This window comes from Vibrio sp. SSH13-20, assembly GCF_040104475.1.
Classification (GTDB): domain Bacteria; phylum Pseudomonadota; class Gammaproteobacteria; order Enterobacterales; family Vibrionaceae; genus Vibrio; species Vibrio harveyi.
In genome coordinates this window covers 1-115,343 of the sequence record NZ_JBECOU010000004.1, presented here as the reverse complement: position 1 = coordinate 115,343, position 115,343 = coordinate 1, and the positions used below count along the sequence as shown (strand labels likewise).

Here is a 115,343-nt window from a genome sequence, read left to right as displayed (position 1 = left end):
AACATGTGCATACCGTTTTGTCGTTATTCGTATATAAAAAAGTGTTTATAAGAGACTGCTTATAAAATTTTCTTGTAGGGATAGCCGGGAGATGCGCTCCCCCGGCTGAGTTGTCACTATTGGGATTAACGAGAACCTGCAGGCATCTCGTCTTCATGCAAGAACTCACCGATGCCTTGTGCTGGTGGAAGATCTTGCTCTAGAGAGCCCCAACGTTGATTTGGTTTGTCGCTCATCACGAACTCTAACTCACCGCCGTACATGATTTCGTCATGAGTCAGGTAAGTACGGTTGAAGTCTTTACCGTTGTAGCGAGCCGACTGAATGAAGATGTTTTCGCGGCTAACGTTCTTCGCGGTAACCGTGAACTTCTGGTTGTTGCCGACATCGATAGACGCGCTTTCAAACAGCGGAGTACCGATTTCGTAGATGCCAGAAGAAGCGTTCACTGGGTAGAAGCCAAGCGCACGGAACACAAACCACGCAGAGAGCGTACCGAAGTCGTCGTTACCACAAATGCCGTCAGCGGTGTTCTTGTAGCAAATGTTGGTTGCTGCGGCGATGGCTGCCTGACCTTTCCAAGGTTGACCTACGTAGTTGTACAAGTACGGTACGTGGATATCTGGTTCGTTACCTTGAACGTGCTGACCAACGTTACCTGTGTTGAACACTGGGAATTGGTTGTCGCCTGCGTTGCGGTCTGGGTAGGTTGACCAGTACTCATCCAAGCGCGCTGCGAACAAGTCACCGCGTTCTGCTTCAGGGTTTTGTGTCTTGTCGAAGCGTGTCATCAGGTCAATCAAGCCATGAATGTCGTGCTGAACACTGAACGAGTATTGCCAGCCATTCGATTCAGAGAATGCCCAGTTAAACATGTCTGGACGCCAGTCTTTACCAACCGCACGACCGGTGATTGGGTCTACCCAACCTGCATCGATAAACTCGCCATCATAGTCACGGGCTTTGAACCAACCTTGGTATTGCTTACCACCGAAGTCGAATTGCGCTTGCCAGTTTTTAGAACGGTTAGCGAACTCGGTGTAGCGTGGATCTTCTTCACCGAACACTTCTTTGATCGATTGTGCGATTGCCCAGTCGTTCATTGAGTATTCAAGCGAGTAAGATGCTGTCCAAGAGTCTTTAAATGGTGAGTGACCGCCGTAAGAATCTGGTGGTGTGTCGTGCAATTGCGCTGGCACGTAACCTTGTTCTTCGTACTCTTTGATCCATGCTACGCCTTGGCTTGTTGCGGCGCGCGCGTCTGTGATCATCGCTTCAACTAAACGTTCTTTAACGTCTTTGCGCTCTGCTTCTGTGAAGCCAAGATCGATCATGCGTTTTTCTAGTGAGCCTTTCGACAACACATCATGAATCACAGGCGTTGAGTGCATGCCCATCATCATGCCGGTTTCGTTGCCTTTGAATGTCCACTCAGGCAGACGACCTTTGCGCACGTTGCCTTTGTCATCCACCCATTCTTCTTCAGCGTAAGACAACATAGACAGCACCACGTCTGCTAAGCGGTCTGGCTCAAGAATCGAAGATAGCGGTTGAACTGCGCGGTAGGTATCCCACAAAGAGAAAGTGTCGTAACGCGTGAAGTCTGCTTTGCCATCTTTGTTGGCATCGGCAGTGCGGATCGATTCTTTCAGCGTATCGATCTTGTCGCCCCAAGGAGTGTTGCCATCTGGGTAAGCGTTACGACCTTGGTGAACTTGGCGGTAGCGACCATCTAAGTCAGAGTGAATGGTTTGACCTAGGTACGAGTGGTACATCGCGGTGTAGAACGTCTGTTTGTAATCTTCGTCGCCAGAGACTTGGATCTTGCCGAGTTCGTCTTCCCATTTCTTCGTTGCCGCTTCGCGTACTTGGTCGAAGTTCATGCCAGCAACTTCTGTCATGTTAAGAGAAGCACCTGATTTACCGTTCTCGCCGATCTCAACGTTTGATAGCGCCAGTTTGGCTTCAACCGTTAAGCCGTCTTTGGATGTGTCGAACTCTACGTAAGCGCGCGCGTATTGGTACTTGCCGCGTGTCTCGTTACCGATTTCAGTAATGCCTTCTGGCACGTCCATGTAACGACCTTGCTCTTTATCGTAGTAAGCAAAGCGAACGTTTTTGATTGGTTGGTCGAATTCCATCACGAAGAATTCTTTTTGGCTTGGTGCCCAACCATCAGAGAAACGGTGACCTTCTAGACGGTTATTGTCTTTGTCCCATTTCAAGTAAGAATCTGAGGTGTAGTCCCAGTTAATTTTGAAGCCAGTGTTCACGATGATTTCTGACTTCTCATCACGAGGGAAGGTGTAGCGGTGCACACCAACGCGATCCGACGCCGTCAATTCAGCTTTGATGTCGTAATCCAATAGATCGACTTTGTAGTAACCTGCTGTCGCTTGCTCGTCACGATGTTGGAAGCGAGACGCTTCTAGGTTTAGCGTTGCCGAACCTTCATCAATCATGTAATCCGAACGCGAGTTGATTGGCATGACGAGAATGTCGTTCAAGTCGCCAGCACCTGCTCCGGAAAGGTGGGTATGAGAGAAACCGGAAGTACGTGCGTCGTGGTAGTAGTAGCCTGAAATGTATTCCCAGCCGTTAGAACCGTTGTTTGGAGAAAGCTGCACCATGCCGTGTGGTGTGGTTGCACCAGGGTAGGTGTTGCCTAGGTTACCTGTGCCGATGAATGGGTTGACGTAGCGTGTTACGTCCATATCGGCGAAATCTACCGGAATGTGAACGCCCATGTCGATTTCAGGTGTTTCTGGGTTTGGCTTGTCATCACAGTCGCCATCGCCAACTGGAGGACATACTGGCTTGCCGCCGTCAGGAATATCCGGCAGTGCAGGGTTGGTGTCACCGCCTTCATAAATGTTGGTTGTGTCGTCGTTACAGCCAGTCAGACCGACTAGACCACTGAGAACTGCGCAAGCGAGTAGGGAAGGTTTGAATTTCATTTTTAAAGCCTTGTAAATTGTAGGGTTATATAATTAAAAAAATCAGGGGTATTACTAAAACTTAAAAACTTAAAAACTTGAAATAGAGCCCTTTGGGGGAAAGGGCTCTTAGGGGGAGGAGCTTAAGGTTTAAGCTTTCACAAGAGTCGCTGCGTTACGCATCGCTTCTTTCGTTGAACACTCAACAACGTTTGCTTTTGCAAAGCGGTGAGCGTCTTTTACTTGGATATCGTGAGCTAGAATAACCAGCTTCGCGTTTGCTACATCTAGGTCAGTGATGCGGTTCTGGATACCGTTTTGACCTTGAGTTTCTACTTTGATTTTCAGACCCGCTGCTGCACCTGCTTTCTCTAGTGCTTTCGCTGCCATGAATGTGTGTGCTACGCCAGATGGGCAACATGTTACTGCTACGATGTCGTACTCGCCTTCGCCTGCTGCTGGAGCCGCTTGAGCTTGTGCAGGTGCTGCTTCTGCGATTTCGTCTTCTGCTTCTTCTTCAGCAACTGGTTTCCAGAAGCCAACGATAACTGCTGTTGTTAGTGAGCCTAGTGCGATACCCACAACGTACATTGGGATGTTGCTTGATACAGGAGCTGTGATTAGACCGCCCCATGGTGCGTGTAGCAGTACGTCTGTTAGGAAGCCGAACACACAGCCAACGATACCACCAGCAACGATTGAAGGAAGAACGCGTACAGGGTCGTTTGCTGCGAATGGGATAGCACCTTCAGAGATACCGATAGAACCCATGATTGCTGCTGCTTTACCTGCTTCTTGCTCTTGCTTAGTGAATTTCTTCTTGAATAGGAATGTTGCTAGTGCCATACCTAGAGGAGGCGTACAGATTGCGATACCAACACCACCCATTAGCCATGGTTGAGTATCAACTTGAGTTTGAGCGAATAGCGTTGCTACTTTGTTGATTGGACCGCCCATATCGAATGCAGTCATACCACCAAGAATCGTACCTAGAACCACTTTAGAAGCGCCAGCCATAGAAGCTAGGAATTCGTTCATAGAAGCCATGAAGATCTTGATTGGCTCACCGATACCCCATAGAACGATACCTGCAGAGATAAGCGTACCTAGTAGAGGGTAGATGAAGTAAGCGCCCAACGCAGTCATGTTAGCAGAAAGAGGGATCTTCTTAAGTTGGAATACCACACCACCAGCGATGAAGCCCGCTACGATACAACCAAGGAAGCCGCCGCCCATGTCAGCCATGATGCCAGAAGAGATCATCGCTGGTGCTAGAGCTGGTTTGTCTGCAATTGAGTAACCGATGAAGCCACCAAGAATAATTGGGAACAGCACCAGACCTTTAATACCGATATTAGAAATATCAGCCAATAAACCGTCCGCAGGAACCGCACCTTTACCTGATGCCATTACCGCTAGCGCCAGTAGTACACCACCCGCAACGATAAATGGAAGCATGTGAGAAGTACCGAATAAAAGGTGACCTTTCATGGTACTTAGGATTTTTTTGAAATCGCTATTATTACTAGCTTGAGCTGTGATTGTACTCATAATTTCACGCCTTATGAATTAATTAAAATATTTAGTATTTGGTTTTCGTCTTTTGCGTTATGAATATCTTCAATAAACTCTTCGCTAAATTTACCGAATAATTCTTGAAGAACATAAATATGATGGTCGGCACCGTTATCTGGTGAGGCAATCATGAAGAATACGGTCGGTTTGACTCCCTCTTCGTCGCCATACTCGATGCCTTCGCGCTTTACGCCAACAGCGATTGCAGGCTCTGTAACCGCTTTGCTTTTTGCGTGTGGGTAAGCGATGCCGTCCATTGAAGTTACGCTTAATGCTTCACGCGCTTCGATGTCGGTTAAAAAAGCCTCTTTACTGCTGATTCGATTATTTTCGAATAGCATTTGCGCTAGCTCTTCAAAGACTTCTTTTTTATTATTTGCTTGAAGGTTGCCTTTAATTAAATTGACGTTTGTTAGTTCTGTAATCATTTTTTGACTCATTGGTACTGAAGTAATGAGGCAAATTTAATTAATGTTACGGTTTTCTGAAATAGTAAAAAAAATCCAATAACTATATTTTTGTATCACTGAGAGCTAAGTGTGATAGAAGTCATTAATATCAATGAGCTAGAAGGGAATTAGTATTGTGACTTATATTCCATTTATTTTGAAATTAATAATGAAGCTTGAAAATAAACGAGAAGGGAATCAAATATTAATTGAAAAAGCCGGAAGAACATGACTGTTGCTTCCGGCTGTTATGTCTATGGTAATACGTTGCTATACCGTAATTACTTGAACGCCAGCTTCTTCTAGTGCTTTAAGTGTTGTTTCATCGGCACCTTGATCCGTAATTAGGGTATCAAGTTGAGAGGCTGAAGCCAGAAGCTTTCCGCCGTGTTTGCCTATCTTGCTACTATCGACTAATGCTACTAGACGATCACCGTATTCCAATAGTTTCTTCTCAGCCATGTAAACCAAGAGATCAGAAGTGTACACGCCAGCTTTCGAAACACCGGTACCTGTGAAGAAAACGTAACGACTTGAATAGTCGTCAGTATTTTCAGCATCTGGTGAGATGGTAATATGACGCTCTGGTAGATACTGCCCACCTAGAATGATCAAACTAGAATGTTTCTTCTGAATGAGTTGGTAAGCAAGTGGCATAAAGTTGGTCACCACTTGAATGTTGCTGCCAGCTAAATAGTCACCCAACAATAACGTTGTGTTACTGCCACTTACCACCACACTATCACCTTCATCACACATTTCAGCGGCGGCTTGGGCAATCCGAGATTTAGCTGCAAAATTCTCAATGTCTTTTTCTGAAGGAATGAAATGAGAAGCAACATGAGATTGTGTGGCTACTTGTTCTGATTTAATCACTTCCGCACCATTGCGGATCTTAGTGAGTTTCCCGTCTTCTGCGAGTTTTGTTATGTCGCGTCGGGCTGTTGATAGAGAAATATCAAGCATCTCAACGTAGTCGCTCGTGCTGATATACGTGTGATTTCCTAGATACTCCAAAAGCCTTCTATGACGCTGAGCTTCATTCATAGTTAAGTCCTTGATTTTTGTTTTGACCAATTTTGACCGAATTTGACGTTTTGAGCAAATAAAAAATCAAAATGACGTTTTTTGAATTGTTTGTGACCGATTTTTGTGATCTTTAGCCTGTTTTGAATCATTTTAAGTCAAAAATGACTTTACGTGACGTTATTTGACCGTTTATAGTCATTTTGCGTCACAAAGAGTCATTGGAGACCAAAATGAAGTATCAAGCAATCATTATCGATTTAGATGGCACACTGTTAAATGACCATAATCAGATCAGTAGTAACAATATCGAAGCGATCAAACTTGCGATTAGTGAAGGTTATAAAGTCACATTAGCAAGTGGTCGTCCACATAACCTGATGCTTCCTTTTGCCAAGCAGCTTGGCATTGAACTGCCGATGATTTGCTGTAATGGCGCCTACCAGTTTGACCCTGTTCAAGGCAGCATTAACGATAGCCAAGTCATTGGTTCAAATGCACTCAATGCATTACTCGACACTCTCAATATTGGTCAGTTTTACTTCACGCTTTACTGCGAAAACGGCATTTTCGCGACTCAACAATCTGAACACTTCTTAGGTCTTCAGCAACAGATGTTGGCACTGGGCGTTGAGGACAACATGAAAATTGTACAGAGTGTTCGTTCACTACTTAATGAATGTGGTGATGTATATAAAGTCTTGGTCTCTAGCGAAGACAAAGTCGCTCTCTGTGAATTACGTGATGTGCTGATTCATCATCATGTACAAGCCGATCTTTCAACTCCGAACAAGCTTGATATCACAGCGAAGGGAGCGAACAAAGGCACCGCAACTCTTCACCTACTTAATCAACTCAACCTGAATCCGAAATACACCATTGCTTTTGGTGACGGAGACAACGATGCAGAAATGTTACGCGTTGTTGGGGAACCCGTAGCAATGGAAAACGCTAGTCCAGTCATTCGTGGGTTAGCGAACTTAATTGTCACAGATAACAACGGTTGCGGCATTGGGCAGTACCTCAGATTGATCGTGTCTGAAGGTCAGCATTCATGCCAACACTCTTACTTCTATTAAGGAAACACAATGAAAAAAGTAAAAATCGCAGCAGGTCTTGCACACGTAGATTACGGCCACATCGCAGATATCGTAAAAGAAGTGTCTGACGCGGGTGCGGATTACATTCACTGTGATGCTGCTGATATGCATGATTTGAAAAACATGCAGCTTATGGGTGGTCATCAAATCGTTGAAGGTATTCGTCAGTACACGGATAAGCCAATCGAAGTCCACGCTTACTTTAAAGATTGTGATCGTCTATTTGTAGAAAAGATTGCTAAAGCTGGCGCAGACATGCTGATTCTTCCAGCAGAGAACTTCTTGGGTGCGCCATTGGCGTACATGATGAAGTACTGCCGTGACTACAACATGAAGTTTGGTCTAACCGTTGGCTGTTTTACTCCTGTCTCTTTCGTTAAAGAAGCAATTTACTACCTAGACCGACTACACATTGTTATTCATGGCGTGAACAACGATGAATGGTTATGGCGTGAGTCTGCGATTGAAATGATTCGCGAAGCGCGTCAGCTAATTAACGAGCGTAACCCTAACTGTGAATTGTGTGTTGACGGTGGTATCCGTAACCACAACCTAGAGCCGCTGTTGAAAGAAGACATTGATGTGATGGTGGCATCAACCAACATCTTCGGTCACAAAGAAGGCATTACAGCTGGCGTAAAAGATTTCCGTGCTGCACTGAATGCTGCTGAAGAAGCCGTTGCCGCTGAACTAGCTTAATTAGAGTTAATGGTGTCGGGCTGAACTTCCCCCTCGAAATGCTCCGGCTCGACACCAACCAAGGAATTGCCATGACACATTTTAATCACTACCAACCGACTAAGCTGAGCTTTGGCCCGGGCAATGTGAGCCAAATTGGTCATATGATTGCCAAATACGGTCGACGCTGTTTGATTGTCTCTGAACCGATATTTGAAGCAGTTAAACCAGCTTATGAGCGTATTTTTGCTTTGCTTGCCGAACAAGATATTCATGTAACGCACTTCGATGGCGTTGTACCTAATCCGCCAACGGCGGTTGTTGAGCTTGGACGACAAGTTGGTATCGAAGCTGACTGTGACGTTGTACTTGCCATTGGCGGTGGTTCATCGATCGATACCGCGAAGATCATCGCAGCAACCATGAAGGTTGACACAATTGATTGGGCACACTGGTTTAAAAATTATGATTCGCCTTTTGGTGATATTAAGGCGCTGCCAGCATCAACTGTGCCTTTGATTGCGATACCAACAACATCTGGAACGGGCTCTCAGGTTACTCATGCAGCGGTTATTACTGATCTTGATAGCCACTCAAAACTGACATTGTTCCATCCTGATTTTTATCCATGTGAAGCCATTATTGATCCTGAATTAATGCTGACCTTACCACCTCGTATGACAGCGATGACTGGTTTTGATGCGTTTTCACATGCGTTTGAGTCGTACACCGGCACAAAGCCTTCACCATTAGTTGATAGTTTGGCGCTAGAAGCCATGAAGCTGGTGGTAGAAAACTTGCCTGCTGTTGTGAAGAACGGCTCCGATATCGAAGGTCGTTGTCGATTGGCAAGCGCTGATACGTTGGCTGGGATCTCCTTGGCTAATGGTGGCGCAGGCGCACCGCATCCTCTAGGTGAAATCTTAGGTAGTAGAAAAACGAATTTACCTCATGGTTTGACACTAGCGGTGGTTTATCCCGCTTATGTTCAACTGCAATGGCGTAAACAACCAGAACGTTACGCAAAAGTTGCTGAGCTATTTGGTGCCGTGGGAAGCACTGAAGAAAAAGCGCAATCGCTAGCAACGCACTTAGTCACGTTTTTAGGGCAAATTGGTTTAGAGCACAACCTAACGCAGGTAGGAGTCACAGAGGAAGACGTAAAGGCATTAGAACCAGCGTTCTGCTTCAACCTACCTTTGACAACGGGCGAAGAGATGAAAACGATTCTGCACGCCAGCTTGGTATAGCAGAACAAAAAGGGGTTGAGAACATGGAAAACGAAGTAAAAACAATGAAATTTGCAGCGTTGAATGTGGATAGAGAGGACATCAAACGTCGTGATATTCAAGCGTTAATCTTCGATTTCGATGGTCTACTCGTCGATACAGAAACCTGTTTGTTTAGGGCCTGGGAAGCTCTAATGAAGCCATTCGGGATTGATGTTTCGCCACTCCAGGTTGCTGGTCTAGTTGGGAGCTCAGTACCAGCAACCTCTCTTTGTGACCTTTATCGATATCATTCAAAGCAAGTGTTATCTGATGATGAAATCAGACAACAAGTCTTTAGTCATGCTTATCGACTGATTGCACTTCAAACAGAACGAAAAGGTGTTCGCTGCTATCTAGACACAGCAAAGCAAATGGAGCTTAAGATGGCGTTAGCAACAAGTTCTGAATACGAGCATTACATGCCGATTCTGAAGCGCCTGAATTTAGAACATTACTTTGACTGTTTCACCGGAGCAGAAGAAATCTCGATTGAACGTCGTAAGCCATCTCCGGACGTTTATCTCACTAGCCTAGAAAAACTCGGAGTTTCTGCCAGTCAAGCCATTGCCTTTGAGGACTCTCCTCCAGGAGTTACAGCGGCTCGAGCGGCAGGTATTTCAACAGTTGCGGTAACCAATTACCTGACTCAGCACTTAGATGTCTCGCATGCAGACATTGTTTTATCGTCAATGAGTCAAATTTCGCTAGCGCAATTGATTATCAACTTATCGAGATAGAGTTATGAACAAATTAGAACAAATGAAAAAATACACAACGGTTGTTGCTGATACTGGTGACATTGATGCGATTGCTGCATTCCAGCCTCAAGATGCGACGACAAACCCTTCATTAGTGCTTAAAGCGGCAGAGATGCCTCAATACGATCACTTGATTGTAGATGCGATTGAATGGGCGAAAAAACAAAGCGCAGATAGAGCACAGCAGATCATCGATGCAAGCGATAAATTGGCGGTCAACATCGGCGTAGAAATCTTAAAAACCGTACCAGGGCGTATCTCTACTGAGGTTGATGCTCGCTTATCATTTGATAAAGAATCCAGTTTGGTGAAAGCGCGAAAATTGATCGCCATGTACCAAGAAGCTGGCATTGAGAAAGCGCGCATTTTGATCAAGCTGGCGTCAACATGGGAAGGCATTCGTGCAGCAGAAGTACTCGAAAAAGAAGGCATTAACTGTAACCTAACGCTGCTGTTTAACTTTGCTCAGGCAAAAGCGTGTGCAGAAGCGGGGGCATTCCTTATCTCTCCATTTGTTGGTCGTATCTTAGATTGGTACAAAAACAATACTGATCAAAAAGAATACCTTCCACATGAAGACCCGGGTGTTGTCTCGGTTTCTAAGATTTACAACTACTACAAAGATCATGGCTACAACACTGTGGTTATGGGCGCTAGCTTCCGTAATGCTGACGAAGTGCTCGCTCTAGCTGGCTGTGATCGTCTAACGATTGGTCCTGCAATCTTAGATCAACTTGCAGCGCAAGAGGGTGAGGTTGAACCAAAGCTTTATGCTCAACGCACGAATGTGAACCCTGCGCCAACGGCAATGACTGAAGCTGAGTTCCGTTGGGAAATGAACCAAGATCCAATGGCGACAGAGAAGTTGTCTGAGGGTATTCGTAACTTTGCCGTAGACCAAGGCAAACTAGAAGCAATGATTGAAGCACGTCTGTAAGGAGCAGTGAAGATGATCTCTCGAAATAAACTTGCAGACACGATTCGTGTATTGAGTATGGATGCGGTGCAAAAAGCTGGCTCTGGTCACCCTGGTGCACCGATGGGCATGGCGGATATTGCGGAAGTTCTGTGGCGTGATTTTCTAAAACATAATCCCACCAACCCTAATTGGCCGGATCGTGACCGTTTCATTCTTTCTAACGGTCATGGCTCTATGCTGATTTACAGCTTATTGCATTTGTCTGGCTATGATTTGACGATGGCAGATATTCAATCTTTCCGTCAGTTGCATGCTAAGACTGCGGGACATCCAGAATATGGTTATGCACCGGGGATTGAAACAACGACTGGTCCGCTAGGTCAAGGCATTACCAATGGGGTTGGTATGGCACTCGCTGAGAAGGTATTAGCTGATCAGTTTAATCGTCCTGGTCATGATATCGTTGACCACCACACCTATGTGTTTATGGGTGATGGCTGCATGATGGAAGGCATTTCCCACGAAGCTTGTTCGTTAGCTGGCACACTAGGTTTAGGCAAGCTGATTGCGTTTTGGGATGACAATGGCATTTCAATTGATGGCGAGGTTGAAGGATGGTTTTCGGATGATACGCCTAAACGTTTTGAAGCATATGGTTGGCACGTCATTGCGGATGTTGATGGTCATAACGCTCAATCAATTCGCCAAGCGATTCTAGAGGCTCAGGCAGAAACCAGTAAGCCAACGTTAATTTGCTGTAAAACCATTATTGGCTTTGGATCGCCAAACAAATCAGCAAGCCACGATTGTCATGGTGCACCGTTAGGTGAAGAAGAGGTAGCGCTAGTACGTCAAAACCTAGGTTGGGAATACGCCCCGTTTGAAATCCCGCATGAAATCTATCAAGCGTGGGATGCCAAAGTTGCAGGTAAAGATGCGGAAGCACAATGGGCGAATCGCTTTGTGGAATATGAATTGGTATACCCAGAGCTGGCAGCAGAGTTTAATCGTCGAGTAAAGGGCGACCTACCAGAAAACTGGGCTCAAATCAGTGAAGATGTGATTAAAACTTTGCAAGCCAAACCTGCGACTATCGCGACTCGCAAAGCATCGCAAAACGCGATTGAGGCCTTCGGCGCGCACTTACCTGAATTCCTAGGTGGCTCGGCAGATCTAACTCCATCAAACCTAACGAATTGGTCTGGTTCAAAAGCAATTACCGCTCAGGATGCTTCAGGTAATTACCTTAGTTACGGAGTTCGTGAATTTGCCATGTCAGCCATGATGAATGGCATTGCTCTCCACGGCGGTTTTATTCCTTATGGCGGCACATTCTTAATGTTTATGGAATACGCACGTAATGCATTGCGTATGGCCGCATTGATGAAGCAACGCAGCATCTTTGTTTACACGCATGATTCAATTGGTTTGGGTGAAGATGGTCCAACGCATCAACCTGTGGAACAAATCGCATCACTGCGTTTAACGCCAAACATGAGCACATGGCGTCCTTGTGACCAAGTCGAGACCGCAGTCGCTTGGAAAGCCGCTGTCGAGAGAACGGATGGTCCAACTTCACTGATTTTCTCGCGCCAGAATCTTGTTCAATTTGAGCGTGATGAGGAGACATTAGAAAACATCGCGAAAGGTGGTTACATCTTGTCCGACTGTGACGGTGAACCTGAGCTTATTCTCATTGCCACGGGTTCTGAAGTTGCTCTTGCTATGGAAGCAAAGGCGCAGTTGAACAATGTTCGCTGTCGTGTGGTTTCGATGCCTGCAACCGACGTGTTTGACGCGCAGAGTGCACAATACCAACAACACGTTCTCCCAACCAATGTGACCAAGCGTATCGCGATTGAAGCTGGTATTCGAGATTATTGGTTTAAGTACGCTGGCTTACAAGGAGAGATCATCGGTATGACGAGCTTTGGTGAGTCTGCTCCTGCTGATCAGCTCTTTGAAATGTACGGCTTTACTGTGGCAAACGTTGTAGATACTGCCAAGCGTATGATGGAGAACGCGTAATGGAAACTTTCATCACAAATACGGTGGATGAATGTGTAAGAGTCAAGGCTGCGAAAGCAGCCTTGGACCACATTCTACAAAATGTCACTCCAGATACGGTTATTGGAATTGGTACAGGTGCAACAGCAGAAGTATTTGTCCAATTATTGGCAGCTAGTGGCGTGGCGTTTGCTCACTGTGTATCAAGTTCAGAACGCTCTTCTAAAGCCATCCAGAGTTCAGGTTTGAAAGAAATCCCTCTCGCAGACTGCTTGTACGTGGATTATTACGTTGATGGCATTGATGAAGGGTTGACAAACGGCATCACAATCAAAGGTGGAGGCGCGGCTTTAGGGCGTGAAAAAGTCATTGCCTCTATGACTAAGTGCTTTATCACCATCTCAGATGAAGGACGTTTAGTGGAGACGTTGGGGAGATTCCCTCTGCCAATTGAAGTCCTCCCAGCGGCGAAAATGCCAGTTATTCTCGCCTTAAAATCCCTTGGTGGTCGTCCTTTGCAACGCCCTGATTGCGTTACTGATAATGGCAATATCATTTTGGATGTTTCTGGTCTAGATATGAGTGAGCCAACCGAATTAGAACAGCGACTGAACTCCCTTTCAGGTGTGGTTGAGAATGGCATATTTTCTCAATGCCGTGCGCACTATATGGCGTTTTCAAATGCACAAGGCGTTCGTTGGTTATCGGTAAATTGAGAGCCTGATAACAAGTTTATTAATAACCTCTTCTTGGCTAGGGATTTAAGGGATTAAACATGATGGAAAGCAAGTTTTCGACAGAAGCAATCGAGTATCTTGAACAGCATATTGATGAGTTACTTAACGATTTATCTGAGCTAGTTGCTATTCCATCAGTACGTGATTTGACGACACAAACAGAGAATGCTCCGTTTGGTTATCAAATTAGACAAGCGTTTGATTACTTAATCAAATTTGCTGAAAGAGAAGGTTTAGAAGTGCGTGATCACCAAGGTTATGCTTTGGATATAAGCTTTGGGCAAGGTGATCAAGAAATCGCTCTGCTGCACCATGTTGATGTGGTGCCAGCAGGGGATGAGATGCTATGGCGAACGCCGCCATACCGTATGACTAAAATTGATAACATGGTTTTTGGACGAGGCGTAACAGACAACAAAGGTCCACTGATTGCTAGCTTGTACATCCTCAAGTTGTTTAAACAACTTACTGTCCCTCTCAATAAGAAAATAAGAGTCATTATTGGCGGTGCAGAAGAGACAACTTGGGAATGTGTAGAGCATTACTTTCAACACAATCCGCAGCCAGAATATGGCTTTTCTCCAGATGGCGACTTCCCAATCGTCAACGGTGAAAAGGGTATTTTGTATGCGTCATTGGGGAAGCAATTTTCTGCCAGAAGCAGTGATAGCGCATGCCAAATTAGACGCATCGAGAGTGAACGAGATAGAACATCCACTTGTCACTTTTTGGTGCTTGAATTGGCAGGCTCTAGTGCTGAAAAAGTAGCGCATCAGTTTGCTGCTTTTGCTGATGTGATTGACTGTCAGTCACATTACCGCGTTGAGATTTCAACGCCGTGGGAGAAATCCCGCAACCCGCATAAAGTTGATAACTGCATGGACAAGTTCGTCAACGTTATGCGTCATGTGGAAGGATTAGATCCAAACTCTGCCAGCTTGGTCCACTTGCTTGATTCCCACTTTGCAAATGACTACGTCGGGCATAAGTTAGGTCTATACCATAACGATGATGAGATGGGATACACAACGTGTTGTGTTTCTGCCATCAACATGGATTCGCATGGCTACAATTTGGATTTTGATTTTCGGTTTCCTAAAGGACTGAGTATCGAGAGAGTTCGTTCCCAATTACTGGCTTTATCCCAACAAGCTGGTGTGAACTTTGTCGAACATCAGTACTTACCTCTATCCTACCTCTCTCCCGAAAGTGCCCTTATCCAAGCGATGGGGAAAGCTTATTCCGATGTTGCTGGAACGGATGCAAATTGCTTTAGTAAAGGCGCGGCTTCGTACGCGCGTGCATTGGAGCATGGAGTAGCTTTTGGACCAACTTTCCCTGAAGAAGTGACCTTTGTGCACGAGCCAAATGAACAGCTCAACCTAGAGTCACTAATAAAAGCAATAACGATATACGTGAAAGTTCTCATATCACTTCAGGAGTAAATTATGAGAGATAAGGTTCAAGCACTTGCCGGCGGTATGATGGTTTCCATCATTGTACTGGTCATTGCAGGTATTTTTATAGGGATAGGCGCTGGCGTTGTAAACCAAATGTCAGCTCAAGACTCTGTCATTTTTGCGTTCTTCAAACTGATGCTCGATCTTGGTTTGATGGTAATGCGAAACCTACCACCATTCTTTGCGATTGGTTTAGCCTTTGCCTTGTCAAAATCTGAAAAAGGTTGGGCAGCATTTACAGGTTTTACCATGTTTATGTGTTTCAACGTCGCGATTGGTTCTATTGCCGCTTTTAACGGCTGGACACCGGAAACGACCAGTGTTGATTACCTTGTTAACAACATGGGTTACGACAAAGTTGCCGCACAAAATTTCAATTCACTATGGGGTGAAAACCTAGGCGTATTCTCATACAACATGGGGATCTTCAGCGGGATCATTGTGGGCTGTATCACAGCGGCACTGCACAACCGCTTCTACAAATTTGAAATGCCAGCAATGTTGAGCTTCTTCTCTGGTCCACGTGCTGTCGTAATCTTTGCTTATCTTGCGATTATGCCGATCAGCTTTGTCGCTTATCATGCTTGGCCACCGATCGCGGGTGGGCTGCAATCTATCACGACGCTTATTACTAGCTCGGGTATCTTTGGTTCTTTCCTATTCGGCGTGTTTGATAAGGGGTTACTACCATTTGGTCTTCACCATCTCATCGCCTTCCCAATTGAATACACTCGTGTGGGTGGGGTAATGGAAATTGATGGCGTTGTGTACGAAGGTGTACGTAATATCATGAATGGTCAAATGAGCTCCCCTGAGGCAACTGGTTACATCACACATAACTTTACTAGTGGTCGTATTCCAATTCAGATTGGTGGTCTTACAGGTGCGGCTTATGCGATGTATGTCACCGCGAAACCACAAAACAAAAAGAAAGTCGCTGCGATTATGATCCCTGCCGTATTTACTGCAGCAGTTATCGGGATCACCGAGCCACTTGAATACACTTTCTTGTTTGTTCAACCATTCTTGTTCTTTGCTGTGCACGTGCCATTAAATGGTTTGGCTTATGTCATTACTGAGATGTTTGGCGTCTCTATTCATGGTAACCAACTGTTGTTTATGGTGCCAAATCTACTGCAGCCAGAGAAGGTACATGCTTGGGCGTTGCTATGGATTATCCCACTGTACTTCGTTGTTTACTTCTACACATTTAAGTACGTGATTCTGAAGTTCAACTCTAAAACACCAGGTCGTGAAGAGGACGATGATGCAGATATCGCTCTTTACTCAAAAGCAGACTTCAAGAAGAAAAAAGAGCAGAACTCTGCAGGTCTTCCAGTCGAAATTATTAAAGCGCTGGGTGGTGCTGAGAACATCGATAACGTTTCAAACTGCGCCACACGCTTGAGGGTTTCCCTACATGATGAAACGTTAGCGGCAGCAGATGATGTCTGGAAAAAACAACTGAATGCAATTGGCGTGGTGAGAATGCCAAAAGGAATTCAGGTCATCTACGGTGCGAACGTTATTACCATTGCCTCAGGTATTAAAGAAGCGCTGGGCGTCGACTCTTAATCATTCCCCCCTACAAATAAAAAACCAATAACAAGTGAACCCTCCTGTGGTGCGAGCACCACGGGTAGGGATTTCTGTACCCAAAATATGGAAATATAATTATGAAAAATATAACAAAAGTGTCCCTAACCTTGCTTGCAGTGAGTATTTCTGGTGCGCTACACGCAACCGAAGCCCCTACATGGTCTGAAAGAAACCCAATTGTGTTTTGGGGTGATCGTGCAAATGAAGATTGGAGCTACGTAGACAATCTTGCGGAGAGCGAAAAGAGCTTTTCAGAGAAGTTAAAACGCCTTGATATTACTGATGATGGAGAGTGGAAAGTTTCATTTAGCGGTAACATTAAAGCGGCTTTTGATAATCGTTGGAATCATATGTATGACTCTGATGTACGTAAGAAAAATGAGTTCCGTAGCCGAATGCAGTTTGCTACTGATGTGACATACCAAGATTGGGCTCGAATCTACGGTGAAATCCGCACCAACTACACCAACTTAGATAACCCTGGTCCGGTAGATGATGCTGGTACTGACTTCCACCAACTATTCACAGAGTTCAAGTTGCTCGATGATGGTGAACAGTATTTGAGTACACGTTTAGGACGCCAAGAGATCTACCTCAATGAATGGCAAATGATGAACCGAGAACCAACACCCGTGCAATCGAGTTGGAATGCGGCGAGTGCCAAATACAGAGTGAATGGCATCAACTTTGATGTTTATTACGGTGAAGAAGTCTTCCCATTGCGCAAAGATGGCAGTTGGAGTGGGAACTGGGATGACAAAACCAACGGAAAAACCTCCACTGGTATCTTTGCGAATTGGCGCACGGACTATGGCGCAATGCAGGCTTATTTCATGAGCAATGACGTGACCAACAGTTCATTCGTTAATGCTCCTGATGGGGATGTGGATATTCAAGTGCTGGGCTTGCACGCACATGATTTTGTTCGTGAAGGTTTCGGGTACATGGTTGATGGTGTTTATCAGTTTGGTGACCATGCTGGCAAAGATATTTCAGCGTATATGGCTTATGCGGATCTGAACTACAACTGGAGTGCAGATTGGAATGTACGTGCAGGTTTAAACCTTCATTATGCATCGGGAACAAGCAAGGATAGCGATAAAGTGAACACGTTCAACCCACTATGGACGGGGGATCCTCTAGGTTTTGCTCATGACGGAGCTTACGGTAACGCAATGCAGGTTGGCGGTTATTCAGTTATTGAGTACATGCCAAAACAGAGCATTATCACTGGCTTTATGTCAACGTGGCGCGCCGATACAGACGATGCGATTTATACCTTAAATCAGGATATTTTGTTCGGTGAAAACTCTGATGAAAAATACGCTTACACTCAATTTTATCTGCAGTTCCACAACTACATTACGGGCAACCTAAAAACGGAGTTGAACCTGTACTATGCGTTGGATAGTGACTATACGCGTGATGTTGTCGGTCCTCAAAGCGACAACATTACTCGTGCCGAAATCGCAGTGATCTACAACTTCTAGTATTGCGATAGACGATAAATATCCAAGCATACTGCTTTTATCTGTCCTATTTGCCTTGATTAAGGCACGTCATGTTTTTTAAGCAGCAATTTTGCCCAGTCGACATGCTGGGCTTTTTTATTGGAAAACTGGGAAGTGTTCAGTGGATGCCTCTAGGTTTGCTTGTACTTATGCAGCAAATCTAACGGGATATGGCAGTAGTCGTTTGGAAAGCGTGTGAGTCGGTCTTGATGCTCATCATCACTTGGCACGTAGTTCGTGAGTGGCAGCACTTCTACGGCGATCTTATCGGCATCTGGTCTTGCTGCGATAAATGCTTTGGCAATCGCTAGGTGTTGTTCGTTTTGACTATAAACACCGGTGCGGTACTTCTCACCTACGTCTTCACCTTGCTTGTTTACACTGTGCGGGTCGATGATCTCAAACAGATACCCCATTAAAGTTTCAACCGAAACTTGTGCAGGGTCGAACTGGGTTTTCACGCATTCGGCGTAGCCATCGTATTCGGATTGAGTGTTGTCCGTCGTGCCATTTGCTCGTCCTGCTTCGGTGCTAATTACGCCGGGAAGGTGGCGCATAAATTCTTGAACGCCCCAAAGGCAGCCGCCTGCGAAGTAAATTTCTTCCATCATTCTGTCCTGAAAAATCTTTGCGCCATTATGGGCATCACTTTCATTCAAACACAACTCCAACCATAAAACAGGAACAACTCAGAAGTGATTTGCTCTCTTTTTTGTGCTGCGTTTCCTCGTTAGATTGAACGCAGTTAAGAGCTAGGGGGAATCCTAATGAAAATTGAACATATCGCGATTTGGACTGAACGTTTGGAAGAGCTAAAAGCCTTCTATGAGAAATACTTTAACGCGGTTTCTAACGATAAATACCACAACCCAACTAAACAGTTTTCATCTTACTTTCTTTCGTTTGAAAGTGGCGCACGATTGGAGTTGATGTCGATGGAAGTTGTGACCGCTTGTGAAAAATCTCATGCGATGCAGGTCACAGGGTTGGCACACTTTGCCTTCGCTCTAGGATCAGAGCAGGCAGTGGATCAATTGACCAAAACCTTAGTGGATGATGGCTACCAATGGATCGACGGTCCGAGACAAACGGGTGACGGTTATTATGAAAGCTGCGTGTTAGATCCGGATGGCAACCGTCTTGAGCTTACGGTGTAACGCGACTTAGCTTATTTCTATCGTTCACAGGCTGCTTTCATATGAAAGTGTTCGGGCGTATACTGCAAGCTCATTAATAAGGAGCGAGCCTGTGAACTCAAGACAAAATGAAATCCTGCAATTGGTTAATGACCGCAAACGCGTTCAAGTGACGGAGCTTTCTGACATCATTGGCGTGTCGGGCGTGACCATCAGGCAGGATTTGAACTTCCTTGAGCAACAAGGCTACTTGAAGCGTGTTCATGGCGCTGCGACGGCGCTACAAAGTGACGATATTGATACGCGACTCGAAGTGCGTTTCGACATCAAACAAGCGTTAGCCAACAAAGCGGCAGATTTGGTATCACCAAACGAAACCGTGTTAATCGAAGGCGGCAGTGCTAATGCGCTTTTAGCTCGCACATTGGCTGAACGTGGTGACGTCACCATCATTACCCCATCGGCGTACATCGCCCACCTCATCCGAAACACTTCAGCCAACATCATCTTGCTTGGTGGTGTGTATCAGCATCAAGGCGAGAGCTTGGTTGGACCGCTGACTAAGCTGTGTATTGAGAACATTCACTTCAGCACGGCTTTTTTAGGTATTGACGGTTTCCATCAAGACACAGGCTTTACTAGCCGAGACATGATGCGTGCAGAAATAGCTGAAACCATCATTGCGAAAAAGCGCCGTAATATCGTGCTGACGGACTCAAGCAAGTTTGGGCAAATCTACCCATCTTCGATTGGTAAAACGAGTGAAATCTCTGTGTTGTTAACCGACAAAGCCGCTCCGAAAAGCGACCTCGAACAGTTGAGAAAGCAAGGCGTGGAAGTGGTGTTGGGTTAAGCCGACTCACGAACAATGAGTTTGGGAGGCAGGATCAAGCTGTAAGGTTCGCTGTCTTCTTGCTTGAGTTGATTGATCAATCGTTTTGCCGCTTGTCTTCCCATCTCTCGTGCATTGGAATTAACGAAGGTGAGCGGTGGTTCAATTAACTCTGCTTCTTCAACGTCATCAAAACCAATCACCGATACTTGCTCGCCGATAAACTGATCTTTACCGATGGATCGCCCTGCTCGATGTATGCCATAAACCGCGCCTAGTGCCGTCGAGGAATGGTGACAAAGAACCGCGGTAATCTGTGGATGTTCCAACAACAATTGCTGCACAGTTTGAGCGGCAGACGCTTGGCTTTTCTCACACTCGACCACCCACTCTGGTTTGAAAGGCAAACCAAACTGCATCAGAGTTGAACAATACCCACCAATACGCTCAGCACGACACAAAGAACTGCTCGCACCGCCGACATAAGCGATTCTGCGATGCCCTTGCTTAACCAGATGCTCCGTCGCCAACTTGGCGGCGTACATATTGTCTGGTCCTACATAGTCGATTTGCTTATCCACCGAAGCGCGTGAAATGCACACCATTGGCAGATTGTGTTGCTTAAGGTTTTCGACGTTGAACTGCTGGCTTTCACCAATCGGGCAAAATGCGATACCACCGACACCTTGGCGTGCCATGGTTAATACGCACTTCTCAAACTTTTCTTGACTATCCCCACTTTGAGCCAGAAACAGCATATAACCTTGTTGCTCGATTTCTTCGCTCAATCCTGCCGCGACTTCCGCGTAATAGGGATCGCTGATGTCTTTGAGGATCAGTCCAATGATTTCACTGGAATTGGAGCGTAAGTTGGCAGCGGCACGGTTACGAATATAGCCGAGCTCTTCAACCGCAGCGTTGACCTTTTCTATTGTGTCTGGAGAGATCCGCCCTTTATTCCCCAACACCATAGAGACGGTGGTAACTGACACGCCAGCATGTTTAGCGACTTCTGTAATGGTCACTTTTTTTGACGACATAGATTCACTTTATGGATTAGAAAAACGTTTTATCATCAAACTGTAACCCTATTAGTTTGATTTTAAAAGCCCTAGACAGTTTGTGGAAAAAGATATTTAACTCGATCACAGAATTTTTGGTAAAACGTTTTATCAAAATTTTTGGCAGCGTATATTGAGTGCATAAAAACAACACTTCATGCGCACATAATGTGATGTGTATGAGCCCTACAAGTTCTCAATTTCCGGAGACAAACTATGTCTAAAAGCAATAAATCGACCATGTGGGAGTTCTTGCAAAGCCTCGGCAAGACCTTCATGTTGCCAGTCGCGCTGCTGGCATTCTCAGGTATTCTTCTTGGTGTCGGCAGCTCGTTTTCTAGCGCCGCTATCAAAGAAGCCATCCCATTTTTAGACAACACCCCTCTGCAATACCTGTTTATGTGGATGACCAAAATCGGTCTTGTCGCATTCATTTACTTGCCTGTGATGTTCGCCGTTGCTATCCCGCTTGGATTAGCGCGTGAAGAAAAAGGCGTGGCAGGTTTCGCGGGTTTCGTTGGTTATGCTGCGTTCAACCTTGCGATCAACTTCTTCCTAACCGTCGCTGGTGTACTAGACAGTGAAGCGGAACGTGCCGCCTACGGTGTGAAAAGCATCATCGGGATTGAATCGATCGATACTGGTATCCTTGGCGCGGTGATCGTTGGTGTAATTGTTGCGAAACTTCACCAGCGTTTTTACACCTTCAAAATGCCAGATGCGCTAGCGTTCTTTGGTGGCGCTCGTTTTGTTCCAATCATTTCTGCATTGGTACTGGGCGTTGTCGGTGTGTTTATCCCATTTGTATGGCCTTACTTTGCTGCAGGCATCAATGGTATCGGTCATGTGATTGAAGGCGCGGGTGATTTCGGTCCAATGCTGTTTGGTACGGGCGAACGTTTGTTGCTGCCAATCGGTCTTCACCACATCTTAGTTGCGCTGATTCGATTCACTGAAGCAGGCGGTACTATGGACGTGTGTGGTCAAACCGTGTCTGGCGCACTAAACATCTTCTACTCTGAATTGTCTTGTCCTGACACAACGGCGTTTACTCCGGAAGTCACGGCATTCTTGTCTCAAGGTAAAATGCCTACCTTCCTAGGCGGTTTACCGGGTGCAGCTCTTGCGATGTACCACTGTGCTCGCCCTGAGAACCGCTCAAAAATCAAAGCACTGCTTATCTCTGGCGTCGTAGCTTGTGTGGTAGGTGGCATCACTGAGCCGCTTGAATTCTTGTTCCTATTTGTTGCGCCAGTGCTTTACTTCGTCCATGCGATTCTGACTGGTCTGGGCTTTATGGTGATGGGCTTGCTTGAGGTCACCATCGGTAACACAGACGGCAACCTGATTGATTTCTTGGTATTCGGTATCCTGCAAGGCACGGCAACGAAATGGTACTTAGTTCCGCTGGTGGCAGGTGTTTGGTTCGTGGTTTATTACTCAGTGTTTAAGTTTGCGATCACTAAGTTCAACCTAAAAACACCAGGTCGTGAAGTCGATACGGCGGAAGTGGACAAAGAGCTTGAAGCCGCATTCATCAACGAATCTGGCAAAGGTGCCGCAGTACTGGCAGCTCTTGGTGGTAAAGAGAACATCACAGCTTTGGATAACTGCATCACTCGTCTTCGCTTGTCTGTTAACGATATGAGTTTGGTCGACGACGCAAAGTTGAAAGCCAACGGTGCGCTGGGTGTAGTGAAGCTTGATGAGCACAACCTGCAAGTCGTGATTGGCACGCAAGTTCACCTAGTGAAGAATGAAATGCAAGCCATCATGTCTGCTAGCTAATCATTGCTTTGATAGATGCTCCCCCTCGGCACAATCTTCATCCTCCCCCCCAATGAGATTGTGACGAGGGACCTTAATATTGGAATATTCGTATGACTCAGAATTTCGACTTTGATACACCGATTGATCGCACTGGCACTTACTGCACGCAGTGGGACTACGTTCAGGATAGATTTGGTAAAGCGGGTCTACTCCCGTTTACCATTTCAGATATGGATTTTGCTGCGCCAGAGCCTGTAATGAATGTGCTTAAACAACGTTTAGAGCATCCGGTATTAGGTTATAGCCGCTGGAATCATGAGGATTTTAAGTCCGCGATTCGCTACTGGTATCAGATTCGCTTTGACTGCGAAATCGACACTCAGCAAGTGGTGTACGGACCTTCGGTTATCTACATTGTGTCAAAGTTGATTGAGCAATGGAGTCAGCCGGGGCAGGGTGTGGTGTTCCATACGCCAGCTTATGATGCGTTCGACAAAATGATTGAAGGGCAAGACCGTACGTGCGTTCGCAGTCCGCTCATCAAACAGCAAGGTCGATTTGAAATTGACTGGCAAGATCTGGAAACCAAACTCGCTGACCAGAACAACACTGTGCTGTTGTTGTGCAGCCCTCATAACCCAACAGGGCGAGTGTGGAGCCAAAGCGAGTTGGAAAAGATGGCGGAGCTTTGCAACCAACACCAAGTCAAAGTGATTTCCGATGAAATCCACATGGATGTGTGCTTTAAGCGTCACGTCCCTTACGTGGGGTTTGGTTGTTCACAAGATTGGGCTGTCGTCACATCGGCGTCTAAATCATTCAATATTCCAGCCTTGAATGGCGCGTATGCGTTGATCGCGGATTCACCAACTCGCGAACGTTATCTGCATAAACTCAAAGAGGTGGATGGTCTTTCATCGCCTTCTATTATGGGCGTGCTTGGTACGATGGCGGCTTATCGTCACGGAGAACCTTGGTTAAAGGCGCTCAACGAGTATGTATTGGCTAACCATCAATACGTGAAAGAAGCACTTGGAAGCGCCTTTCCTGAAGTGAGTTACCTTGTCCCAGACGCGACCTATTTAGCATGGATTGACTTATCTGTTTTGAATCTAGATATGACGCTGCTTAATCAAGCGTTAATTAAACAATTCAATGTCGCCATCATGTCTGGAGCTGTTTATGGCGACTCTGGTAAAGGCTATCTCAGACTCAATCTGGGTTGCCCAAGAAGTAAAGTCGAGCAGGGCGTTTCAGCCTTGATTCAAGCGATCAAATTGCAGTGTTAAAACACCGCGGGAGAGAGTGAGATGTCACTGTTCAAGCTAGATAACGTGATTCAAAACTACGCTTGGGGAAGCAAAGAGTCGATTTCTAAACTATTTGGCATCGACAATGCGAAACATCAACCTCAAGCTGAAATTTGGATGGGAGCGCACCCTAATGGTTGCTCGCGCCTCGCAGCAACCGGTGAGTTATTATCTGATGTGATTGCGAGAGACAAAGCAAGCATGTTTGGTGATTACACCATGATGCGTTTCGGTGAACTTCCGTACCTATTCAAAGTGCTTGCGGCGGATTCTCCGCTCTCGATTCAAGTTCATCCTAACAAGCGTAAAGCTGAACTTGGTTTTGCAAGAGAGAATGAACAAGGCATTCCACTTGATGCTCCTAATCGCAACTACAAAGACGCCAATCACAAGCCAGAGTTAGTCTATGCGCTGACTTTCTACAAGGCGATGAATGGCTTTCGTCCGATAGAACAAATACTGACTCTGTTCCGCCAATTCGGCATATGCAGTTTAGACAGCGAGGTGACCGCGTTAGCCGAGCACCCAAATCAAGAAGGGTTGAAAGGTTTCTTCACGGCGATCATGACGTTGAACGAAACTCATAAAATTCAAGCCTTGGCAGAATTGGACGCGGCATTAGAGCGTGGTCCAAAGACGGCATTGGAAAGAGAAGTGCTCAGTTATGTGGCTGAGTTTCAAAAGCATTACCCGAAAGACATTGGATTGCTGTCTCCGTTGATGTTGAACACGATAGAACTTGCACCTGGTGAAGCGATGTTTCTCCATGCCGAAACGCCTCATGCGTATGTGCAAGGTACAGCGTTGGAAATCATGGCGAATTCTGACAACGTGCTTAGAGCTGGGTTAACGCCCAAGTACATTGATGTGGATGAGCTTATCTCAAATACGGCATTTCACACCACGCAACCGGAACTGATTAAGCTGCCGCCAATTCATAAAGAGGGCAAGTTGAGCTATCCAATTCCGGTAGATGATTTTGGTTTTGACATTCTCTCTTCCGATGGTGAATGCAAACAACAGTTTGTGCGTGGTGCAGAGATTGTTTTTTGTGTTGAAGGCGAAGTTGAGATCATGACACTAGAGACAAGTCTGACCCTTAAAGCCGGAGAATCTGCATTTATCACTAACGATTGTAAGTTTTACCAATATCAAGGCAGTGGCTTGCTAGCAAGAGCGTATAACTGAGTGCTTTGTCTATCTCATACACTGAGACCGCTATTCCCGCGGTCTCAAATGGTTTGATGTTACTTGGGCATAAATAAAGTGACTGTGTACTACAACGGTCGTTATGCCACTCTTTGTTTTCGCTTTGCCAGCATTGCAGCAGGAGAGAAACCTGTCACCAACATGGTTCCGCCTAGCACCAAAATTGTCCCTATGATGGTATTAAAACCGACAGGTTCACCCAGAATCAAGTAACCCCATAAAATGCCGAAAACGGGAACAAGGAAAGTGACGGTCAAGGCAGAAGCAGGACCAATATCCGAAACTAAGCGGAAGTAGAGTAAATAAGCGAGACCGGTACACACAACGCCAAGAGCGATGACGGAGCTCCATTCAAAACTGCTCGGTTCAGCGCGCATTGGTAGGAAAGGTAATAACGGTAGAACCCAAATAACCGCTGCCCACATACTGCCGTGTGCATTGTCGAAAGCTGGAACTTGCGGAGCATTTTTAGTGTAGTTGGTTGCAATCCCATAGCTGAAAGAAGCCATTAGGCTTGCCCCGATGGGGAAGATAGTCTCTCTGCCGATGGTTGAAGAATCCAAGCCGACAAGTACAGCCACACCACCAATACCAATCATCATACCTAGAATGGCTTTTGCCGTTAAAGGACTGCGATACCAAACAAAACCAATTAACGCGCCCCATATCGGTGCGGTTGAGTTGAGAATGGCTAAGGTCGACGCATTTAGTGTTTGAGCAGCGTAAGCAAAAAGCAGAAAGGGCACAGCGCTATTAAACAAGCCAATAATGAAAAAGTGCTTAATGTGTTTTGTGAAGGCAAGTTTCTTTTTGAGATAGAAAGCTATCAAGAGCAATGCTATTGCCGCAAATGCAACACGAAACTCGATTAAGTAAGCCGGTCCGAACGTATTAGCGGCGACTCGCATAAACAGAAACGAGCCACCCCAAATAGCAGCGAGACAAAGTAAGCGAAAAAAACTGGCTGCAGTCATGATACATCCTTGGTCGAGGTCTAGCGCCCCATTGATTAATTGTTGCGCTAACAGTGGATTAAACCAAGGATGAGATCAACCAGAAATGCAATGTCAGTTCCGAATCTGGCTACCACTGACTTATTTTGATGGTCTTAAATTTCTTCTTTTGGAAACAAGATTGGTAGACTGTCTCTGTAGGTGTGGTACCACATCTTCCCGTGATCTAATTTTTTGTACTCGATGAGCGGTGGCAAATTAAAACCCATGTAGCCCTTCGATTGGATATGTTTATAGAAAGCATCAACCGATGGATGATTTCCGATGTTTGTTGAGCTCAATATAGCGGTGGCTTCTAACCATGGTGAAGCCTCGTAACGTTGCTCCTCCAAAGAATAGATGGTGTCATCAATGCGCCAAAATGACCCGTCAGAGATGATGAAATTTTTGAAGAACTCGACGCCAATGTCTTCCGTTAGCATGATATAGGCAGTTTTTGCGCCTCCAAATGAATGTCCAGCCAGTGTACGTTCATTTGGATCGATATCGTATTCGGCTTCAACAATTGGGATGAGTTCTTGGGTTAAGAAAAGGTAGAAGTCATCGACACCTGGTGGCAAATAATCAATGTTTCTGCGTCCAGGAGGACCTTCATGAATGGCGATTAGGATGACATCGAGTTCGGCATTGGCGATGAGGTTACCAAACCCCTGACCTGTCCCATTACCGTCGGAAACGTAGATGACGGGCAAAGATGTCGTGCGCTCTTCATAGTTTTCTGGCAAGTAGATGTCGTAGGGATAACTAACGCCAGTGATATTGGAAAAAATATTGTCTTGTATTTTTTCCGCAGGAACATATGCGGAGCTGCTGTCAACAGAGGAGCCATCTCCCCCGCCACATGCCGATAATACAACCCCTATTGAAAGGGCGATGAACCAACGCTTCAAAACTTCCATGTTTTACCTTTGCTTTTGTATTTAAAGAACAAAAAAAACTGTATAAGATTTAACCGCTCTAAAAGCCCCGCGTTATCAATAAATGAGAAGGCGAGGCGAGCTGGTTTGTAACTCTTCGAGTCAACTATCGAATGTAATGGTACGTTGCTGTTTTACTTGTCATTAATTATTGTTTTACCTGTCATTAATTAATGGTTTTCAGACCAGACCGCGAATTCATTGCCACCCGGCTCGGTGAAATGGAAACGACAACCGCCGGGAAATTCGAAGATCGGACGAATTACTTGACCTCCAAACTGCTCGACTTTAGCTAACGTAGTGTGAATATCTGAACTATAGAACACCAGTAGTGCCGCCCCATTTGTTGTTTGGCTCACTTGCTCTGTTGCAAAAAAGCCACCGTCTAAACCTTGATCTGAAAAGGCGCTGTACTCTGGACCATAATCAACGAAGCCCCATCCAAAGGCTTGCTCGAAAAACTGTTTAGTCGCATTGATGTCTCGCGTGCCAAACTCAACGTAATTTAACTTTTCATGTTGGTGCATTCTGGTGTCCTTTTCATCGCTGTGCTTTTCTGTCAGTGTATTAACTCTTCCGTCGAGTTTCTCAGCCCGAGTCTAGGTTTTATTAATCAAACCGATAAAACCTCAAAAATTTCATTGGTTCTCCCTATTAAATCTATCGTTATTTCCCATTAAACAAATGTAATTGTTGAAGATATATTCTCGGTGGGCAGAAAAGAGCTTTTGAGTATCCATTGACCACTCGACTGGTCAAATGGTTAGCACGCATTGGAGAGCAACCATGCAGATGTCAAAAAGCTTTTTATTAATTACAGTTGGCTTAGCCAGCACATCTCTACAGGCGCAAACCCTGACAAGAGACAATGGTGCACCAGTTGGTGACAACCAGAATTCAATCACAGCAGGTGAAAATGGCAGCGTATTACTGCAAGACGTTCACCTGATCCAAAAATTGCAGCGTTTTGCTAGAGAGCGAATTCCTGAGCGTGTTGTGCATGCTCGTGGTACAGGTGCTCACGGTGAGTTTGTTGCATCGGGTGATTTTAGTGACTTAACGGTTTCCGCTCCTTTTACTAACAAAGGAAAGGTAACTCCTGTTTTCGTACGTTTTTCGACCGTTATTCACTCAAAAGGATCACCAGAGACACTTCGCGATCCTCGTGGTTTCGCCACTAAATTTTATACTGAACAGGGTAACTGGGATCTGGTAGGGAACAACCTGCCTGTGTTCTTCATCCGTGATTCGATTAAGTTCCCGGATATGGTGCACTCTCTCAAACCGTCTCCAGTTAACAACGTTCAGGATCCAAACCGAATCTTTGATTTCTTCAGTCATGAGCCGAGTGCGACCAACATGCTGACTTGGGTTTATAGCAACTTAGGCACGCCAGCAAGCTATCGCACGATGGATGGCTTTGGTGTGCACGCTTACAAGTGGATCAATAAGCAAGGCGATGTGAACTACGTGAAGTTCCAATGGAAGAGCCAACAAGGTATTGAAAGCCTTCGTCCTGATGAAGTAACTGCGATGCAGGGTAAGGACTTCAACCATTTAACCAATGATCTGTACAAAGAAATTGGGCGTGGTAACTATCCTAAGTGGGATCTCTACGTGAAAGTGCTGTCACCAGAAGCTCTGAGCAAACTGGATTACAACGGGTTGGATGCAACCAAAGTATGGCTGAATGTACCGGATCAAAAAGTCGGCACTATGACGTTGAATCGCCTACCAGAAAATTTCTTTTTAGACACTGAACAGTCGGCATTTGCGCCTTCGAATCTGATTCCTGGTATCGAACCATCGGAAGACCGTTTGCTACAAGGTCGTTTGTTCGCTTATGCAGATACACAGTTGTACCGTTTGGGTGTGAACTTGTTCCAACTGCCAGTAAACCGTCCGTTAGCATCAGTGAATAACCATAACCAAGATGGATTGAGCAACAACGCGAAGCAAGGCAATGGTGATGTGAACTACGAACCAAGCCGTAAACTGGCGCTGGCAGAAGACACGCAGTTTAAAGCAGTTGAAACCAAGTTGGTTGGCACTGTTCAACAAAAAGCGATCAGCAATCCTCGTAACTTCTACCAAGCGGGTGTGTTGTTCCGCAGCATGAACAAGCAAGACCAGAGTGATTTGATTGCCAACTTAGCGGGTGACCTGAACAAGGTGATGGATAAAGACGTTAAGGAAACCATGGTGAGCTATTTCTACCGCGCAGACAAAGAGTACGGTACGCGTCTGGCTGAGGCGACAGATACCAATCTCAAGCAAGTGAAAAACAAAGCGATGATGTAAGCAATAAGTTTTGACCTGCGGGAGATTTATCTGCTCTTTTCTGCCCGAAAATCAGGGCTCCCGTGGGTCATTCTCCAATTTTGTTAATGAGGGTGAGTAAATGAAAACCGTGTTTTTGCTCAGTGCCGTTCTGTTCTCTTTGAGCTTTTCGCTGAGCTTATTGGCCGCCGAAGACAAGCTGGAAGAGGAATACCAATCTCTGGTTGAACTGTTCTTCGATGCTGCGCGAATTGGTAATAACGAAGTGGTCGATACATTTGTTTCTCAAGGCTTCCCAATCGACCAACGCAATAACCAAAGTTATACCGCATTGATGGTGGCCGCATATCAAGGACATAGAGAAACCGTTCGCTTGCTGCTCGACTCCGGAGCCAACGCCTGCCTACAAGATAAGCGTGGTAACACTGCATTAATGGGGGCACTCATCAAACGTGAAATAGGCATAGCTAAAGACCTCTATCAAGCGGATTGTTCACCAGAGCTGCGCAATAAAGCTGGGCTAAATTTGAAAGAATTTGCCGAGATCTATGGTCAATCCAATGTGTTGAAATCGCTTCAACACTGATAAATAACAATAAATAGGACCCACAGTATGAATAAAACAACATGGCTTGCTGCACTAACGCTTCTCTCTTCTCCAACTTTTGCCGAGACAGTAAGCGTAGAAATGATTGACCTTGGCTCTGGGCAATCAACTGGTACCGTGATGATCAGCGACAGTGATTACGGCACCGTTTTTACACCGAAACTACAGGGTTTACCCGCTGGTACGCATGGCTTCCATTTACACGCTAACGGCTCGTGTGACAGCATTACCAAAGAAGGTAAAACCATTCTTGGCGGTGCTGCTGGAGGGCATTATGACCCAGAAAAAACAGGTAAGCATGGCTTCCCTTGGACGGACGACAATCATCTTGGCGATTTACCGGCGCTTTACGTGAATGCTCATGGAATGGCGGATCAGCCAGTATTGGCACCACGAGTGAAACTTGATGACGTAAAAGGTCGTGCTTTGATGGTTCATGCTGGTGGTGATAACCACTCTGACCATCCGGCGAAACTTGGCGGCGGCGGTGCTCGCATTGTGTGTGGTGTGATTAAGTAATCCCCTTCTTAGACGCCACAAACAAAAAACGGTCCAGATAAGCTGGACCGTTTTCTTTTTAAGCAAAAGCTGATGGGCTTAGATTTAAATCGACATATATTACGCGAAGTTCTCAACGATGATGTCATCCGCCTTGTCGACAAATATCGCACCTTTCTCTTTCATCTCTGCAATTACCGCATCGACGGTATCTGGCAAGACCGCACGGCTAGAAGCTAGGTTCACAATTACTTTGAAGCCTAAGTCGAGTGCTTGAGTGACGGATTTTTTTACACAAAAATCGAGCGCTAAGCCGCCGACAACAACTGTATCGATGTTGTTGAACTTGAGGAACTCATTCGCACCTGTGGTTTTGGTATCAGCCACGTCGTGGAAAAAGATACCGTAAGGATGTGCGTCTGGGTCCATGCCTTTGTTCACTTGGAAATCGTACTCCAGAACAGGAGGTAGACCGTCCAACAGTTCAACGCCCGTAGTGCCAAGCACACAATGGCGGTTCCACTTAATATCCACGTTAGGTAAGCCTACTGGTTCAAGCATATTCGCTGGCGTTTCTGCGTCCCACGCCGCTTTTGGTGGATGCAAATCACGGCTGACGAGCTTTAAGCGACCTTTCGCGTGGTTCTTTAGTAGTTCTGGAACGATTTCTAATGCGCCAGTGACTGGCAGTTCGTCAGGGCAAAGTTCGGTGAAACCTTTCTCAGGATCCACGTCGATCACTGCTGTGGTTTGGTAATTAACTCGAACTGTCATGGCAGACTCCTTGTCTGTCTTTATGCTTGCGTTAGCCACGCAAACAGTTTTGGAAAAAGGTTACTTCGTCGCTTGCTAGGGTGTAGACCATCGCTGGTTTGCCGCCTTTACCTTTGTTAGTGGAAGCGACTTTGTTGGTTGGCTTGAGTACACCTGAATCAATCAAGCGTCGTTTGATCGTCATGCGACTGATGTCGATACCGAACTCTTGATAGGCGGCAATGATGTCGGCAACCAGAAACTCTTTATCAAGTGCGAACAATAGGACCGAGGTGTATTCGATAGAGGCGCGCAACTTCTGCCATGCCTTTTCAATCATCTTTTGGTGATCAAAAGCGAGGGTCTCTTCACCATCAAGGATTGCTTGTAGTGGGAACCACTTTAGATGACATTCTGGAACGCCAGCGTTGTCGATTTGCTCTTTGTTGTTACGGTCAACCAAGGCGTAGTGAGTGATGTTCAGACTCCAATCTTCAGGATCGCGTTTTGGGTCGCCATCGACAAAGGCTTCACTAAAGTGACGAGGGTAGGTATGGATTTTTTCGCGGCAGATACGGCGTCGTGCTGCTTCAAAGTTCTCGTCCGCCGGGCGTCCACCTTCGTGGGTCATGTCTTTATCAAACACAAACCCGCCGGGTAGGGCCCATACACCGTGGTACGGACGTTCCGGGTTCGAACGCTTGATCAGCAACACTTCCAACCCCTTATCGGCGCAGCCAGATAGTCTGAATGGAATAATGTCGACGGTTACGATCATGATTTGGTCCTGAGAATAATTTGTAAGTAATCTAGCGCATAACAAGTAGTCAATCAATGGGTAAGTAACCGATTGTTAGAAACGTGTTCATTGTTGTCTAGCGTTCCTCTTTAAGCAAAGGTGTGCTTATCTGCTCAGGTTATCCACAATAACTGTCCGAATTTTGTGCGTAAAAACCTTATAAAAATGAGTGGTTAGTAACAAAAGTTGACAAACCCTAAGTGGGTGTTTATTGTTTACGCAATTAAGTTAGTAACAACAAGTTATATACCCAAGTTTGCCTTGTTGAGAACTTTTCCCCAACTTTGTCGGGAAAACAATAAGATGCGGTTTGTACCGTGCTGAGGGAATTTGGGTATAAACGAAAAAGGGCGTGTAGAAGGGCTCCGAATGACCACCAATTTATTTTCGTCTCGCATCATCCAAAGTGCGTTAGATTTTGACGTATACAAAGTGAACATGATGAGTGCTGTTGCAGCGCTTTATCCCGATGCGATGGTGTCTTATAAATTCATCGTGCGCAGTGAAGAAGACCTATCTGAATTGCTGCCAGAGGTGAAAGCTGAAGTACTTAAACTGCAAGATATCACCTTCTCTGCAGAAGAAATTGAGTACATGAAAGGTGTTGCGCCTTATCTAAGTCCTGAGTTTGTTGATGCACTGCATGCGTTTCGTTTTAACCCTCAACGCGATGTTTCTTTCAATACGAAAACCATGGCTGATGGCACAAGCCAATTACGCATTACCATCAATGGTCTTTGGAAAGAAACCATTCTTTACGAAACCATCATCATGAGTATTGTGTCCGAAGTGCGTAGCCGTGCACGTTGGACAGAGATCCCAGTCGAGCAGTTCCAATCGGTTTTAGAAGAGAAGGTTCGTCTCCTTAAAGCAGAGCTGAAACGTCGTAATATCACCAACTTTAAGTTTGCTGATATGTCGACTCGTCGTCGTTTCTCGTTCCAAGCTCAGCGATCAATGTTGCAGTATCTGAGCGAAGAGTTGCCTGACAGCCTCACTGGAACCAGTAACTACCATTTGGCGAAAGAGCTCGATCTCACGCCAATCGGTACAGTGGCGCACGAATGGTTTATGGGGCACCAAGCGCTCGTGAATGTCCGTGATTCACAAAAGGTAGCTCTGCAGCGTTGGCAAAAGATGTTTAATGGCGCGTTAGGCATTGCATTAACGGACACCATTGGTATTGATGCGTTCTTAAAAGACTTTGATGAAGAGCTCAGTAATGCTTATGTGGGAGTGCGTCATGATAGTGGCTGCCCTTACACATGGGGCGAAAAGATGATTATGCATTATCAATCGCTTGGCATCGATCCAATGACGAAAACCTTGGTGTTTACCGATGGTTTGAACTTCGATCAAGCGCTAGATATTTGTGAGCACTTCCAAGGTCGTGTTCAAGTGAGTTTTGGCATTGGTACGTCGCTTGCGAACGATATGGGTGATTACGTGAACGCACAAGGTGTTGCGTACAAACCTTTGTCTATCGTTATTAAAATGGTGTCATGCAACGGCTCACCTGTTGCGAAAATCAGCGATGAGCCAGAGAAAGCGATGTGCGAAGACATCTTCTTTTTGATGAATTTGAAGCGTCGTTTTGAGCAGCCGCTTGATCTCGATGAGTGTCGCGTACTGATCGATCGCCTAGAAAACGAAGGCGATAACTACCTTATTGACGCGTAGTCCGGTAAGAACGGTGTTTATCGGCGGTAAAGTTGAAATACTGAGAAAAGGGTGGTGCAGAATCATCACTCTTTTTGACTGTCGCACACTTCGTTGTACTTGATTTCACACAGTGCGCCACACTTCGTTCGATATGGGAGCCTCTTACTGCCTGTATTCGCTCGTATTCTTTTAACAATAAGCCCTTCTAAGTTGGCACTCTTTAAGTGCTTTTCACGAACCTTCTTCCAATAGTCATCAAAAGCCATACGTCACCTTATTGTTGTCGTTATTTTTATAAATATGACGCCATTCTATGCAACAGAAGTCGTTTTATATTGTCAGAAAAATCCTAAAATTCGTTAAGGAAAAGGCGAATTGTTGTAAAGCTCTCGTTTCTTGATTTTTATCTTCTATGGTTTCGACAAATTAAAATCGGCAAACCGAGAAGGCGATTTGGTTATAGTACAAACAAAGGTCAACTCGGGAATGAGCGATGAATTTGGTTGTGCATTTACAGAAAAAAGCGATTAACAAACACGGTTATGAGTGGGCAACGCGCCAAGCATGGAAGTGCGGAATAAAAGCGAACCTTGTTAAACGTGTAATTGGCATTTTTAAAGGGCAAATCGTCTGTGTGGTTGAAGGATGCCGCGCTGAATTGTCGACACCAATCAATAACCCTTTGCATGATGATGAAAAGCAAGGTCGCTACGTTTTCGTGGGTGGCATCTTCTGGGAGCCAAACAACGTCATTGCTCCAGGTTTTCCTGACTTTATGTTTATGCACTTACGCAGTCTAAGCCATCGTCATAAATATCTGACAGATGATGAGCTGTTTTTGAGTTTAGCTTAGACGGTTTGATAGATATTGATGACCAGTCTTTTTCTCAAGTCGTTACTCGGTGCGGTGGCAGTACTCGTCATTGCCATGCTCTCTAAATCAAAAAGCTTCTATATTGCAGGTTTGGTGCCTTTGTTTCCGACCTTCGCATTGATTGCGCACTTTATTGTGGGCAGCGAGCGAGATATGGAGGCACTGCGCCAAACCGCACTGTTCGGTATCTACTCTCTAATACCTTATGCGGCGTATCTGATCTCCGTCTTTTACTTTAGCTACCGCTTGAGCTTGGTGGGTACACTGACAGCCGCGACGCTGGTTTGGGTCATGTTTGCATCGATTTTGCTCGCCTTTTGGACTCGATGGATGGTGGTTGCTTAAAGTTTACTCAATCTGACTTAGTAGTTGCTGGGCGATTCATAGTCAGCATTGATGTGATCTGGCTCCGATTGACCTTTTCAAGATTACCTCCTGACATTCCGTTTATAAAACGCCGTTTTTTAACCTGCTAATGACCTCGGGCTTGTTTTTACCTGATGTGAATTCCAGTTCACGATTTACTATACCGCCAATCAAAGATAACTGTACTGGGAAGTAATCCATGAATATGAAATCTATCGCAATCGCGACGGCAGTGGTTGCTGTACTGGCAGGCTGTAAAGACAAAACGCCACCTGCACCAACTGAAGCAAACATTACGCTTGTTGAAGCGGTAACTGAAACCGTGAAGAACCCACATCAAGTGTGTAAAGATGTTGTAGTGACGCACCAAGTTGCACCTAAAGACAACAACAAGATCCTTGGCACGGTTGGCGGTGCGGCGGCGGGTGCTGCATTAGGTAACCAAATCGGTGGTGGTTCAGGTAAAGTGATTGCAACGGCGGCAGGAACAATTGCCGGTGCAATGGCAGGGCGTGAAATTCAAGACAATGTGCAGAAGGGCGATGTTGTGACTTCAACAGAGAAACAATGCCACACTGAATACACCACTTCAGAAAAAGTAGTAGGTTACGATGTCACTTATGAAGTTGCAGGTGCACCAACGACTGTGCGCATGAAGAGCAAACCTGCAGGCAAAACTTTCCCAATTCAAGATGGTAAAGTGGTTCTACCGCAATAATCGCCAACTAGATTGAATACATAAGCCCATTTGTTCATTGAACTTAAGGGCTTTTTTCGTTTTAGAAGATAGTGGTGAATACTACTTGTCTGCGAAATAGTCGACCAACGTTTTACGCCACTTTCGTGATTCACGGATTTGTAACAGCGCGCGGTTAATCTCTTCCTCATAACGGTTGTTCTCTGTGATGATGAAGCCGTAGTTCTGTTTTTCTAGTTGGTACGGCAACACTTCTAAATCCTCAAATTGTCCAGATAGTCTGCTACTGCCAATCATGTATTTGAGCACAACATCATCCGCGACAATCGCCTCGACTTCACCTTTGTCTAAGGCAGTTAAAAGCGCCGTCATGTCTGCATAGTCTTTGTGGCGAATGCCAAAGCTAGTGAGTAACAAGGAAGAGGTGGTGGCCGTTTTGGTACCGACTTCAACATTGGCAAGATCATTGATACCTTTGATTTGTGAATAACCTTGGCTAAGGGTGAGTTTGCTAGCCAAAACTGCAGTAATACTGGCGATAAAAAGCATGCTGAAAACACCAATGAATACCGTCACAATTCGCCCAGTTAAGCTTTTAAATTCAAAGTAGTTAAACGGTCCTCGGGTAATAAACAGCAAGCCAAGAATAAAGCTTTCAACCCAGCGACCGCTTCTGTTTTTCATTGAATATAGCTTTTCGTTTTTCCCTTCTTCTAACGCATAGAAAAATGCTCCGACTAAGCCAGCTACCAATATGATGGCACCAACGATGAGCCACAAAGCCGGGTTCAAAAATATAGATTGCAAGGTATGCAGATAGCCTTGGTTTTTTACCGCAATCGCGAGATGGGTTTCGTAGAAAGAATGAGAAAAATCAGCGAACAGTTCGCGTTCTGGAGTGATGGAAATACATGAAACACCTATATCTATTTGTTCTGTTTCTATCGCGTTGAGTAGATCGTCTAAAGGTTGGTTTTCAAAACGAAACTCGACGTTCATTTCTTTGGCAATTTGCTCCCATAATTCAATGCTGAGACCGTTCAAATCACTGTCAACAGAACCAATAACAAAAGGAGGACATGGGTAAGTCCCGACCTTAAGCGGAGAAGCGTTAGAGGAACTAGTCAGTAAAGAAAGAAGCAAACATGTTGTAATTACAAGGAATTGAAGTGTGGTTTTCAAACCAATTTGCATGCGCAGACCCTCAAAAAAGTGGCAGCGCTGAATTGAATCAAGAGCGATTTCTTGCACAAAAAAGCCCGAGTGTTGAGAGTTTCCGAGAGGTAATGATGAATTCAATGCTGCCTTAATTTTGTTATTTACTGTTTTAACTATAGCAGGCAACGCTTCATTGAATTTCAAGTTCGATGACGTTAACAGCGAGACGAGCGTTGGGAGAGTCTGTAAGCGTATGTAAGCATCGATAGAAGAGGCTGTTTTTTTGTTTAAAATTTGTCTATTTATTGAATGATGTTTTATTGGAGTAGTGATGAAGAAACAAACATTGACGATGATTATTTTGATTGCGTTGACAGGCTGTGGTATCGAAGGACAAAGCCATTCTTCTACTCCAGCTAATGCACCTAATTTGTTTGTATCACAATGTGGAGATCAACTGTTTCCAGATGAACCTAGTCTGTCCTTTGCAGTTAAGGGGGATGTGGCAGAATTACAAGGGGTCGTTTGTAAAGGGTCACCTGCTGCATTTGAACGTATGATGAAAAAGCACCCAGAGATTAAACTACTTAAGTTTATTAGTATTGATGGCTCTGCTGATGATGATGCAAACCTAGAGCTCGCTTACCAAGTACGTGCAAGCCATTTAGATTCTTACATTGCTGCTGATGGAGAAATAGCCTCTGGTGGTACAGATTTGTTTGTAGCTGGCGTGAATAGAACGATAGAAAGTGGGGCGACGATCGGAGTGCATTCTTGGGGAGCTGGGGATGACGTTGCCACAGACTTTCCTGTTGGTCACGAATATCATCAGCCATACATTGATTACTACAGAAAAATGGGATTACCCGACCCAGAAGGCTTTTACTACTTCACTATAAACGCAGCATCGGCTGACAATATCTACAATATGAATGAGCGAGAAATCACGCTGTACGGGCTAGGTAAGATCACCTCTTCTACAAGTAATTAACGACAACGACAATTCGGGTGTTGTATTGATGTCTGCGCATAGAGTGAGTTTCAGAAGCGAGCACGAATATCGGATACTAAAATACAAAAGCCGAGCGATGAACGCTCGGCTTTTTAAATACTTACGCTGCAGGGGCTCGGTGATGTTGCTCTTCTGCGAGTTTGGCGGCTTGCGCTTGTTTTTGTTTGCGGCGTTCTCGTTTTGATAGCCAAATCAGAGGCACGACAATCATTACTGTACCAATTGCCATAAAAATATCTGGCACTTCACCGAACCAAATCAAACCAACGATCACGGCACCAATCAAGCCGCTGTATTCTGCGCTAGCAATTTTGTTGCTATCGATAGAGCGATAAGCCAACACGCAGGTTGCTGCATAAATCATGATGAATAAGCTTGAACCTGCCGCTACAGGGAATGAGCTCCAATCCCATGCTTCGCCCTCGATAAACACCAACAAGAGTGATACAGGCATACCGGCTAGATTCGTCATCAAAAGTGTGTGTGGTACGGATTGGTTCTTCGGTAACTTCCGAATTAGCAGGTTGTTGATCGCCAAAGTGACTGCGACAACCAATGCCGATAGCGCCGCCCAATCAATCTGATCAGGACGAATAATCACAAGCACGCCTGCAAAGCCCATCACTGCCGCTGCAATAGATTGTGCAGAAAGTTTCTCTCCAAAGAAGATCGCTGCCAGTGGCAACATGATTAAAGGTGCGGCATAGAAGATCGCATTCGCGGTCGCGAGTGGCATTGATGAGATGGCAAACACCATAAAAATCGCACCAGTTAACCAAACGTGCGCACGAACCGCATGCCATTTAAAGCCTTCCATTAATGGGGCTTGTTTAGTGAGTAGGTACACGGGTAATAACATCATCACAGCTGACAATTGTCGGTAAAACACAAACTGAAAAACCGGCACCTCATTACCGACGCTTTTGATCAAAGCGTCTGAGAGCACCGCAATTAGGTTACCAACAATTAATAGCAGCATGGCTGCGCCGACAGATGTGACTTTCACGTTATTCCTCTCCTCATTCTTTGCCAAAGAGTAGGTGATGTCATAGGATGAAGTGAAATGATATTTATTAGTTTAAGTATGAGATTTTTAGATAATGAAATTGCCACCTCTTAGAGCGGTTCACTGTTTCGAATCCGTTGCTCGTAATTTGAGCTTTTCCCTTGCAGCAGAGGAGCTCAACGTGACGCAAAGTGCGGTGAGTCATCAGATTCGTATATTAGAAGACTACCTTGGTGAAGCCCTGTTTATTCGTCAGGGGCGTAAGTTATCGCTCTCGGATACTGGCTTTCGTTATCTTGAAGATATCAGTCCTGCTATTAGTGCCATTGCGATGGCGAGTCAAAAAGTGCGTGAAGGCGAAAAGGGCAGTCTACGCTTGGCAATTTACAGCTCGCTGGCGGTGAAATGGTTAATCCCACGATTGGCGGACTTCAAGCGTCAGCATCCGGAAATTGATCTTACGCTCAACATGGTTGCTGGAGATCCAGAACAAACCGACAGCGTTGGTGACTGTTTTATCACAGTGCAGAAGCCTAAGCGTAATTACATGGCTGTGCGTTTATATGATGAGACTTTGTATCCGGTATGTAGCCTCAATATCTGGAAAGAAATTCAAGACCAACCAATGCCGAATGCACTCTGGCACTATCCGATTCTTTCGACTGATTCTATCTATCGTGAGCGCGGTAAAGATTGGTCAGAGTGGTGCAAAGCCGGTGGGTTTGAGTTGCCAAAAGATATTGATATGCAGCACTTCAGTCACATGCTGCTGGCTATCGAAGCTGCTCGCTATGACCAAGGCATTACGTTTGCCAATGACTTTATGTTGAATGAACGGGATAAGGCTCAAGACTTGGTTTATATCCCCTCTCACGGCTTAGAAACTGGGGATAGCTTTTACTTTGTACATAAGAAGAATCGTGCTCGCCAGCCTGAAATCATCAAGTTGACTAACTGGCTTAAACAGCAGTGCTTATAGCGCAGATTGTGTGATTGCTTCGTGGTATTCCTTGTGATGCTAGACTTAATTTAGGCAGGTCAGTTGGGAGAGTATCATGAGCTACGCGCACATTTTGGTGGCAGTTGATTTATCAGATTCGAGTCGAGTAGTGATCGACAAAGCTATTGCGATGGCAAGAGATGCAAACAGTAAGGTGTCTTTTGTTTTTGTTGATCACGATAGGGTCGCGCTGGAATCGAAGGACGAGCAAAAGCTAATGCAAGAACTTGATGCTTTAGCTAAGCAGAGTGATTATCCAATTAGCGAGACCATGGTGGTGGTGGGGGATCTACATATTAAGTTGGCTGGTATAGCGAAGGAAAATGACATCGATTTGGTGGTGTGTGGTCACCATCATAAGTTTATGAGCCGCTTGTTCTCTTCTATTCCCAAGCTCGCCAATGCTATTGAGGCAGACTTGCTCGTCGCATATTTGGACTGAGCCCTCACTCAAGATTACAAAGTAAAAGGGAGGCTTTGCTAAGCCTCCCTTTATGATTCTAAAAGCGACTATTGCTTTTTGATCAGCGCTTTAATCACATCAATCGTGTATAGCTGACAATCGACCGCGGTTTGCGGATCGAAGTCTTGCTTGTGTTGATCTGTGTTCGAAAGTATACGGATACCAACGAAAGGCACTTGGTAAGCTTGAGCAACCAATGCCGCAGAGGAAGTCTCCATTTCTTCAACAGACGTACCGTATGTTTCATGGAACCAGTTGATACGATCCACTTCGCGGTTCCATTCGTCCGCTGAGCCAATCAAGCCTCTCACGACTTTGCCTTTTTTGTATTCTTCAGACAAAGAAAGAGCGGTTTCAACCAGTGCCGGATCCGCTTTGAATTGTTTGTGTTCAACAAACTCGCCGTTTTCACGTAGACGCATGGTTACGTCGAAGTTCTGCCACTTCGTTGGGTCGATGCCTTTGCCTTTTTCGGTAAACTCAGACTTGTAAGCGCCCATGTTGAAACTCGCTTCGCCAACCACAATGTCACCGCGGTATAACTTAGGATCGTGACCACCAGATGTACCTTGGTTGATAATATACTTTGGATTGAAGTGTTCAATCGCAATAGTGGTAGAGGCTGCAGCGTTCGCCAAGCCAACTTCGGTACGAGAAACCACGACTGGATAGCCATCTATATCACCTTGCCAGAAGGTCCAAGAACCAATGGTGGTTTGTTTGGCATCATCCAATGCTTCAACTAGGGTGCTGGTTTCAATATCCATCGCACCTTGCACAAGGATTGGTTGAGTTTGAGCGAAAACAGAGAAAGAAAGTACTGCAGGAAAAAGTGCAGCGAAACGTTTAAAGATTTGCATACGACATACTTACAAATGAGAAAGATGGCGAAATCTACCAATGGCAATCGTTTGCGTCAATTGGTTGAATTGTTATTTTTCTTAATAAATGAAAATTCTTGATTGTCGTTCTAAATAACAAGAATGAAAAAATCCGAGCGGGGGAGGCTCGGATTTGGTCTTTATCAGGACTAGATTAAATGGTTATACCGTATTAAGGCATCTTGCTCAGGTTGTAAAATGAAGCCAGTTCGCCAGTCGCTTTTTCGCCGTTCATATCCAACTTCATTAGCATGTTTTCACCAACGAAGTACTGGTTTGGACCAGACTCATCAACCAATGTAATGGTGTTGCCTGATTCATTCCAAGTGAACTTACCTTCTGATTTGATTGGCTCGCCTTCTTTGCCTTCATACAGCTCTACTAATGTATAAGTGCCGTCTTCGTTAAGGGTTAACGTTGTATCGATACCCGCGCAATCTGCACAAGGAAGTTTGCCTTTGTAAATGCCGTTCCAATCCAACGAATTTTGCGCATTGTGACCAGAATCTACAAAGGTATCTGTCGTGATCATTTGCTCTTCTTCAATCGGTGTTGCATCAACGGTGCTTTCAACTTCTGAGGCCTGAGGAATGTCAACCGCAGTTGTCTCTGCTGGTTTCTCATCCTGACAGCCTGCTAGAATAACGACCGCACCAGTGAGTGCTAATAGTGTCTTTTTCATTTTATTCCTCTCTAAATCAACAAGTTGATATACCAAAGTAATCTCGTTGCATGTATGCTAAGGTCACTTAGGTATACCGTGATAATAATAGACTTGTTTCCTAAACCTGCGTCAGAACAAAGCAAACCATTGAACGGCCTCTGTAAGAAAAAATCTTTAACGTCAGTGATTTGCAAATAAAAGGGATAGGAGAAGAAAATGGAAGAATTGGTTACAGTCGTTCTTCGAGCAATTGTTCGTTCTATTATTATAGAAATTTTCCTGTGGAGATTGAGTTATTGCACCGGTTATATCGGGCTGTCGATTATTACTTTAGGCAAGCGTCCGCACAAACCAATGTCGAAAGCGATGCGAATACGCATCAGCTATTTTGGTATTTTTCTGTTGGTTGTGTTCCTTGTGTTTATGTTTTGACTTTCGTAGCGCAATTTTTAAACCGCCACCAGATAAAAAAGGCTCATCAGATGATGAGCCTTTTGCGTATTAGGATGCTTTATCCATTGCGGGTGGTGTTTTGACCTCCTTTGACGGAGACTCCTCTTCGGTATTATCAGTAAAGATTTCAGCCACGGCGCTACGTTCTAGTTCACCTTGCAGATTACCTTCGTCATCCACAACCGGCAGTGAGTAGTCACAAGACATGGTGTCTGGAAGTACTTCTTCAATTACGGAATCAGGAGAGACAACAGGCACTTCTTCGTAGATCTCTTCTGCCAGCTCTTGTGCTGCATCGGTTTTCGCAGCATCTAGCAAGCTCTCTTTGGTAACCACTCCTTGATAGCCATCATCGGTCACGTGGTACGCGTAGTCTTGTTTCACGCGTTTCATCTCAACAAGGGCCTCTTCAATGGTTGTCGCTGCAATGCGATACGCTGGTGGCTGCATCACGGTTTCAACCGTCAGAGCGCGTGCTCGGTTTACGTCCTTCACGAAGGCCTCTACATATTCATCGGCAGGGTGTAGCAGAATCTCGTCTGGAGAGCCTTGTTGTACTAACTCGCCATCTTTCAAAATAGCGATACGGTCACCCAAGCGAAGCGCTTCATCCAAATCGTGAGTGATAAAGATAATGGTCTTATGTAGCTTCTCTTGCAGTTCAATCAGCTGATCTTGCATCTCGCTACGGATCAGAGGGTCGAGTGCCGAGAACGCTTCATCCATCAATAGGATCTCAGCGTCAGTCGCCAGTGCACGAGCCAAGCCTACACGTTGTTGCTGACCACCAGAAAGCTGCGCAGGGTATTGGTTCTCGTAACCTTTCAGACCAACTGTCTCCAACCATTCATTGGCTTTCGCAAGGCGCGCTTCTTTTTTGATGCCTTGGATTTCCAAGCCGTAAGCTACGTTGTCAACCACAGTACGATGGGGCAAAAGACCGAAGCGTTGAAATACCATCGACATTTTATGGCGGCGAAACTCTTCTAGCTCTTTTGATGACAGCTGCATTACGTCGACGCCTTCAACTAAGATTTGCCCCATGGTTGGGTCAATTAAACGGTTGAAGTGGCGAATCATGGTCGACTTACCAGAGCCAGATAGCCCCATAATAACGAAGATTTCGCCTTTGTTAATTTGCAGATTGATGTCTTTTAAACCAACGGTATGACCCGTATCAGCCAGAATTTGGTCTTTGCTCTGGCCTTGTTTTACTCGCTCAATCACTGTTTTTGGCTTTGGTCCGAAGATCTTATACAGCCCGCTAATTTCAATAAGTGGCTTAGTCATGTTTCAGATCTCCTAAGTGTGCTTGGGTTCGCTTCGCGTAAGCTTGCGACGCTCGGTCAAACAGAATCGCCAGTGCCACAATTGCTAGCCCGTTAAGCAGACCAAGGGTGAAATACTGGTTGGTGATTGATTTTAATACTGGCTGACCTAAGCCTTTAACGCCAATCATAGAAGCGATAACAACCATAGAAAGTGCCATCATGATGGTTTGGTTGATACCAGCCATAATGGTTGGCATTGCCAAAGGTAATTGTACGCCGACTAAGCGTTGCTTGTTACTTGCACCAAAGGCGGTGGCGGCTTCAAGAACTTCCTTATCTACGAGTCGAATGCCTAAGTTGGTTAAACGAATGACTGGTGGAATCGCGTAGATCACAACAGCAATCAAACCTGGGATCTTACCGATACCAAGGAGCATAACGACCGGAATCAGATAGACGAACGCGGGCATGGTTTGCATCACGTCGAGCAGTGGCGTCACGACGGATTGCACGCGATTGGAGCGTGCCATGGCAATACCGATAGGAATGCCGAGCGCAATGGCGAGCATGGTACACACCGTGATGATGCTGAGCGTCCGCATCGTGTCTTCCCACATGCCAAAGTACCCAATCAGGATTAATGACACGAAACACGCGACAGCCAGTTTCCACGATCGGCTTGCGGCATAAACCAACGCGGTACATACACCAAGGATGATCATCCATGGTGTAGAAATGAGGAGTTTTTCGAACCAAACGAGAAATGAGAGAAGAGGATCGAAGAATGATTCAATAAGGTCGCCGTATTCGCGAGAGAAATCGCGGTAGGCACCATCTAAGGTTTTGCGGATAGCTCTGAGATCTGAGCGATCCATTTCTGGGAATTCGCTAAGCCAATTCGAGTCAGACATGTTTACTTCCTTTTCTTGCCGAGACCCAAGTGAGCCTCGGCATACAACAATTTTGGTATTCCTATACCATTTACGAAACGTCTAAGTCTTACAGTGCACCTTGCACTTTTTTAGCTACGTCTTGAGGAACCCATGCGGTCCAGATCTGTGGGTAGTTTTCTAGGAAATGGAACATGGTTTCTTCACCGTCCGCTTGGTTGTCTTCCATCCAAGCCAGCAATTGGTTCATGTCTGCATTGGTGAAACCACGTTTAGTGAAGTAGTTGTATGCAGCCGGAGAGCGTGAAGCAAACTCTTCAGTCGTAATGGTGTGAACCGGTGAAGGTGGGTACATGGTTGGTTTTGGATTTTCGCAATCAGCTTGTGTCGTACAGCTGACAAATTCTTTCTCATCAACGCCGCTACCGAAATCCACTTTCACCATATCGTACTTACCGAGAACTGCAGTTGGTGCCCAGTAGTAACCAAACCAGGCTTCTTCACGTTCGTAGGCTTTTGCTATTGAGCCAGACAGACCTGCACTTGACCCTGGGTCGATAATATCAAAGCCTGATCCGGCAAGGTCCATCGCTTTGAAAAGGTTACCGGCGCTGATTTGACAGTTCCAACCAGCTGGGCAGCTGTAAAATGCCGATTTTGCTTTGTCTTCTGGATGAGAGAACAGCTTCGCGTGTTTTTTCACACCTTCGATGGTTTTCATTTCAGGGTATTGTTTAACAAGGTAGGCAGGGATCCAGAAACCTTCTTCACCGCCATCGACGAGTGCTTTACCAGCATAGCGTAGGCGCTTTTCTTCAACACCTTTATCTAGTGCATCTTTAAGGCTGTTACTCCAAAGCTCTGGTGCCACATCGGGCTGTCCTTTTTCGATCATTGAGGTGCCAGTTGGCATGGTGTCGCCAGGGATGAGTTCGGCATCACAGCCGTAGCCGTGCTCAAGAATAAAACGGTCCACGTTGGCAATCAGTGTTGCAGAGTTCCAGTTCATATCTGCAATGGTAACCGTTCCACACTCACTTGCGTTTGCGTTGGTCGCTGCTAGCGCACCAATCGCTAGTAGTAAGGGAGTTTTGTACGTCATATTGAGTTTCCTTTCTCTAAATTGCTCACTTAGGGTAACTAATTAATCATTAGTGTTCAAACTAATGTGTTAGGTGAATTATAGCTTTGTTTATTAATGAGCGTGAAAGTGTTGGTGAATTTTTGATGAAAATAGCCACAGAAATGAAAGGTTTTTTATCGACTCATGTCAATGAATCGTATGGTGGTTTGTATGTACTGTTGCATTATTATTAGATGTCTAACGAATATTTCGCTATGAATACGATTTTTGCAAACTAAGATATTGGCATATGCTAAAAACTATAATTGGCATATGCCATAAACGAGCGTAAGGTTAAGGCGTTTTGTAGAGAGGATGTGATGGCGAGACCAAAAATAGAAAGACGCATATGTGGACGTGCAGCACACCATTGTTTTAAGCCCAATGGCGTACCGTTTTATGAGCTGGAGAAAGTCAACATATTGCCAGAAGAACTAGAGGCATTGCGATTAGCCGATCTGGAAGGATTGAGCCAGCAGCAAGCTGCCGACCAAATGGGAGTCTCTCGCCAGACCTTTGGTAATACGGTTAAAAGCGCGCGTTTTAAAGTCGCGAAAAGCCTAGTTGAGGGTCATGCACTTGTTTTTCCTGACCAGGAGTCAAACTCATGATTTACGCTATTCCGAATGACGGCGAACGCGTCGCCAATCATTTTGTTAAAGCCCCATACATTGCGATTTATTCCGACACGGAAGGGCTGTTGAAAAACCTAGCTAATATTGCTTCTATGCCACAAGCTGGCTGTAAAGCAAAATCTCAACTTATTCAATCTTTGCAAGAATATCATGTGGATGCAGTGTTGGTTCGCAACATTGGGGAACGTGCGCTTGGTAAGCTTTTGAGTAGTGGTAAACAAGTCTTTAAGCTATCGACTCGCAGCTCACTGGATGATGTAATGGGTGTGCCTCGATCGCCATTAACGGTTGCGACGCAAGGTCGCCCTTCGACCAATCACGTCAAAAAAGGTGGTTGCGGTGGCTGTGGTAGCAAAAAAGCGCCTTCGCTATTGATCAATCCTCAATCTCAATCAAAAAACACACTCATGACGTTGCGCCCAACTAAACTTAAAGCATTGGTTTCTTCTTACGTGAAAGAGGTGAAGTAATGGTTTGGTTGTTCACTTTTCTTGGGTTCTTAGCCATCATTTTGTTGATGTCACTGGGTGTGATCTTTCACAATAAACGCATTCAAGGCAGTTGCGGTGGCTTGAATAACGTCGGCGTTGACAAAGTGTGTAACTGTGAGACTACTTGCGCAGAGAATGAACGCCGCCTCTATCAGATCCAAGAGCCAAGTTCGAAAGGTCAATAGATCCTAATATTGTCTAGAAGATCAAATTTTTAATGATGAGTTTTTGCGCATTTTTTGTTCAGTTCTACGATTAAGATTCGTCTTAATAAAAGGAGAACCAAAATGGCATTTATGAAGCAGGATATCCCAAACCGTGTAACGGTGTACCATGACAATGTCGATCAGGAACAAGAACTCAAGAATGCGATGTTGCCAGAGAAGCCACGCTATTTTAACGGTTCTCCTACCTATAAAGCCGACAGTGTTGAACAGTTCCAATCCAAGCTTGAACATATTGGTATGTCGTTAGACAAATAGACCTCAACTGAATACAACAACGCCCTCAAGTTTTGAGGGCGTTTTTTGTTAGTGAGGTTAAACGTATTAAGCCTTAGCTTTGCTGCGTCGCTTCGTTGCAGACCTGTTTTTGCACAGCTGGTGGCGCTGGTTCGTAGTGGCTGAGTGTCATGTTAAAGCTACCTTCACCGCCAGTAATTGAGCGCAGACGACGAGCATAATCTTGCAGTTCGTTGACTGGAGACTTGGCTCTTAACATGGTGAAGTTTGCGTCGATAGGCTCTGTTCCTTCAATTAGCCCGCGATTACCGGATAAGTCGCCGGATACATCACCCACATTCGCGGTTGGAATATGAAGCTCCATTTGCACAATCGGTTCGAGCACTATCGGGTCCGCATTGTTGATCGCATCTAAGAAGGCTTTCTTACCTGCGATGACAAACGCGATTTCTTTCGAGTCAACCGAGTGGTATTTACCATCGTAAACGGTCACTTCGACATCTTTGATTGGGTTACCAGAAATCGCCCCTTCTTCCAATGCCTGAACAATGCCTTTTTCCACTGCTGGGATGAGTGCAGTAGGAATCGCGCCGCCAACCACTTTATTAATGAACTTGAAGCCCGCACCGCGTTCGAGTGGGCGTACTTTTAATTGCACCTCACCAAATTGACCCGCGCCGCCGCTTTGTTTCTTATGACGATAGTGGCCTTCTGCTGGTTTGGTTATGGTCTCAAAGTATTCGACGCTTGGCTGGCTGGTTTCCACTTCCAGTTTGTAGACTGCAGACATTTTCTCAAGCGCTACTTTGAGGTGGAATTCACCCTGACCGCTGATGATGGTTTCATTGGTGCGTGCACGATGTTCGATTCGAAGAGAAGGATCTTCACTGGCAATTTTATTCAGTACATCCCCAAGTTTTTGCTCGTCGCCACGCTTAACGGGTTTTAGGCACAGCGAGTACATCGAATCTGGGAAGTTGAGGGTTTTGAGTTGCACGCCATCTTCTTCATGAGAGTCATGAACAATGGAATCAAATTCCAACTCATCCACTTTGGCGAGCACACAGAAATCGCCGGCAAGCGCCCTTGGGATCTCCGTTCTGTCTTTGCCTTGCAACTGGTAAAGATGACCAACTTTGAACGCTTTGTTGCTTTCACCAATGTAGAGTTGGCTGCCTGCGTTGATTTCACCTTGGTAAACACGCAAATAGGCGAGTTTACCCATGTAAGGATCGACGCTGATCTTGTACACATGCGCCACGCTGTGCTCAAGTGCTTCACAGTTTACTTTTACCTTCTTGCCGTTTTTCTCCAACAGCGGTGGGTTGCCTTCATTTGGCATCGGCATGATTTCCGCTAGGGTTCTCAGCAGTAGTTCTACCCCCGCGCCTGTTTTGGATGACACAAAGCAGATTGGAATTACGTGTCCGGTTCTCAATGCTTCTTCAAACGGATCATGCAGCTGTTCTGCTGTCAGTTCTGAGCCTTGTTCGAGATACAGTTCCATCAGCTCTTCATCGACTTCAATCACTTGGTCTATCAAGGTTTCATGCGCTTCTTCGACTTTGGCGAGCAAGGTGTCGCGTTCGATCTCTGGTTCGAAATAGCAATCCACCACCGATTGAGCATCGGCTGAAGGTAAGTTGATTGGTAAGCAATTATCACCAAAGTGTTCGATGATATTTTCCATCACGGCTTCAAGTTGGTTGCCGTGATTGTCGAGCTTGTTGATGATGATCATCTGGCACTTTTGCTGCTCTTTAGCAAAGGCGAACAAGCGGTCAGAAGTTTGGTTGATGGGCATTTGTGGGTCGATGATCAACGCAGAAGTTTCAACGGCAGGGAACACGCTGAGTGTGCGCCCGAGTAATTCACTTTGTCCGGGAGTGTCGATGATATTGAGGCGGTGTTTGTTCCAACTGAGGGCGACTGGTGTGGCTTCGATACTGTGTTGATATTGGATGGATTGTTGGTCGAAATCGGTCACCGTATCGCCTTTTTCCACACACCCTAAATGGCTAGTGGCTTGGCAGGTGTAGAGCAGTTTTTCTATCAGTGTGGTTTTGCCGGTACCCGTTTGACCGACAAAGGCGACGTTGCGGATCTTATTGATAGGCATAGAGCCTCCTTGCAAATGACGTGCGAAACCGAGTAAGCCGTTATCGGCAAATCAACGGTTCCAAAGCAAACCTGATATCAGGTACGAACTGCATTGGAGTAGGGCGGGTTTACCGCCTGTTCGTCTTCCATGTCATTTTTCGGATGACTCTATACATACAACCACCACCTTGCTGAAAAAGCGCATTAGAGGTTACTACCGTGTTAGCATGCCGTAATAACCTCGTAATTTATGTGACTTATTTCATGCTGATGGTGATTGTTTTTTAATCTAGGTCATGAAATCGGTGATGGGGTTATCATCGCTTCTTTACAGAACGATTTCTCCTTCTCGATATACCAAAGCAGGCTCAATATCCTGACCCAGTAAAATCGGACCATCTAAATCAACCACTTTCGATTGGACCGCGATGGGTAGCGCTGCACGCATCGCCAATGAAGTGCCTAACATGCAACCGGACATCAAGGTAAAACCAAGATGTTTCGCTTCTTCTGCAAGCAATAAGGCTTCGGTAAGACCACCCGTCTTGTCGAGTTTGATGTTGACCATTTCGTATTTGCCTACCAATTCATGCAATTGTTGGCGTGTATGGCAACTTTCATCGGCACAAAGTGGAATTGGGTGCGAAATGTCTTTTAGCTTGTCATCGTCATTCGAGGGTAAAGGCTGCTCAATCATCGCAATATTCAGTGGCGCTAGCGCGGCAAAGGTGGTGTCTAAGTCCAGTTCTTGCCATGCTTCGTTCGCATCCAGCACGATCATCGCATCGCCTGCCGCTTCACGAACAGCGCGAACGCGTTCAATCACTTGTTCGCCATCGAGCTTCACTTTAAGTAGTTTTGCGCCTTGTTCGATGTAACTACGGGTCTGGTTTGCCATTGCCTCTGACGTGTTAATCGACACGGTCATCGCAGTAACAATCGATGTTGGCAATTCAAATAGATCTTGGGCATGTTGCTTGCCTGCGAGTTTGGCTTGTAAGTTCCACATCGCGCAGTCGAGCGCATTACGTGCCGCACCGGCAGGGAGAAGAGTTTGTAGTTTTTCTCTGAGGGAGACTATGTTCGCGTCACCTTTGGCAAACAAACCTTGCAGTTCATGAGCGGCTTGAGAAATGGCTTTGATCACCGATTTCACCGACTCGCCGTAACGAGGGTAAGGCGTACATTCACCTTGGGCACTGATGCCACTTTGTTCTACGGTTACGCGCACCACGTGACATTCAGTTCTGCTGCCACGGGATATACGAAAAGGCGTCGCCATCGCAATGGTGACGGGCTCTACATGGATTTTCATCGCATCTACAATCCTTAAATCGCAACTTAAATCGCAATAATCTGTTGAGCAATTTGCTCTACGCCAAAACGCACAGGATCGGTTACGGACACTTGGTATTTCTCCGTCCATTCTTGGCAAAGCTGTGCGGCATCATCTTCACTGATTGCAGAGGTATTCAAGCAGATTCCAACAAGTTGTGTGTCAGGGTTTGTTAAACGTGCTGCTTGTAAATTTGCCTCGATGGTTTGTTCAATCGTTGGCAATTTCGCATGGGGAAGGTTGCGAATGTGTGGGCGACCGATCTCGTGACACAATACCAAAGCGTCCGCTTGTGCGCCGTGAAGCAAGCCTAAACTCACGCCCGCAAAAGAAGGATTGAACAACGAGCCTTGTCCTTCAATGATGTCCCATTCATGGTCTGTGAACTCAGGGCTGATGGCTTCCACCGCACCAGAGATAAAGTCCGCGACAACAGCATCAATCGAAATACCACTGCCCGCGACTAAGATGCCCGTTTGACCTGTGGCTTTGAACTCAGCGTGACAACCAGATTGCTGTAAAGCTTTCTCAATCGCGAGGGCAGAGAACATCTTGCCAACCGAGCAGTCGGTGCCAACCGTTAGTAAGCGTTTCCCCGAGCGCGCTTTACCATTACCCACTTTGAGCGAGGCATCGTAATGGCGTACATCGTGTAACTTGGCTAAGCCACGTTGTTGTAAGTCATCTAAAGGAGCGAATTCAGAAAGACGTTGGTGCATACCTGAGGCGATTTCAAACCCCATTTCCGCCGCTTCTAGTAACGTCGCTTGCCATGATTCAGGAATAACACCACCAGGGTTTGCTGTGCCGATGACGAGCGTTTTTGCGCCTTGCTGCTGAGCCTGTTGCAGCGTCATATCGGTTAAACCTAACGAAACGGTTTCTGACGTAAGACAAAGCTGCCCTAAGCAAATCTCTGGGCGCCATTGATGGATACCGCGCGCAGTTTTTGCGGCTAATGGATCGGTGACGTCACCAAGAAAAAGTAAGTAAGGTTGAGCAATTTGCATGATGGTTCCCTCTGTCATTCTGTATGTTTTTAAACAGTACGTTTTCAAACAAGACGTTTTTAACCAATACGTTCAAGTAATGGCGTTTTCAAACAATGTAGCCAGTTTGAAGAGGGAAGCCGAATGCCTATTTATTGTGCGTCTATAACTTGAGGTTATAGGGTAAGGTGAGTGCTAACTTACTGATTCACATGTTGCTTAAGTGAATCAATAAAAAGCTTGGTCGAAATGGATTGCGGTGTATGTTCCGCAAACATGATAGAGATTGAAAATGACAGCGCAGGAGAAAGTGAGCGCACGCTTACCGATTCATCATCTTGATACTGTTTTGCTGTCCATGGATCGACAATCGCAAAGCCGGCATGGTGTTTGACCAGTTCAGCAGCAGCGGCGTAACTGCGTACTGTGATTGCGTGGTGATAATGTTCGTCGCGTGCCGAGAGTGTTTGATGAAGCAACAAACCGAGTGGGTCTCGACTGTCCAAGCCGATGATTGGCAATTCGTGCTGAATCAAATCATCAAACGACATTGTGTCTTCGGTCGAACTGAGTGCCAATTTAGGCGCAATCAGGACAAGTTGCTGCTTGAGTAAAACCTCACTCAAAATTGCGGGTGGGGCTTCTTCACCAAAGGCAATCGCCACATCCAATTCGTGTTTAAGTAAGCCTGAGCAAAGTTCATCGCGGTTTGCCGTTAATAGCTCAAATGAGATGCCTTGCTGCTTAGACAAGGTCGCAATGGTTGGAGCAAGCAATTGGGAAGCTAAGACAGGCGGCGCTCCAACTCTCAAGTGCTGAGTGCCTTGTTTCACCTTATTGGTGAGAGAGCGAAATTGCCCAAGCTGTTGGTAGACTTTCTCTGCTTCTGGCAGTAGGGCTTTGGCTTCTTGGGTTGGTACTAAGCGACCTTTGACACGCTCAAACAGGGCAAAGCTAAGTTGTTGCTCCGTATGGGCAAGTACCCGAGTGACATTGGGTTGCGATACATGCAATAAGCGCGCGGCACCAGAAACGGTTCCGGTTTGCATGATGGCGTAAAAGACTTCCAATTGTCTTAAATTCACTGCGCTGTCCTGTTCATTCGTTTGAGCTTGAAGCTAGCTTATCCAATTCCTACGCTTTTTAACAATAGTTGCTCGAACTTGTCCTATAGATAAAAAGAAAGCCCCAGCATAACGTCCGGGGCTTGGTCCTTATTTGATAAGCCATCGTTAGATGATGGCAGTCTGCAATCGCTAGTAGCCTTGATCTTCTTGCGCTTGTGCTTTCGCCATTTGAATTGGATCGAGTTTGAGCGTTTGAGTTGGGAATGCGATGTCCGCTTCGTGTTCTTTAATGATCGCCATTACTTGCAGTAACACATCTTGCTTCACTTCATGGTAACGCACCCAGTTCACCGTTTTAGTGAAGGTGTAAATGAAGAAGTTTAGTGAGGAAGCTCCAAACGAATCAAAGTTCACAATCAGAGTTTGGCGCGTATCAATATCTTTGTGGTTTTGTAGCATTTCACGTACTGCATCGATGATGACGGGTACTTTTTCTGCATCATCATAACGTAATCCTATCGTTTCAAAGATGCGTCTATTTAGCATGCGCGATGGGTTTTCTACGACGATATTGCTGAACACTGAGTTTGGTACATAGAGCGGTCTTTTATCGAAAGTACGGATACTGGTCATGCGCCATCCAATACGTTCAACAGTGCCTTCGATTTTACGATCTGGCGAGCGAATCCAATCGCCAACTTTAAATGGGCGATCGAAGTAAATCATTAAGCCGCCAAAGAAGTTGGACAGTAAGTCTTTTGCTGCTAAACCGACAATCAAACCACCGACGCCACCAAAGGTTAGCAAACCAGAAAGGCTAAGCCCGAATGCTTGCATGACGGTAAGCACACCAATCACGATGAAGAACAGGCGCGCGACTTTGGCGATCGCTTGCACCGTGGTTTCATCACGAGTTTTCTGTTCCAGTACATAGTCTTCAACATTAGTGATAAGACGCATCACTATCCAAACTAATATGCTGATCACTAGGATGAGTTTGAGTGTGCTAAGCCAGTTGAACTCGTTGCCTAACTCACTTTGCAAAACAATGCCGATTGATACCGTAGCGGGCCAACACCAAATGAGTGTGCTGACGGGGGTTTTTAACGCTTCTAATAAAAGGTCATCCCAATGGAAGGGGGTTTTCTCTACAAGAATCGCGAGGCGCGAATGCAAGACACGCCAAGCAATCCAAGCAAAGAAGCTGGCTATCGTGATAAATAAAACGCTGCTGCTCCAATCTTGGTGGTTAGCCATGACGTAAGTTTGAAGTTCTGTAAACCACTGTGGCATAAGTAAAGTTTCTTTTTATAGAACAATGGGGGAAAGGTAGCAGAATTTACCAATTCGCCCTAGAAAAATGATGAGGCGGAACGAAAGTGACAAAGTCTCGTTGTGTTGTAACAGGGATGTTTTGCTGTTTACATTGCCATTAATGACTTTTATATTAATTCAAGATGATGATAGGTATGACGAAATGTAAAGTATGAGTAAATCAACCTATGAGATGTGATAGAACTCGTAGATTGAAAGATAAGCACTACCATACGAACCATCAATTGTAGGTTCTTTGACTCATCGCTAACATTTATCACATTTAAATATGAGACTTTAAGGTCACTTTGAAATGCGGAGATGAACCATGGAATTTACAGAGCTAGACCGAAATGCGCTCTACGACATTTGGATGTCGCAAAAAGCAAAAATGCACCTTACCCAAATGGAGATGGCAAAACGTCTAGGTTTAAGTCTACATGAGTTCTCTTCGTTGTTACGCGGTAACGCACCGTTGACTTTGGGCTTTGTTAAGCAGTTATGTGAGCAATTGCACGTTCGTCCCGGACAAGTTATCCCATCAATGACCGAACGCGATGTATCGGGTTCTGGTTCGGTTTACTTACAAAACAGAGTGACTGTAGACGGCGACATTCGTAACGTTTTTATTGAAGGCAACCAAGTGGTGATTGAATACGAACATCACGTCCGCTAATTCAAATTTCTAAAAAAAGCGAGCTCATTGAGCTCGCTTTTTTGTTAGGGGGAGAGTCGGTAAGGTCTATGGAATCTTCACCAAAGAATCACGCGACAGATCGGCGATAGTTTTTGCGCCAGTGAGTGTCATCGCTACGCGCATCTCTTTGTCATACAAATCAAGCAAGTTTTCAACACCCGCACCGCCTTGTGCCGCTAGGGCGTAAACAAAAGAGCGACCAAGCAACGTACAGTCAGCACCAAGCGCCAACATACGAACGACATCCAGACCAGTGCGGATACCGGAGTCGACGAAAATCTTTAGGTCACCTTTTACTGCATCTGCGATGCTAGGCAGAGCTTTCGCTGTCGAAAGGACACCGTCAAGTTGACGCCCACCGTGGTTGGATACAACGATACCGTCTGCACCGAAGCGAACTGCGTCTTTTGCATCTTCTTCGTCTAGGATGCCTTTGATGACCATTGGTCCGTCCCAAAAGTCACGAATCCACTCTAGATCTTTCCAAGAAATCGAAGGATCAAAGTTTGCACCGAGCCAGCCAATGTAATCTTCCAGCTTCGTTGGTTCGCCACGGTAAGTAGAAATGTTCCCTAAGTCGTGAGGTTTACCTAATACACCGACATCCAGTGCCCAGCTTGGATGGCGCATGGCTTGGAATACTCGGCGCATCGCCGCATTTGGACCACTCATACCAGAGTGCATGTCACGGTAACGAGCTCCTGGAACTGGCATATCTACGGTGAAAACCAGTGTCGTTACACCTGCCGCTTTCGCGCGCTCAAGTACGTTCTTCATAAAGCCTCGGTCTTTTAGAACATACAGTTGGAACCACATTGGGCGTTCGATCGCAGGTGCGACTTCTTCAATAGGACAAACGGATACCGTTGACATGGTGAAAGGAATGCCTTTCTTTTCTGCGGCTTTCGCGGCTTGTACTTCGCCACGTCTTGCGTACATACCAGTAAGACCAACAGGAGCAAGTGCGATTGGCATAGCAAGTTTCTCACCGAAGATCTCAGTCTCTAGGCTTAGATCGCTCATGTCACGCAGAACACGTTGTCGCAACGCAACATCACCTAAATCATCGGTGTTGCGTTTCAGCGTGCGCTCGTCGTATGAACCACCATCAATGTAATGGAAAAGAAATGGAGGCAGCTTGGCTTTCGCAGCAGCGCGGTAATCTGTAGAAGCAGAGATAATCATAATAGTGTGTCCTGGCTGTTATTCTAAGATTGCGTCCTGAGTCAATGAGCACCTGCTCTGTCAGTGTTCCACTGACTGCCATCCTTTCGGCAGTCGACGTCAGAATAGAGTATAGATAAGTGATTGAGCTGTGGTGGATTCCATACACTGAACAATCAATTATCTGCACTGAAAAAGACTGGTACACCGGTCGGGGGATTGATGCAGCAAGCCACACCAAAAGTGTCGGGGTAGTAGTGCAGACCGATGTACCAGAGAAAGAGCAGGGCGGGGGAAGCCCTGCATGTATTATTAATTCATTAAAGCGTCGGTGATTTGGAAACCGTAAATTAGAATCAGACCGATGATGCCAGTTACCACGAGGTAGTAGAACGTTGGAATTACCGTCTTACGCAGCGTTGCACCTTCGCGTCCTAACAGGCCAACGGTTGCGGATGCAGCAACCACGTTGTGGATAGCAATCATGTTACCCGCAGCTGCGCCTACCGCTTGTAGAGCCACGACAATGGCACTTGAGATGGTCAGTGTCTGTGCTACTTCGAACTGGAATTGGCTGAACATCATGTTCGACACTGTGTTAGAGCCGGCGATGAATGCACCAAGGGCACCAACGGTAGCACTCAACGCCGGAAATGCTGAGCCAACTAGGTCTGCTGCGAAGTTTGCCGTGGTTACTGGCATACTTGCGAGATCTGCACCGTTGACACCTGAGTTAATGAAGATACGAACCATCGGAATGGTGAACACAAGAACGAAACCTGCACCAATTAACGTCTTACTCGATTCGCCAAACGCTTTACCCAATGATTTCGCACCACCACCTTGTAGAAGAACCGCAAGCAATGCTACGAAGACTAGGATGCCACCAGGAAGGTATAGAGGTTGAATCGCTGTGCTGATGCCTGTCTCGCCAAGAATATTACCAAACGAAAGGCTTACGCTCTTAAGTAGACCTTTGAATTCAGGGCTAACACGGCTTGCAACAAGGATAATCGCTAGTAGTACGTATGGAGCCCATGCTTTGGTCAGACTCATTGGTTTGCCTGGGTTGTCATCCAGATTGATCTTTAGAGAGCCGAGCCATTCTGCTGGCCATTTATCTTCGCTTTCGAAATCCCATTTTGTTTTTGGAACAAGGAAGCCTTTCTTCGCCGCGGTAACCACAATGGCTAGACCCACTAGACCACCAATGAGTGATGGGAACTCTGCACCCAAGAACACGCCTGTAAGTGCGTAAGGAACGGTGAAAGCAACACCAGCAAATAGTGCAAATGGCAGAATGTCTAGACCTTCGCTCCAGCTCTTGTTTTTACCGAAGAAGCGAGTCAGCATCATTGCCATTAGTACAGGAATTAGCGTGCCAACGGTCGCGTGAATCATTGCCACACTTGCGGTGATTTGTTGCAGGTAGGCATCCCACGTTGAACCGTGTGCGACAAGTGCTTCACCAATGTTGTGTGTATCTAGACCTTTATTCACACCCACGATGATTGGTGTACCAACCGCGCCAAATGATACTGGTGTTGATTGGATCATCATGCCCATCAATACCGCAGCAAGAGCAGGGAAACCAATCGCAACCAATAGTGGTGCTGCGATGGCTGCAGGTGTACCGAAGCCCGATGCACCCTCAATGAATGAACCAAAACACCAAGCGATGATGATGGCTTGCACTCGACGGTCTGCCGAAATATCAGTAAATCCATTGCGGATAGTCGTGATCGCTCCGGTATGTTTTAAAGTGTTGAGCAAGAAGATGGCACCGAACACGATCCATAGAACAGAGACAGTAATTCCTAACCCTTGGAATACAGAGGCCAGTACGCGAGTAGCTGACATATCCCAAAACATTAGGGCGATAGCGACGGTTAGACCGAACGCAACAGGCATGGCTTTTTTAGCAGGCCAGTTGAGACCAACCAATAATATGGCGGCGACAACAATTGGCGAAAACGCCACAAGGGCAAGTAGGGTTTCACTCATTGGTACATCCTCGTACGCTGACTTCTCGAACGGCTTTATGCTGTAGAGATGATTTTTGTTGTAATGGTTTTGTTAATTTGGCGTGAATTTACCCCTTTATTTTTTATAGATATAGGGAAATAATGAAATTAATTTATTCCAAAAGTGACATAATCGATGCGTGCAGACGACCTAATCCTATTCTCTCAGGTAGTAGAAATGGGCAGCTTTAGTAAGGTGGCTGAAGAAAATAACCTTACAAATTCGGTAGTTAGTAAAAGAATTGCTCGATTGGAAGAAGAAATTGGCGCTCAGCTATTATATCGAACAACGCGTAAATTGACCCTGACCGAAGCGGGAAAGGTTTTGTTACATAGTGCTAAAAATGTGAAGCAAGCCACTCAGGAGGCTATGGATGCAGTTTCAGGCTTTGGTGAGAATGTCAGTGGTCATATTAAAATGTCGGTGCCGACTATCTCCGGTGATTTGATTCTAGCGGACGCGGTTGCAGAGTTTTGTAATATGCATCCTGGTTTAACAGTGGATATGTCGCTTGATAACCGCTTTGTCGACTTGGTTGCTGGTGGTTTTGACTTGGTAATTCGTACCGGCTACTTGGAAGATTCCAGTCTGATTGCGAGGCATATTCTGGACTCTCAATGGGTAGTATGTGCTTCTCCTTCTTACATTGCTAAACATGGTAAACCGATCGAACCGATCGATTTAACGACACACAACTGCTTGCAATACGCCTATCAAACCACGGGGGCAACGGATTGGCAGTTCAAAGGCAAAGATGGCGATTACATCGTTAGAGTCTCTGGATGTTTCTCGACAGATAACGCTACCGCATTACGAAAAGCAGCTTTGGGTGGGCACGGCATTGCCTACGTACCGCGTTGCTTGGTTTATCACGACATTCGTAGTGGGGAGTTGGTGGATATCTTCCCAGAATTGGTTGGTAAAAAGCTAGGTATCTACGCGGTTTACCCTTTTACTCGTCAACCGCCTAACAAAGTGAAGCTTTTAATAGAACACATTCGAGAGCGATATCTCACTATCTCACATTACTTTTAGTCGGTTCATAAATATAAGAAATGTTTCAATCTATTGGTTGAAATTCTATACCTGAACCCTAAGGTAGGTATTGAGAATAAATCTCAATAAAATAATAAAACTAAACACTTAACTTCAAATGGAGTAACACGGACGTTATGCATTACCCAAAAACTCGTAAAGATTCTGTCGTCGACACTTATTTTGGTCACGACATTGCAGACCCATATCGTTGGCTGGAAGACGATTTGAGCCAAGAAACCGCAGAGTGGGTTTCAGGACAAAACTCAATCACCTTCGATTACTTAGGTCAGATTCCTTTCCGTCAACAAATTCGTGAACTAGTGGCGAACAGTCAGAACTATGAAAAGTATTCTCAACCTTTTGTTCATGGTGACTATACCTACTTCTATAAAAATGACGGTTTGCAAAACCAGAGCGTTTTATACCGCCGTAAAGGGGATGAAGAAGCGGAAATCTTTCTCGATCCAAACACGTTTTCAGAGGAAGGAACGACATCGCTTGGGGAAGTGAAGTTCTCTAATGACGACACTCTTGTTGCCTATTCAATTTCTGAGGGTGGTAGTGATTGGCGTAAGATCTTTGTCATTGACGTCGAAACGAAAGAGCAACTTGAGCCTGAAATCGTAGATGCTAAGTTCACTACGATTTCTTGGCTTGGCAACAAAGGCTTTTATTATGCAAGTTATGACAAACCAAAAGGCAGTGAGCTTTCAGCGCGCACTGAGCAGCACAAGCTTTACTACCATGAGCTAGGCACATCACAATCTGAAGACAAAGTGATCTTTGGTGCATTGGAGTCACAAAAGCACCGTTATGTAGGAGGAGTGACAACCAAAGATGATCGTTTCTTGATTATCACTGGTGCAGAATCGACATCAGGAAACAGACTGTTTTATGTCGATCTTACTTCAGAAGAGCAAGCAGTGAGTACGCTTCAAGATACTGTCGAAGGTGACACTTATCTTATCGATAACCAAGATGACACATTGATCTTTTACACCAATTTGGATGCGCCAAACGGCAAGGTGGTTGGCTACAACACTCAATCTCAACAATGGACAGAGATCATAGCCGAGCAGGAACAACCACTGGATATCAGCAAAGGTGGTGGTTATTTGTTTGCCACTTACATGGTTGATGTTCTCTCCAAGGTTCAGCAGTTTACTTATCAGGGGGAGTTGGTACGCGAAGTCACTCTACCCGATCAAGGCACCGTATATGGCTTACAAGGCAAAGCAGAAGACAAGACGCTTTATTATACTTTTACTAACTACGTGACCCCTCCAACCATCTTCTCTTTTGATGTAGAAAGTGGTGGTTCAGCGCTTTACCAAGAATCAAAAGCGCCGTTTGACCGTCAAGAATACGAATCTCAACAAGTGTTCTATACCTCGAAAGATGGCACGCAAGTACCGATGATCATCTCTTACAAAAAAGGCACCAAACTCGATGGTAGCGCACCAACCATGCTGTATGGCTACGGTGGTTTTAATATCAGTTTGACGCCGATGTTCTCGGGAAATGTTGCGAACTGGCTAGAACTGGGCGGCATCTACGCGGTGGCAAACATGCGTGGTGGCGGTGAGTATGGCAAAGCTTGGCACAATGCAGGTACTCAACAACAAAAGCAAAATGTGTTTGATGACTTTATTGCCGCAGCGGAATATTTGATTGAGAAGAACTACACCAGTTCAGAGCGTCTTGCGATTCGTGGGGGCTCAAATGGCGGCTTGTTAGTTGGTGCGTGTATGACTCAGCGTCCAGAGCTGTTTAAAGTCGCGATTCCTGCGGTTGGTGTATTGGATATGCTTCGCTACCACACCTTTACGTCTGGTGAAGGCTGGAAGTACGACTACGGCACGTCAGAGCAAACTGAGGCTATGTTCAAGTATCTACTCGGTTATTCACCCGTACACAACGTGAAAGAGGACGAGTCGTACCCTGCGACGCTTGTCACGACCGCAGACCACGATGACCGTGTGGTACCTGCACACTCATACAAATTCATCGCAGAGTTGCAAGACAAGCATCAGGGAGACAATCCAGTATTGATTCGTATTGATGTTAACGCTGGACATGGCGCGGGTATGCCTTTGAGTAAACAAATCGACCTGACCACGGATGTTTACGCGTTTGCGTTACATAACATGGGCATTACTGCACTCGATATTTAAAGGCTAACGACCTGACGCTAAGTTGTTTTCTTTGGCGTCAGAGGCTAGCAGCCAGTCAGGTGGGAGATACCATCTGAAACACAATAAAAAATGCCGCGAAATCATTCGCGGCATTTTTCATGGTTGGGGGAACTCAATTTGATAGTTAGGGTGACTAAGCCTAACTTTGAACCAACCAGTCTCGGCGGCCAAACCGAATGGCAGCTATACCATTTTCGTAGTTATGGTGAAAATCTCACCATACTTTAATCCTAGTGTATGAATATGAAACTGTGATTAATCTAAGCAGCATCATGTTGATTTTCATTGTTTTCAAGATCAAATGAGGCATCAATCAGCTTTCTAGTGTAATCACTTTTCGGGTTATGGAAGATCTCTTCCGCAGTCCCTTGCTCCATTACCTCACCCTTTTGCATGACCAATACACGATCAGAGAGTGCTTTAACGACAGAAAGGTCATGGCTGATAAAGAGGTAGCCAATATTGTGCTTTTTCTGCAGATCTTTTAGCAAATCAATGACGGTTAACTGAACAGAGCGGTCGAGAGCTGAGGTTGGCTCATCAAGCAAAATGAAAAAAGGCTCAAGAATCAACGCGCGCGCAATCGCAATACGTTGACGCTGACCGCCAGAAAACTCGTGTGGGTAACGGTTAATAGATGCTGGATCTAGACGCACTTCACGCAGCACATCACGCGCCTTTTGCATTCGTTCCGCTTTGTTCATTTGAGGTTGATGAACGGTTAGTCCTTCAGTAATGATTTCGCCAACGGTCATACGAGGCGAAAGCGAACCGTATGGGTCTTGGAAAACCATCTGCACGTCTTTCTTCAGCGCAAAGCGTTCTTTGTCCGTCAGAAGCGCTAGGTCTTGCCCTTTGAACTGAATTTTCCCCGTTGACGGCAGTAAGCCAATCAATGCACGACCAAGGGTTGATTTGCCGGAGCCAGACTCGCCAACGATACCTAGGGTCTCTCCTTGTTTTAACGCTAAGGAGATGCCTTTCACGGCTTCAAAGTATTCATTTTTACTCGCAATGAAGTGAGGTTTAACAAGAAACTTAACGCGGATGTCATCGGCTTTTAGTAGTTCAGTCGCATCTTCTTCAATTGGGTCTTTGCTGCCTTTTGGAATCGAATTAATCAACATCTTAGTGTAATCATGTTGCGGGTCTGAGAAGAGCGCTTCAGTGATGCCCTCTTCGACGACTTCACCTTTACACATGACTAATACTCGGTCTGCAAAGTGCTTCACAACGCCTAAGTCATGAGTGATAAATAGGATCGCCATGCCCATCTTGGCTTGAATCTCTTTAATCAGATAAAGCACTTCTGCTTGGACGGTGACATCGAGCGCAGTGGTTGGCTCATCAGCAATCAGGATATCTGGTTCGTTGATCAATGCCATGGCAATCATGATGCGTTGCAACTGACCGCCTGAAAATTCGTGCGGGTACTTATCATAAGCTTGTTGAGGATTTGGTAGATGCACCAAATCGAACAGTTCAAGTACTTTTGCTTTGGCTTGTTTTTTACTTACAGGGCGATGACACATAATGGCTTCTGCCACTTGAATACCAACGCGCATGTAAGGATTGAGTGAGGTCATCGGCTCTTGGAAGATCATGCCAATACGATCGCCGCGGATACTCTGCATCTGACGTTCGGTTTTATCTAGTATGGACTCGCCTTCGAAGAAGATAGAAGAATCTGTGTGCAAAATGGCATTGTCTGGCAGCAGTTTCATCAACGCATTGGTTGATACTGATTTTCCTGAGCCGGATTCGCCTACGATAGACAGTGTTTCACCAGCTTTGAGATCAAAGCTCACCTTCTTTACTGCATCGACGATACCATCGTTTGTCGTAAAACTGACAGATAGGTTACTCACCGAAAGAATGGTTTGTGTGGACATCACGTTTCCTTGTGTATCGAGTTGTTATTACTTTTATGCTGTCGCCTTGCCGTGGCAAATTCCTATGCCTTATCGCTCAAATGATCAATCATCTTGAACGATCAATTATATAGCTGAGTCGCTCCGGTTTCTGCAGAACTCATGGTTTGTAAATACAAGAACTGCTCATGAGCACGAGTGACATGATCGAGCTCTATCATCCACTCTGCATTTCTCTGAGCAGAGCAAAACGCTGCCATATGAGCCAACAAATCTTCACTGTGCTTGCTGAGCATCTGGCTCACTCGACCAATTAAATCGTGGCTTTCTAGCTGTAAAAACTGGAGTAGCGCATAAGATTGATTAAGAGCCGAGAACGCTTCTTGCTGCATTCCGAGTTTGTTTAGGATTTCAGATTGCGCCACGCTGGCATCGCGTAAACCACTCACTAAACATACGAACTGGCATGGCTTAGTTTGTTCATTTTCAAGAGCGGAGTGAATGTGATTTGGCAAATGGTTGAGCACATCTTCGTACAGACGATGGGCTTCAGGCCAGTGACCTTGCTCCATCAATTGCTCTGCTTTCAAGTAGCGCATCCAGCATTGCTCAATATTCATCATCGTCTCCACAAAATTCGATTTGGATAGATATTAAATGAAATTAATTATCAATTGCAAGTGCGACTTATTAGCATTTTAAACTTAGAACAGCTGCTCGTAAAATGTGCAAACGAACCGGGGTGGAAGATAAATCACTTAAATTTAAACAAATAATCTCTACACTGAGGTAAAGACAATAAGAAAAGGAGGCAAGTATGGCAGTACAAAGATTGGAAGCTAAACAGCTGTATTCTGTAGCTGAGTTAGAGAATATGCCATGTAAGTCGACCAAGGAATTACCTCCGATTGACGAAATTGTTGGACAAGAGCGCGCACAAAAAGCGGTTGAGTTTGCTATGTCAATCAAGGAGAAAGGGTACAACATCTACGCCATAGGTCAGAATGGTCTAGGTAAGCGCACGATGATCCTGCGCTATTTAAACCGTCATCAACATGATGCTGCAGCACTGTTTGATTGGTGTTACGTTGCGAACTTTGAAGATACGCGTATACCGAAAGTGCTTAAGCTGCCTTGTGGCATTGGTAATAAGCTGAAAGTGGATATTGAAAAGCTGATGGGCAAATTGCTTAACGCATTGCCACTCGCCTTCGATAACGAGATGTACTATAGCCGTGCCGATCGCCTAAAAAACCAATTGGCGAATAAGCAGCAATCAGAGTTAGACAGTATCAGTAAAGAAGCCAAAGAGAAGGGCATTAGTCTAACGATTACGGCACAAGGCGATTACCAATTTGTGGCGATGAACGGTGAAGATCTGCACACCGAAGAATCTTTCGATGAGCTAAGTAAGAAAGAACAAGAGTATTTCGGCAGCAGCATTGATGAATTGGAAATCAGCCTGCGCAACATGGTTCGCGAGTTGACCGAGTGGGAAGACACGTTCAGTGAGAAGATCAAAAAGCTCAACGATGACGTGACTCTGGATGTGATCACCCATTTCATTAAGCAATTGAAATTGGATTATGCAGAGTACCCAGAAATCAAAACGTACCTGACCGATCTGCAAAAAGACATTGTTGAAAATGCAGAGATCTTCTTGGAGCAGAGCGGAGAGCAAGGTGAGATTGCAACAGCATCTTTAGATAAGAAGCTCCCACGCCGCTACAAAGTAAACGTGTTGGTGAGTCGTAAAGATTGTGAATTCCCTATTGTGGTGGAAGAAAACCCAAACTATCACTCACTGTTTGGCTCAATTGAAACGGCGACGTTCAAAGGTACCGTGTTCACGGACTTTTCTTTGATTCGAGCTGGTAGCTTACACAAAGCGAACGGTGGTGTGCTGCTGATGGATGCACAAAAGGTGCTTGAGCAACCTTATGTGTGGGATGGGTTGAAGCGCGCATTGCGTTCTCGCCAATTGAGCTTCACTTCGCTAGAGAAAGAGGTGACGTTGACTGGGGCGGTTTCGCTCGATCCTGAACCGATTCCATTGGATATCAAGATCATCTTGTTTGGTGATTACCGCACTTACCAATTGCTACAACACTACGATCCAGAATTTGGTGAACTATTCCGTGTTACGGCTGATTTCGAAGATGAGATGAAGCGTACACCGGATTCGGAACTACAATATGCACGCTTTATTTCAAGCGTGGTGAACGACAATAATATGCTGCATTGCGATAAGAAAGCCATCGCACGTATCATTGAATACAGCTCTCGTTTGTCTGGTGACCAGACGAAGATTTCACTGCACTCTGCCAACATTGCAAACCTATTACGTGAGTCTAACTACGTGGCTCGCCAAGCGAACTCCAATATGATTCGTATCGGACACGTAGAAGAGGCGCTGAGTAATCAGGAAATGCGAGTGAGTCGTTTGCAAGACAGCGTGATGGAAACCTTTGTCAACGGCACGACTTTGATCCATACCGAAGGTTCTGCGGTAGGGCAGGTTAATGCATTGTCAGTGCTGAGCACCAGCGATCACATGTTCGGTGCACCTAACCGAATTACAGCGACTACTTGTTATGGTGATGGCGACGTGATTGATATCGAGCGAAGCGTTGATCTTGGCGGCAGCATTCACTCGAAAGGTGTGATGATTCTGTCGGCTTATCTATCGTCTGTATTTGGTAAGACGGCACGTGTTCCACTGACAACCACGATTACTTTCGAGCAATCATATGGTGGTGTTGACGGTGACAGTGCGAGTATGGCGGAGTTCTGTGCGGTAGTATCGGCATTCTCGAAGCAGCCAAACCGTCAGGACATTGCTATCACAGGTTCGATGAACCAATTTGGTGAAGCACAGCCTATCGGTGGGGTAAATGAGAAGATCGAAGGTTTCTACGATGTGTGCGAAATTAAAGGTCGTCACGATGGACAAGGGGTGATTATTCCGCGCTCAAACGTACATAACCTGATGCTTCGTTCTGACATTGTTAAAGCGGTAGAGAAAGGGGACTTCCATATCTGGGCAATCGACCATGTTACTGAGGCTGTTGAGCTGTTCACTGGCAAAGCGGCGGGCGAAGCAACAGATGAAGGCACATACCCAATCGATACTATTTTTGGTTTGGCACAAGCTAAGCTCAATGCGTTGAGAAAATAGGCGCTTATTAACATAAAAATTGATAGAAAAGCGTACAAATTTTCATAACTTGTCATAACGACAATATCCCGTCGCACTTGACGGGATATTGTCGATAAAGTTATGAAATTGATGGCTTTTCGTTCTGGACAAAAGTGTGATCTACCTCTAGTATTTGCCTCCTTGTTTATTCGTCTGGGAATAATCCCATCGCAAGGAAGCCAACACTCAAATACCTGAGGTTACTCATGCAGCTATCACTGAAAAACTTGTCGGTACGTACGCAAGTTTTGGTTCCAGTTTTATTCACCGCGATCACTCTGTTTATTACATTGTGGATCACTCAAAACAACCTAGAAGCAGAGCAAGAATTGGTTGCTTCTAACTCCGATTCTCTTGTGTTCTATAAAGACACATTAGCGAAAATCGATGACCAAGTTTACCCATTGCGCATAAGCGCGGTTTACGCGATCTACGATGCTTCTCGTCGTGATGCATTCCTTGCTGATCTAAAGTCAGGCGCGAAAGCGATTGATATCGATCTTGATCTTGTTGATGAGCGCGGCACGTTCAGTAAAGAAGCGCAAAAAGTACGTCAAAGCATCGATGCATACATTGATTACTCAACACGTGCTGTAGAGTTCTTCAACCGTCATGATCGTGGTCTGGTTTCTGATAGCGAATACACAAACTTCATCTCAGGTTACCGCCGTGTTGGTAACGAAATGGTGGCAACCATCAACGCACTATCACAACGTGTGAATGAGATTGCGACTGAAGCAACTGCAGCAAGCGCTCGTGAGCATACTCGCGTACAAAACAACGCAATGATCTCTGTGATTGCGGTATTTGCGTTCTCTTTGCTGGGTGCTTGGTTCCTATCTGGCATGATTGTTACGCCAATCCAAAAACTGCAAGAAGTGATGCGTAAGCTAGCAGGTGGTGACCTGTCAGTGCGTGCAGACATTGATGGCGACAACGAAATTTCTCAGCTAAGCAAAGACGTAAACCAAACAGCGAAACAGCTTCACGATACGGTTGATCAATTGATGCGCATCAGTGAAGAAGTGGCGTCTGCTTCAACAGAACTTGCAGCGGTAATGACGCAAGCTGAAGCGAATGCACAACAAGAATTGGCTGAAATCGAGCAAGTTGCATCAGCGGTTAACGAGCTAGCAAGCACAGCAAACAATGTGAGTGATAACGCGACATCTGCAGATGCGACTGCGCGTGAAGCTGATGGTCTAGCACAGTCTGGCTTGTCGATCTTCCAAGAGAGCGCTCAAGCAAGCGAGCAGATGTCTCAAGCACTGAACGATGCAGCACAAGTGGTATTGCGCCTAAAAGAGCAGTCTGTTCAAATCAACGATGTGATTGAAGTGATTCGTGGCGTATCTGAGCAAACTAACCTTCTCGCACTGAACGCAGCGATCGAAGCTGCACGTGCTGGTGAATCTGGTCGTGGTTTTGCTGTCGTAGCAGACGAAGTTCGTATGCTGGCAGCGCGCACTCAAGACTCAACTCAAGAAATCTCATCAATTATTGAAGAGCTCCAAGCGCAGTCTGGTCTTGCAAACGACAGCATGCAGGTGAGCCTAGAAATGCTTAACCGCAATAACGAGCTGACACAACAAGCGAACGATGCGTTGATTGGCATTACAGAGTCTGTTGCAAACATTAACGATTCAAACACGCAAGTGGCGACTGCCGCAGAAGAGCAATCTCAAGTAACTCAAGACATCAACCGTAACGTGGTTAACATGTCTGAACTGGTAAACCAAAACGTAGCAGGCATCAGCCAAAGCGCGAGCGCAAGTACAGAGCTTTCTCACCTTGCTGAGAAACAGAAAGAGCAATTGAGCTTCTTTAAACTATAAGCAATCCGCGCCAATTGATATTACGAGAATCCCTAAGCGAAGGCTTGGGGATTTTTTTATCCATAATTCCAGCATTTTATTGAGCTTGCTTATCAATACGATAAACATAATTTGTTGGCTGAAAGTTACTGATATCTATAACATTCCCGCCCATTTTACAAAACTTGACGTGCCCCCACGTCTTTTATTTTTTTATTGGTTCGGAAATGCAGAAATTATTAAAAAACCTGTCAGTCAGAATGCAGGTACTTTTGCCAGTTTTGGCAACGGCGTTAGCAGTGGTTATTGCTCTGTGGTTCACACGTAATGAGCTACAAGTAGAGTTAAAACGCAGTACGGAGAATAGCGAGTCTGTCATTCTGTACAAAGACCTATTGTCAGAAATCGACAACTTGGTTTATCCCCTTCGAATTAACGGCATTTACGCCATGTACATCCCTGAGCGTCGCACAAATTACATCAATGAGCTCAACAATATCGCAAAAGAGATAGACAATAAGGTAAGTCAAATTGGTGCGAACCCAGCTTACCATTCGCAAACTAACGATGTGCGTGAGAAAGTAAGCGCATATATCGAGCAAGCTCATCGAGTGATTGATGCTGTGACAAAATACGATCAAGGTTTACTCAGCGCAGATCAGCGTGAGGAGATGATCACTCAATACCGCCGTGCAGGTAACGACATGGTGACAGTAATGAATGCGTTGTCTAAGCGTGTTAATGAAGTTGCTGCAGAAAGCATGGCAGAAAGTGAACGTCAAAACCTACGTGTGCAAGACAATGCGACGTTCACGGTTCTGTCAGTGTTTGCCCTAACGCTTATCGGTGCATGGTTACTGTCTGGCAAGATAGTGACACCAATCATCAATCTACAAGGTGTGATGCGTCAGCTTGCCCAGGGTAATCTGAACGTGCGTGCGGAAGCGGATGGTGAAAACGAAATGGCGAAACTAAGCCAAGATGTAAACCTAACCGCAGAACAATTGCGTAGCACCGTAGATCAATTGATGCGTATCAGTGAAGAGGTTGCTTCGGCGTCAACCGAACTGGCTGCTGTGATGACTCAAGCAGAAGCTAACGCGCAACAAGAGTTGATCGAGATTGAACAAGTCGCGTCGGCAGTCAATGAATTGGCAAGTACCGCAGACAATGTAAGCAGTAATGCAACAGCAGCAGACTCCACGGCACGTGAAGCTGATGGCTTGGCGAAGTCGGGCTTGTCCATTTTCAAAGAGAGTGCACACGCTAGTGAACAGATGTCAGAAGCACTGAACGACGCAGCTCAGGTGGTTCAGCGTCTTCAAACTCAGTCTGAGCAAATCAGCAACGTGGTTGAGGTGATTCGCGGTGTATCAGAACAAACGAATTTGTTAGCGCTGAATGCTGCGATTGAAGCCGCTCGTGCAGGTGAATCCGGACGTGGTTTTGCGGTCGTAGCGGATGAGGTTCGTATGCTGGCTGCTCGCACTCAGAAATCAACACAAGAGATCCAATCCATCATTGAAGAACTGCAAGCGCAATCGGGTTTGGCGAATGACAGCATGCAAGTGAGCTTAGATATGTTGTCTCGCAACAACGAGTTGGCTCATCAAGCGAACCAAGCGTTGGTGGGAATTACAGAGTCTGTTGCAGACATCAACGACTCAAATACACAAGTTGCAACGGCGGCAGAACAACAATCTCAGGTGACTCAAGACATCAACCGTAATGTGGTCAATATGTCTGAACTGGTCAACCAGAACGTTGCTGGTATTAGCCAAAGTGCAAGTGCAAGCAGCGAGTTGTCTAAATTGGCGGAAAAGCAAAAAGAGCAATTAAGCTTCTTCAAATTGTAATTTGAGCAGAAAAGCAAAAGGCACCGACTATCGGTGCCTTTTTGTTTTGGGTGCTGAGGAGGGTTATCCCTTCAGCTTCAGTTTCGTGCCATCAAATTTAAGATGGCTCAATAGGTTCTTTGCATTTGCTTTGCCGAAGTCATCAAACTCCATGCCATATCGCGCGTAATGTGTGGATTTCTGTAAGTTGCAGATTCGCCCTTTGAGTGGTGCGAGCATACGCCCATTCCCGGGCATCGCGATATCCAACGTGACAAGATCACCAACTTGAAGTGTTCGGCTCATCGGTGAAGTCACAAAGCGACAACCGCTTTTTGATAGATCTCGAATTTCGCACTCTGCACGGAATTGTTCAAACTGGAGTCGAGAGCGTAAGTTCACTTCATATCGCACTTCTTTTCTCAATTGGTAGACCTGCATGGTATTTGGCAAGCCTAAAACTAAGAGTGGATATGGGTCTCCAAGGCGATGTTGAAGTTGTGCTCGAAAAGGAATAACAGCGCCTTCACCACGGTGTGAATAAGCTTTCACGTTAATCCAAAATCCCTCTTGAAAATAAAACTTTAAATCGTCATCGGAGATATTTGGGATCTCAATTAGCGCGGTATTGTTGGAATGACAGCCCATAAAGGTGCTGGTGGTGATGAACTTAGTCCCCACGGGCGTCGTAACATTCAATGTCACTTCACTACCGTGCTCCACCATTGCCATTGCATCAGTGCTGTTTAATGTTGTTGCCTGACGTTCAGGTGCATTTTTGCTTGGCTGAGACGAACGATTGTCCCTTGCACTCGTCATCATATTTCTCATTATTATTGTCGTACCTAATGTGAGAAGACGTTTCGCGCTATGTTATGGTAATACTAAATTACTAGACTATTGCGTGGATATCATTCTATGCAGTCGCATAGCGAGTTTCAATAAAGCACAAGTGAAAAGTGGGGCACGGATAATGCAGAAAGTGACACAAGACACAACAAGCCAAATTTTTTGGGTCGATTTGGAGGAAAACCACAAAGCGAAAGTGGTTTATAAGCTCGATGGGCAAGAGATGCATATCATTTCAACGCTTATTCCTGAAGAAGTAAGAGGGAAGGGGTATGGCAAAGTGATGATGGAAGCTGTTTTACCAGAGATCGAAGCGTAAGGTTATCGCATTGTACCCGTTTGCCCATACGTGATTAAATACATGGCAACGCACCCTGAATGGGCACATTTACTCGCATAATGGAGCCAATGAATAATCCGCTTTATCAGAACATCGGTGACGAGCTAGCGCTTGGCACTTTAGAGCACATCGATGTGATTCAATCTTTATGGGGCGGTTATGGGGAGTTAGTTCGACTGACTTTTCTAGACCGTTCCGTTATCGTAAAACACGTCAAATTACCAAGACCGTCACAACATCCGAGAGGGTGGAATACAGACCGCTCGCATCAACGTAAACTGCATTCTTATCAAGTTGAAGTGAGTTGGTATCAGCACTTCAGCCAACCTGTTGATGAACGTTGTCGAATTCCACAAGGATTGAAGTGCTTTCAGAATGAAACAGAGTGGTTGATTGTGATGGAAGATCTGGCTCTGGCGGGTTATCCAAATGTCGTCAAAGACGCGACCAAAGGTCAGTTAAAAGCTTGCTTGACGTGGTTAGCCAACTTTCATGCGCGCCATATTGGGGTTCGCCATGATGAACTTTGGCAAACCGGAACCTACTGGCATTTGCAAACGCGACCGGATGAATTGGTTGCGTTACAAGATAATAGGCTCAAGCAACGCGCGGAGAGCATTGACCAAACGTTGCGTCAGGCTCGGTTTCAAACCTTAGTGCATGGTGATGCCAAGCTGGCAAACTTTTGCTTTAACGAACAAGGCTCAGCGGCGGCAGCGGTAGACTTCCAGTACGTGGGGCATGGCTGTGCGATGAAAGATGTTGCGTTGTTTATGAGCAGTGCAATCGAGCCGAGTCAGTGTACTGAGATGGAGTCTTGGGTGTTAGATAACTATTTTTCTGCGTTAACGAATGCGCTGAATCACTACCAGCCCGACCTTGATAACAACGTCGTCGAGCAAGAATGGCGACCATTGTTCGCACTTGCTTGGGCTGATTTTCAACGATTTGTGAAAGGATGGAGTCCAGAGCACTGGAAAATTAATCCCTATACGGAATCACTCACCAAACGCGCCCTCGATGAGCTCGATTTAGGTTCTCACCAGTAAATAAAAACTCCCAGGAAATTGCTGCGTTATACCCAAGCACCTTTAGGTTACTTGGGTATTGGTGCTTTGGGAGGTTTATCGTTAGTGTTGGTTAGTTTTTCGGTTTTTTGATGCGAGCCATACTGTAAGTATTTATAAACTCACCATCACGAAAAGATGCATCGACAAACTCGCCTTCTATCTCGAAGCCATGTTTTTTGTACAAGCCGATGGCTGCCTCATTGTCTGAGTTTACTTCAATATGTATGCGTCTTACATTCAACCAATTATCCGCCAACTCGGTGACCGTGCTGATCAATGCGCTGCCAACCCCTAAACCGTGGTACTTATCATGAACACCAATACCAAATGATGCGGTATGTGATGTTCTTGGACGCTGTGAGTGATGAAAGCCTATATTTCCGACTACTTTGCCATCGATCTCTGCGACATAGCTATACACACCTGCTGGTATCTTCGATAACCGTTCGACCCACATAGCGACAGATGGCTTAGGGAGTTGCAGGGTTTCACGTTGTGCTTTTGGTTGTGAATAAATTTCGACTAGCGCAGCAGCGTCTTCAACAGTGGTTGGACGAACGATAATTTCCATGCTTCTCTCCTTTGTAGTTTTTTGGAATTAACTTCAATCTAACGAGAGAATTCTATTTTGAATAGCATTTTTTGAACTTTATAGGCTAAATCGCTTTTAATTTAGTGGGTTATCGAGTGCTTATTTCAATTTTTTATAGTGAATTATCATTGAAAACACCAATGAGAGTGATTTTGTGTTGAATTTTTATACTAAAGAACTTCTCCTTTATGGGGGATAATGGTGAAGTTGCATACCCAAGTAACCTTGAGATGCTTGGTTCCGCGAGAATGACTTGGTTTGTAGATGCGGCGGCGATTTAAAGGTCTAGTGGGTCTAAATCAAGAATCAACAACAAAGTATATAAGCCAAGGCCCTTACTATTTGCAAAGAGTGCCCTTAGGGAGGGGGTCATTGACTCGATCTCTGCTTCAAATAACTTGGAAAGAGCTCGCCGTTCCAAGTTGTTTTCCTTGACCTCGAATTAATGACAACGCTCTGAGTCCAGCATCTTGAAGTTGCTTGGGTATATTGATCGAAATAAAGCCATTTCACCAAAATGTGAACTGGGTATCTGCAACGAGTTGATTTTAATCAAGACAGGTTGGAGTTACCTCTTATGGGGTATGGGGAGACCGCCTTTTTAACGCTATTTATGCTTAACTTATTTAAGAGCAATTAGAGCGTAGTTGAGGAATATAATAATGAAATCCTCTCAATCAAAAGTCTCGCAAAGTCGGCGACGATTCCTGCGTGACACCGCACGCACTGCGGCTGGTGTTGGTGCTGCGGCTTGTGTTCTTGGCTTGCAGTCAATGCAAAGCCAAGCGCGAGAAACTAAAGGCGTACCGATTCGACCTCCTGGCGCGTTACCTGAAGGTGAATTTGAATCGGCTTGCATCCGTTGCGGGTTGTGCGTTCAAGCATGCCCTTACGACACGTTAAAGCTTGCTAGTTTACTGTCTCCTGTCGCAACAGGTTCTCCTTACTTCACTGCGCGTGATATTCCATGCGAAATGTGCGAAGACATCCCTTGCGTCGTCGCTTGCCCAAGCGGGGCTTTAGACCATGATTTAACGGACATTGACGATGCAAGAATGGGAACGGCTGTACTTATTGACCATGAAACCTGCCTCAACTGGCAAGGTTTACGCTGTGATGTTTGCTACCGCGTATGCCCGCTGATTGATGAAGCGATAACGCTAGAAAACATCCGAAATGATCGAACGGGTTATCACGCTAAATTGATTCCAACGGTTAATTCTGATGTGTGCACTGGTTGTGGTAAGTGTGAGCAAGCATGTGTGCTAGATGTTGCGGCGATTAAAGTTGTTCCAACAGATTTAGCCAAGGGCAAAGTTGGTAGTCACTACAATTTTGGCTGGCAAGAAATCGACAAGCCGCTCGAAAACGTATTGCCTGAAGAAACACCTGTGCCTAGTGGTGCTCTAGAGTCGCTTAAAGGAGGTCAGTGATGGCCAAGAATTTAGCGCAAGATGCTGGCAAAGAAGCTGTCGAGAAGCTTGGCTGGTGGCAAGCGCATCGTTTTCTTATTGTTCGCCGATTGTGCCAATTGACGATCATTGCTCTGTTTATGGCCGGTCCCACATGGGGCATTCTGCAAGGTAACTTATCTTCGAGTATGTTGCTTAATACAGTGCCGTTAAGCGATCCTCTGATTGTTCTCCAATCGCTGGCGACAGGTCATATCCCAGAGTTTAATGCTCTGCTAGGGGTTGTGATTGTCTTAGTTTTTTACGCGATTCTTGCCCCGAGAGCGTTTTGTGCTTGGGTGTGCCCTTTGAACATTGTCACAGACTTTGCGGCGTGGTTGCGCAGAAAGCTTAACCTTAAAGCGAGCTACCGTTGGTCGCCGAACATCCGTTATTGGTTGATCCCTGCTCTAATGCTTGGCAGTGCGATATCAGGTTCTGTACTTTGGACATGGTTGGACCCCGTCGCCGCCCTTCATCGAGGCTTAGTCTTTGGCATGGGTGCTGGATGGGTATTGATACTACTTGTGTTTGTGCTGGATTTACTCTTGGTTGAGCATGGTTGGTGTGGTCACTTGTGCCCTCTGGGAGCAATGTATGGCGTAATTGGTAGTAAGAGTTTGTTGCGAGTGACGGCTGTTCGTCGAGAAGATTGTACCAAGTGCATGGACTGTTTTTATGTATGTCCTGAACCAGATATTCTGCGCCAACCCCTCAAAGAAGGTGACCGACGAGTCATGGATCAAACTTGTATGAGTTGCGGTCGATGCTTAGATGTGTGCCCTGAAAAAGTGTTTGAATTCCAAAACCGACTCAAGGTGAAGAACATTGATTAGTGGTCCAGTTAAGCTGACGCTAGGAAAGATGGACCACTAAAAGAAGTGAAATCACTCTGGATTCTGGAGTGATTTCAGACGTGTTTTTTCAATATTGATGATACCAGGATTACCGACACGCACCGTTTGCAACAGATGCTTAATCCACATTGGTAGCGATGGTGAGAGACGATAATGAATCCAAAGCCCATGGCGTGTGTCTTTTAAAAACGTGGTATCACGCAGTAATGCCAAGTGGCGAGATACCTTTGGTTGGCTCTCATTTAGTGCGTTTTTAAGATCAGTCACCGTCAGATCTTGCTCATCTTCCAGCAACATCAAAATTTTCAGACGCAAGGGATCGCTCATCAGTTTGAAGAAACTGCTTGGGTCCACATGACTGGTGTTTTCTTCGCTATTTAACAACAAAAACAAGCTAATACGTTCGACCAACTCTTTTGCCGTATTCTGGAATGGTTGAATACCATCAAGCGGTTTTGGGTCGGTAAGATTCCAGTGCAGCTGGTCGATATCTTGTTCGAAGATGACACATTCGTCTTTTGCGTTATCGCACAGTGTGATAACGAAGTCGTAGTGATTGTCTTCGACTTCTGCGTAATCTTTTGAGCGTAAACCTTTGCCACTCATTCCATGGCTTTGTAATACCTCAAATACTCTTTCATCGACCTCACTAGGATGAAGACCTGCGCTGTCCGCATGAAACAACTCCCCCGCCATGTGATTGAAAATTGCCTCGGCAAGTTGCGAGCGCGCGGAGTTACCTGTGCAAAGGAACAAAACTTGTTTTTTCATCATATCAAATTAGGAATTGCAGAGACTTACGTCAAAATGAAAGTTGATTGGCACAGTATAACCCTGCCGGTGTGTAACAAGAAGCACGTATCTTTCCTTTATCTCATCACCTATCTCTTCATCACGATGTTGCGGTTCAATGTTGGTGTCTAGAAATACGGAATAATTTTGTAAAATATACTTTAAAAATAGTCACATAAAATCGTTTGATAAACGAGGAGATGAATCTGCTTCTTAAGCTAACACGATGAAATAAAAAAGAAAGCCAAGCAAACGAGGAAATAATAATGATATTGCGAATTTGTTACATTTGGCGGTATGATGGCGGCTTCATATTCTAAGGACACATCATGAGCACGTCACCGAAAAGCTGGAGAACACCACAAAACTTTCTTCTGCTGATTTCCATTATCGTTCCTATCGCCTTCTCGACTTGGATGGCGCTGTTAAATAACTTTGTCATTGAAAAAGCTAACTTTGATGGCGCAGATATCGGGTTACTACAGAGCGTGCGAGAGATCCCTGGCTTTCTAGCCTTTACCGTCGTATTTGTATTGCTGTTTATTCGTGAGCAGCGCTTTATGTTGGTGTCGTTGGCAATGCTGACGTTAGGGACGGCAATAACAGGTTACTTCCCATCTTTATTTGGACTTCTTTTTACTACTCTGTTGATGTCGACGGGCTTCCACTATTTTGAAACATTAAAGCAATCTTTGTCGCTGCAGTGGCTCTCTAAAGAAGAGGCGCCAGAGATGCTGGGTAAATTCATCTCGGTTGGTGCGTTGGCTTCACTCTTTACTTACGGTGCGATTTGGGTGCTGTTAGAGCAACTTAAGTTCGATTTCAAAACCGTTTACTTACTTGCTGGGGGGATTGGTTTTGTCTTGATTATCGTGATGGCGTTTGCTTTCCCTGAGTTTAAAACCGAAGTACCACAAAATAAGAAGCTGGTTTTACGTAAGCGTTACTGGTTGTATTACGCTCTGACTTTTATGAGCGGGGCGCGTCGCCAAATCTTCACCGTATTTGCTGGCTTTTTGATGGTAGAGAAGTTCGGTTATTCGGCTGCGGACATTACGTTACTTTTCCTTATTAACTACGTCTTTAACTTTTTGTTTGCTAAACGTATTGGACGTTTTATCGGCGCTGTTGGTGAGCGTAAGGCTTTGATGTTCGAATACGTTGGTTTGATTTTTGTTTTTGTTGGCTATGGTTTGGTTCAAACAGCGGAATGGGCAGCTGCGCTTTACGTTATTGATCATCTGTTCTTCGCGTTAGCATTGGCGATCAAAACGTATTTTCAAAAGATTGCCGATCCTGCCGATATGGCTTCAACTGCCGGCGTGGCGTTTACGATTAACCACATTGCAGCTGTCGTCATCCCAGTTACTTTCGGGGTGATTTGGTTGGTATCGCCATCAAGCGTATTTTATATAGGCGCAGGCATGGCGGCGGTGAGCCTGTTGCTTTCGTTGAACATCCCAGCCAAGCCGCAAGAGGGTAATGAAACACGCGTGTTGAGATGGAACTGAGTTAGTGCTCACTTCTCAATAAATGAGATGTTAGATACAAGAATGGGATGCTGCGGCATCCCATTTTTTATTGTTAGTGTTGCGATATTACAGCGGATACCAGAACAGTTGAGCGTCTAATACTCGTTTAGCGATTGCTGCCGCAACAATAACAGCGATGCCCGCCATACACAGCATGTCTGCTTTAGTTAGCGGTTTTAAGCTATACCAAGTGCGAGATGAGTGACGACCAAAACCACGTAATGTCATTGCATTGGAGATTTGGTCTGCGCGATCTAGGCTAGAGAAAATCAACGGCCCCAGAATCTTGGCGACATTCTTCATTCGAGTAAACAACGGTGCTTTCTTACTAAGTTCTACGCCACGAGCTTGTTGTGCATGCATGATATTTACAAAGTCTTTCTTCACCTCAGGTAAGTATCGTAAGGTCAAACTGACGGCATAAGCGATTTTGTAAGGCACTCCCAAACGGTTCAAACTTGCCGCAAACTCAGTAGGATGTGTCGTAAACACAAACACCAAAGCGATAGGGAACATACTGAAGTATTTCAGCGTTACCGTTACAAGGTAAAACAAGGTTTCCTGAGTCAGGGAGTAGTTACCTGGCAATGAGAATAAAACGGTCGTTGACCCCATGTACTCAGTGCCTTGTTGTGGGGCTAATGCAAACATAAACAATGCGTTGATAAGCAATACACTACCTGTACCAATTAACAATGGCTTGTATACGTGAAATGGCACCTTAGTCATTTTGAGCAGGGCAAGACCGACAATGATCAATAACGCGATGATGCGTAAATCGAATGTCGTCAGCACTACTGTCACCCAAGCGATAAACATCAAGAACTTAGTGATGCCATTCAGCTTGTGCAGTGGCGACTGTGTATCAATATAGTTGATACCAAACTTCATTTTGTTGTCTTTCATGCCACTACTTTCTCAACGTTTTCTCTTGCTTGAACGGTAATCTCAGCTTCGGGTTTGTTTGCACGCCTCGCTTTCTCTACATCGATAAAGTGCTGCATAAAGCCGTTCGTATTCTCAATATTCAACTTGGTTGCGAGTTCATACAAACTGGTGGTCGTTAAGTTTGCTTGATCTAACAGTGCAGGGTCGCTGAAAACCGCCGTCATCGGCGCGTCAGCAATGAGTTTGCTGTCGGCAATCACGATGGAACGAGTGGTGTACTCCAAGACTAAATGCATGTCATGAGAGATTATCATCACGGTGATGCCGAGTTCTCTGTTGAGTTTCTCGATAAAGCTCAGCATTGATGTGTAGTTGCGGTAATCTTGGCCAGCTGTAGGCTCATCAAGAATCAATAGCTCAGGTTCTAGCACCAAAATAGAAGCAATGGTTACGCGTTTTTTCTGACCGTAGCTAAGAGCTTCAATTGGCCAATGACGGTATTTACTGAGACCGCATAACTCTAAGACTTCGAGTACTTTCGCTTCGACTTGTTTTTCTTCAACACCACGGTTGCGCAGTCCAAATGCCACTTCATCAAAAATCATGTGATGTGAAATCATATGATTTGGGTTTTGCATGACTACGCCAACTTTTTGGCTGCGTTCGAAGATGGAGAGTTCACTAAGGTCTTGACCATTTAGCGACATCGAGCCTTGATCAGCTTCGATAACGCCCATCACCAACTTTGTTATCGTCGATTTACCAGAACCATTTTTTCCCAAAACAGAAACGAACTCGCCACGTTTAACATCAAAGCTGACGTTTTCGAGGGCATTTTTCTCGCCGTCATAAGAATAGGTTAAGTTACGCACTTCTAGCAGTGAGTCGAGTGGGGCGGCTATTGAAGTCTCTTGTGAAGTGTTAAACCAAGAGTCGACAGCTGCTTGGTACTGAGCCAGTGGCAACGTATCTAGGCTTGATGGTTTCGCGTCACCTTCAATCGCGCAGCCCGCTTCTTTCAATGCAGAAAGATACAGAGGTTCACGAATGCCATATTCTTCCAGCAATGGGGACGCCAAAATTGCATCAGGTGTTGTATCGGCGATGATCTCACCACTTTCCATCAAAATAACGCGATCGACAGAACGGTGCAGCACATCCTCAAGACGATGCTCGATAATGATGATGGTTTTCCCTGTTTCACGGTGCAAGTCATCGATGATTTCAATGGTCTTTTTACCGGTTTTCGGGTCGAGTGCCGCTAGAGGCTCGTCAAACAGTAGGATATCGACATCGTCCACCAAAATACCAGCCAAAGAAACGCGCTGCTTCTGACCACCAGATAGATCATGAGGGGAGCGGTTTAGCATTTGTTCTAGGTCGACCATTTTCGCCGTTGCTTTGACTAACGGGTACATGTCGATGTTAGAAGTGAGCTGGTTTTCTAGTGCAAACGCGATGTCTTCGCCGATGCTTAACCCAACAAATTGGCTATCTGTATCTTGTAAAACGGTGCCAACTTGCTCGGTGTATTGGTGCATGTCAAAAGGGGTTGTGTCTTGACCATTGATGGTCAGTTTGCCACTGATCTCCCCTTTGATTGCGTGTGGGATTAGTCCGTTAAGACATTGGCCAAGGGTAGATTTACCACTACCACTTGGACCGATAATGACGATTTTCTCTCCTTTCTCTATCCTTAGATTGATATTTTTTAGCGTCGGTTTGTCCAGCGACTCATATCTAAAAGAGAAGTTAGAAAATTCGATTGTCATTCGACATTAAGCCTCTGTTAAGTTGCGGCTTTGCTTGTTACGTTTTGCGACAGACTTAAGAATGAAGAAGCCCACAATAGCAATAAGAATGGTGTTACCAGCTGCAATGATAGATAGCTGAGTAAATACCTTAGTGAACGGTTCTGCGTACAAGATGGTGTCTAGGAAGGCTGAGCAACCGTAACCAAATACGTTACCCAATAGAGCAAGTACCACGAACAACACAAAGTCTTTCATATTGAAATCACCTTTCTCCAAGCGGTTACGCGTCAGAGAAGGGAAAAGACCGATAATTAAACCGACAATACCTGAACCAAGTACCCAAGTAAGCCATACCCCCCAACCTGCGAACAGGTCAGTGACCCAGTGGCCAATAAAGCCAACCAAGAAGCCCACAAGAGGACCGAATAGTACTGAGAACAATGCTAATACCGCCATTGCTGGTTTTAGCGTCGTGTTTGCAAATACTGGAATACCGAACATTGGCAGACCACCGATGCCGTACAATGCAGCACCGATTGCAATAACCACAACGGTTTTAGCGGAAAGATTCATAGATAACCTCAGTTCAATTGTCGATTTTAAAGAACGTTCACTTGCTTTTTTGTATAGCGCTGATTGTGTAACAAAGTTAAGAAACAACCAAGCTGCTTATTGTTTGCTCTGTTTTTCTTCAAGAAATGTGTGATTGGATTCACGCACTCTATTGACTGGCTTAGTTTTTCAGCAAGCATCAAAAATAAGGCGCGCATTATACAGAATATTGATAAAAGTGGGAATGCTATCTGTCTGGATGGCTAGAATGAAATCAGGGGCTAACTGTCAGCCCCTGATTACACTTTTTAATGCGATTTTTATCGATAAATTAATGGTCTAAGTATAGGTAGTTTTGCCAGCTCTTCATTCGAATGAGAACCTTACGCATGATGGAGACATGAGTGAAGCTGTCAGAATAAACGGCAACCTCTACCGCCGTACCCATAGGCAGGTGATATTCAGCAAGCTCATCGGTAATTTTCAGCGTCACGAATACACGACCGCTGGTACGCAATGCCTCTGTACCAAGCAGGGAGCCACGAGCTTGGAATTGGCTTTCGCCGATGGCTGGCAATACATCAACAACCTCACCTTTAAAGACTTTGCCCGGTAGCGCGCGGAACATAAATTCCGCTTCAAATCCCGGTTCTAAACGCTGTAGTGAGTTTTGGCGAAACGCGGCGGTATAGAGTTTATCTTCGGTATGAACAAAGGTCATCACTGGAGCAAGAGGCAATGGTACTGCCATAACACCAGGACGCAGTGCGAGCTGGGTAACATAGCCATCAGTAGGAGCTGTAACGACGGTCTGTTCTAGGTTGAACTCTGCTTGGCGAAGTTCTGCAAGCAATGAAGCGACTTGGGTGTTTTCACCACCCACTTCAGAATCCAGCGCGATTTGCGCTTGTTGTTGCTTAGATTGTGCGACTTCCAATGCGGCTTGTGCGGCTTTGTATGCTTGGCGTCGAGTATCCAATTGCTGCTCAGTGAATGCTCCGCGATCAAAACCGCGTTGATAACGGTCAAATTCTCGCTGTGCTTTGTCACGCTCGGCAAGCGCTTTGATAACCGCTGCTTCCGCTTCTTGCACGCCAGACTCAAGCCCAAGTGCACCTTGGCTTGCCTCTTTCACTTTTGCACGTAACTTATCGACTTCTGCTTGGAATGGAATCGGGTCGATACGGAAAAGAACGTCGCCTTTTTGTAGAGGTTGGTTTGGTTGTACAGGCACTTCAATGACGCGCCCACGAACGCCTGACACCACCGGTGTGGTAGAGAATACTTGATTACCAATTTGTGTGAACGGGTGGTTATAGTTCATCAACAAGATTAGTGTGCCGACCAATACAACGCCGCCAAGCACAGCGGTTGGCACTGTCCATTTGTTAAGTGGAATGTTAAAGATTTTGAAAATGGCGATACATAATGCGGCGTAAGTCAGAACCAGTAGTAAATCCATTATTGCTCCTCCTTACCTTGTTCTTTTTGTGCAGGAACACTTTGTGCAGGTTTTTGATCTTTGAGTGTTGAGACTTCTTTTTTCAATTCATTGACTTCGTCAATTAGCTCTTCGAGACGATGATGGATATCATGCGTTTCTTGCTCGAGTTGTTTGAAACCCCATCCGCGTTCTTTGCGCCATAAGGTTGCCCAGATCCACAGAAATGGCCAAAGAGCATGAAGTGTGAAAAGACTGACCCAGCCTGCATAGTGAATGGCGTCTTGATGAGGGTGTTCACGTTCCTTCGCTATTTCATAAGGAATATCGTGAATGACAATGATCCCGTAGAAGATAACCAGAGCAACGAAAATGAGTAACCCAAGTGCAAAATAGTCTAGAAACATCTTACTTCCCTGTGCTTGTTGCTAAATAGAAAAACTTACGTAAATTAACTGTTTAAGTATTTGATAGAACAATAGGTGGATCAAGTAATTTATAATTTGATACACAGTTATTGAGAGATACGGCATGGAATACGAAGGAGTGAGTAGTGCATTATTCTGGTGAACTTGCCGCGATAAGTGCAGCCATCGTTTGGGCGGTTGCGACTTGGATTTACAGCCAATTCAGCCACCGATTTTCAGCAATGCAGTTGAACATAGTAAAAGGTGTGATCGCCTCAATGATGATGGTGGTCGTTATTCCTTTTCTACCTCAAGGTATACCTGCGTACATTGAGCCGTTACATCTCGCGGTGTTGGCAATTTCTGGTGTGATTGGTATTGCTGTTGGTGACAGTGCCTATTTTGCTGCATTAAAGCGCATTGGTCCGAACAAAACATTACTCTTAGAATCCCTTGCACCGCCTTTATCCGGCGTGCTTGCCATGGCTTTTCTTGGGTCTGAGCTCACACTACAAAGTTGGCTGGGCGTGGTAGTGACCACGGTTGCGGTTACGTTTGTGGTATTTCAACCATCAACCTCGGGAGCGGCAACAAACTGGAGCGGTATCGGATTTGGGTTACTCGCGAGTGTGTGCCAAGCCTCAGGTGTGGTGATCTCTCACTATGCGTTGGTTGCGGGCGATCTTCCACCGCTGCTCGGTGCTCTCATTCGTCTTAGTATTGGCGTGTTGGCAGTGTGTTTGGTGGTGAAAATTGTCGAACCGGCGCCGTTTAGCAGCATTAAACAGCACCTAAAAGCAATGGGCAACAAAGCGCTAGTTTGGCTGTTGTTGGCAATTTTCGTGGGGACATTTCTGGCATTATGGTTACAACAAATCGCGTTGAAATACGCTAACCCCGCCATTGCTCAGACGTTAATTGCAACCAGCCCCCTCTTTATTTTGGTGATTTATGCTCTGCGAGGAGAAAAGGTCGGCGTGAAGAGTATGCTTGGTACATTAGTCGCACTTGGCGGTATTTCTTTGTTTTTTCTTTAAGCTTGTCATTCGGCTTATAAAAACGCCCCAGTTGTTGTTGGGGCGTTTTTTATAGTTCAGTGCAGACTTGGTTTCGACCATTGGCTTTGGCGCGGTATAGGGCTTTGTCGGCGCGATAGAAGGTACGTTGCGTGTTCTCTCCCTCCCGATGTAAAGTAATGCCTATCGACACGGTCAGACCGCGTTCACCAAGAATCTCATGCCACCCAAATTGGTAAATACGTTCTCGGTAGTTTTCTGCGTGCATTTCAGCCTTAGCGACTTCGGTGTTTTCAAGAATAACCAAGAACTCTTCTCCACCAAAACGTACACATGAAGACCCACGGAATTTAAAGTAACCGGAGAGTTCTTTCGACACATTGACGATTGCCTTGTCACCAACAAGGTGGCTGAGTTCGTCATTAATCGATTTGAAGTGGTCAATGTCAATCACCATAAGTGCAAATGGCGTGTCGTGCAGCAGCAGATCTTTTAGCTTCACTTCCAACCAACGTCGGTTATGTAAAGAAGTCAGCGGATCGGTGAATACATCTTGTTGAAGCTGAGCTACGGTATTTTTGTGTTGCTTTGTGGTCTCTTTGAGTTCTTTGTTTTCAATCTCAGACAGAATGAGTTTTAGTTGCAGCTCAAAGCGAGTGAGGCGGCGCAACTGTGCTGGTCCCAACTCACTAATTGGAATATGTTTGACTAAGTCGGACTCAACTCGAAAAGCTTTCTTCTCGTAGTTTAACGCTTCTTTGAACAAGCCTTGCGACGCGCATACTTGGCTCATTGCATTGTAGAATCGGTTCGCGATAAGTGGTGAGGAGTGCTCATTAATGCGTTTGCCCGTTGATGCCAGCAGCAAGTTCGCTAAAGATTGATGACCGACCTCATTTAAGCAGTAAGCCGTTTCAATTTTTACCATGGTTGAGAGCCAGTAAGTATGTTGCTTGCCTGTCGCATACTGGATTTGCGAAATCGCAAGTAAGGCTTGTTCATATTCCTTTTGGAGACGATATAACTTCGCGCGATATAAATGAATTTGCCCAGTTAAGTTCTTATCACTTACTAGGATACTCAGTTCTTCGCATTCACTTAGTAGCTCGGTTGCTGCGCCGATGCGTTGCAGGCTGATGTAGCACGCTAGCATGTAGAGTTTGTAACGCAGTCTTAGTGAACGGCTACCAATTGCATGGTCAATCGCGTCGATTTTCTGGTAATAACGTAGGGCACGATTATGATCCCCATAAGCATCACAAAGATTGCCCATACCAATGATGGCGAGAACATATTCATCGATATAGCCGTACTCAACGGCGATGTTGGTTGAGGCGATGTATTCGGTCAGTGCTGCGTTATAGTCCCCTTTTTCTACCAAGCGATCACTTAGACTCGCTTTTACTGATAGGATATCTTCTACATCCTCTGGGAGTTTTAGTAGATCAAGCGCGAGGCGTAGCTCTTCAATACTCTCGGTTAACTGTTTAATCTTGCTACGATATTCAGCACTAATGATGTAGCAATGCGCTTTTTCTTTGTTGGTCGAGGCGATATGAAGGCGAATGTGCTCCCACAGAATCAATGCCTCTTCACCGGCGACAGAAGAGGGATCCATTCCCGCATCAGTGACCTTACTAAGCAGTTGTTCCATTCTTCAATACCTCAATATGGCTTTCTTCCAACTGCTCTAAGGTGAACGGGAAGGTTAGGATGTCCTGTAGATAAAGTGTCGGTTTTGGACCATCAAGACCACGACGCTTCCAAGGATAGATGTCTAACATCGAACACACGGTTTGATACAGATCTTCTGCCGCTTGGTCTTTTTCTGCGATAAGCATGGCTAAGCGATCGCTGCTTAGGCGGGAAATTAAATCACTGGAAGTGGTCAATGAGTGAACCAGTTCGGTACAAATATCGAGAAATGCGGGCTCAGCGTGGCGGATCATGATGATCGCATGATTAGAGCGTTTTAATTCGGTCTTAAACAGAACCAGTTGTTCCCACCAGTAAGTTTCTGATACTACATTTGAGAACTGCTTTTCTGGGTCATATTCATGTTGAGCACGGATACGATTGATGAGCTTGCGTGCTCGCTGTTCTAACTGGCGTTTTGAGCCTCGTGCTTTGTCCATGCTCACTCGATGCGTTTGCTCTTTCAGCATTTTGAGTGCGTGTTTGCGGTATTTCTGGAACGCTTGGAAAGCACCTTGATAGTCACCTTGCTCTTCCGCTACGCGCGATTGTTGGAAACAAATTTGACTGAGCAATTCGCCGTTATCAAACGCGAGGGCGGATTGTTCTGCTGATTGCAGTAGCTCAGATGCACTTTCGGTATTTTTACGTAGTAATTCGAGTCTTGCTCGGCTGATGAAAGAATGCGCTTTCATCCACGTAAGATCTTGTTCAATTGCGAGTTGGTGGGCTTTTTGAGTAGCTTCTTCCGCTGCGTCTAAACGTTCTAAACCCAGTAGAGCGAGACCTTTGAAATCCCAGATTTCTGCGTGCCAAGTGCTGTCTTCGTGATCTCGAAGTACTTCGGTCGCACCGTCGAGCACTGTTAGCATTTCGACAAAGTTATTCAGCAAGTAGTAATCCCAAGCAAGCAGGATTCTGGCTTTCCCTTCTAGCCAAGCTATGCGAACGTTGTTTGCCACTTTTACCGCGAGCTCATGGGTTGAGGCGGCAAGTTTGTGTTCATTGGTGATTCGCCAAACATTACCAAGACCAATCAAAGCTTCGATTTGAATCTCGATATCGTCGACTAGCGCAGACTGCTCTAGGGCATTAATCCAGTATTGCTGAGCAGAGTAGTACTTAGCTTGTCCCCAGTATTGTAGGGCAAATAAGTGAAGTATTTCAGGTAAGTGGTCGTCAGTGTCGAGTTGAATTTGAAGGTTATAGGCGTCTTTAACCAGCTTTAAGCCGTGTCGATAATCCATGCTACACCAGCAGGCATGGGACATAACAATAAGCGCACGAATCTCACCGTCAACAAACAGAATTTGTTCTGCGCGTATCCGGCATTGTTCTGCAATTCGAAATGCGCGCTCAGGATCAGTTTTTATCTGACCTTCAAGCGCAGTTAGCTCAGTTTCGAGCTGAATTTGGCTTTTATCCAACGTTCACATCCATGACTATAGAACTGGAATTTACACCTAAAAACAAGTGGTTAGATGCGTTTATCATTTCGGTGTGGAAAATCGCCACACCAATAAAGGATCGGATACTGTAATGTATACCGTGTTCAGCGCTTACTTACCACTTCTAAATGAGTAAACTGTTAAATAGTCATGACAACAATTGTTTGATCGTTAGTGGTGCGTCGGTGACTTTCAGTCTCTGAGCGGCAGTGAGTCCTTGCTTATCCTGATAGCACAAATTATGCCAAGCTCTGAATATATCTAAAAGAGGCAATATACCAGCAGGTCTTAATTTGCGACGTGGCTCGTTGATGAAGCTCTCAAACAGCAGTTGGAAACGGTTTTGATAGAATTGGATGTGGCGAGTTGTTGCTACATTGAACCAAGCTTCAGGTTCATTTTTATCACCAGCTAGATAACAAATACCTTTGTTACATTCGTATTGACTAGAAATCGCCCAGCGATCTCGCCACCAACTCATATAAGCGATATCTACCTTACCAAACGGGGCATTCATATCCCAAATTGCGTCTTCTTCTACGTACATAAGATCGACGTTTTTCTCTTGAATACGAGACAAACAGACGCTCAACGCCGCTGAGCGGAGCAGGGGATCTTGTGGCATGTAGATCGATACGCGCTTCTCTGGGCAACACATATCCAATACATGAAGATAGTGTGCGTACGAGGTATAAGGTGGACGAATTAAGGCACCTTTAGACGGATAGTGGAAAACAGAGAGATTTCCCATTGGATCTTCGACGTTACCACGGGCCAAAATCGTTTGGTATTTCTGATCGATGCGCTCACGCAGCTTTTTTGATGGCTCTGGTGGTGGTTCACTTGCTTCAGCGGTGTATTCTTGTGATACAAAGCGAGAGACTTCATCGTATGGATTGTGATCCAAGGACGCCACTGGCTCATCATCAGATGAATAGTTCACATGCTGACAAAGAATGTAGCCCGAATGTGCCTCACCAGAAGCAATCCAATACACGCCATTATTACTATGGGGTTGCAATGCAACGTAGCTAGAAGCGAGCTCATAATGCTGCGCGTGGTTTACCCAGCGTGCATCAATGGTTGCAAGCTTACGGCGGCAACGACTAGCAATGTGATCAACATGATCGTAAAAGGTTTTTGGATTGATGCTCAGTTTACGGCAGATTTCTCGGACGGAATATCCCGTGAACAGCAAGCCCATCAAGTTCTCTTGAAATTGAAGCTTTTTGTTGGCACCAGACCATTTATCGACAAAAGTACTTTGACACACTTTACAGCGGTAACGTTGGCGATCGCCACTGTAACCAAAAGCGTGATAGAGGTGTTTATGAGTGTGGACAGAAAGTCCGAAGTTGTCGCAGTCATCATTGCGACAAGCAGGTAGTCCATCACTGTGGACGTGTCTCAAACGATGAAGTTCGTTGACCACATCGCGGTTGTTAAGTAAGGGGGGGAAAGCTCCACATTCACGGCACACCATCGCCGGACGTTTAGGGTTAGCATGCTGCAAGACGTAACGCTTTGCATCACTCAATCCAAAGTTGTCACACGCCAATGTTTTACAAAAGTTGAGTTGTAACCCATCTGCGTCCTTTGGCAGTTCGCCGTTAGACACAATCGCCCCCTCGGGATAATTCAGGCAGCCGGTCAGGCTCCGGCTGCAAATTACTACTTAAGTATTTCTTAGATGTTGATTGCAGTTTCTAGAGCAACTTTCATCATGTCGTTGAACGACTTTTGACGCTCTTCAGAGCTTAGTTTTTCACCACGGATGATGTGATCAGAAACTGTCAGGATAGTTAGAGCTTTCGCGCCTAGGTCTGCAGCTACGCCGTAGATACCTGCCGCTTCCATATCTACACCTAGGATGCCTAGTTTTTCCATCTTCTCAAAGATGTCAGCTTCTGGTGTGTAGAATAGGTCTGCAGAGAATACGTTACCTACTTTAACTGGTACTTCTTGAGCACGCGCTTGGTTAACCGCTTCTTCTAGAAGACCGTAATCAGCGATTGCTGCGAAATCGTGGTTGTTGAAACGGATACGGTTAACTTTAGAGTCTGTAGAAGCACCCATACCGATAACAACGTCCATTAGTTTCACGTCGTCACGTACTGCACCACAGCTACCTACGCGGATAACGTTTTTCACGCCGTATTCAGCGATTAGCTCGTGTACGTAGATACAGCAAGATGGGATACCCATACCGTGACCCATAACAGACACTTTCTTACCTTTGTATGTGCCAGTAAAGCCGAACATGTTGCGAACGTCACAAACTTGTTTCACATCTTCTAGGAAAGTTTCTGCGATGTATTTTGCACGCAACGGGTCGCCTGGCATTAGTACTGTTTCAGCGAAATCACCTGGTTGTGCGTTGATGTGTGGGGTTGCCATAAGTGCTCTCCAAAGTTTTGTTCAGGTAAAACGCATCAATTATAGAATGCTATTACCAATTCTGTTGAACTTGTTCGTTTTCGTTGAGGCAATAATATCGGGACAGGGTAAGGGGGCATGAGAGTTGAGTCACAAAATGGTCGGTTTTATTGTTTAAATAATCTGTTGATAACTAAATCTGTTGAAAGCAAAAAGGCAATCGATTTGCTTTTGAGCAGTTTGTCGATTGCGCGCACAAAATCTCGTCTTTCAGCACAAAATTTTTTCTTAAAAGTTTCTGATCGATATTCGAAGAGAGTGAGTAAAACGATTAAATTGTACAATTTATTTTCTTGTACAATGTTATTTGACTTGCTATAAGTTATACAACAAAACATTTTGTATAGGACGCTTCGTTATGGAATCTTCAATCAAAATTGGTATCAGTTCTTGTGTACTAGGCGAACGAGTTCGTTTCGATTCGGGACATAAAATCAGTAACTTCGTAACGAAAGAGCTCGACGGCTACTTTAGCTTTGTTCCCGTATGTCCAGAAGTCGGTGTTGGTATGTCTGTTCCACGCCCTACCATTCGTTTGGTAAGCAATGAGGAGCGAATCGCGCTGGTAGAAACGAAAAATCCAGAAAACGACCACACTGACAACATGCTTGCGTACTCAGAAAATAAAGTGAACGAATTAGAGGGCGAAGAGCTGTGTGGTTACATCGTATGTGCGAAGTCACCAACGTGTGGCATGGAGCGAGTGAAGGTATACAGCAAAAATAGTGCGGCGAAAGAAGGTATCGGTTTGTATACCAGAACATTAATGGAAAAAATGCCGTGGTTACCTGTAGAAGAAGACGGTCGTCTAAACGATCCGGTTTTAAAAGAAAATTTCATTACGCGTGTTTACTGTTTGAATGACTTTTATGAGTCGATGGGCGGCGAGCCCACACGCGGCAAAATTATTGATTTTCACTCTCGCTATAAGCTGACTTTAATGGCGCACCATCCAGAGTCTTATCGTTCGCTGGGACGCTTGGTTGCAGATGTATCAAGTTACGAAATGGAACAGTTTTACAACGAATATCGTCTAGGTCTGATGAAAGCGTTACAGAATCGCGCCAGTCGAAAAAACAACACGAACGTCCTGATGCATTTGCAAGGCTATTTTAAACGCTCTTTAACCGCTAATGAAAAAGCGGAGCTGGCGACGGTGATCAGTGATTATCGTACGGGCTTGTTACCATTACTTGCCCCGTTAACGTTAATTAAGCACTATCTCAATACGTACCCCGACGCGTACTTACAGAAACAAAAATACTTAGAACCGTATCCACAGGAGATGAGACTTCGTTATGGATTGTAGCCAAGAAGAAAAACTATACGCAATTCGAGATGTATCAGAGTTAACGGGAGTAAAACCCGTTACTCTACGCGCTTGGCAAAGACGCTATAACTTGATCCAGCCACAAAGAACAGAGAAGGGTCACCGCCTGTATCGACAGCAGGATTTAGATACTATTCGTGAAATTCAAGGTTGGCTTGCAAAAGGCGTTGCAATTGGCAAAGTCAAAGGCTTGCTAGGTCAGGAATCAGATGTGGATTTAGTGACCGATATCCAACGACTAGAAGAAGTGGAGTCAATGCTCAAAGCGTTATCTGAACTCAATCGTGGCAAAACAGAAACGCTGTTATCGAATGTGCTGAAAGAGTACCCACTCAACATTGTCATTGAACAGCTGGTCAATCCTGTGTTTGAAGCGTTAGATTTGGTGAAAGTCTCGCTACGTTCTTTACAGCTTGGTTTGTTCCAAACTTGCTTGATTACTCGATTAGCCTTGGTTGTCGATTCGGAAAATAAGGCATCTTCCAAGGGAAAATGTTTGCTTTTGAGTTTTGAACAAGTTCGTGACTCAGAGAGCTGGATTCAGGCGGCAAAGCTGTGTGAACAGGGGTATCACATTACTCTGATTGATAAAGTCGAAGACATCTCGGGTTTAGTTGAGCATGATGTGATGTCACGTTACCAATACGTGCATTTCTTCTCGAATAAAGCGCTGCCTATCAAGCAAGTTGAAGCTTTGGAGACGTTATTAGAGCAAGCTCCGAAGCAAGTGCAGCTATCTGAAGTCATCGAAAAACTGCATTTCCCGCAATAAATCCATCCTCGTAAGGAGGCGACATGATTCTTGTATGGTTTCGACGTGACCTAAGAACGTTAGACCACACAGCACTTAAGGCTGCATTGGATACCGGGCTTCCGGTTGTTGCTTGTTTTGTTTCGACCCCTGAGCAGTGGCGAGAGCACCATATGGCACCGATGCAAGCTGATTTGATTGCTCGACGTTTATCTCACCTTAATGAAGAGCTCGCAAAACTCAACATCCCATTTTTATACAAAGAGGTGCCCGAGTTTGCCGATGTAACAGAGGTCATAAATGATTGGGCTACTTCTTTAAGCGCTCAACGTGTCATGGCGAACATCCATTACGAGGTTAATGAACAAGCACTAGATAGAGAGGTTTCTCACGCACTTTCAATTCGAGGCATTGCCTTTGATACTTTTCACGATAAGTGCGTTCATGCTCCGACTACCGTTTTAAATAAACAGGGGGAGTACTTTAAAGTATTCACCCCGTTTAAACGTGCTTGGTTGGCAAAGTTTCAAATGCCAGTTGTATCGAAACCTGAGCCGCAAGCCGAGCTGTCACCGTCTACCATCCAGCCGATTCAGCCAGATCGCTACCATGATGGTGTCGCATTCTCTTATCCTAGAGAATCTAGCAAGCGATGGTTCGCAGCAACCAGTGATATTGTTCAGCATTTGCGAGAATTTGCTCGAGACCGTAGTGATGCCTACCAAGCTGAAAGGGATATCCCTTCTGTTGATGGTACGAGTCAATTGTCTCCGTATTTGGCTATCGGCGCTCTGTCACCAAGGCAGTGCATCGCTAGGTTGTATGCTGAAAGCCCTATGGTTGACCTATCAGATGGTAAAGCGACGTGGCTGAGCGAAATCATTTGGCGAGAATTTTATCAACACTTATTGGTATTCGAGCCAAAGTTGGTCAAGGGCAGAGGCTTCATTGCTTGGGAAGACAAGATTCAGTGGTCGTACGATGAGCAAGCCTTCGAGCGCTGGAAAGCAGGAAATACTGGGTACCCTATCGTGGATGCGGCAATGCGCCAACTTAATACAACAGGTTGGATGCACAATCGACTACGTATGATAGTGGCAAGCTTCTTAACCAAAGATCTTCATATCGATTGGCGGTGGGGTGAAGCTTATTTTATGAGTAAGCTGGTGGATGGAGACTTTGCCGCCAACAATGGTGGGTGGCAATGGTCGGCATCAACAGGGTGCGACGGGCAGCCTTACTTCCGCATATTCAATCCGATCAGCCAAGGCGAGAAATTTGACTCTGACGGAACCTTTGTTCGCCATTGGGTGCCGGAAATAAAACAAGTACCAAACAAATTCATTCATAACCCTTGGCTATGGAGTGGCTTTAATTTACTGGATTATCACAAGCCGATGGTTGATCACAAGGTGGAAAGAGAGATAACCTTACGGCTCTTCAAAAATGCCAAGGAATAGAGAGAGATGCCTAGCAAGAAGCGTCCAATGAGTATCGCTAAAAGAACCCTGTTGTCTATATCGTTGTCTTTAGTGAGTAGTTTGTCATTCGCTAAAATGTACCAACTACCAGAGGACGGAGCTCGCGTTATAGGTCGCATGGAAAACCATGTGGTTGAACAAGGCGAAACCATGGCGAATATTGCGAAGCGATATGATGTTGGCATGCTTGCGCTAATGGCTGCAAACAAAGGGGTTGACCCGTTTCTCCCTCAAGATGGTCACGTTTTAACGATCCCTACTCAGCTTATTCTTCCTGATGTCCCTCATAAAGGTATTGTCATTAACCTTGCCGAATTGCGACTTTACTATTTCCCAGAAAACGAAAACGTGGTTCATGTTTTTCCTGTAGGTATAGGTCGAATTGGTCGAGACACTCCAGAAATGACTACAAGCATCAGTCAAAAGCGTCCTAATCCGACTTGGACGCCACCTGCCTCTATTCGTGCAGAGTACAAAGCAAAGGGGATTGACCTACCTGCTGTCGTTCCTGCTGGACCAGATAACCCACTAGGTATGTTTGCACTTCGTTTGGCATATGGGCATGGTGAATACTTGATCCACGGCACCAATAAAGATTTTGGTATTGGTATGCGTGTGAGTGCGGGTTGTATTCGTATGGACCCAAGAGACATCGAATGGTTATTTGATAAAGTACGTCGTGGCGAAAAAGTAAAAATCATCAATCAACCGGTTAAAGTCGCATTAGAACCAGATCGTAGTGTGTTTGTTGAAGCCCACGAGCCGTTAACTCGCAGCAATGGCGAGAAGGATCACTTAGTCATTCCAAAAGAATTGGACTGGTGGCTTGATGAGTTTGGTATGACGAATGCTAAAGCGAAAGCAGCGATTGCTGCGCAGAATGGTGTTCCAGTTGAAATAACCGCGCCTTAACGAGCGTTAAAGCGCGGAATCAAATCTTACTTAGTGTAAGACTGAGCGATGTTGTCGATACGCTCGTTAGCACGTGCAGCTTCTTCTTGAGCTGCCATAGCCGCGTCGTTAGACTTTTGAACGTCAGATTGTAGAGACTGTACGTCTTGGCTTAGTTGGCTAACTTGGTTGCTTAGTTCGTCTAGTTTAGTAGCTGTTGCTGCTTCGTCAGAAGAAGCACAACCTGCTAGTAGAAGTACTGAAGTTGCTGCAGCTGCGATCAACGTTTTGTTCATATTAGAACTCCTTGCATATAGTGAAATTCCTACGCTATAAATTCTGTGTCATATAGTCATAGGGTCAAATGTGAATACATTCTATCAGAACATGATGTAGCAAAAGTCAAAAAAATCCAAGGATTTCATAGAGTACCTGATACGGACGCTAACTTTCTTCTTACAAATGTAAGTGATTACTCACTTGCTAACGCCAGTATCAGGTAGTACAGCAGCTCTTTTGCTACTACCTGATATCAATAATTTAGACGATATTGACACAAATGAAAGTTTCTAAGCGGAAACTTTATTTTTTCTATTGGAATTAGTTTGTGTGATCTCTATCTATACTCCTATGATTTGCGGTATTATATCGAGCTTTTATTTTTTGCTGCGTTAGAGCGGAAACGACACTGAAAAAGCGCTCAAGACGCTGACTATTTATTGGAGAATACTTTGCAATTTAAAGATCTAGGCCTAGACAACCGATTGTTGAAGAACCTAAAACACTACGATTTCAAAAAAGCGACTGACATTCAGCAGCAGGCGATTCCTGTTGCGATTGCAGGCAAGGATCTATTGGCATCTTCGAAAACGGGTTCGGGTAAGACTTTGGCGTTTGTATTGCCAATGCTACATAAGTCACTAAAGAATAAGTCGTTTTCTGCAAAAGACCCTCGAGCTGTGATTCTTGCGCCAACGCGTGAGCTAGCTAAACAAGTATATGGTGAGCTTCGCTCAATGCTTGGTGGTTTGTCCTACGACGCTGCATTGATTCTTGGTGGTGAAAACTTTAACGATCAGGTTAAAGCACTGCGTCGCTACCCTAAGTTTATCGTTGCCACTCCAGGTCGTTTGGCTGATCATCTGGAGCACCGTTCTTTGTTCCTTGATGGTCTGGAAACATTGGTTCTAGATGAAGCTGACCGTATGTTGGATCTGGGCTTTGCTCCAGAGTTGCGTCGCATTCATAAAGCGGCAAAACACCGTCGTCGTCAAACTTTGATGTTCTCTGCAACACTTGATCACGCAGAAGTGAATGACATCGCGGCAGAAATGCTGAATGCGCCAAAACGTATTGCAATTGGTGTTTCGAACGAAGAACACAAAGACATTACTCAGAAATTCTACCTATGTGATCACTTAGATCACAAAGAAGCGATTCTTGAACGAGTTCTAGAAGAAGCTGAATACCGTCAGGTGATCATCTTTACTGCGACTCGCGATGATACTGAGCGTCTAACAGCGAAGTTGAACGAGAAGAAACTGAAAGCTATCGCACTAAGCGGTAACTTGAACCAGACTCAACGTAATACCATCATGAGCCAGTTTGAGCGTGCGGTATTTAAGATTCTGGTGACAACGGACGTTGCTTCTCGTGGTCTTGATATCGCGACTGTGACACACGTAATTAACTTCGATATGCCTAAGCATACAGAAGAATACGTTCACCGTGTTGGTCGTACTGGCCGTGCGGGTAACAAAGGTGATGCAGTTTCATTGGTCGGCCCTAAAGATTGGGATAGCTTCAAGCGTGTAGAAACTTACTTACAGCAAGATTTGAGCTTCTCTGTGTTTGAAGATCTAAAAGGTAAATTCAAAGGTCTGAAGCCACGTAAGCCAGATTTCCGCAATAAGAAAGTGGCTCCCAAGAAAGCACGTCCTCAAGCTAAGAAAACGCCGAAGAAACCAGCTCAGCGCGACAAAGGTTTCTATCAAAACGTGGCAGTGGGCGATAACGTGTTTATCCCTAAAAAGAAGCCAGCAGCACCAAGTTCTGAAGATTAATCTTTAGCGAAAGTGACAAAACTGATAGACGAAAACCGAGCTTAAGAGCTCGGTTTTTTTATGCCTTATGCTTTCAAACAAACGATACAGATATACCCAAGTGACTTCAAGATGCAGAGTTCAGAGTGTTGTTATTGATTTGACTTCAAGGAAAACGACGCAGCGTAATAGCCTGCTCTTTCCAAGTTGTTTGACGTAGCCATTTGTTTGACTAAAAAAGCGAGTCAAAGACACGCTCCCGAAGGGCACTCTTTGTAAATAGTAAGGGCCTCGGCTTGTATACTTTGTTGTCGATTTTTTAGACCCACTAAACCTTTAAATCGCCGCCGCGCCTACAAACCAAGTCATCCTCGCTGAACCAAGCATCTTGAGGTTACTTGGGTATAAGCTTTACGTTTATTTATTCTAAACGTGGGTTAAAGACACTTTGATTTTTCTGAACGGATTTTTTGCTTAGCATGAGCGGGGTGTGAAGAGGAGAATACGACATGCAGCAACAAGATCTTCAGCAGCAAAAAGAGCAATGGTTAGAAGAAATAGACATGACCCTTACCGAGCAACAATGTCGAGAACTAGGGTGGGAACAAACAACTTTGTTCGTTGAGGTGTTTTCGTTTCTCTGTATGGCAGTAATAAGCTGTGCTTTGGTTATGTATCGTGGAGGAACTCATGATTACTGAGAAATCACAGATGGGAGAGTTGATAAAATCCATTGTTGTTTCCTCACTTTATTTTGTTGGCTTCCTCGCTCTAATTTGGGTTGTAACGACACATCTTTTCTAATTGAGTCTTGCTTTCCGGTGACCTGATATTTGAAAGCTTTGCGGTATTGCCTCTGTATTAGGAGACGCTACCGTAAGGTTTGTCTCTTTCTTACAGATTACTTCTCCAGTAAATACTATTCCACTTAGTGCATTTGCCTAACATTTAAACGTTTGCGTTTTGTAATTAGATAAAAATACCAAATAAATTCCGTAATGATAATTGATCTCATTTTCATTTAAAGGCAGAATACGCCGATATCATTAATTCTATAAATATCTGTACCTTTTATATGAAATTTAGTCATGTTTTTTTGGGGCTTTTCGTTACCTCTTTACCTAGCTTTGCTGCTGATGATTTTAATTGGCTGAGAGATGACTCACGTCAAGATCAACGAGTCATTGCTTACCTCAAGAAGCAAAACCAAGCAACAGAGGGCTATCAAAAAGGTTACAGTGATATTACTCAAAATCTATTAGATAAATGGGATTTGATGACGGCAGAGAAAGGTGACAAGCCTTGGAGTATCAGTAATGGGCAAGAATGGAACCTGACTCGTCGTGAAGGCAATTACATTCTACTGTCTCGTCCAAGCAAAACTGCGAAAGAAAAAGTTGTTTACGATTTTTCATCTCGACAGAATCAACACCAATACTACCAAATCGGTCAGTGGCGCATGCAAGGTTCTTTGCTACTGTTCACTGAGGATGTTGATGGCAGCGAACAATATCGTGCTGTACTCGTGAATGTCTCCAACAACCAGACGACAGAACTGACCGAGAATGTTGATGACAATGTGTTGTTATCAGGCAATGGAAAGTTTGCTTATGCCGTAGCGAAAGAAGCGAAAACACAACGCCCATATCGAATTATTCAAATCGATACTCAGACGCGTGAAAGCAAAGTTATTTGGCAAGAGAATAAAAATGACTGGTTAATGTCATTTTATCCGTCTGCTGATGCTCGTTATGCGCTAGTACAAAGCAATAATGATTCTACGACAGAGCAAAAATTGCTGGATTTGGATTCAGGAAAATTAACGGCTTCGTTACGTAAGCCTGAACTTGGTGTTGAGTATTATGCGGATGTCGCTAAGGGCACCATATTCATCAACAGTAATCTTAACGGCAGCTTTGAGCTGTTTGAGATGAAAGTCTCTGATACTAAACTGCAATCGCCTGCATCTAAGTGGCACCCTTTTGTGAGTGCAGAAGGCGGTATTGAGCAGTTTTATCTTTATGATGCGGGACTTGTGGCATTAGCTAAGAGGGAAAATGCTACGACGATGACTGTGTACTCATACGATGGTCAGGCTAAAAAATCACTTCCTTTGGAAACTGAAGGGCGAGTGGCTTGGCTGAGTACACTCGGAGATTACCAGTCAAACAAGCTCCGCATTCGCAGTATGTCAATGATAACGCCTCCACTCTGGGAAGAGTTCGATGTCGAAACGCTGGTGAAATCTGACTTATCTCAGGATACTTACAACAACTTCTCAAGCGAAAACTACGTATCCAAGCGTATTATGGTTGAAAACCACGGTATAGAAGTACCCGTGTCGCTTGCTTACCGAAAAGATACGTTTTCTGATAACGCTCCTGTCGTCCTTTATGGTTATGGAGCTTACGGCTTTACGATGAAACCATACTTTATGCCTCAAACGGTAAGCTTGCTTGATCAAGGCGTTATTTATGCGATTGCGCATGTCCGTGGTGGTGGCTACTTTGGCAGCGAGTGGCATGAACAGGGGCGTGGTCTTCTTAAAGCTAATTCTATCAATGACTTTACTGCTGTCGCTCAAGCACTAAAACACTTCAAAAGTGGTAAACGTGATGTTTATGCACTCGGTTCAAGCGCTGGCGGCACTTTGGTTGCTGGCGCAATCAACCAAAAACCTGATTTGTTTGCTGGTGCTGTGCTAAAAGTACCATTCGTTGATGTTGTAGCAAGCATGTCTGACCAATCATTGCCATTAACGGCTCAACAATATGGTGAGTGGGGGAATCCGACCATCCCTGAGCAACGCACTATCATGCAAGCTTACGACCCTATCCTCAATATCTATAAAGACGCTTACCCACCCATGTTGGTTCAAGTCGGACTGAACGACCAACGTGTGCCTTACTGGGAAGGTGCTAAATATCTCGCCAAAATTTCGTCGACTAGTGAATCGACAGGACCTTATTTGTTGCAAACGGACTTTAACTCAGGCCACCGCATGGACCCAAGGCAGGCTAGGGAGCAACAAGCAAAGGAATATGCATTTTTATTATCACTAATCAAAAAATCTGAAGCGGAGCAGTAAATGAAGCTTACCCCAGTGTCAGCGGCAGTACTATCGGTACTTGCTGCCAGTCAAGTGCACGCCGAATCTAACGTTTTCTCTATGGAAGAGGTAGTTGTAACTGCTAATAAAATTGAACAACCATTATCGAAAGTCGCGGGCAGTGTTGTGGTTGTTACTGGCGACGAAATTGAGTCGCGGGGAGAAACCGAACTTTATGATGCACTACGTAACGAACCTGGAGTAAGTGTGACTGGAGGAGCTGGTCGTCCTCAAAACATTACTATCCGAGGTATGACGGGTAACCGAATTATGATCATGCGTGACGGTATTCGCTCTGCGGACGGATTTGGCGCAAATGATATTAACGATGCGGTAGGACGAGATACTTTTGATTTATCAAATTTTGGTTCGTTGGAGATCATCAAAGGAGCGAGCTCATCTATTCATGGCTCTGGAGCCATTGGTGGTGCTGTTATCCTGAAATCGAAACAACCGGGTGAGTTCCTAAAGAATAAAGACTTTTATGTGGATGCATCTGGAACGTTTACCGATATCAGCAAGAAGTACAAAGCGACAAGTAACTTAGCATTTCGTTCTGGCAATACGGAAAGTCTCTTCAATGTAGCTTACTGGCAAGGACAAGAAACTCGAAACTTTGATGAAGACCTGTATAACCGAGATCTTGATGGTTATAGCGGTGCATACACGATCAATCATTTCTACAGCGATGAATTGATGTTGAAAGCACGAGCAGAACTTTACACCCAGAACCAAAAGCGTTTAGAAGGTTCCCCATCGATTCAACCTGACGGGCGCTGGGATATCGAAACATTTGATGAGGATGAAGCTTCCGAAGAATACAGTGCTTACGTTGGTGTGGAAATGACGCCTCTTGAACCTACTTGGTTTGAAGAACTCGATGCCAAAGTTTACTGGCGCCATACCGAAGTGGTTGAAGATACAAATCGTTTGATGCGACAGACAGACCACAATGGTTTGACTGTTAGACGTCGTGAGCTTGAGCACAAGAAGTTTATTGATGAAACGATGGGATTCCGAGGAGATTTCACACACACAATTAACGCGATAAACACTGAGCACCAGCTTGCTTATGGTGTCGAGCTATCGACAGATTATTACGAGCGCAAAGACAGTGATTCTAAGATTGATTGGAATGGTGTTACACCTTCTATAAAGCAACCTTTCGCCCCAGCTCGATCTTATAATTTTGGTCTATATGTCCGAGATATGGTGGAGTTAGATAAGTGGACCATTACGGGCGGATTGCGATTCGATGCGCATCGACTAACACCAGATGGAAAAGGTGAGATTGGTGGTTTTGCTCTTAAAGACATTGATAGTTCGGAAGTTTCGCCAAGCTTGTCGGTTTCTCGTGAAGTGTTTGCTAACGACATCGTTTATGTCTCGTACAACCACGGTTATCGCGCTCCTGAATACGATAAAGCGTATGGCTTCGTAAATCATGATTTTGTACCACTAACTCCTTTTGTTATTGCACCTAATCTAGACCTCAAAGCTGAAACCTCTGATTCTTTTGAAATTGGTAATAAGTTCGATAACGGTCACGTGCATTTGTTTGTGGCTGCTTTCTACAACAAGTATGACAACTTCATCGATGTTGTAACAACAGGGTTTGACTCCAACTCGGGTAATTTCATCAAGCAGTACCAAAACCTTGATGGGGTAGAGACTTACGGTGCTGAGGTTTCTGCGGGTTATGCATTTACCAGAAACTGGAATATCAACACCAAGTTTGGATATGTCGATGGTAAAGATGCTGATGGTGACTACGTTCGAAGTATCACTCCCTTTGAAGGTAATGTTCAGCTTGATTACATGAGTCAAAAGTTAGGGGCTTATGTCGCTTGGAATTGGGCCGCGGCCATGGATCGAGTGCCGAAATGTCAGACCTCACTCGGTCTAGCTACAGAGTGTGCTCAGACGAGCGCATGGAATACTTTTGATATCGGTGCTACCTACCGAGTGACAAAAGACCTGCGCTTGAGCGCAAACATCGTCAACCTTCTCGACAAAGAATACATCCGCTACCAAGACGTTGCTGGTATCGCTGAGGAAAGCAAACGTTACTCAACTGAACCAGGACGCTACGTCACACTTAACGTGAAATACGAATTCTAGGACGAAATCATGAAGCTAAAACCATTAGCGCTTTCACTTGTTGTTGCCTGTACCTTTTCGGTACAGGCCGCAGAGTGGGACTACCCCATAACGAACTCTGTAGTGAATAATGAAGCTGAAGCGAAGACTTATTTAGATAGTAATTACGCGAATGCAGGTGAATTTAAGTTCCGTTACAAAACGCAATCTCGGCTCGGTGAGCATTACAACTTTGATGTTTGGGTTAAAGGAGAATACCAAGCTCAAAGAACAGTAGTGGTAACAACGGACAAAGAGCACCATGTGGTTCGAGTATTTAAGAGCCTCGAGGACACCATCATCCGCAATGGCAAACCGACGGTTGCAGCTGAGATGGAAACACCTCGACAGCTAGAAGCGCAAGAACCGCCAGCACTTAGCACCGGTCATATGGTGGATGTGGATGTATCACTGTTCAATCCTGATTTGCGTACTATGCAGCAACAGCCTGCGCCAGAGTCTGCGTGGTCTTCCCTATCGGATTACCCAAGACCAATCGAGTATGTCACCAAATCGGTCCAAGTTCTCCAGTCTGGTGGTAAGTTTTACCTATCGAACAGTCGGGTAAAACAAGTTGACGCCACGGCGTTGTTAGCAGTGACAGCCCCTGGTGCAGAGCCTGAGCGCGATACAACGAATTTTTTACCTGCCGAAGGTCTCCAGTCTTTTGACAGCATTGAACAAATGCAGCAAACGAAGTTTGGAGATAATGCGTTTCCACAGTTAATGGCGTTTTACCACCTTGATAACTCGATTCAGTACCTAAGGAGTATTAATTATGAGCTCTTTAATGCTCCTTTGCGTTTTGATGGTCGAGGTCTAGCAAAAGATAACTCTACTTATTACTACGGTCCACGCGCTCTGATGCTTGGCGTCGGTGGTGTGTCTCCTGATGCTGTTGATGCTGACGTTGTGCTACATGAATTCGGGCATGGTGTTCACTATCAAATCGTTCCTGACTGGGCATACGGTCATACCGGTGCGATAGCCGAAGGCTTTGCCGATTATTGGGCAGGAAGTGCTAGCTATCGAACACAATATCAAGATGCCACCCGCCGTGGGCAAGAATTTGAGATTGATACTGTCTTTAATTGGGACGGGATGTTCGGCGTTCGTCGAGGGACAAGAAGCTTATGGAACCAGCGTGCTCGATATTTTGAAGGTGCAGAGTACCCAGCTCATATAAGCGTAGGAGGAGAGAATGGTGATGAGCTTTGGTCTACGCCACTTTTCCAAGCGTTAAAAACCTCGGTTATGCGTTATGGAGACGGTACAGATAAGGTCTTTCGTGAGTTCGATAGCATCGTGTTGGAGGGCATGTATGGTATAGGACGTGGCGTGAAAATGCATGACCTTGCAGAATCTACAGTTTTTGCGGCAAAAACACTGTTTCCAGATAAAGAGTATGCGCAATTTTTGACAGATAGCTTTAACAAACACAATTTGTTGAAAGCACCATTTCGTGCGCGTTATGACGCGCGTTACATCCAAGTTGGTAAAGATGTCGGAGTTAGCATTGCTCAGAACGGTCGAATTGCGACGATTAAAGGTCAATGGCAACTCGATGGTAAGTCGGTATTCGATATTGATCAGGCGCTTTCGGATTCTACATCTATGCAGGTTGCTTTACCGCAGGGGGTTACTTGTGGGACTCAATTTGACTCTTCTATCGCGCTCGATTATCGATTTGGTGAAGATCTAAAAACTCACCAATGGACAGAAAGTATCAAGCTGGTTAACGGCGTACCTAAATTAGACATCAAACCTCAAGCTCTGAATTCAGCGTTACCAGAACAAGGTGACAGGCTCTTTTCGCAAACTTTATCTGATAGGTCTCTAAAGATTGATGATTCGTTTGCTGTTTACCTAAATATTGAACATGAGTCTCTTCAAGATCTACAAGTGACGTTGGTATCGCCTCAGGGCAAGACTGCCGTGCTGCTTAGTCATCAAACAAGTAATTCAAATGGATTTAAAGGTTACTTTACAGCTCAGTACGATGATGAGTTAAAAGAACTCGTTGGCGAACCGAGTTGGGGTACTTGGCGTCTCGAGGTTTCGGATCGCGTGTCTGGAAACTCTGGGGTGTTGAAAGAGTGGGGTGTGAGTCACTTTGCTCAGTATCAGTGTCGTGCTGATACCACTAATGAAAACAGTAATGGTGGCTCGGGTGGTAGTGGTTCACCTTTCGCATTGTTTGGTCTGTTACTGCTTTCAATGGTGAGAGTGATTCGCTCTCGTTAAACCACAAATTATTAATCAAAAGAAGATAATATTTATGAAGTTTCAATATTCTTTCATTGCTATATCGCTCGCCCTTGCTGGCTGTGGCGGCGGTTCTGGTGGTGACACAGCCGCTCCGACATACAACCTAGCGGGTACGATTGCAGCCCAAGGCACATTGCTGGATACCCCTGTGTGTATCGACTTAAACCAAAACTACGTTTGTGATTCATCTGAACCCAGTACAAAAAGTGATAATGCTGGTAAGTTCACCCTGACATCAAGCGACAAAAACATTTTGACTAGCACGATTCTTGCTGAAGTTGATCAGGGCTCAAATCAAACACTTCGAGTAAGTGCCCCAGGTCAAAACCTAGCGACAGGCAACACGCTTAATGGTGTCACAAGCCTAATTTCGGGCTTAGTTGTAGATGGTAAAACGCTTGCTCAGTCGGAAGAAATTGTAAAAACGCAATTGGCTGGTGCGGGCGTTTCTTTGTCTGGTTCCGTGATGTCAAGTGCAACGGCAAGCGAGCTAAGCACACTCGAACAAAATACGGCTGCCGTACTAAAAAGTATGAAGCCGGAGCAAATGAAGCAAGGTGTTGCTCTCCTTTCTCAGAATCTTAGCTACCAAAGTAAAGCGCTTGTCTCAGAGTCGCTATCTGATGCTCAAATCGCATCGTTGGCTAAAGAAATTAGTGAACTTGCTGATCAGACTATAGGTCGTAACGACACCGGTGTCGTGTTGTTTTTCGCTGAAGGAACTTCTGGTGTTGCGAAAGAACCGCTAGATTACCCAGGTCAGGATGCTTCTTATGGCTTCGATAAAACCGATAAGCAAACAACAACAGGATCAGGACTTAAATTTGTCAAGCTTGATGCGAAAGGTACAGCTTTGGCTGATGATGCGTCAGAGTGGTCTTGTACCTTGGATGAGCGTACTGGTCTAGTTTGGGAAAACAAGAGTGGGGATTCTAACTCAATTCAATTTAAAGACCGCCTATTTGCGTTTGAGTCTGAAACATTTAAACCATTTAGCAAAGATGTCGATCTTGCAAGTTGTAAAGACGCGGGTGATGAAGTTTGTACAACAAGCCAATACGTTGAGTACACGAACAAGCAGTCGTTATGTGGAATTGCTAGTTGGCGTTTGCCGACTTACCGTGAGACTTATGACTTACTAGACTTTGGTGAACAAACACTGTTTGCTCCAAACGACGAATATGCGCCATACAACGTCTATGGTTTTAATGTTAAATACTTCCCACAGCAAACCATAGGTAGTCCTTATTTAGAATATGGTGCGTTTTGGCATAGCGACTTTAAGTTTACGAATGCATCATCACAGCTCATTGATGGTGAGGTTTATTTCCCTGCGATTGTCTCTCGGGGCGTAGAAAGAGGAACTATTTCATACGTCGAGATTCGCTCAAGCAACACAAGTGTAGGTGCTGATGATTCTTACCAATTCCCAATCCGTCTAGTCGCAGTTAAGGGGCAATAAGATGAAGAAATTAATAACTGTACTATCTCTTGCTTTGGTTTCTCAAACTGGAATGGCTGCACAAGAGTGTTCTACTGACTTTTCTAAAACGGCACCTAACACGCGTTATACATATTCTGAGAACGGTACCGTAACTGATCTGAAAACAGGTCTAACATGGATGCGCTGTCCAGTCGGTATGACATGGAATGTAGGAAATCAAGAATGTCAGGGGACGCGATCTACAATGTCATGGCAATTAGCTCTCTCCACAGCAAAACAAATTCGTAATAAGGACGGCAACCATCCTCTTCACAATTTTGCGGGCAAAAAAAACTGGCGACTAGCAAATATCAAAGAGCTGGTATCTCTAACTGAGCGAGCTTGCCACAGTCCAGCTATGAATGGTACAGGGTTTGTTAGCGGCTATAGTTTGAAAGGTGGAGATGATGTTCTAGGGATTTATGTGTGGAGTAACACACCTAATGGCGACGGTGAGCATGTTGCAACTTTTGACACGACTAATGGTGAGATTTTTAATCGAAAGCCGTTAAATTCAGCCTTCAAAGCTACTGTATTGTTAGTGACGGATGAGTAATAATCATTATATCAACAAAGACTTATAGTTTTGTTGTTTATAAAAAGCTCCGCGATTGCGGAGCTTTTTGTTTTCTCGTGTGTAAATTATGCGTTGAGTCGAACGCTTAGATTTGGAACTGCTTAAGCTGGTGTTTCTGATTTTCTGCCAAACCAGACAACTCTTGCGCTGCAGCGGCTGATTGGGTGATACCCGTTACGTTCTGGCTGACCAACTCATAAATAGTGCTTAAGTTGTTGTTGATGTCAGAGGTGACTTGTTTCTGTTCTTCTGAAGCGGTCGCAACTTGAGTATTGATCGCGTTCAAGTCAGAAATCGCGCTGTTGATGTCGCTCAGAGATCGGCTTACTTCTGCAGCAAGCGCCTGGTTGTCTTCTAGCATGGCTAAGCTTGAATGCATGCTTTCGTTTGCCTGACCAGACTGTTGTTGTAGCTCTTCAATGATGGTTTGGATCTCTTTGGTCGATTCTTGAGTTCTTGCTGCAAGCATACGTACTTCATCTGCAACTACGGCAAATCCACGACCACTTTCACCTGCGCGTGCTGCCTCAATAGCGGCATTGAGTGCCAACAGGTTGGTTTGTTCAGAGATACTTTCAATAACCTCAATCACTTTACCAATCTGTTCCGACTGGTCTTTTAGTGATGTCACTACGTGGGCAGCTTCGTTGAGTTGATCTGCCATCTTAGTACTTGCACGCGTGCTTTCCTCAAACATGCTCAAACTTTGTGAAGTTAATTTCGTCGCTTCATTAGACGCGCTATCCGCTTGTTGTGCGTTAGTTGACACTTCCGCAGCGGTAGATTCAAGTTGATTAATTGCAGAAGCGACTTGTTCTACTTCTTGTTTTTCTTGATCAGAGTTTGCGCTGCTTTGTGTCATGACTGTCGCAAGCTCAGTAGAGGCCGAAGCGACATCTTCACTGATTCGTACTAGAGAATCGACGGTGCCACGAAGCTGATGGATCGTTTGGTTAACGTCACTTGCTAATTCGGATACTTCGTTTTTACCTACTTCTTCTGCTTCTACAAGCAAGTTGCCTTTTGCTACTTCTCTCATGGTTTGTTGCAGATTACGAATAGGCGCAACAATATAGCTTGCCAGCAGCCAACTGATTAATGAAGCAATAGAAAGGATGATGACCAGCGAGATGGTGCTGTAGGTTAGCGTATTAGAGTGCAATACTCCGTTTTCTTCTACTTCATCCGTTACGATTTGATTGAGCTTTTTAGACAAGCTGTCAATGGCATTGATCATTGCCTCACCAGCGAGGCGGTATTTGCCCATTGCGGTTTCGTATTCTCGGTCAAAATCCGATGTTGTGTAGTCCGATGAATGCTTGGTATTTAACAGAGGTGTCATGGTGACTCGAGTGAAATCCACATAGTGGTTCATCGCCTCACGCATGGCATTTACCTCTGCATGAATCCCTTCAATTTGATCGATTGAGTTTAAAAATTCTTGGTTTGTCGCCTGACGTCGTTGTAATTCTTGGTTAAGTGTTTTGACATCTTCAGCCCTGAAAAGACTGTAGATAGCCTTAATGCGCATGGCATAAGTGTTGTCTACGATTGAGCTCAGTTCTTCTTTGTGCACGATAAGGTTATTTGTTGAAACCGTAACTTTATCGAACGCTTGCTCTAATTTTCCTATGCCTACGCTCAAACCTACGATGAGAAGTATGACAGTGAAAAGTACGGGCACGAAAACCTGTAGCTTAATAGACAGCGCACTAAGTAATTGACGCATGATTGACCCTCTAAAGATTGTAACTATTATCATTTTTGTAAGTAAAGCGTAACGATTCTAATCATTAGTCTCGATATATCAATCATTTAACAATGTTTATTTGTTATGAAATATATTAAAAGCGATGTAGTTGGCATTTTGCTATTACAAAAAGCAGTCAAAGTATTTTGAGCTCGAAAGTAAATAAAGTTTGATTGCTGATTTATTAAGCAGAAATGACAACGTGTCATAGAGGCTTCAACTAAGTGAAACACAACTGTCATATTTGGATTCTAAAGTGAGCACCGTTCAAGTGAAACACAACGGCAATAAGGCCACTTAAAGGAAATTGTGATGAAAAAGACAGTAATCGGTGCAATCGCACTTCTAGGCGCAATGGCAGTGACTCCTGTTTCTGCTAAAGAAACTATCTCTGCAGTGGGTTCTAGCAGCGTAACTCCACTGATGGAAGTTTTCTCTGAAACATACATGAAGACAAACCCGAACGTATTTATCGAAGTTCAAGGTCCTGGTTCATCTGCTGGTGTTAAAGCAGCGAAAAACGGTTCTGCAGACTTAGGTATGTCTTCTCGTAACCTAAAAGACTCTGAGAAAGAGCCTGCTCTAAAAGAAGAGACAGTTGCTCTAGACGGTATCGCAGTTGTTGTAAACCCACAAAACAAACTATCAGGTCTAACGGCTGAGCAAGTTACTGCTATCTACAAAGGCGAAGTGACAAACTGGAAAGATGTTGGCGGTGCAGATAAGCCAATCGTAGCAATCACTCGTGATACGGCTTCTGGTACTCGTGGCGCATTCGAAGACATCATGTCTCTAAAAATGAAAATTTCTGGTAAGAAAGTATCTGCAATCTCTCAACGCGCTCAAGTTGCTAACGGTAACGGTGCACTGAAGACTATGGTTGCTTCTAACCCATACGCAATCGGCTACATTTCTCTTGGTACTGTTGATGGCTCTGTAAACGCACTTCCAATCGATGGTATCGAAGCATCGGTAGACAATGTGAAGAACGGTTCTTACAAAGTTGCTCGTCCTTTCCTTGTCCTTTACAAAGAAGGCAAGCCATCTGCTGAAACTCAAAAATTCCTAGACTGGATGCTAACTGACGAAGCGCAAGCGCTAGTTGACCAAAAAGGTTACATCTCAGTTAACTAATCCTATCGGGACTCTAAAGTTTGCTCAGCCCAACGTTTCGGGCTGAGCCTTTTCTATCCATTGTGTTCAACGGCATTGCCAAGAACCGTGAGATTTTTATGACCATCGCAACAAATAGTGAAAAGCTTATGACTACTGACGCTAAAGCGATCAGCAAGCCAGGTTTACGCGAAAAACGCCGCGTCGATTGGAGAGAACGCATCTTCCACGGCTTGTTCCTAACGAGTGCTGTTATCGGCATCGTATCATTAGCAGTTATCGCATACTTCATCGTTCGAGAGAGTATCCCAGCATTCCAAGAAGCGGGCGTCTCGGGCATTGTCCTAGGTCAAAACTGGTTACCACCTGCACTATACGGTGTTGCCACTATGATCGTCGCTTCTATCGTATCGACAGCTGGCGCGGTTTTAGTGGGTGTTCCAATTGGTGTTTTGACTGCTATCTTTATCGCGGAAATCGCACCAAAGCGCTTGGCGGACATTATTCGCCCGGCAGTAGAACTGCTCGCAGGTATCCCTTCCGTCGTTTACGGTTTCTTTGGTCTAGTTATTATCGTTCCACTGATTCAAAACGTTTTTGATGTGCCAGCGGGTAACACTATCCTTGCAGGTATCATCGTTCTTGGTGTGATGATTCTACCAACGGTAATTACGGTTTCTGAAACGTCTATCCGCGCGGTTCCTCGTACTTACAAAGAAGGTTCTTTGGCGCTAGGCGCATCTAAAATCTACACCATCTTTAAATTGCTCGTTCCAGCGGCTCGCTCAGGCATCATGACAGGTGTGATTCTGGGTATCGGTCGTGCGTTGGGTGAGACCATGGCGATCATTATGGTTATGGGTAACGCGCCAGCTATGCCAGAAGGCATCTTGGATTCGGCTCGTACGCTAACGGCAAACATCGCTATTGAAATGTCTTACGCAAGTGGTGTTCACGCAAACGCACTTTACGCTACAGGTGTGGTACTTCTTGTTTTCATCATGTCGTTGAACGCTGTACTACTTTACCTAAACCGAGAAAAAGCGAAGTAATCGCTCGTTAAAGGTGACTATTATGGATCGCGCAAAACTTAAAAAAGCACGCCAGTTCAAAGATAATGTCTTTAGCGCATTTGTCTGGATCTCGGCAGCACTGACGGTAGGTTTTTTGTTCTGGATTATCTGGTACATCCTATCAAACGGTCTACAACATGTAGATTGGAACTTCATTACTGATAACTATACGCGTACAGGTGAAGAGCAGGGCATCTTCCCAATGATTGTGGCGACAATTTACATGGTTATCGCATCTATCGCAGTGGCTGCTCCACTCGGTATCATGACAGCAATCTACTTGACCGAATACGCGAAAGTAGGCAGTCGTTTAGTGAAGATTATCCGATTTTGTACTGAGTCATTGGCGGGTATTCCGTCGATCATCTTCGGTCTATTCGGTATGACTTTCTTTGTGGCAATTCTTGGTCTTGGCTTCTCGATTCTATCAGGTGCCCTAACGCTAAGTATCCTTATCCTGCCAGTGATCATCCGTACTACGGAAGAAGCGTTGATGGCAGTACCGCAAACATACCGTGAAGGTTCTTACGGTCTGGGTGCTTCTAAGATTTACACTATCTGGCGTTTAATTCTTCCAAGCGCAATGCCAGGTATCTTAACCTCGGTCATTCTAAGTATTGGTCGTGTCATTGGTGAGTCTGCTCCAGTATTCCTGACAGCAGGTATGGTTGCACGTATTCCGGATTCTCTATTGGATTCAGGTCGTACGTTAACCGTTCACCTATACAAACTGACTACCGAACTGTTTACCATTGAAGAATGGAATCAGGCTTACGGTACCGCGACAGTTCTGATTGTTGTTGTTCTACTGATCAACATGTTTACAAAACTTATCGCACGACGTTTTAACACCGCAACTTACTAACAAAACGAATTAAGAACGCACGTTAAAAGACACGAATTCAAGATTTAAGAGATTAAGAAAATGAACAAGTTTGATATTGAAAACCTAGATCTGTTTTACGGTGACAACCAAGCACTGAAATCAATCAACTTACCAATCCCAGTACGCCAAGTGACGGCACTTATCGGTCCTTCAGGTTGTGGTAAGTCAACATTGCTACGTTGCTTGAACCGCATGAATGACCTGATTGAAGGCGTTAAGATCACGGGTAAGTTGGCAATGGACGGTGAAGATATTTACGGCAATATCGATGTTGCTGACCTTCGTATTAAGGTTGGTATGGTATTCCAGAAGCCAAACCCATTCCCAATGAGTATTTATGAAAACGTGGCGTACGGTCTGCGAGCTCAAGGCATCAAAGACAAAAAGCACATCGATGAAGTTGTGGAACGATCCCTGCGTGGTGCAGCACTTTGGGATGAAGTAAAAGACCGTCTTAAGTCTCACGCGTTTGGTCTATCTGGCGGTCAGCAGCAGCGTCTATGTATTGCACGTACAATCGCGATGGAGCCTGATGTGATTCTAATGGATGAGCCAACATCAGCACTTGACCCGATTGCGACCCACAAAATCGAAGAATTGATGGAAGAGTTGAAGAAGAACTACACCATCGTGATCGTAACGCACTCAATGCAGCAGGCGCGTCGTATCTCAGATCGTACTGCGTTCTTCCTGATGGGCGAATTGGTTGAGCATGACGATACACAAGTTATCTTTAGCGATCCAAAAGACGACCGCACCCAAGGTTATGTAAACGGTGACTTTGGTTAATTACAGTATTTACAAGCATATACGTTAATAACTATAAGCGATGGTACTCTTGCCCCTCCTAGTGAGGGGCTTTTTTTATTTTGGGTGTGACTGCCTATCATTATTAGCAATGCTCATGTTGATTCATTTTTGCTCATTTTTTTGCAGTATGTAATTCTGATGAAACACCTGTCTAAAAATGTTGAAAGGTTCTCGAATGTGAAATTAAGTTAATATTTTTTGCGAAAGACTTAACAGCTCAACTTGGATTCCATTGATTGCATATCTACACCTAAGTAGTTTTTTATCGAAAATAAAAAAGTAGATTAGGTTGGTCAGGTGAGTTTAAAAAGTTTTACAAGAACAGTCTCTTCGACGAGAGATCATAGGCTCTTGGCGGAAGCCATCTTCGAGCATCTAGAACAGCACTTTTCCCCCAGCGCGATAGCGATTTTCGACGATCCGCTGACTAATCCAACCGGGACCATTCTTTTTTCCCGTGGTGACTTATTTCCAATTCGTCAGTATCCAGAAGCTTTTTGGGATTGGGCAAGCCAGTTTGATACCTCAGAAAGTATTATTCCCCTTGCGATCAATACCTGCAATTGGGAACACATTCAAGATCTGGGTGGCGACAGCTACATCATGATGCTCGATAACACACCGATTAAGCGCACCTATCTACTAGTACAAAACGTTCAAGCTCGATCGGCTCACAATATTTACGAAGAAAGCTACGATGCTATGCAGCTCGCTGCTGCTCGTTGGCAGTGCATTCGAGCTGAAAAACACGCGTCGCTTGAGATGAAGCACCGCGATGTACGAGAAGCCCAATATGTTGATGAACTCAGCCAACGTGAACGGTTCATCGAAAATATGAAGCTCGTACAACAAGTCGCTTTAGAAATTTCCAACCCAGACTCTTTGAAAGATCTGTATTTAAAAGCAGTAGAAGCACTGCGTGAGCGTCTAGGCTTTGATCGCTCAACCTTGATGTTGCTTGATATGAAAAAGCGCAGTTTCAGTGGCACGTACGGTACAGATGAATCGGGTACTACTATTGACGAGTTCCACACTCAGTATGATCTTCACCAATTGAGTGAAGAGTATATCGCCGCTTTGTCGAGCATAGAGCGCAATCTGGTCATCGTTGAAGATGCCCCTATATATACCGCAGGCAAAGTTGTCGGGCAGGGATGGAACGCGATGTTGATTTTACGCGATGGGAATGAGCCATTTGGCTGGTTTGCGTTGGACAACTTTATTCACCGTAAACCGATTACCGCTTACCAAAAGCAAATGCTGGAGTCTTTTGGTTCGCTTTTCTCTCAAATTTTTATCCGAAAACGCCAAGAGCAAAATGTGCGTATGCTGCACTCCAGTATGGTTGAATTATCACGTTGTACGACCGTGAGTGATGTCTGTAAATCTGCGGTGACGTTTGCAATTAAGAACCTTGGCATTGACCGTATGGCCGTGTTCTTAACCGATGAAAATTGCTCTTATATGCAAGGAACGTGGGGAACCGACATTCAAGGGAATGTGGTTGATGAATCTTACTTTTTTGGTGAGACGCAAGACTTCTCTTTGATCAATTTAGCCCGCTCGATGCCAAATGAGGTCGCCTTTGAAGAATCGGTACCTATTTACCATGACTGTAACATTGTAGGGTTCGGTTGGGCTGCCATGACAGTGCTGACATCGAATAGCAGCGGTCCTATCGCTTTTATCGCCGTGGATAACCTCCTTACCCGTGCACCGTTGACATCTCAGCTACGTGAAGTGATTCGAATGTTTGCTTCAAGCCTTGCTGAAGTGCTGCAAAGAACGCAAGCGCAGGAAGCGATTAGAGAGCTTAATGAGAACCTAGAGCTTGAAGTCAAGAATCGAACAAAAGAGCTGGAAGAAGCGAATCGACAATTGGAGGTTTTGTCCAAACTTGATCCGCTAACACGTTTGGGCAACCGCCGCATGTTAGAGCATGTGATGCAAAAGTACTGTTATATCGAACATAATGAGGTGATGCCTTTCGGTCTTATTCTGATCGATATTGACCATTTTGGTTTGTTTAACAACCATTATGGGCACTTAGAAGGGGATATTGCCTTAATGCGAATTGGCAATATTCTTGAGCATCATACCAAAGATGAAGACGAAGTATTTTGTCGCATTGGTGGTGAGGAGTTTGTCCTTCTGATGATCGGGTCTGACCAAGAAGAGGTTAGGCTACGTGCGGAGTGTATTCGACGTTGTATCGAGGATGAAGGAATCAAGCATTGTCACAACCCAGAAGGTGAATTGCTTACGGTTTCTGTCGGTTATTCCTGTTATCAAACTCAAGGAAAAGATTTTAATTTTGATCACCTTTATCAACTTTCAGATAAAGCGCTTTATCAGGCGAAAAATAGCGGTCGAAATTGTGTTCGTATGTTCGACACGCCGGATCAAATCGTTGCTTAAGATCACCAAAATACAAAAATGGCAGCTCTGATTGAGCTGCCATTTTGCGTTAGTAGGATGAAGGAGATTACAACTTTTCTAGCTGGTGGCTAGATTTAGTGTGCTTCTCTTTCGCCAGTTGTTTAAGTTTGACGAGTAGAGTTTCTGCTTTCCACGCTTGTTGTGTCGCACTAAAGCGAGATTGGTTCATAATGGCTAACTCCTCTTTCACCGCTCTTACTGCGTCAGACTCGCTGCTGCTATGATGGGTGTTTAGGTAGTCATTAACTGCTCTTTCAATCATCACGCTGTCACCTTGTTTGATGGTGCGCTCTAAATCTTGAATTGGCGAACCATGACGCGCGCTTACTGCCTTTTCTGTTTGTTGAGTTGCGCGTGTTTTCCATAGTCCAAACGCGATAGCAGAAGTGACAAGCCACAATACGCCGAATACGAAAGTGAGTGTTTGCCAAATTGAATCTACACCACTTGGCGCAGTGGGTGCCGAAGTAGCTGCAGGTTGCGTTGGTAACGCACTTTCTGGCAAGGTAATTAAACCACTATCACTTTTTTCGACATTCAATTTGAGCTGGGTGATCTCTGCTTTTCTCTCTTGATCTCGATTGCTATCCCACCAATTTACAGAATACCCCGGGAGTGTCAGGCTGCCTGCCTCGGTAGGGATTAGCACTTGTTTGACGGTCATCGTCACTGTGCCATCGCGCGAGGTTTCAAACTGTGGTTGTTCAGGGTAAACACGTAATGTACTTGGGTAAATAATACCAATACGTGGCAAGTATTCCGCTTGAGTACCATGTGCTCGAATGCGAATCGTACGAGTGATAGAAGAACCTTGCTTCACAGTGTTTATCTTATTCACAGACAGAGGATTACCCTGATCATCTTGCCAGCTCTGTGTCATTTCTAACGCACTTGCAGGCAGCCAGTTTCCTTTGAAGTCTTTTGGAATTGGCTTGACGGTAATTGTCATTTGCTCTGTTTTTGTGTTGATTGGCATGATCTTGGTTGAGCCAGTTAAGCTGTCCCCATAGATATATGAACCAGTCAGCTTAGGGCCGTTAAGCGTGTACGTGCCTGGTTGATCCGCAGTAATGTGGAATGACTGTTCTAACACCGTAACTTCAAGTCCATCTATAACGCGACGACCTTGTTTGGCATCGCTTGCTGGCTCGATTTTCATCCCTTCAATACTTGGTGGGAGGATTTGAGGGTTATCAAGGCGACGAGGATCTGCCTTTATGACTAACTGCATTCGCACCGTCGTAGACTGCTGGGGATAAAGCGTATGGTTATCCACGTCCATGTTGAAACTAAACAGCTCATCCATGTCCGGTTCTGTTTGATCTTTGGTGACGCGCAGTTTGATAGGCTCTGTTGTCATTCCATCAGCAGAGAAGCTAGGGATGGTCACGACACCTTCTTTCATTGGAGCAATTGAAATACTCCATTCAGTGCGAACGGTTTTATGACCATTGATGTTATTACTCGAGCGACCATAACGCGGCTGACCCAAAAAGAAATCATCTTTCAGAGCATCAAAGTTAATCGCATCTGAGCCTAGCTCTGTGTCTGCCATGATCCTAAGGTTGATCACTTCGTTTTTAGCCACCTGAGTCTTATTTACGCTGGCTTGAAGGCTTTGAGCAAAAACCGAAAAGCTAGTTAGTAGGCTGGCCATTAGAACAAAGACCAGTTTTGCGCCTTTTTTCATCATGGACTTACCACTCCTTATTTGATTGTTGTGGAGGTTGTTTTTGTTGAGCTTGCAACTGCATTTGAGCACGAATCAGGAAGCTTGGGTCACGAGCACTTTCCACCGCTTCTAAGCGTCGGAACTCAGGGTCATCCTGATGTGTTTTCTCTGGTTGAGCTTGAGCCTGCATTGGCTGACCTTTCTGCTCATCCAGTTTCTCTTTTCCTTGTTTAGCGCGTTGCTGCTCGGCTTTCTGCTTTTCTTTTTTATTTTCAGATTCTTGCTGATTTTGTGACTGTTGTCCTTGCTCTTTCTTAGCCTCATTTTGAGACTTTTGTTGCTGTTGCTGTTGCTGTTGCTGTTGCTGTTCCTGTTGCTGTTCCTGTTGCTGTTGCTTTTCCTGTTTCTGTTGCTGTTCCTTTTGGTGTTGCTGTTGCTCTTCTTTTT

At 45.1% G+C, this 115,343-nt stretch carries 101 protein-coding genes and 2 pseudogenes (1 of these 103 running past the window's edge); 58 read left to right on the top strand and 45 right to left on the bottom strand.

The window, feature by feature from the left end; all coding sequences use genetic code 11:
• The 5 genes from ABMY42_RS12555 to ulaR all read right to left on the bottom strand — a co-directional run.
• Window positions 1–5: the 5' end (the start) of a GH92 family glycosyl hydrolase gene (locus ABMY42_RS12555; RefSeq protein ID WP_349266360.1), read on the bottom strand. It extends 2,416 nt beyond the left edge of the window; 5 of the gene's 2,421 nt are visible here — the first part of the coding sequence; the start codon lies at window positions 3–5; its stop codon lies beyond the left edge, outside the window.
• A 120-nt stretch (window positions 6–125) separates the two neighbouring features.
• Window positions 126–2,957 carry a GH92 family glycosyl hydrolase gene (locus ABMY42_RS12550; RefSeq protein ID WP_349266359.1) on the bottom strand — a complete coding sequence of 944 codons (2,832 nt, stop codon included), beginning with the start codon at window positions 2,955–2,957 and terminating at the stop codon, window positions 126–128.
• Window positions 2,958–3,086: 129 nt separating this feature from the next.
• Entirely contained in the window at window positions 3,087–4,487 is a 1,401-nt protein-coding gene (locus ABMY42_RS12545; RefSeq protein WP_010453114.1) for a fructose-specific PTS transporter subunit EIIC, read from the bottom strand.
• Between the two features lie 11 nt (window positions 4,488–4,498).
• Window positions 4,499–4,939: a PTS sugar transporter subunit IIA gene (locus ABMY42_RS12540; RefSeq protein ID WP_005436338.1), complete on the bottom strand. Its 441-nt coding sequence runs from the start codon at window positions 4,937–4,939 to the stop codon at window positions 4,499–4,501.
• A 291-nt stretch (window positions 4,940–5,230) separates the two neighbouring features.
• Window positions 5,231–6,007 (bottom strand): HTH-type transcriptional regulator UlaR, encoded by a 777-nt coding sequence (gene ulaR / locus ABMY42_RS12535; RefSeq protein WP_349266358.1) that lies wholly within the window; start codon window positions 6,005–6,007, stop codon window positions 5,231–5,233.
• A 212-nt stretch (window positions 6,008–6,219) separates the two neighbouring features.
• On the opposite strand from ulaR, the gene ABMY42_RS12530 reads away from it, so the two are divergent.
• The 10 genes from ABMY42_RS12530 to ABMY42_RS12485 all read left to right on the top strand — a co-directional run bounded on the left by ABMY42_RS12530 (window position 6,220) and on the right by ABMY42_RS12485 (window position 18,005).
• Window positions 6,220–7,065 (top strand): Cof-type HAD-IIB family hydrolase, encoded by an 846-nt coding sequence (locus ABMY42_RS12530; RefSeq protein ID WP_349266357.1) that lies wholly within the window; start codon window positions 6,220–6,222, stop codon window positions 7,063–7,065.
• Window positions 7,066–7,074: 9 nt separating this feature from the next.
• Window positions 7,075–7,785 carry a pentose-5-phosphate 3-epimerase gene (locus tag ABMY42_RS12525; RefSeq protein WP_005453033.1) on the top strand — a complete coding sequence of 237 codons (711 nt, stop codon included), beginning with the start codon at window positions 7,075–7,077 and terminating at the stop codon, window positions 7,783–7,785.
• 71 nt (window positions 7,786–7,856) lie between these two features.
• Window positions 7,857–9,014 (top strand): iron-containing alcohol dehydrogenase, encoded by a 1,158-nt coding sequence (locus ABMY42_RS12520; RefSeq protein WP_349266356.1) that lies wholly within the window; start codon window positions 7,857–7,859, stop codon window positions 9,012–9,014.
• A gap of 23 nt (window positions 9,015–9,037) precedes the next feature.
• Window positions 9,038–9,772 (top strand): HAD family phosphatase, encoded by a 735-nt coding sequence (locus ABMY42_RS12515; protein ID WP_017189624.1) that lies wholly within the window; start codon window positions 9,038–9,040, stop codon window positions 9,770–9,772.
• Between the two features lie 4 nt (window positions 9,773–9,776).
• Window positions 9,777–10,730, top strand: a complete 954-nt coding sequence (tal, locus tag ABMY42_RS12510) for a transaldolase (protein WP_349266355.1) — start codon at window positions 9,777–9,779, stop codon at window positions 10,728–10,730.
• A 12-nt stretch (window positions 10,731–10,742) separates the two neighbouring features.
• Entirely contained in the window at window positions 10,743–12,740 is a 1,998-nt protein-coding gene (gene tkt / locus ABMY42_RS12505; protein ID WP_050907978.1) for a transketolase, read from the top strand.
• A complete protein-coding gene (gene rpiA, locus ABMY42_RS12500) occupies window positions 12,740–13,435 on the top strand; it encodes a ribose-5-phosphate isomerase RpiA (RefSeq protein WP_050907977.1) in 696 nt (231 codons plus the stop codon). Before tkt ends, rpiA begins: the two co-directional genes overlap by 1 nt.
• 59 nt (window positions 13,436–13,494) lie before the next feature.
• Window positions 13,495–14,901, top strand: coding sequence for a Sapep family Mn(2+)-dependent dipeptidase (locus tag ABMY42_RS12495; RefSeq protein WP_196334290.1), 1,407 nt, complete (start codon window positions 13,495–13,497; stop codon window positions 14,899–14,901).
• 3 nt (window positions 14,902–14,904) lie between these two features.
• Window positions 14,905–16,491 (top strand): PTS transporter subunit EIIC, encoded by a 1,587-nt coding sequence (locus ABMY42_RS12490; RefSeq protein WP_005453012.1) that lies wholly within the window; start codon window positions 14,905–14,907, stop codon window positions 16,489–16,491.
• 101 nt (window positions 16,492–16,592) lie between these two features.
• Window positions 16,593–18,005, top strand: coding sequence for an alginate export family protein (locus tag ABMY42_RS12485; protein ID WP_005453010.1), 1,413 nt, complete (start codon window positions 16,593–16,595; stop codon window positions 18,003–18,005).
• A gap of 152 nt (window positions 18,006–18,157) precedes the next feature.
• Here ABMY42_RS12485 and ABMY42_RS12480 read toward each other — a convergent pair whose 3' ends face one another.
• Window positions 18,158–18,634: a peptide-methionine (S)-S-oxide reductase gene (locus tag ABMY42_RS12480; protein WP_349266502.1), complete on the bottom strand. Its 477-nt coding sequence runs from the start codon at window positions 18,632–18,634 to the stop codon at window positions 18,158–18,160.
• Between the two features lie 159 nt (window positions 18,635–18,793).
• Here ABMY42_RS12480 and ABMY42_RS12475 point away from each other — a divergent pair, with 159 nt between their 5' ends.
• Together ABMY42_RS12475 and ABMY42_RS12470 are read left to right on the top strand one after the other, a co-directional pair.
• The gene (locus ABMY42_RS12475) at window positions 18,794–19,183 is read left to right on the top strand and encodes a VOC family protein (protein ID WP_038885561.1); all 390 of its coding nucleotides are present in this window, start codon (window positions 18,794–18,796) and stop codon (window positions 19,181–19,183) included.
• A 91-nt stretch (window positions 19,184–19,274) separates the two neighbouring features.
• The gene (locus tag ABMY42_RS12470) at window positions 19,275–20,015 is read left to right on the top strand and encodes a DNA-binding transcriptional regulator YciT (protein WP_038899327.1); all 741 of its coding nucleotides are present in this window, start codon (window positions 19,275–19,277) and stop codon (window positions 20,013–20,015) included.
• Here the strand turns inward: ABMY42_RS12470 and malI are convergent.
• Window positions 20,012–21,034, bottom strand: a complete 1,023-nt coding sequence (gene malI, locus ABMY42_RS12465; protein WP_005453001.1) for a Mal regulon transcriptional regulator MalI — start codon at window positions 21,032–21,034, stop codon at window positions 20,012–20,014. The two genes, ABMY42_RS12470 and malI, sit on opposite strands and share 4 nt — an antisense overlap.
• Before the next feature lie 237 nt (window positions 21,035–21,271).
• On the opposite strand from malI, the gene malX reads away from it, so the two are divergent.
• The 3 genes from malX (at window position 21,272) to manA (ending at window position 25,323) form a co-directional block, all read left to right on the top strand.
• Window positions 21,272–22,843, top strand: a complete 1,572-nt coding sequence (gene malX / locus ABMY42_RS12460; protein ID WP_349266354.1) for a maltose/glucose-specific PTS transporter subunit IIBC — start codon at window positions 21,272–21,274, stop codon at window positions 22,841–22,843.
• A gap of 92 nt (window positions 22,844–22,935) precedes the next feature.
• A complete protein-coding gene (locus tag ABMY42_RS12455) occupies window positions 22,936–24,114 on the top strand; it encodes a MalY/PatB family protein (RefSeq protein WP_349266353.1) in 1,179 nt (392 codons plus the stop codon).
• Window positions 24,115–24,135: 21 nt separating this feature from the next.
• Window positions 24,136–25,323, top strand: coding sequence for a mannose-6-phosphate isomerase, class I (gene manA, locus ABMY42_RS12450; protein ID WP_349266352.1), 1,188 nt, complete (start codon window positions 24,136–24,138; stop codon window positions 25,321–25,323).
• A gap of 101 nt (window positions 25,324–25,424) precedes the next feature.
• Here manA and ABMY42_RS12445 read toward each other — a convergent pair whose 3' ends face one another.
• From ABMY42_RS12445 to ABMY42_RS12435, 3 genes are all read right to left on the bottom strand, one after another.
• Entirely contained in the window at window positions 25,425–26,318 is an 894-nt protein-coding gene (locus tag ABMY42_RS12445; RefSeq protein WP_349266351.1) for a DMT family transporter, read from the bottom strand.
• Window positions 26,319–26,452: 134 nt separating this feature from the next.
• Window positions 26,453–27,256, bottom strand: a complete 804-nt coding sequence (locus tag ABMY42_RS12440) for an alpha/beta hydrolase-fold protein (protein WP_005452997.1) — start codon at window positions 27,254–27,256, stop codon at window positions 26,453–26,455.
• A 188-nt stretch (window positions 27,257–27,444) separates the two neighbouring features.
• Window positions 27,445–27,801: a VOC family protein gene (locus tag ABMY42_RS12435; protein WP_349266350.1), complete on the bottom strand. Its 357-nt coding sequence runs from the start codon at window positions 27,799–27,801 to the stop codon at window positions 27,445–27,447.
• A gap of 259 nt (window positions 27,802–28,060) precedes the next feature.
• Between ABMY42_RS12435 and ABMY42_RS12430 the strand changes: the two genes are divergently transcribed.
• From ABMY42_RS12430 to sodC, 3 genes are all read left to right on the top strand, one after another.
• The gene (locus tag ABMY42_RS12430) at window positions 28,061–29,575 is read left to right on the top strand and encodes a catalase (protein WP_349266349.1); all 1,515 of its coding nucleotides are present in this window, start codon (window positions 28,061–28,063) and stop codon (window positions 29,573–29,575) included.
• A gap of 100 nt (window positions 29,576–29,675) precedes the next feature.
• Complete coding sequence (locus ABMY42_RS12425) at window positions 29,676–30,140, top strand: ankyrin repeat domain-containing protein (RefSeq protein WP_009697911.1); 465 nt, start codon at window positions 29,676–29,678, stop codon at window positions 30,138–30,140.
• A 27-nt stretch (window positions 30,141–30,167) separates the two neighbouring features.
• Window positions 30,168–30,680, top strand: coding sequence for a superoxide dismutase family protein (gene sodC, locus ABMY42_RS12420; protein ID WP_017818482.1), 513 nt, complete (start codon window positions 30,168–30,170; stop codon window positions 30,678–30,680).
• 99 nt (window positions 30,681–30,779) lie between these two features.
• Here sodC and ABMY42_RS12415 read toward each other — a convergent pair whose 3' ends face one another.
• Window positions 30,780–31,433: a nicotinamidase gene (locus ABMY42_RS12415; RefSeq protein WP_005452981.1), complete on the bottom strand. Its 654-nt coding sequence runs from the start codon at window positions 31,431–31,433 to the stop codon at window positions 30,780–30,782.
• Window positions 31,434–31,464: 31 nt separating this feature from the next.
• Window positions 31,465–32,190: an NUDIX domain-containing protein gene (locus tag ABMY42_RS12410; protein WP_009697909.1), complete on the bottom strand. Its 726-nt coding sequence runs from the start codon at window positions 32,188–32,190 to the stop codon at window positions 31,465–31,467.
• A gap of 390 nt (window positions 32,191–32,580) precedes the next feature.
• On the opposite strand from ABMY42_RS12410, the gene pncB reads away from it, so the two are divergent.
• Window positions 32,581–33,891 carry a nicotinate phosphoribosyltransferase gene (gene pncB, locus ABMY42_RS12405; RefSeq protein ID WP_050907971.1) on the top strand — a complete coding sequence of 437 codons (1,311 nt, stop codon included), beginning with the start codon at window positions 32,581–32,583 and terminating at the stop codon, window positions 33,889–33,891.
• 65 nt (window positions 33,892–33,956) lie between these two features.
• Here pncB and ABMY42_RS12400 read toward each other — a convergent pair whose 3' ends face one another.
• Window positions 33,957–34,139, bottom strand: coding sequence for a hypothetical protein (locus tag ABMY42_RS12400; RefSeq protein WP_005452974.1), 183 nt, complete (start codon window positions 34,137–34,139; stop codon window positions 33,957–33,959).
• A 227-nt stretch (window positions 34,140–34,366) separates the two neighbouring features.
• Between ABMY42_RS12400 and ABMY42_RS12395 the strand changes: the two genes are divergently transcribed.
• The 3 genes from ABMY42_RS12395 to ABMY42_RS12385 all read left to right on the top strand — a co-directional run bounded on the left by ABMY42_RS12395 (window position 34,367) and on the right by ABMY42_RS12385 (window position 35,831).
• Entirely contained in the window at window positions 34,367–34,726 is a 360-nt protein-coding gene (locus ABMY42_RS12395; protein ID WP_005452972.1) for a hypothetical protein, read from the top strand.
• An 18-nt stretch (window positions 34,727–34,744) separates the two neighbouring features.
• Window positions 34,745–35,092, top strand: a complete 348-nt coding sequence (locus ABMY42_RS12390; RefSeq protein ID WP_005452970.1) for a GlpM family protein — start codon at window positions 34,745–34,747, stop codon at window positions 35,090–35,092.
• Window positions 35,093–35,312: 220 nt separating this feature from the next.
• Complete coding sequence (locus ABMY42_RS12385; RefSeq protein ID WP_005452967.1) at window positions 35,313–35,831, top strand: glycine zipper 2TM domain-containing protein; 519 nt, start codon at window positions 35,313–35,315, stop codon at window positions 35,829–35,831.
• Window positions 35,832–35,912: 81 nt separating this feature from the next.
• On the opposite strand, the gene ABMY42_RS12380 is transcribed toward ABMY42_RS12385, so the two are convergent.
• Window positions 35,913–37,004 (bottom strand): transporter substrate-binding domain-containing protein, encoded by a 1,092-nt coding sequence (locus tag ABMY42_RS12380; protein WP_026000272.1) that lies wholly within the window; start codon window positions 37,002–37,004, stop codon window positions 35,913–35,915.
• 295 nt (window positions 37,005–37,299) lie between these two features.
• On the opposite strand from ABMY42_RS12380, the gene ABMY42_RS12375 reads away from it, so the two are divergent.
• Window positions 37,300–37,959, top strand: a complete 660-nt coding sequence (locus tag ABMY42_RS12375; RefSeq protein ID WP_009697903.1) for an alpha/beta hydrolase — start codon at window positions 37,300–37,302, stop codon at window positions 37,957–37,959.
• 121 nt (window positions 37,960–38,080) lie between these two features.
• On the opposite strand, the gene ABMY42_RS12370 is transcribed toward ABMY42_RS12375, so the two are convergent.
• A complete protein-coding gene (locus tag ABMY42_RS12370) occupies window positions 38,081–38,986 on the bottom strand; it encodes a DMT family transporter (protein WP_009697902.1) in 906 nt (301 codons plus the stop codon).
• A gap of 94 nt (window positions 38,987–39,080) precedes the next feature.
• On the opposite strand from ABMY42_RS12370, the gene ABMY42_RS12365 reads away from it, so the two are divergent.
• Window positions 39,081–39,965 carry a LysR substrate-binding domain-containing protein gene (locus tag ABMY42_RS12365; protein WP_005452955.1) on the top strand — a complete coding sequence of 295 codons (885 nt, stop codon included), beginning with the start codon at window positions 39,081–39,083 and terminating at the stop codon, window positions 39,963–39,965.
• Between the two features lie 76 nt (window positions 39,966–40,041).
• Window positions 40,042–40,428, top strand: coding sequence for a universal stress protein (locus ABMY42_RS12360; RefSeq protein ID WP_005452953.1), 387 nt, complete (start codon window positions 40,042–40,044; stop codon window positions 40,426–40,428).
• A gap of 68 nt (window positions 40,429–40,496) precedes the next feature.
• Here the strand turns inward: ABMY42_RS12360 and ABMY42_RS12355 are convergent, their stop codons facing one another.
• On the bottom strand, window positions 40,497–41,309 hold the full coding sequence (locus tag ABMY42_RS12355) for a 5'-methylthioadenosine/S-adenosylhomocysteine nucleosidase (RefSeq protein WP_110416185.1): 813 nt from the start codon (window positions 41,307–41,309) through the stop codon (window positions 40,497–40,499).
• Window positions 41,310–41,502: 193 nt separating this feature from the next.
• Window positions 41,503–42,012 carry a copper resistance protein NlpE gene (locus tag ABMY42_RS12350; protein WP_349266348.1) on the bottom strand — a complete coding sequence of 170 codons (510 nt, stop codon included), beginning with the start codon at window positions 42,010–42,012 and terminating at the stop codon, window positions 41,503–41,505.
• A gap of 198 nt (window positions 42,013–42,210) precedes the next feature.
• Here ABMY42_RS12350 and ABMY42_RS12345 point away from each other — a divergent pair, with 198 nt between their 5' ends.
• Window positions 42,211–42,426 carry a hypothetical protein gene (locus ABMY42_RS12345; protein WP_005452947.1) on the top strand — a complete coding sequence of 72 codons (216 nt, stop codon included), beginning with the start codon at window positions 42,211–42,213 and terminating at the stop codon, window positions 42,424–42,426.
• A 69-nt stretch (window positions 42,427–42,495) separates the two neighbouring features.
• On the opposite strand, the gene ABMY42_RS12340 is transcribed toward ABMY42_RS12345, so the two are convergent.
• From ABMY42_RS12340 to ABMY42_RS12330, 3 genes are all read right to left on the bottom strand, one after another.
• Entirely contained in the window at window positions 42,496–43,737 is a 1,242-nt protein-coding gene (locus tag ABMY42_RS12340; protein ID WP_009699542.1) for a glycine betaine/L-proline ABC transporter ATP-binding protein, read from the bottom strand.
• A complete protein-coding gene (locus ABMY42_RS12335) occupies window positions 43,730–44,629 on the bottom strand; it encodes a proline/glycine betaine ABC transporter permease (RefSeq protein WP_005429511.1) in 900 nt (299 codons plus the stop codon). The genes ABMY42_RS12340 and ABMY42_RS12335 overlap by 8 nt, the downstream gene beginning before the upstream one ends.
• A gap of 88 nt (window positions 44,630–44,717) precedes the next feature.
• On the bottom strand, window positions 44,718–45,710 hold the full coding sequence (locus ABMY42_RS12330) for an ABC transporter substrate-binding protein (protein ID WP_005452943.1): 993 nt from the start codon (window positions 45,708–45,710) through the stop codon (window positions 44,718–44,720).
• Window positions 45,711–46,051: 341 nt separating this feature from the next.
• Between ABMY42_RS12330 and ABMY42_RS12325 the strand changes: the two genes are divergently transcribed.
• From ABMY42_RS12325 to ABMY42_RS12310, 4 genes are all read left to right on the top strand, one after another.
• Window positions 46,052–46,342 carry a DUF134 domain-containing protein gene (locus ABMY42_RS12325; RefSeq protein ID WP_005452940.1) on the top strand — a complete coding sequence of 97 codons (291 nt, stop codon included), beginning with the start codon at window positions 46,052–46,054 and terminating at the stop codon, window positions 46,340–46,342.
• A complete protein-coding gene (locus tag ABMY42_RS12320) occupies window positions 46,339–46,836 on the top strand; it encodes a NifB/NifX family molybdenum-iron cluster-binding protein (protein WP_005452938.1) in 498 nt (165 codons plus the stop codon). The genes ABMY42_RS12325 and ABMY42_RS12320 overlap by 4 nt, the downstream gene beginning before the upstream one ends.
• The gene (gene nqrM, locus ABMY42_RS12315; RefSeq protein WP_005452936.1) at window positions 46,836–47,042 is read left to right on the top strand and encodes a (Na+)-NQR maturation NqrM; all 207 of its coding nucleotides are present in this window, start codon (window positions 46,836–46,838) and stop codon (window positions 47,040–47,042) included. Before ABMY42_RS12320 ends, nqrM begins: the two co-directional genes overlap by 1 nt.
• Before the next feature lie 102 nt (window positions 47,043–47,144).
• Window positions 47,145–47,339: a hypothetical protein gene (locus ABMY42_RS12310; RefSeq protein WP_009697894.1), complete on the top strand. Its 195-nt coding sequence runs from the start codon at window positions 47,145–47,147 to the stop codon at window positions 47,337–47,339.
• Window positions 47,340–47,412: 73 nt separating this feature from the next.
• On the opposite strand, the gene fusA is transcribed toward ABMY42_RS12310, so the two are convergent.
• From fusA to ABMY42_RS12285, 5 genes are all read right to left on the bottom strand, one after another.
• On the bottom strand, window positions 47,413–49,437 hold the full coding sequence (fusA, locus tag ABMY42_RS12305; protein WP_349266347.1) for an elongation factor G: 2,025 nt from the start codon (window positions 49,435–49,437) through the stop codon (window positions 47,413–47,415).
• Window positions 49,438–49,746: 309 nt separating this feature from the next.
• Window positions 49,747–50,733: an N-acetyl-D-Glu racemase DgcA gene (gene dgcA / locus ABMY42_RS12300; protein ID WP_349266346.1), complete on the bottom strand. Its 987-nt coding sequence runs from the start codon at window positions 50,731–50,733 to the stop codon at window positions 49,747–49,749.
• A 26-nt stretch (window positions 50,734–50,759) separates the two neighbouring features.
• Window positions 50,760–51,764, bottom strand: coding sequence for an N-acetyltransferase DgcN (gene dgcN / locus ABMY42_RS12295; RefSeq protein ID WP_349266345.1), 1,005 nt, complete (start codon window positions 51,762–51,764; stop codon window positions 50,760–50,762).
• 179 nt (window positions 51,765–51,943) lie between these two features.
• Complete coding sequence (locus ABMY42_RS12290) at window positions 51,944–52,828, bottom strand: LysR family transcriptional regulator (protein ID WP_269987131.1); 885 nt, start codon at window positions 52,826–52,828, stop codon at window positions 51,944–51,946.
• 171 nt (window positions 52,829–52,999) lie between these two features.
• Window positions 53,000–54,103 (bottom strand): mechanosensitive ion channel family protein, encoded by a 1,104-nt coding sequence (locus ABMY42_RS12285; RefSeq protein WP_009703553.1) that lies wholly within the window; start codon window positions 54,101–54,103, stop codon window positions 53,000–53,002.
• 349 nt (window positions 54,104–54,452) lie between these two features.
• On the opposite strand from ABMY42_RS12285, the gene ABMY42_RS12280 reads away from it, so the two are divergent.
• Window positions 54,453–54,800 (top strand): helix-turn-helix transcriptional regulator, encoded by a 348-nt coding sequence (locus ABMY42_RS12280; RefSeq protein WP_005452917.1) that lies wholly within the window; start codon window positions 54,453–54,455, stop codon window positions 54,798–54,800.
• A 66-nt stretch (window positions 54,801–54,866) separates the two neighbouring features.
• Here ABMY42_RS12280 and lldD read toward each other — a convergent pair whose 3' ends face one another.
• On the bottom strand, window positions 54,867–56,006 hold the full coding sequence (gene lldD, locus ABMY42_RS12275) for an FMN-dependent L-lactate dehydrogenase LldD (protein ID WP_005452916.1): 1,140 nt from the start codon (window positions 56,004–56,006) through the stop codon (window positions 54,867–54,869).
• Between the two features lie 291 nt (window positions 56,007–56,297).
• Complete coding sequence (locus ABMY42_RS12270) at window positions 56,298–57,989, bottom strand: L-lactate permease (protein WP_005452915.1); 1,692 nt, start codon at window positions 57,987–57,989, stop codon at window positions 56,298–56,300.
• Between the two features lie 156 nt (window positions 57,990–58,145).
• Here ABMY42_RS12270 and ABMY42_RS12265 point away from each other — a divergent pair, with 156 nt between their 5' ends.
• Both ABMY42_RS12265 and ABMY42_RS12260 read left to right on the top strand, forming a co-directional pair.
• A complete protein-coding gene (locus ABMY42_RS12265) occupies window positions 58,146–59,045 on the top strand; it encodes a LysR family transcriptional regulator (RefSeq protein WP_005452914.1) in 900 nt (299 codons plus the stop codon).
• A gap of 137 nt (window positions 59,046–59,182) precedes the next feature.
• Window positions 59,183–61,222, top strand: a complete 2,040-nt coding sequence (locus tag ABMY42_RS12260) for a prolyl oligopeptidase family serine peptidase (RefSeq protein WP_349266344.1) — start codon at window positions 59,183–59,185, stop codon at window positions 61,220–61,222.
• Window positions 61,223–61,503: 281 nt separating this feature from the next.
• Here the strand turns inward: ABMY42_RS12260 and ABMY42_RS12255 are convergent, their stop codons facing one another.
• Window positions 61,504–63,135: an ABC transporter ATP-binding protein gene (locus tag ABMY42_RS12255; protein ID WP_349266343.1), complete on the bottom strand. Its 1,632-nt coding sequence runs from the start codon at window positions 63,133–63,135 to the stop codon at window positions 61,504–61,506.
• A gap of 101 nt (window positions 63,136–63,236) precedes the next feature.
• Window positions 63,237–63,734, bottom strand: a complete 498-nt coding sequence (locus ABMY42_RS12250; RefSeq protein ID WP_005452911.1) for a hypothetical protein — start codon at window positions 63,732–63,734, stop codon at window positions 63,237–63,239.
• Window positions 63,735–63,931: 197 nt separating this feature from the next.
• Here ABMY42_RS12250 and ABMY42_RS12245 point away from each other — a divergent pair, with 197 nt between their 5' ends.
• From ABMY42_RS12245 to ABMY42_RS12235, 3 genes are all read left to right on the top strand, one after another.
• Window positions 63,932–66,292, top strand: coding sequence for an ATP-binding protein (locus tag ABMY42_RS12245; RefSeq protein ID WP_005452910.1), 2,361 nt, complete (start codon window positions 63,932–63,934; stop codon window positions 66,290–66,292).
• A 227-nt stretch (window positions 66,293–66,519) separates the two neighbouring features.
• The gene (locus ABMY42_RS12240; RefSeq protein ID WP_005452908.1) at window positions 66,520–68,148 is read left to right on the top strand and encodes a methyl-accepting chemotaxis protein; all 1,629 of its coding nucleotides are present in this window, start codon (window positions 66,520–66,522) and stop codon (window positions 68,146–68,148) included.
• Between the two features lie 206 nt (window positions 68,149–68,354).
• Window positions 68,355–69,983, top strand: coding sequence for a methyl-accepting chemotaxis protein (locus ABMY42_RS12235; RefSeq protein ID WP_005452906.1), 1,629 nt, complete (start codon window positions 68,355–68,357; stop codon window positions 69,981–69,983).
• Window positions 69,984–70,046: 63 nt separating this feature from the next.
• Here ABMY42_RS12235 and ABMY42_RS12230 read toward each other — a convergent pair whose 3' ends face one another.
• Window positions 70,047–70,793, bottom strand: a complete 747-nt coding sequence (locus ABMY42_RS12230) for a flagellar brake protein (RefSeq protein ID WP_017189597.1) — start codon at window positions 70,791–70,793, stop codon at window positions 70,047–70,049.
• Window positions 70,794–70,935: 142 nt separating this feature from the next.
• On the opposite strand from ABMY42_RS12230, the pseudogene ABMY42_RS12225 reads away from it, so the two are divergent.
• Window positions 70,936–71,211: pseudogene (locus ABMY42_RS12225) on the top strand (GNAT family N-acetyltransferase).
• Window positions 71,211–72,200 carry a phosphotransferase gene (locus ABMY42_RS12220; protein ID WP_152164553.1) on the top strand — a complete coding sequence of 330 codons (990 nt, stop codon included), beginning with the start codon at window positions 71,211–71,213 and terminating at the stop codon, window positions 72,198–72,200. Before ABMY42_RS12225 ends, ABMY42_RS12220 begins: the two are co-directional and overlap by 1 nt.
• Before the next feature lie 91 nt (window positions 72,201–72,291).
• Here ABMY42_RS12220 and ABMY42_RS12215 read toward each other — a convergent pair whose 3' ends face one another.
• Window positions 72,292–72,792: a GNAT family N-acetyltransferase gene (locus ABMY42_RS12215; protein ID WP_005452898.1), complete on the bottom strand. Its 501-nt coding sequence runs from the start codon at window positions 72,790–72,792 to the stop codon at window positions 72,292–72,294.
• A gap of 683 nt (window positions 72,793–73,475) precedes the next feature.
• On the opposite strand from ABMY42_RS12215, the gene napG reads away from it, so the two are divergent.
• Both napG and napH read left to right on the top strand, forming a co-directional pair.
• Window positions 73,476–74,246: a ferredoxin-type protein NapG gene (gene napG, locus ABMY42_RS12210; RefSeq protein WP_005452896.1), complete on the top strand. Its 771-nt coding sequence runs from the start codon at window positions 73,476–73,478 to the stop codon at window positions 74,244–74,246.
• Window positions 74,246–75,100 (top strand): quinol dehydrogenase ferredoxin subunit NapH, encoded by an 855-nt coding sequence (gene napH, locus ABMY42_RS12205; RefSeq protein WP_045486394.1) that lies wholly within the window; start codon window positions 74,246–74,248, stop codon window positions 75,098–75,100. The genes napG and napH overlap by 1 nt, the downstream gene beginning before the upstream one ends.
• Window positions 75,101–75,151: 51 nt before the next feature.
• On the opposite strand, the gene ABMY42_RS12200 is transcribed toward napH, so the two are convergent.
• A complete protein-coding gene (locus ABMY42_RS12200; protein ID WP_017189594.1) occupies window positions 75,152–75,895 on the bottom strand; it encodes a metalloregulator ArsR/SmtB family transcription factor in 744 nt (247 codons plus the stop codon).
• Between the two features lie 347 nt (window positions 75,896–76,242).
• On the opposite strand from ABMY42_RS12200, the gene ABMY42_RS12195 reads away from it, so the two are divergent.
• Window positions 76,243–77,424, top strand: a complete 1,182-nt coding sequence (locus ABMY42_RS12195) for an MFS transporter (RefSeq protein ID WP_009697882.1) — start codon at window positions 76,243–76,245, stop codon at window positions 77,422–77,424.
• 87 nt (window positions 77,425–77,511) lie between these two features.
• On the opposite strand, the gene ABMY42_RS12190 is transcribed toward ABMY42_RS12195, so the two are convergent.
• From ABMY42_RS12190 to ABMY42_RS12170, 5 genes are all read right to left on the bottom strand, one after another.
• Complete coding sequence (locus tag ABMY42_RS12190) at window positions 77,512–78,351, bottom strand: energy-coupling factor transporter transmembrane component T (RefSeq protein WP_005452891.1); 840 nt, start codon at window positions 78,349–78,351, stop codon at window positions 77,512–77,514.
• Entirely contained in the window at window positions 78,348–80,105 is a 1,758-nt protein-coding gene (locus ABMY42_RS12185) for a DUF3744 domain-containing protein (protein WP_349266342.1), read from the bottom strand. Before ABMY42_RS12185 ends, ABMY42_RS12190 begins: the two co-directional genes overlap by 4 nt.
• Before the next feature lie 6 nt (window positions 80,106–80,111).
• On the bottom strand, window positions 80,112–80,660 hold the full coding sequence (locus ABMY42_RS12180) for an ECF-type riboflavin transporter substrate-binding protein (RefSeq protein WP_005452889.1): 549 nt from the start codon (window positions 80,658–80,660) through the stop codon (window positions 80,112–80,114).
• A gap of 310 nt (window positions 80,661–80,970) precedes the next feature.
• Window positions 80,971–82,101 carry an HlyD family secretion protein gene (locus ABMY42_RS12175; RefSeq protein WP_017818506.1) on the bottom strand — a complete coding sequence of 377 codons (1,131 nt, stop codon included), beginning with the start codon at window positions 82,099–82,101 and terminating at the stop codon, window positions 80,971–80,973.
• Window positions 82,101–82,487, bottom strand: coding sequence for a DUF3302 domain-containing protein (locus ABMY42_RS12170; protein WP_005452887.1), 387 nt, complete (start codon window positions 82,485–82,487; stop codon window positions 82,101–82,103). The genes ABMY42_RS12175 and ABMY42_RS12170 overlap by 1 nt, the downstream gene beginning before the upstream one ends.
• Before the next feature lie 146 nt (window positions 82,488–82,633).
• Here ABMY42_RS12170 and ABMY42_RS12165 point away from each other — a divergent pair, with 146 nt between their 5' ends.
• Entirely contained in the window at window positions 82,634–83,524 is an 891-nt protein-coding gene (locus ABMY42_RS12165; protein ID WP_017189590.1) for a DMT family transporter, read from the top strand.
• 49 nt (window positions 83,525–83,573) lie between these two features.
• Here the strand turns inward: ABMY42_RS12165 and ABMY42_RS12160 are convergent, their stop codons facing one another.
• The 4 genes from ABMY42_RS12160 to deoD all read right to left on the bottom strand — a co-directional run bounded on the left by ABMY42_RS12160 (window position 83,574) and on the right by deoD (window position 89,043).
• On the bottom strand, window positions 83,574–85,157 hold the full coding sequence (locus ABMY42_RS12160; protein ID WP_017818508.1) for a GGDEF domain-containing protein: 1,584 nt from the start codon (window positions 85,155–85,157) through the stop codon (window positions 83,574–83,576).
• Entirely contained in the window at window positions 85,141–86,625 is a 1,485-nt protein-coding gene (locus ABMY42_RS12155) for a hypothetical protein (protein ID WP_017818509.1), read from the bottom strand. The genes ABMY42_RS12160 and ABMY42_RS12155 overlap by 17 nt, the downstream gene beginning before the upstream one ends.
• Before the next feature lie 169 nt (window positions 86,626–86,794).
• Complete coding sequence (locus ABMY42_RS12150; protein ID WP_005452883.1) at window positions 86,795–88,264, bottom strand: hypothetical protein; 1,470 nt, start codon at window positions 88,262–88,264, stop codon at window positions 86,795–86,797.
• Window positions 88,265–88,332: 68 nt separating this feature from the next.
• Complete coding sequence (gene deoD / locus ABMY42_RS12145) at window positions 88,333–89,043, bottom strand: purine-nucleoside phosphorylase (protein WP_005375140.1); 711 nt, start codon at window positions 89,041–89,043, stop codon at window positions 88,333–88,335.
• A 397-nt stretch (window positions 89,044–89,440) separates the two neighbouring features.
• Here deoD and ABMY42_RS12140 point away from each other — a divergent pair, with 397 nt between their 5' ends.
• Genes ABMY42_RS12140 through ABMY42_RS12125 form a run of 4 tightly spaced genes read left to right on the top strand, consistent with a single transcriptional unit; the run spans window position 89,441 to window position 93,556 of the window.
• Window positions 89,441–90,391: a DUF523 and DUF1722 domain-containing protein gene (locus ABMY42_RS12140; RefSeq protein ID WP_274879301.1), complete on the top strand. Its 951-nt coding sequence runs from the start codon at window positions 89,441–89,443 to the stop codon at window positions 90,389–90,391.
• On the top strand, window positions 90,381–91,184 hold the full coding sequence (locus tag ABMY42_RS12135) for a MerR family transcriptional regulator (RefSeq protein WP_349266341.1): 804 nt from the start codon (window positions 90,381–90,383) through the stop codon (window positions 91,182–91,184). Before ABMY42_RS12140 ends, ABMY42_RS12135 begins: the two co-directional genes overlap by 11 nt.
• A 23-nt stretch (window positions 91,185–91,207) precedes the next feature.
• Window positions 91,208–92,623, top strand: coding sequence for a deoxyribodipyrimidine photo-lyase (gene phrB, locus ABMY42_RS12130; RefSeq protein WP_050938341.1), 1,416 nt, complete (start codon window positions 91,208–91,210; stop codon window positions 92,621–92,623).
• Between the two features lie 6 nt (window positions 92,624–92,629).
• The gene (locus ABMY42_RS12125; protein ID WP_005452874.1) at window positions 92,630–93,556 is read left to right on the top strand and encodes a L,D-transpeptidase family protein; all 927 of its coding nucleotides are present in this window, start codon (window positions 92,630–92,632) and stop codon (window positions 93,554–93,556) included.
• A gap of 26 nt (window positions 93,557–93,582) precedes the next feature.
• On the opposite strand, the gene ABMY42_RS12120 is transcribed toward ABMY42_RS12125, so the two are convergent.
• A complete protein-coding gene (locus ABMY42_RS12120) occupies window positions 93,583–93,831 on the bottom strand; it encodes an Lpp/OprI family alanine-zipper lipoprotein (RefSeq protein WP_005441096.1) in 249 nt (82 codons plus the stop codon).
• Window positions 93,832–94,254: 423 nt separating this feature from the next.
• On the opposite strand from ABMY42_RS12120, the gene ABMY42_RS12115 reads away from it, so the two are divergent.
• The 7 genes from ABMY42_RS12115 to ABMY42_RS12085 all read left to right on the top strand — a co-directional run bounded on the left by ABMY42_RS12115 (window position 94,255) and on the right by ABMY42_RS12085 (window position 105,132).
• Complete coding sequence (locus ABMY42_RS12115; RefSeq protein WP_017818510.1) at window positions 94,255–95,598, top strand: DEAD/DEAH box helicase; 1,344 nt, start codon at window positions 94,255–94,257, stop codon at window positions 95,596–95,598.
• 488 nt (window positions 95,599–96,086) lie between these two features.
• Complete coding sequence (locus ABMY42_RS12110; protein ID WP_349266340.1) at window positions 96,087–96,278, top strand: hypothetical protein; 192 nt, start codon at window positions 96,087–96,089, stop codon at window positions 96,276–96,278.
• Between the two features lie 374 nt (window positions 96,279–96,652).
• Entirely contained in the window at window positions 96,653–98,665 is a 2,013-nt protein-coding gene (locus tag ABMY42_RS12105; RefSeq protein WP_349266339.1) for a prolyl oligopeptidase family serine peptidase, read from the top strand.
• The gene (locus tag ABMY42_RS12100) at window positions 98,666–100,807 is read left to right on the top strand and encodes a TonB-dependent hemoglobin/transferrin/lactoferrin family receptor (RefSeq protein WP_005452864.1); all 2,142 of its coding nucleotides are present in this window, start codon (window positions 98,666–98,668) and stop codon (window positions 100,805–100,807) included. It abuts the gene before it with no gap.
• Between the two features lie 9 nt (window positions 100,808–100,816).
• Window positions 100,817–103,069 (top strand): proprotein convertase P-domain-containing protein, encoded by a 2,253-nt coding sequence (locus ABMY42_RS12095; protein ID WP_199449390.1) that lies wholly within the window; start codon window positions 100,817–100,819, stop codon window positions 103,067–103,069.
• Window positions 103,070–103,103: 34 nt separating this feature from the next.
• Window positions 103,104–104,555 carry a DUF1566 domain-containing protein gene (locus ABMY42_RS12090; RefSeq protein ID WP_045486422.1) on the top strand — a complete coding sequence of 484 codons (1,452 nt, stop codon included), beginning with the start codon at window positions 103,104–103,106 and terminating at the stop codon, window positions 104,553–104,555.
• 1 nt (window position 104,556) lies between these two features.
• A complete protein-coding gene (locus tag ABMY42_RS12085; protein WP_005452860.1) occupies window positions 104,557–105,132 on the top strand; it encodes a DUF1566 domain-containing protein in 576 nt (191 codons plus the stop codon).
• A gap of 106 nt (window positions 105,133–105,238) precedes the next feature.
• On the opposite strand, the gene ABMY42_RS12080 is transcribed toward ABMY42_RS12085, so the two are convergent.
• The gene (locus ABMY42_RS12080; protein WP_009697869.1) at window positions 105,239–106,882 is read right to left on the bottom strand and encodes a methyl-accepting chemotaxis protein; all 1,644 of its coding nucleotides are present in this window, start codon (window positions 106,880–106,882) and stop codon (window positions 105,239–105,241) included.
• 333 nt (window positions 106,883–107,215) lie between these two features.
• Here ABMY42_RS12080 and ABMY42_RS12075 point away from each other — a divergent pair, with 333 nt between their 5' ends.
• From ABMY42_RS12075 to ABMY42_RS12055, 5 genes are all read left to right on the top strand, one after another.
• A complete protein-coding gene (locus ABMY42_RS12075) occupies window positions 107,216–108,037 on the top strand; it encodes a phosphate ABC transporter substrate-binding protein (protein ID WP_038899359.1) in 822 nt (273 codons plus the stop codon).
• A 98-nt stretch (window positions 108,038–108,135) separates the two neighbouring features.
• On the top strand, window positions 108,136–109,068 hold the full coding sequence (pstC, locus tag ABMY42_RS12070; protein WP_005452855.1) for a phosphate ABC transporter permease subunit PstC: 933 nt from the start codon (window positions 108,136–108,138) through the stop codon (window positions 109,066–109,068).
• 22 nt (window positions 109,069–109,090) lie between these two features.
• Window positions 109,091–109,954 carry a phosphate ABC transporter permease PstA gene (gene pstA / locus ABMY42_RS12065; RefSeq protein WP_009697868.1) on the top strand — a complete coding sequence of 288 codons (864 nt, stop codon included), beginning with the start codon at window positions 109,091–109,093 and terminating at the stop codon, window positions 109,952–109,954.
• 60 nt (window positions 109,955–110,014) lie between these two features.
• Window positions 110,015–110,764: a phosphate ABC transporter ATP-binding protein PstB gene (gene pstB, locus ABMY42_RS12060; RefSeq protein WP_005452851.1), complete on the top strand. Its 750-nt coding sequence runs from the start codon at window positions 110,015–110,017 to the stop codon at window positions 110,762–110,764.
• A 372-nt stretch (window positions 110,765–111,136) separates the two neighbouring features.
• Window positions 111,137–113,203: a GGDEF domain-containing protein gene (locus tag ABMY42_RS12055; protein ID WP_017818511.1), complete on the top strand. Its 2,067-nt coding sequence runs from the start codon at window positions 111,137–111,139 to the stop codon at window positions 113,201–113,203.
• 67 nt (window positions 113,204–113,270) lie between these two features.
• On the opposite strand, the gene ABMY42_RS12050 is transcribed toward ABMY42_RS12055, so the two are convergent.
• Together ABMY42_RS12050 and ABMY42_RS12045 are read right to left on the bottom strand one after the other, a co-directional pair.
• Window positions 113,271–114,917: a BatD family protein gene (locus tag ABMY42_RS12050; protein ID WP_349266338.1), complete on the bottom strand. Its 1,647-nt coding sequence runs from the start codon at window positions 114,915–114,917 to the stop codon at window positions 113,271–113,273.
• 4 nt (window positions 114,918–114,921) lie between these two features.
• Window positions 114,922–115,343, bottom strand: a pseudogene (locus ABMY42_RS12045) (hypothetical protein); the annotation flags it as partial.

Bases quoted from the DNA above. Each gene is read 5' to 3' on its own strand.
- ABMY42_RS12355 (WP_110416185.1), bottom strand. From the start codon at position 41,309: ATGCAAATCTTTAAACGTTTCGCTGCACTTTTTCCTGCAGTACTTTCT.
- ABMY42_RS12050 (WP_349266338.1), bottom strand. From the start codon at position 114,917: ATGATGAAAAAAGGCGCAAAACTGGTCTTTGTTCTAATGGCCAGCCTA.
- ABMY42_RS12160 (WP_017818508.1), bottom strand. From the start codon at position 85,157: ATGGAACAACTGCTTAGTAAGGTCACTGATGCGGGAATGGATCCCTCT.
- ABMY42_RS12190 (WP_005452891.1), bottom strand. From the start codon at position 78,351: ATGAAAGACAACAAAATGAAGTTTGGTATCAACTATATTGATACACAG.
- ABMY42_RS12230 (WP_017189597.1), bottom strand. From the start codon at position 70,793: ATGAGAAATATGATGACGAGTGCAAGGGACAATCGTTCGTCTCAGCCA.
- ABMY42_RS12175 (WP_017818506.1), bottom strand. From the start codon at position 82,101: ATGGATTTACTACTGGTTCTGACTTACGCCGCATTATGTATCGCCATT.
- sodC (WP_017818482.1), top strand. From the start codon at position 30,168: ATGAATAAAACAACATGGCTTGCTGCACTAACGCTTCTCTCTTCTCCA.
- ABMY42_RS12075 (WP_038899359.1), top strand. From the start codon at position 107,216: ATGAAAAAGACAGTAATCGGTGCAATCGCACTTCTAGGCGCAATGGCA.
- ABMY42_RS12440 (WP_005452997.1), bottom strand. From the start codon at position 27,256: ATGGAAGTTTTGAAGCGTTGGTTCATCGCCCTTTCAATAGGGGTTGTA.
- ABMY42_RS12400 (WP_005452974.1), bottom strand. From the start codon at position 34,139: ATGGCTTTTGATGACTATTGGAAGAAGGTTCGTGAAAAGCACTTAAAG.
- napH (WP_045486394.1), top strand. From the start codon at position 74,246: ATGGCCAAGAATTTAGCGCAAGATGCTGGCAAAGAAGCTGTCGAGAAG.
- manA (WP_349266352.1), top strand. From the start codon at position 24,136: ATGTCACTGTTCAAGCTAGATAACGTGATTCAAAACTACGCTTGGGGA.
- napG (WP_005452896.1), top strand. From the start codon at position 73,476: ATGAAATCCTCTCAATCAAAAGTCTCGCAAAGTCGGCGACGATTCCTG.
- ABMY42_RS12080 (WP_009697869.1), bottom strand. From the start codon at position 106,882: ATGCGTCAATTACTTAGTGCGCTGTCTATTAAGCTACAGGTTTTCGTG.
- ABMY42_RS12520 (WP_349266356.1), top strand. From the start codon at position 7,857: ATGACACATTTTAATCACTACCAACCGACTAAGCTGAGCTTTGGCCCG.
- ABMY42_RS12490 (WP_005453012.1), top strand. From the start codon at position 14,905: ATGAGAGATAAGGTTCAAGCACTTGCCGGCGGTATGATGGTTTCCATC.
- pncB (WP_050907971.1), top strand. From the start codon at position 32,581: ATGACCACCAATTTATTTTCGTCTCGCATCATCCAAAGTGCGTTAGAT.
- ABMY42_RS12435 (WP_349266350.1), bottom strand. From the start codon at position 27,801: ATGCACCAACATGAAAAGTTAAATTACGTTGAGTTTGGCACGCGAGAC.
- ABMY42_RS12250 (WP_005452911.1), bottom strand. From the start codon at position 63,734: ATGAATATTGAGCAATGCTGGATGCGCTACTTGAAAGCAGAGCAATTG.
- ABMY42_RS12390 (WP_005452970.1), top strand. From the start codon at position 34,745: ATGACCAGTCTTTTTCTCAAGTCGTTACTCGGTGCGGTGGCAGTACTC.
- ABMY42_RS12085 (WP_005452860.1), top strand. From the start codon at position 104,557: ATGAAGAAATTAATAACTGTACTATCTCTTGCTTTGGTTTCTCAAACT.
- ABMY42_RS12325 (WP_005452940.1), top strand. From the start codon at position 46,052: ATGGCGAGACCAAAAATAGAAAGACGCATATGTGGACGTGCAGCACAC.
- ABMY42_RS12105 (WP_349266339.1), top strand. From the start codon at position 96,653: ATGAAATTTAGTCATGTTTTTTTGGGGCTTTTCGTTACCTCTTTACCT.
- deoD (WP_005375140.1), bottom strand. From the start codon at position 89,043: ATGGCAACCCCACACATCAACGCACAACCAGGTGATTTCGCTGAAACA.
- ABMY42_RS12485 (WP_005453010.1), top strand. From the start codon at position 16,593: ATGAAAAATATAACAAAAGTGTCCCTAACCTTGCTTGCAGTGAGTATT.
- dgcN (WP_349266345.1), bottom strand. From the start codon at position 51,764: ATGCAAATTGCTCAACCTTACTTACTTTTTCTTGGTGACGTCACCGAT.
- ABMY42_RS12430 (WP_349266349.1), top strand. From the start codon at position 28,061: ATGCAGATGTCAAAAAGCTTTTTATTAATTACAGTTGGCTTAGCCAGC.
- ABMY42_RS12350 (WP_349266348.1), bottom strand. From the start codon at position 42,012: ATGAAAAAGACACTATTAGCACTCACTGGTGCGGTCGTTATTCTAGCA.
- ABMY42_RS12220 (WP_152164553.1), top strand. From the start codon at position 71,211: ATGGAGCCAATGAATAATCCGCTTTATCAGAACATCGGTGACGAGCTA.
- ABMY42_RS12540 (WP_005436338.1), bottom strand. From the start codon at position 4,939: ATGATTACAGAACTAACAAACGTCAATTTAATTAAAGGCAACCTTCAA.
- fusA (WP_349266347.1), bottom strand. From the start codon at position 49,437: ATGCCTATCAATAAGATCCGCAACGTCGCCTTTGTCGGTCAAACGGGT.
- ABMY42_RS12095 (WP_199449390.1), top strand. From the start codon at position 100,817: ATGAAGCTAAAACCATTAGCGCTTTCACTTGTTGTTGCCTGTACCTTT.
- ABMY42_RS12395 (WP_005452972.1), top strand. From the start codon at position 34,367: ATGAATTTGGTTGTGCATTTACAGAAAAAAGCGATTAACAAACACGGT.
- dgcA (WP_349266346.1), bottom strand. From the start codon at position 50,733: ATGAAAATCCATGTAGAGCCCGTCACCATTGCGATGGCGACGCCTTTT.
- malI (WP_005453001.1), bottom strand. From the start codon at position 21,034: ATGTCGTCAAAAAAAGTGACCATTACAGAAGTCGCTAAACATGCTGGC.
- malX (WP_349266354.1), top strand. From the start codon at position 21,272: ATGTCTAAAAGCAATAAATCGACCATGTGGGAGTTCTTGCAAAGCCTC.
- ABMY42_RS12135 (WP_349266341.1), top strand. From the start codon at position 90,381: ATGGATTGTAGCCAAGAAGAAAAACTATACGCAATTCGAGATGTATCA.
- ABMY42_RS12310 (WP_009697894.1), top strand. From the start codon at position 47,145: ATGGCATTTATGAAGCAGGATATCCCAAACCGTGTAACGGTGTACCAT.
- ABMY42_RS12100 (WP_005452864.1), top strand. From the start codon at position 98,666: ATGAAGCTTACCCCAGTGTCAGCGGCAGTACTATCGGTACTTGCTGCC.
- ABMY42_RS12360 (WP_005452953.1), top strand. From the start codon at position 40,042: ATGAGCTACGCGCACATTTTGGTGGCAGTTGATTTATCAGATTCGAGT.
- ABMY42_RS12215 (WP_005452898.1), bottom strand. From the start codon at position 72,792: ATGGAAATTATCGTTCGTCCAACCACTGTTGAAGACGCTGCTGCGCTA.
- ABMY42_RS12410 (WP_009697909.1), bottom strand. From the start codon at position 32,190: ATGATCGTAACCGTCGACATTATTCCATTCAGACTATCTGGCTGCGCC.
- ABMY42_RS12200 (WP_017189594.1), bottom strand. From the start codon at position 75,895: ATGATGAAAAAACAAGTTTTGTTCCTTTGCACAGGTAACTCCGCGCGC.
- ABMY42_RS12455 (WP_349266353.1), top strand. From the start codon at position 22,936: ATGACTCAGAATTTCGACTTTGATACACCGATTGATCGCACTGGCACT.
- ABMY42_RS12240 (WP_005452908.1), top strand. From the start codon at position 66,520: ATGCAGCTATCACTGAAAAACTTGTCGGTACGTACGCAAGTTTTGGTT.
- ABMY42_RS12235 (WP_005452906.1), top strand. From the start codon at position 68,355: ATGCAGAAATTATTAAAAAACCTGTCAGTCAGAATGCAGGTACTTTTG.
- ABMY42_RS12330 (WP_005452943.1), bottom strand. From the start codon at position 45,710: ATGACGTACAAAACTCCCTTACTACTAGCGATTGGTGCGCTAGCAGCG.
- ABMY42_RS12255 (WP_349266343.1), bottom strand. From the start codon at position 63,135: ATGTCCACACAAACCATTCTTTCGGTGAGTAACCTATCTGTCAGTTTT.
- ABMY42_RS12195 (WP_009697882.1), top strand. From the start codon at position 76,243: ATGAGCACGTCACCGAAAAGCTGGAGAACACCACAAAACTTTCTTCTG.
- ABMY42_RS12515 (WP_017189624.1), top strand. From the start codon at position 9,038: ATGGAAAACGAAGTAAAAACAATGAAATTTGCAGCGTTGAATGTGGAT.
- ABMY42_RS12140 (WP_274879301.1), top strand. From the start codon at position 89,441: ATGGAATCTTCAATCAAAATTGGTATCAGTTCTTGTGTACTAGGCGAA.
- ABMY42_RS12180 (WP_005452889.1), bottom strand. From the start codon at position 80,660: ATGAATCTTTCCGCTAAAACCGTTGTGGTTATTGCAATCGGTGCTGCA.
- ABMY42_RS12550 (WP_349266359.1), bottom strand. From the start codon at position 2,957: ATGAAATTCAAACCTTCCCTACTCGCTTGCGCAGTTCTCAGTGGTCTA.
- phrB (WP_050938341.1), top strand. From the start codon at position 91,208: ATGATTCTTGTATGGTTTCGACGTGACCTAAGAACGTTAGACCACACA.
- ABMY42_RS12545 (WP_010453114.1), bottom strand. From the start codon at position 4,487: ATGAGTACAATCACAGCTCAAGCTAGTAATAATAGCGATTTCAAAAAA.
- ulaR (WP_349266358.1), bottom strand. From the start codon at position 6,007: ATGAATGAAGCTCAGCGTCATAGAAGGCTTTTGGAGTATCTAGGAAAT.
- ABMY42_RS12265 (WP_005452914.1), top strand. From the start codon at position 58,146: ATGCGTGCAGACGACCTAATCCTATTCTCTCAGGTAGTAGAAATGGGC.
- ABMY42_RS12270 (WP_005452915.1), bottom strand. From the start codon at position 57,989: ATGAGTGAAACCCTACTTGCCCTTGTGGCGTTTTCGCCAATTGTTGTC.
- tal (WP_349266355.1), top strand. From the start codon at position 9,777: ATGAACAAATTAGAACAAATGAAAAAATACACAACGGTTGTTGCTGAT.
- ABMY42_RS12090 (WP_045486422.1), top strand. From the start codon at position 103,104: ATGAAGTTTCAATATTCTTTCATTGCTATATCGCTCGCCCTTGCTGGC.
- ABMY42_RS12345 (WP_005452947.1), top strand. From the start codon at position 42,211: ATGGAAGAATTGGTTACAGTCGTTCTTCGAGCAATTGTTCGTTCTATT.
- ABMY42_RS12365 (WP_005452955.1), top strand. From the start codon at position 39,081: ATGAAATTGCCACCTCTTAGAGCGGTTCACTGTTTCGAATCCGTTGCT.
- ABMY42_RS12280 (WP_005452917.1), top strand. From the start codon at position 54,453: ATGGAATTTACAGAGCTAGACCGAAATGCGCTCTACGACATTTGGATG.
- pstC (WP_005452855.1), top strand. From the start codon at position 108,136: ATGACCATCGCAACAAATAGTGAAAAGCTTATGACTACTGACGCTAAA.
- ABMY42_RS12120 (WP_005441096.1), bottom strand. From the start codon at position 93,831: ATGAACAAAACGTTGATCGCAGCTGCAGCAACTTCAGTACTTCTACTA.
- rpiA (WP_050907977.1), top strand. From the start codon at position 12,740: ATGGAAACTTTCATCACAAATACGGTGGATGAATGTGTAAGAGTCAAG.
- ABMY42_RS12425 (WP_009697911.1), top strand. From the start codon at position 29,676: ATGAAAACCGTGTTTTTGCTCAGTGCCGTTCTGTTCTCTTTGAGCTTT.
- ABMY42_RS12475 (WP_038885561.1), top strand. From the start codon at position 18,794: ATGAAAATTGAACATATCGCGATTTGGACTGAACGTTTGGAAGAGCTA.
- ABMY42_RS12170 (WP_005452887.1), bottom strand. From the start codon at position 82,487: ATGTTTCTAGACTATTTTGCACTTGGGTTACTCATTTTCGTTGCTCTG.
- ABMY42_RS12375 (WP_009697903.1), top strand. From the start codon at position 37,300: ATGAAGAAACAAACATTGACGATGATTATTTTGATTGCGTTGACAGGC.
- ABMY42_RS12495 (WP_196334290.1), top strand. From the start codon at position 13,495: ATGATGGAAAGCAAGTTTTCGACAGAAGCAATCGAGTATCTTGAACAG.
- ABMY42_RS12110 (WP_349266340.1), top strand. From the start codon at position 96,087: ATGCAGCAACAAGATCTTCAGCAGCAAAAAGAGCAATGGTTAGAAGAA.
- ABMY42_RS12335 (WP_005429511.1), bottom strand. From the start codon at position 44,629: ATGTCTGACTCGAATTGGCTTAGCGAATTCCCAGAAATGGATCGCTCA.
- ABMY42_RS12415 (WP_005452981.1), bottom strand. From the start codon at position 31,433: ATGACAGTTCGAGTTAATTACCAAACCACAGCAGTGATCGACGTGGAT.
- ABMY42_RS12340 (WP_009699542.1), bottom strand. From the start codon at position 43,737: ATGACTAAGCCACTTATTGAAATTAGCGGGCTGTATAAGATCTTCGGA.
- ABMY42_RS12530 (WP_349266357.1), top strand. From the start codon at position 6,220: ATGAAGTATCAAGCAATCATTATCGATTTAGATGGCACACTGTTAAAT.
- ABMY42_RS12385 (WP_005452967.1), top strand. From the start codon at position 35,313: ATGAATATGAAATCTATCGCAATCGCGACGGCAGTGGTTGCTGTACTG.
- ABMY42_RS12445 (WP_349266351.1), bottom strand. From the start codon at position 26,318: ATGACTGCAGCCAGTTTTTTTCGCTTACTTTGTCTCGCTGCTATTTGG.
- ABMY42_RS12125 (WP_005452874.1), top strand. From the start codon at position 92,630: ATGCCTAGCAAGAAGCGTCCAATGAGTATCGCTAAAAGAACCCTGTTG.
- ABMY42_RS12480 (WP_349266502.1), bottom strand. From the start codon at position 18,634: ATGGAAGAAATTTACTTCGCAGGCGGCTGCCTTTGGGGCGTTCAAGAA.
- pstB (WP_005452851.1), top strand. From the start codon at position 110,015: ATGAACAAGTTTGATATTGAAAACCTAGATCTGTTTTACGGTGACAAC.
- pstA (WP_009697868.1), top strand. From the start codon at position 109,091: ATGGATCGCGCAAAACTTAAAAAAGCACGCCAGTTCAAAGATAATGTC.
- ABMY42_RS12320 (WP_005452938.1), top strand. From the start codon at position 46,339: ATGATTTACGCTATTCCGAATGACGGCGAACGCGTCGCCAATCATTTT.
- ABMY42_RS12260 (WP_349266344.1), top strand. From the start codon at position 59,183: ATGCATTACCCAAAAACTCGTAAAGATTCTGTCGTCGACACTTATTTT.
- lldD (WP_005452916.1), bottom strand. From the start codon at position 56,006: ATGATTATCTCTGCTTCTACAGATTACCGCGCTGCTGCGAAAGCCAAG.
- ABMY42_RS12185 (WP_349266342.1), bottom strand. From the start codon at position 80,105: ATGACAATCGAATTTTCTAACTTCTCTTTTAGATATGAGTCGCTGGAC.
- ABMY42_RS12525 (WP_005453033.1), top strand. From the start codon at position 7,075: ATGAAAAAAGTAAAAATCGCAGCAGGTCTTGCACACGTAGATTACGGC.
- ABMY42_RS12380 (WP_026000272.1), bottom strand. From the start codon at position 37,004: ATGCAAATTGGTTTGAAAACCACACTTCAATTCCTTGTAATTACAACA.
- ABMY42_RS12285 (WP_009703553.1), bottom strand. From the start codon at position 54,103: ATGCCACAGTGGTTTACAGAACTTCAAACTTACGTCATGGCTAACCAC.
- ABMY42_RS12245 (WP_005452910.1), top strand. From the start codon at position 63,932: ATGGCAGTACAAAGATTGGAAGCTAAACAGCTGTATTCTGTAGCTGAG.
- nqrM (WP_005452936.1), top strand. From the start codon at position 46,836: ATGGTTTGGTTGTTCACTTTTCTTGGGTTCTTAGCCATCATTTTGTTG.
- tkt (WP_050907978.1), top strand. From the start codon at position 10,743: ATGATCTCTCGAAATAAACTTGCAGACACGATTCGTGTATTGAGTATG.